Genomic DNA, 115343 nt, shown 5'->3' on the forward strand with positions numbered 1-115343 from the left:
CTATCTTACTCTTATTGACAGAATATGATGCATTGTTGCATCATATTGACTGTCAATTTATTAACAGGGAGAAAAGTGTCACCTGTTTTTTACTGAAAAACAGAACCATTTATTCCCGCACATGACAAATTTATCACTTTCCAATATGCAGTGGATCCAGAAAACCCACTGGAAACAGATATAGTTCGTGAAAAAGAAATTCCAGGAGTACTTGATGTACCATAATGCAATTCATTACTTCCCCAGGCAGAACTTACCGCAACAGTCCCATTTGTTGTTGTTAAAGTATTCTTTAATAATTGGTGCCATTCTTTGTAAGCCAATAATAATTAGTGCACCATTATTTAAAGAATAAAGAAAGGCACCATTTATTTTGTATTTTCTGGATATAATTGCTTAATAATTTTATCCAATTCTTTTTTTTGGTCGGAGTCCATCCGGTTACGATTCATTCTCAAATAAAAAAGCAGCGTTTCTCTGATTGTTTTTGGTGTATCTTTTACAGTCACTTTATCAATTGCCTCCCGGAAAAAAATCCGACTGTAGGCGGACAAGGCAACCATGCAAGCGTTTTGACACGCAATATTATCCAGGTTTTCATACATAATGGCGAAGATGGACGAAAAAGCTTTTTCTTCTGGAAAGTATCCGTACCTCAGCATGGATTGCTCAAAAAAATCATAGGGCAATGCTGGTAATTGTTCCGGCAGCTTGTTGTTTTCGCGAGCCTTCCGGACAATGAGGCAAACGATAATATTACGCAAGAAATCATCCGCTTGAGGGGCCGAATAGCGGACATAAGGGCGCGAAAGCAGCCGTCGGGTCAATTCCGGGGCAATCTCCCCCTGTTCCATTGCTTCGCGAATTTGCCGCGCGACTTCTGCGCGTTTTCCTTTTGGAATTTTTGCCGCCGCATCGAGAATTTTCCCAATATCGGAGGCATTTCTCACCGTTCCAACAACAAGCGCTTTCGAGGCAATTGCATCATCTGAAGACCCTGCTAATTCTAAAAGAAAAGATTTATCATTTTCCGTTAGCTCTTTATTTTTCCATAACAGGTCAGTCAGGCGGCCCGTTTCATTGGCACAAAGATAATTCATTTGCATTACTGCGAAAAAGAGAAAGATCAATAATATCTGATTCATTTGTCCTCCCTTTTTTACTCGATGTGTCGTGTTATTCTTCTTCTTTTGCGTAATAGCCGACTTCTTTCAGCAATTTAACGGAGTCGATTCTTTGTTCTTCAGTCAGCCGCCACTGATTGAGCTGCAAGTAGATACCGAGAAATTCCCGGTCCTGCTGCGGCAGATCATGGCGCTTCAAAGAAGCAACAGCTTCATCGAAAAATACTCGGTCATAAGCTGACAATGCCCATGCATAAGCATAGATTCGCGAAACATTCTTTTCATTGGCAGCTAAGTTGCTGAGGTAGACGAATGCCTCCGCCTCCTGTTTCCAGGAAAATTCCAGAATAGCTTTTTGTTCCGGAGTAAAATAAATTTTTGGGGGGATCGCCACTTGTTTATGATTCCTGCGGGCCTCGAGGGTGAGATGATTGACTAAGATATTCCTGGTATATTGAGGTAGACCTCCACGTATTTTACCTGTTGCGGCAACCTGTTCCAGTTCCGACGTCAATTGCGCAAAAATATTCCCTCGGGCGCTCAAAATCGTGATGTATTCCGCAAGTTTCTTGGCGTCTCCCGTTAAATGTGCCGACGCGTACTCCAACATTGCCGGCAGAGTCCGGGCTTGCTTGGCTACGGCTGCAGCCAACGCCGCTTCCGCGACATAAATGTGAGGATGCTTCAGGCAATTGAACAGTTGTTCCTCTTGGGATTCCGACAAGCTTTCCGTTTGCCATGACAAGCTCTTGATCTGTCCCATCAGGATGGCGTCTTTTTTATCCAGAGCGACGTAATCCCGTGCATGTAGGGTGCTGACTGCCAGAAAGCCGATCATGATAATGACTGATTTTATCAATATGTTCTTATATTTCATGGTGAACTCCTTCATTGTTTTGAATTGCTTCCGGGATATGCCCAATCTTTACTGGTATCGGCACTCTTTATTGCCTGCTCTTCCACAGGACCTCCGGCATATGCTTCATCATCCGGCAGAAAGTCATCTAACCCAAGTTGACCTTCGAAAATGCTGTACCTTCTCAGGCGATCACTTTTAGATATATTATCCTCAAAGTCATTATACAAATAATCAGCATCATAATCATCTGCTCCGCCGGGTGCTCCCGGTTTTTCATTATTCGCATGTTGACGTTCATGTTCTCGAACGCCAAAGAAGTATTGATAATATTTATAAATCTTTGACCTTCCTGTGGCTTTCAAACGTCCTTGAGCATTAATGGTTGTAGTGATATAGGTATCTCCGGAGTAGGCGCGGTCTCCAATGCGAATCGTACTTTCTCTCCCCCCGTTTTGCGAACAGGATTCACTATCGAAAGCATATTTATAACTACCTCCTCCCGCATTCTGTTTGTAGTAATAGAACCAATTGGGGCATCCCGGACAATCGGTACAATTGGGGTGATTCGTAGCTGTCGCGTTATAGAAGACTTCGTAATCGGCAGATTCGGTGATTGTTCCTATCGAACCGGTATAAACAAACACACCGGAGGTTTTCCGCAAAAGATCATTTTTTTCCTTCCCCTCATTATGAAAATATTCATCTTTTAATATTAATGATACGTTGCGTAAATGAGTAATTCAAGTTATCTTATTGTAAATAATGGAAAATGAAGTTCCTCGACCCAAAGGTCGAGGTATCTTCTCACAAATCGAGGTTAGCTGTTGAAACAGAAGTCTTTTATAGGTTCCTTGGCCAGAGATGTATTTTTGGATGCTTTCCGCATTGGCATATTCGCCAACGGTATTCGCATAGAAACCGCTTGTCCAAAGATTACCACTCCACAATACTTTTTTCACTTCTTTATGTCGAGAAAATACCTCACAAACTGTAATGCTTTTTACAATAGTTGCAACCCTACTCACTGATAAGGAAGAAACACTCTGAACAAGAAAGTGAACATGATCATCATCGGAACCAATCTCAACAAAATGGATTTCGTAACAATGAGATATTCCCAAACAAATATCCTTAAGACTTTCTGTTACTTTATCAGAAAAAATCTCTTTTCGATATTTTGCCGGAAATACCAAATGGTAAAGCAAAAGTGTCTTATTATGGCTTTTCTGGATATGTTATGTCATATCTAGTAATATAGCTTCTGGTTGTGGGTGGAAACGGCGATGTTCAATGTCCGCATATGCTGTGCATATTCATCGGCAATCTGACTGGTAATATCCCGTAGTGTCTTACCGGGATCGTCGATCCAGTTCACGAACTCTTCGAAGGTAGAGCGATAGGCAAGTGCTTCGCTCACTGTATCAGGAGTAGCGCGTTCAGGACTTCTCTCATAGATGGCCCATGCTTCGGAAAGCAGCAGATTCTTTTCGGGAGTGATAAGACCACGTGCATGTTTGATGTGAGCTGCAATGATTTCAGCGGAAGTTGCTTTCAGAAGTGGAATCTGTTTGTTTGCTTCTTTCTGGTTACGGGTTTTAAGGCTGATTGCCTTGCGTGCTCCGTTGACCTGATAGCGGAAATAATAGATTCCACCTTCCTCTTTCTGGTAGACGGTTCCGAGATCGAGTTTGATTTTTTGGATGGCCATGTTCTGTCCTTTCGTTTGAAAGTACCGGATTTAGCCAATATAGACGTGTTTTGACAAAAAGAAAGCCCGAAACGGTACAGATCAATACCTTCCGGGCTGTTCACACTCAAAAATGGCGGAGAGAACGGCTTTTGAACCCCCGGTGCTGTTATGCACGTAAGTGTATCGATGTTCAATAACTCACATCAAACGGACAAAAAAATTAAGTGTTTAAGGCCGTAAATTTCTTGATTTTTTCATCAACGTTGATTGTGTTGGGGATATTCGCTATATTTGTTAGTACCAGTATTTCAATCTCAAAATAAACTACCTTGATGTATAAGTATACGAAGTATTGATTCCGCGGCAACTCAAATTAAATATAGTATTTAAACGCCAATGGTGGGGTTTTCAACTCAGGACAAGCTGTAAGGATTTCTCCGACTTTGTCTGCAAAGCGTAGCGTTACCGGTATTCCATCCCCATATATACATGCGTTATAATTAAGTTTTGTCAACGACAGAATGTCTGTCGCAACAACTTTGAGATCAGCGACACCTTTATCTATTCTAATTTGGATAGGTCTTGGTATCTCCATCGCTGATGTTGTTTGAAGCCTTGGTATATATCCAGTAGTCCAAAGCAAGCATTCCCACTTGTTAATAATATGAAACATCCCACGCGGAATGGGGTAATCTCCGTCTTTTCGATATAATTTCAATGGTTCTCGGTTGGATATTGTTATTCCTACGATGTTCGTTTCAGAAGGAGTAACACTTTTAAATGCTGCCCACTCTTCTTCGTTGAATCTTGTTTTCGCATGAATAAAAATTTCTGCTGGCGCTTTGTTCATAATACTTCTATACGAGTCTAGTGCTTGAGTGAGCAATTGTTTAGCTTCTCGTTCCTGGAGATGATATTCTTTGGTTTCTGGATTGAACCATGGTCCTACTTCCCCGCGAAAAATGGTACCATCACCACTATCTAAAAACATCTGAGCCGCACAACAAGCGTTTCTCACATCTTTTGTATTAGATAATTGTTTATAGACCAAACCAAGATAGCAAACTCCTGCCCTTATATCTGACAACTTCCATGGCTTACCGCCAGCTTTATAGTATGCGGCCGTAGAAATAGACCATGCTTGGTGCCCTTCTATCTTTGAAAAATCATGAAGATACTTCCCGCGAGTATCAGTAAATGCTCGCCATGCGATCTTACTCTCACGCAGTATCTGTGTGGGAATTGAATAGGGAAGTAAGCGAGCTTTTAATTGATCATGAAATTGGGCATCATAACTATATTTCTTTACTTCATCGGCTTTTTTATCTTCTTCCGCCCGCATATCCGAAAATAGATAATCCGTATAAGAAAATATTTTTGCTTTAGCCTTAGAAAGCAAACTTCGTCTTTTGATTAGCTCTTTAGGGATTGTTGATTTGGGACGGCAATATTTGTGAATAATATCAGGAACAATAATGAACCAAACATCTATGTTTTCATCGTCATTTTTCTTTGAATTGACTATTGGCTCTATGAATAAACTCACCATGTCGTAAGTGCGCACATGTGTACTATCAACATACAAAAACTCATTAATTTTTTCTTGAGATATTTCTTTAAATAGGATATGGTCTGGACTCCAACTACATCCAAATGCAGCTTCAAATCCAGGAAAAAATGGTCTACTGATTGAATTACTATTATAAACTGGAGACTGAATGCTTTTTAAAAAATTCTGAAAATATTTATACCCTTCCTTGGTTGCTACTACTCCACTTCGTATCTCTCTAATTGCCGAAGGTAATGGCCCAAACAGTGTAAGCCCATCTCTCGGATCAGGCATTTTCTGGCCATGTCCTAATAAGATATTGGGTTCTGGAATATATGATAATTTACGCATCGGCACTCTCCGTATTAGTATTCATTAGAGAGTCTCCTTGTTTTTCTATATCAGTTTCGATGAATTCATCATCCAAATTATTATTTTTAGGCAATTTGTAACTAATTGGAGATTGAAATTGAATTGATGTTGCTGAGATTAGAAATTTTTTCTCATTCCCCAAAGAAAAAGTCATGCAGTCAGTGTCTTTAGATAAAAACGTGACAAAAGCAAATAATCGATTTCTCCAGTCTTTATTCCACCAGCTTTTTCCTTTTGTTCGTCGTGCAGAATGTTGAATACCATCTTCTCTAATCAAGGTCTGACCATCTGTTGTAAATACTATATGAGAACGAATTTGTAATAATGGTTCTGGAAATAATTTTACAGATGCTGAAATAGCAAAGTGCCACATCTTATCTTTTTGTTTGCCTACAAGCTGAATTCTGCCAATTTTATTTTTAGGAATTACATCCGCAGGTAGCCAAAAAGCATAATGTCCCGACATTAGGTACGATCTTATTCCAGCAGTTTGTTTCAATGTATAGCCAAAAGCTTTATTTAGAATTTCAATGAGTAGTAATTTTGCCTGTTTTTTATCTATGAAAAGTACGGTTATATTTTGATCTAAAATTTCTTGAGTTAACAAAATTTTAGGATTTTGATCTACTTTTTCAGATAAATCACTTGGTAGAGATTCGAAGCATTCAAAAGTGACCAAATACCCCTGATGTGTTGTTGCCGGAATACTGATATCCTTTTTGAAAGACGAATCAAAATTACCTTTAAGCTTGAAAAAAAACAATTCTTTGGGAAGCGTTGTGATCGGAAACCAATTTGAATCATAAAGTTCTGTTTTCCAAATCACGTTACTTTCTATATTCAATAAATCATGAATAAGTTGCGCAACTTTAGAGTAATTTTCTGGAGAACGAGGAATTTTTTGTTCTTCGAGTGATTTTAACAGAGCTTTTAAGCCAGTCGCCCAAGATGCAGTGAAGTCGATGGCATTTAGTCGAATAATATCAACATTAATGTCATCATAAGAGAGATTCGGGTCCACTTTTAATGGGCAAATAAAAGTATCATCATTTATCACTTTTTGTGCTTTTGAGGCTACTGCAATTTCCTTCAACACCCCAGGTGCAGAATTTGATTTTTCAGATAAGACCAACAGGAACTTACAGGTATTTTGTCTTATCTCAGTTTCAATCTCACGCCAAAAATCTCCGCCTTTTTTCAATTTCAAAAGATCGCACCAAACTTTATATCCCGCTGCCATTAATCTCAATGCAAGCCAACGAGTAAAAGTATCATCTGCAGGCGTTACTGCATGGCTTATGAAAATAGTATTTTTTATCACTATTTAACCTCATAAATAATATATTTACTCTTTTGCATTAATATCTATCTCAGAAATAATTTCTTCTGGAACTGAGTCAACAATGTCGCCAATGTTGCAATTGAGCACACGACATATTCGAAGTAGAATATCGGTCGTAACGTTTTCATTTTTTCCAAGTTTAGCCAGCGTGACGGAACTGATTCCGGATTTTATCCGTAACTCGCCTTTTGACATATTGTGGTCTATCAACAGCTTCCACAATTTTCTATAATCCGTTCTCATACCGCTCCCAGCAAAGTTTCAAAGTCAAACCGCAACAATGCAGTAAAATATATTCATAAATCGCAAAAGCAAATCTAAAATTTGCTTTTGCAAAGAAAAAACGAATTTTCTGTTTTTTCCATTCGATTAGCGTGGATTGCAGAATGGCAAGTAAAACATTGACTCTACTTGCGTCTTCATGATCTCTGGTGGTTTAGCTTACAATGGCTCTAGCATGAGGCTTTGCCCCTCTGTTTGACGTTCTGCATAACAACTGTGGCCCCGTACATATCTTCCATGAAGTCATGGTGAAAACGTTATAACACCAAGGCTCATAAATTGATTTCAGGGCTTTCTAATGCTTGAGTACGCCAAGAACAATCGACAAATCCTATAGCTCCATAATCAGTCCTCATTATCTACATCAAGTTGGAAAATACCGGTTAGTGTAATATATTCATAAGTGTTTCAAAGTCAAATATAATAATTGACTTTATTATCCTGGTTCAAGCTTCAACAATAAGGAGGTGGATGTGGAAGATAAAATCACGGTGGTCGCGAGAATTGTTGCGATGGCAATCCTTCAGAAGAAATTACGGCGTGTTCGAAATCAAATAAAAGCAGCGAGGGAAAAGCAATGCAAACAGAAGAATTAATATCTGTCTTTTCGAAGTTGGAAGAAATGTCCCTGAATGAATTACGAGATTTCTGGCAAGAGAGATTTCACACACGAGCACCGGGGTTGTCGCGGCATTTTCTTCGTAAGCGTATCGCTTTTTTACTTCAAGAACAGAAATATGGAGGTTATTCCGATTTTGTGCGAACTCAGGTTTTGCATATAGCTTCTCAAGAACCGATAACTTTAAATTCCAAAGGATTTGAAGTTGGAAAAGTATTTTCTCGTGTCTGGCAAGGGACCTTGTATCGGATAGTTGCCGTTGAGAATGGATTTAGAATGAATGGGAAATTATATCGTTCTCTGAGTGGAGCAGCCTTTGCCATAACAGGAACTCAATGGAGTGGAAAAGTTTTTTGGAGGATAAAATGATAAAACAGAAAAGATGTGCTATTTATACCCGTAAAAGTGTTGAAGATGGATTGGAGCAAGAGTTTAATTCATTAGACGCACAGCGTTCGTGTTGCCAGAATTATATTGATTTGCAGGAGTATGACGGTTGGATATGCCTGCCTAAACATTACGATGATGGCGGATGGTCTGGAGGGAATACGGATCGGCCTGCTTTTATGCAACTTCTTGAAGACATTGAAGCGAAGTTGATTGATATTGTTGTTGTTTACAAGGTCGATAGGCTATCCAAATCAATGATTGATTTTATCAAAATAAACAATTACTTCGATCAGCATAATGTTACACTGGTTTCTGTTACTCAAGCGATAGACAGGAATTCAGCATCCGGCAATTTACATTGGCATTCTCTCGTTTCGTATGCACAATATGAGCGTGAAATTATTTCGGAGCGTGTGCGTGATAAAATCGCGGAAAGCAGACGAATGGGAAAATATTATGGAGGAATGACTCCATATGGTTACAAGCGAAATGAACAGACACGCCGTCTTGATATTGATTTGTCAGAAGCCAGAGTTGTCCGCTGGATATTCAAAAACTATCTTAAAATGCGTTCGTGCGGTTTGGTCGCAGCAACACTGAACATGAGAGGAAAGAAAACACGTCGTTGGGTTTCCGTTCGGAATATTCCTCATGGTGGCAAGATCTGGAATCTTCTGGCAATCCACAAAATTATAACCAATCCGATTTATATTGGCATCATTCAGCATCATGAAGAAAAATACCCGGGAGAACACCAGCCCATTATATCTCAAGATATTTGGGATCAAGCGCAAGATATTCTTGCCCAAAATCGCCATAGTCATGGAACGTATTCCAAATTACGACAATTTGCTATTTTTACCACATTAGTAAAATGCGGAGAGTGTGATTGCGCATTAACTCCTACTTATACAGACAAAAACAGAAAGCGTTATTTTTATTATGTCTGTCAGAAAGCAATGAAATATCCAGATCATATTTGTAACCTGAAGAAGATTTCTGCGGGAGAGATGGAAAAATTAATCTGTCATCAGTTGGCCTTTATTCTCCAATCATATTCATTGCGAACAGCAATTATTCGGGAACTCGAAACAGGTCAACGTGAATATTGTAAAAAATTTGTCAAAGAGCGTTCTGCATTGCGTCAAATGCTGAAATATGTAAAGGATGAAGATACACGACAAGAGCAAGAAAAGAGAATTGCAGAAATCAACAGTTGCCTGATTAATTGTCAGAAAAAAATCCGGCAGAGTAAAATTGATCACGATATTGATCAATTTTACCCAATCTGGAACCTTATGTCTCCTCAAAGCAAAACAGAGTTTTTAGATTCGCTAATTGAAGAGATAAGGATTTATCCTACTAAAGTTCAACTTTTCCTGAGTAAAGAGTTTTACAGTCTGAAGGAAGAAATTAGCAGCCGTTTACGGAAAGAGCGAAGTCTGTCGTTCGTTTCTTTCGAAAATGAACGTCTGCTTTTTGAATCCCCAATAAGTCAGCATCGTGTCAATGGTCAAAATCACCTGGAGATGGCGGGTATTAATTATAATGATAATCGTCGTTGTTTGTTACACGCGATTGCAATTTCATGGAAATGGAACGAATTACTCTGTTCCGGCTCGCTGAAGAATATTTCTGACCTAGCCCGCTATGTTAAATTCAGCGAACCATATGTACATAGGGTTTTGGCATTAAGCAATCTTGCTCCAAGTATCGTTGAAGATATTGTCAATGGTAATATTCCAGACGCCTTAAGTTTGGCACGGCTGCATGAAGGATTTCCGGATGATTGGAATGAACAGCGCAAAAAATTAGGTTTTATAATCGAAAACAGCTGAATTTGAACGTAAAATATAACCGTCTCAGAATTTACAGAATGGAAAAGGCACTGGTTTTGAGCGTATATTTTTTTCTGAGCTTGGCTGCAGCCCAAATGCGTGATTCTGGCAACTCTTTCTAGCGCAACAGGATATGATTGCTTTCAGAAAAATAACCGAGAGTTCGAAAATAATAAAATGGCGGAGAGAGAGGGATTCGAACCCTCGGTGAGATTTCTCCCACGCAGGTTTAGCAAACCTGTGCTTTCGGCCACTCAGCCATCTCTCCGCATCGGATGTCGTATTCCTAAAATAGCCTGATTCTGCGGAATGTCAAATCGGATTTGAGGGAAAATTCAAAAATTTCTCCCCCTTTACGCTTCGAAACGGATTTCTCCGTCGACGAACGTCTTCCGGACCTTCCAGGCCGCGTCGAGCAGCACGATGTCCGCCCGGAAGCCCGGCTCGAGTTTGCCGATCCCCGGCAGGCCGAGCGCCTGCGCCTGTGCGTACGACGTCGACTTGACCAGCTCCGCAAGCGGCAGCTTCGTGATTTCCGCCACGTTCTTCAACGCCACATTGAGCTGAAGCACGCTGCCGGCCAGCGCTCCACCCTCTTTCAACCGCGCGGCGCCGTCCTTCGCGATCACCGGCAGACCGCCGAGCGTATATTCGCCGTCCGGCATGCCGGAGGCGCGCATCGCATCAGAAATCAGCTGGATGCGGTCCGGCCCCTTGATCTTGAACACCAGTGCGATCATATCCGGGCAGATGTGGAGCTTGTCGCAGATGAACTCGAGAAAAACATCGTCCTCCAGCAGCCCGGCGCCGACCAGCCCGATGTCGCGATGGTGCAGCGGCGTCATCTGGTTGCAGAAGTGGGACAGATTCCGCATCCCCTCGAGATAACAGCGTTTGAATTCACCGTACTTCGCCGCACTGTGGACGCAGGAGGGAACGATCCCCATCCGGCACAGTTCAGCGGTCAGCGCGGGGGCGCCCTCCGCCTCGGCGGCGAACGAAACCTTTTTCACCGGATAAACCGCGTTCAGCCGCCTGACCTCTTCCGCGTCCGGCAGCCGGACGTAGGCCGGATTCTGCGCGCCGCAGCACTTCACGTTGATGAACGGTCCTTCAAGGTGGACGCCCGGCAGTCTGCAGCCGCTGCCGTCGTAGCGGGCGATCGTTTCGAGGGTTGCCCTGAGCTGCTCCTCCGGCAAAGTCAGCGTGGTCGGCAGCAGCGTGGTCACCCCCTCCTCCAGCTTTCCGCGCGCGATGCGGCGGACGCCTTCCTCGGAAGCGTCACAGAAGTCGAAGTTGTTCCGTCCGTGACAGTGCACGTCGACAAAGCCCGGCATCGCCGTGAGTCCGGTCCCGTCGATGACGTTCCCGGCCGGCGGCAGCGGGGAGCCTCCGTCGCAAATCGAGCTGATCGTGCCGTTTTCGATCAGGACCGCGCCCGAGGCAAGGTCGATTCCGGGCGAGACGACACGGCAATTCACAATCAAGGTACGCATCTGTTTTTCTCCTGTTTGTAAAGGGATGATCTACCACCATACAATATAATGCAGGCGTTCCGGAGCGGAATGCAAAGATCGGCAAAACTTATGGACTTTTTTGCAAAACCGGTCATCCTCCGTTCTTTTTGCGTTGAAAAACTTGTTTTGAGGCATATTTTGAAGTATATTCTCCTGAAATCATCGATATAGTGAAAGGTGTTCTGTCATGAAACTCACGCTTCTCGTGCTGGCGGCCGGAATGGGCAGCCGTTACGGCGGTCTCAAACAGCTTGACGAAGTCGGTCCTTCCGGCGAAACCGTCATGGATTACTCCGTGTTCGATGCGATGCGCGCCGGTTTTGACCGGGTGGTCTTCGTCATCCGCAAGGATATCGAAGAGGCGTTCCGCGCCGCGATCGGCAGCCGTTACGCGGACCGGATCGAAGTCGCTTACGCGTTTCAGGACATGAACGACCTGCCGGCCGGTTTCCGGGTCCCGGAGGGACGCACGAAGCCGTGGGGCACCGGCCAGGCGGTCTACGCGGCGCGCAAGCTGCTCGACGGTCCCTTCGCGGTCATCAACGCCGACGATTTCTACGGCGCGGACAGCTACCGCAAGCTGGCCGGCTACCTGAAGTCGGCACCGGAGGACGGCAAAATCCGCGGCTGCATCGCCTCGTTCGTGCTCTCCAACACGCTCAGCGAAAACGGCTCCGTGTCGCGCGGAATCTGCTCGGCGGACGCTGCCGGGAACCTCTCGAAAGTGGTCGAAAACACGAAGATCTTCCGCCGGGACGGCAAAGTCATCAGCGTTCAGGAGGACGGCGCCGAGCTCGAATTCACAGGAGGAGAGCTCGTCTCGATGAACTCCTGGGGATTCATGCCGGAGCTGGTCGGCGAACTCGAACGGCTCTTCACCGGCTTCCTCGAAGAGCACGGCACCGAACTCAAGAGCGAATTCTATCTGCCGTTCGCCGTCGATACGCTGATCCGCGAAGGCAGGGCCGAGATCAAAATGCTCAAGAGCGAGGACAGCTGGTTCGGAATCACCTACCGCGAAGACAAGCCGTTCGTCCAGGCCGCGCTGCGGAAGCTGGTCGCGGAGGGAGCTTATCCGGAGAAGCTGTTCAAATGACGACTGCCGCGCCGTCCTATACGCAGGCCGATCTCCGGGAGATCTGCGCCGGGTTCGCAATCTACGGGGATTTCCTCGTCGCGGTTCCGTTCGGGACCGGTCACATCAACGACACGTTCCAGGTGACCTACGATCAGGGCGGCGTGCGGCTGCACTACACGCTCCAGCGCATCAACCACGCCGTGTTCCGCAAGCCGGAGCAGGTCATGGAGAACATCGACCGGGTCACCGGCCACCTGCTCGGCAAAATCAGGAGCCGCAACGAGGAGACCCGCAAGCGGACGATCCGGCTGCTGCGGACCTTCTCGAATCTCCCGTACGTCCGGGACTGCCGCGGCGACTACTGGCGGGCTTACGTGTTCGTCGAAAACGCGCGCTCGTACGACGTCCTTGAAACTCCGCAGCAGGCTTACCGCGCCGCGCAGGCGTTCGGCGAATTCCAGTGCGACCTCGTCGACCTGCCGGGGGCGCGGCTGCATGAGACGATCCCCGATTTTCACAACACGCCGAAACGGGTCGAGGCGCTGATCGAGGCCGTCGACGAGGACCGGGTCGGCCGGGCCGCCGGCGTCAAGCGGGAAATCGACTTCGTCCTGGAGCGGCGCGAGGAAACCGAGCTGCTCCTGAAGCTGCATGCGGAAGGGGCTATTCCGGAGCGGATCACCCACAACGACACGAAATCCAACAACCTGCTGATCGACGACCTGACCGGCGAAGGCATCTGCGTGCTCGATCTCGACACCGTGATGCCGGGGCTGTCGCTGTATGATTTCGGCGACATGGTGCGCGGCGGAACGAGTCCGGCCGAGGAGGATGAAGTCAATCTCGCGAAGGTCGGCATGCGTTTCGAGATGTTCGAGGCGCTGCTGCAGGGATTCCTGTCGAGCGCCGGCGATTTCCTGACCGCCGCAGAACGGGAGAATCTGCCCTTCTCGGGCAAACTCATCACGCTTGAAACCGGAATCCGTTTCCTGACCGACTATATCAACGGCGACCTTTACTTCAAGACGCGCCGCCCGAACCACAACCTCGAACGCTGTCGGAACCAGTTCAGGCTGGTCGAGTCGATCGAGCACCAGATGAACCGCATGCTTTCGCTGCTCTGAACCATCCCGGATCTCTCCGTGACCGCATTCCGGGCGGACGAACTCCCACCGGCGGTTTCGTCGCGCCCTTTTCACCGCCTCTCTCCTCCGGCAGATCTTTCCGCTTGATTTTTTCACTCCGCATTGTATATTGCCATATGATACCAATTGAGATTATATCAACCGGTACTTCATGGGGAAGTGCCGGAAAATCCTGCGGAGGTTCATCATGTTTGCAAACGATCCGACTGTGACGGACGGAAAACTGTTTTTCCGTTACGTCATCCCGTCGATGATCAGCATGCTGACCGCCGGAGTGTACACGTTGGTCGACGGTTTCTTCGTCGGCTGGGGGGCCGGCAACGACGGCCTGGCCGCAATTAACGTAGCATTCCCGCTGTCACTTCTGATCGTCGCCTGCGGCGAAATGATCGGCACCGGCGGCGCGATCAATATCGCGCTGGCCCGGGGCAGAGGAGCGCGGCGGACGGCCGACCTGTTCCTCGGGAACTCCCTGGCGCTGCTGGTTCCGGCCGCGGTGCTGCTGGCGGGCCTGATCCCGTTTCTGAATCCGATTTTAAGCGCGGTCGGCGCGGCTCCCGCCCTGCTGCCGGCGGCGCGGGAATACGCGGTGATCACCCTCGGCGGCGGAATCTTCATGATGGCCGCCGTCTGTCTCGTCGCGGCGATGCGGAACGACGGCGCGCCGAAGCCGGCCATGGCGATCATGGTGGCGGGGCTCGCGGCGAATATCGTGCTCGACTGGCTTTTCGTCCTGGTTCTTCACGGCGGTGTGGCCGGTTCAGCCTGGGCGACGGTTCTGTCGCAGGCGATCTGCTTCGCGCTGGCGGCCGGATACTTTGCGGCCGGACGGTCGCACTTCCGCTTCAGCAGGCGCTGTTTCCGGCTGAAGCGCCGGATCGTCCGGCGCATCATCCCGGCCGGGCTGCCGTCCTTCGGCGTGCAGATCTCGGTGGCGGCGGTGATCCTGCTGCACAACCGGCAGGCGCTGCTGTACGGCGGCGTCGCGGCCGTCGCGGCTTACGCGATCATCAGCTACGTCGAAGCGATGATTCTCATGCTCCAGCAGGGAATCGGCCTCGGCATCCAGCCGGTCGTCAGTTTCCTGCACGGCGCGGGCGATACGGAACGGCGCGAAAAGATCGCCCGCTACGGCGTGATCTCGGCCGTGCTCATCGGAGCGGGCGGACTGCTGCTTTCGGCCGGCGGATACCGGTTGATTCCGGCCCTGTTCAATGCTTCGGGCGACGTGGTGGCCGTGGCCGGGCGCGGGCTGATCATCAGCGCGGCGGTCTATCCGTTCCTCGGACTCCAGAAGGTGTCGGAGGCCTACTTTCAGGCGATGGACCGTCCCGGGATGGCTTCGCTGCTCGTCTATCTGGACTGCTTTCTGGTATTGCCGCTCTCGCTGCTGCTCCTGCCGCTCTGGCGGGGGGCGGACGGCATCTGGGCGGCCATGCCGGTATCGAAGCTTCTGATGTTCGGCGTCGTGCTGCTGCTCTGGCGCCGAAGCGCGCAGGAAGCTGCGGAGGAAAAGCCCGGATTCCGGCTCGAAACGGAAGAACGCGCCTTTGCTTTCGAGGCAAGACGGTGATATAGTATAAACCGTCAACAAGCGAGGTGCGATGAAAAACGACAACGACATTGTGGGCCGGATGCAGCGGCTTTTCGACCTGTGGGGAAAATTCGACCGGGTCTACTTCAAGATCCTGCACCGCTGGAACCTCTCCTACAATGCGTACCTCGTGCTTGAGGAGCTCTACCATCATCCGGAGGGGCTGGAACCGGCGGCGGTAGCGGACCAGCTGAGCATTCCGCGCCAGACCATGACCTTCGTGCTCGACTCGCTCGAGCGCGAGGGCCGTCTGGAGCGGCTGCCGCATCCGGCCGACCGCCGCCGCAAGCTCGTCTCGCTCACCCCGGCCGGGCGGGAATTCGCCCGGGAGGTGGTCGAAACGATTTTCGAGAAAGAGCGCATCGCCATGGAAGTCCTGACTTCCGAAGAGCAGGAGCAGCTGCTCGCCATGTACGGGCGGCTCCAGCACGGCTTCGAAACCTCTTTCCTTGCCGAAAAATAGCGCCGGGCTTTCACCGCAAATGCGGCACGCTTCCCGATTCCGTAAAAAAACGCGATAAAATCCGGATTCCGTCTTGCTTTTTTCGGAAATCTCCGCCATAATTATAGAAACGTTCGGTTCTGTTTTTTTATTTGCCTCCATTTGTTCATATTTGTACACTCAAAAACCGGAAGGCGCGGCGGCGGGAATGACGGACGAATTTTCAACGGCATATTCACGGATCCGGCAGTACGTGTTCACCCGGATCGCGGCGGCGGCGCCGGAGGAGAGCAGCCTCTGCCTGACCACCGAACGCGAACTCTGCGAGCTCTTCGCCGCATCGCGCGGGACGGTGCGGCGCGCATTGCAGATGCTGGTGGATGAGGGACTGCTGGTCCGCCGCCCGCACCACGGGACCTTCATCCATCCGGCCGTGCTGAACTCGGCCGGACAGCAGAAGCTGATCGGGCTGATCATCCTGAACGGAGAACTGGCCTACTGGGACAGCTACATCCTCGCGCTGCTGCACGGCGTGGCTGAAGGCTTCGCCGGAACCCCGTACCAGGTCCGCCACATCAACTTCATGGGGGACCCGGCGCAGACCATCCGGGTGATGGCCACCAGCCGGCTCTCCGGGCTGCTCTGGCTCGGCCCGATGGAGTCCGTCCGGGAGTATTTCGGGGAGTTCCGGAAGCAGAACATCCCGATCGTCACCGTGATTCCGCAATTCGAAGCGGACCATACCGTCTCCTGCTTCACGATCGATTTCGAGAAATACGGCGAACTCGTGTCGGACCGGCTGCTCGAGACCGGACGCCGGAATTTCGTGCTGCTCGACTCCAATACGGACGGGCGGCAGGAGCTGAAATCGCGCGGCGTCCGCCGGGCGCTCGCCGCCCGAGGGCTGCCGTTCCGCAACGGCATGGTGCGTAACGTCACGCCGATCACGCTCGACGAAACGCTGTCCGCCGCACGGAAGGAGCTCGGGGAACTCGACGCGGCGGTGGTCCCGACCAATCTCCGCCGCGACGCGGCCCGGCTGCTGGCCGGCACCGGAACGCAGGTCATCGCGCCGGACATGGATCTCGCCCCTTCTCCCGGGCCGCCGGAATCGTTCCGCGTCGTGATTCCGGTGGCGGAACTCGCGCGGCAGGCCGCGGCACACCTGACCCGGCGGCTCGACAATCCGCGGTTCTCCCCCGAACACCTGATGCTGAAGCCGGTCATCACCGGTCCGCCCGGACCGGCCTGACCCGAACCGCAGATAGAATCCGACCATCGCGCAACCGGAACAACAATAAGGAGAAAAAAATGAGAACGAATCGATTCTTCACCCTCATCGAGCTTCTGGTAGTCATTGCCATCATCGCGATTCTCGCTTCCATGCTGCTGCCCTCCCTTCAGCAGGCGCGCGAAACGGCGCGCTCGGCAACCTGCAAAAACAACCTCAAGCAGCAGGGGCTGGCACACCTTCAATACGTATCGGATTCCGACGACCGGTTCATCGTGGAAGGCATCAACTACAGCGCCCGCTACTGGACCGGCGTCATGGTTACCGGCAACTACCTGACCAAGAGCCTGCTCTGCTGCCCCACCCGCACCCGCCTTGCGCCGAACGGCAGCGAATGGTACCGCCAGTTCTGGGCCAACCCGAATTCCGGGACGAGCGACCTCGACAGCACGGACTGGAGCATCTGCGACTACGGCTTGAATTTCCATTATGTCTCGGGCGCCAAAACCAGCCAGTTCCGCCAGATGTCGCGCACCATCATCGTCGCCGAGTCCGCCCGGGAAAACCGGGACGCAAGCGACCTCGAACCGCTCGGCTATTACCGGGTCAACAGCCATTATTCCGAAGCCGGCAGCGGACCGACGCTCTGGCCGGCGCACCGCGGCTACACCGAGGCGGCGGCGGTCTTCGCCGACGGACACGTCGATTCCGACCGCAGCGCCGCCGGGGAAGCCGGGGCGAAAATCCTCATGAATACGCGCGGCGGCAAGCTCGCCGGCCCGTGGGTGGACTCCGGCAACACCGCAAACGACGCATACAACGTCTGGACCCGTCACGACGGATATTACCGCTATTGAAAGACAGCAAAGGAACCACCGCGCATGAAAAAACGTCTCTCCGCTCTCCTTCTCCTGTTCGCCGCCGGAACGCTGGCGGCGGCATCATTCGAACTGCCCGGGGGCATCCTCTCCCTCCCGTCGGCCGGCATCATCAACCCGGCGGAAGGAACCGTTGAAATCACCGTGACTCCGGCCGGAGACGTGAAGGATCTCCGCAACGACTGGAGCTTCGCATTCGTGCTGCCCGGCAAGGAGAACAGCAACGCCGAACGCACCGTGCTCGGCATCTACACTCCCTCCGGCAATCCCGAAACCGAGCACGGGCTGCGCGGCATCCTGCGCGGCGCCGGCGGGCAGGTCGTCTACCTCGAGGATAAAGCCTCCCCGATCCGTGCCGGCGAGACGGTCAACCTCGCACTCTCGTGGGGACCGGCGGGCGCCGTCTTCAGCGTGAACGGAAAAGAGCTCCGCCGCGCCCCGTTCAAGGGGCCGCTGATCGACGCCGCGCCGATGCTGAACGTCATCACACGTTCACCGTTCTACCCGTCGCGCCTGAAGGTGTCGGCCGCCCAGCTGCCGTCCGGCATGCTGAACGCCTCGCCGGAGAAACCGTTCACGGCGGACGCCGAATGCACGCTTCTCGCCGACGATCTTGCCGACTGCCGCTTCTTCGCGGCGCCGTTCTTCCGCAACCGCAACTTCGTCTCGCTCCTGCCGTTCGGGAAACTCAGCGACCGGGTCGTGCGCGAAAACGAACCCGTTTCCCTCGATTTCGTCGGCTGCAACTACACGGAGCGTCCGGTCGAGCTGCCGGTCGAATTCAGAATCCGGGAGTTCAGGGAACGCGCCGCGCACACGGTCAGGCGTACCGTCACGCTGCCGCCCGGCTGCGTCCAGCAGATATTCCGGCTCGACCCGGGTCCGCTCGCGGCCGGACTGCACAGCATCGAGGTTCATGCCGGGGACGAACCGGTCCGCAAGCTCAAACTCTCCGTCCTGCCGGCTGTCTCCGGCGCGCCGGAAGGAAAGCTCGCTGAATATCTCGGCCTCGCGGCCGCACGCGAGCCGGAGTTATTCAAAAAATTGAACATCAAATGGATGCGTTCCTGGGGGCATCCGGATTTGAACTGGTTCCAGGTCGAGCCGGTCAGGGGGAAATTCGATTTCCGCACGGCGGACCGGATCATCGACGCCTACCGCGCCTGCAACGTCAACATCCTCGCCGTGCTCGGCTACCCGCCGCTCTGGGCGGCCGAACCGCCGCCGGCAGAGGGCGAACGCGCGAAGTTCCGCTACCGCCGCGGCGAGCCGGGCCGCTGGAAACCGCGCAGCGTCGACGAATGGAGAAACTATGTCAGGAACGTGGCCGGCCATTTCACCGGCAGGGTCCGGCATTACGAGATCTACAACGAAGTCGACTTTCATCCCCCCGGCTTCGCCGAGTCGTTCAGCGGCACGACGGAGGAGTATTTCGAGCTCCTGAAAAGCGCCTCGCAGGAGATTCGCGCCGCCGACACGGCGAATCAAGTCCTAGTCTCCGGCTTCAGCAACACGCCGACGGTCTGCGACATGGAGATGCCGGAAAAACTCGTCAGCCTCGGCGCCGGCGACTGGGTCGATATCTGGAACGTCCACTCCTACCGGGCCAAAGTCGGCATGGCCGAGATGAAGGCGCTCGCGGACAGGGCGCGGCCCGGCATGCCGATCTGGCAGACCGAGCAGATGTGGCACGTCATCAACGACCCGGCCCGCCGCAGCTATCTCACGGCCGCGATCAATCTCTGGTTCCTCGAGCTCGGGTTCGACAAGTATTTCAGCTTCGGCTGGGGACGCGACACGCTGAGCGACGAGCATACGAACTCTCCCGAACCGTCTTTGCAGGCATTCGCGGTCAGCCAGTATTTCCTCGACCGGTGCGATGCGCGGCGCGGCGTCGTGAAAGGGCTGCCGGAGGGCGAATTCGACGTAAACTGCGAACTTGTCCGCCGTGACGGAAACATCCTGTCGGCTGTCGGCAGCAGCGCCGGAAGCTATACGGTCGAATTCCAGGGGAAAATCCTCGAAGCGCGCGATACGATGGGCCGCAGAATCGACTGCTCCGGCAACCGCTTCCGCACCGGCGGCGAAATCTGCTATCTGGTCAGCCCGGAACCGCTCGAGATCGTCTCGGCGACGCTCGACGCGGCCGGGGAACTCCTGTCGAACACCGGATTCGAAGACCTGGTCGGCGATGCGCTGACCGGCATTGAGCGCTGCACGTTCGCGGGCTGGATCACCCGGGTGAATTTCGACCCCGGAGCGAAGATATCGATCCGGCCCGAAGGCGGCAGCGGCCGTTACGCGGCGGAACTGCGGACCACCGGCAAAGGACGCGTCTACCTCTTCGAATACATCAAGCCGCCGGCAACCGGCGCCTACCGGGTCACGGCCCATTTCAAGAATCTCTCGGGCAACGCGAAACCGTACATCAGCGTCTTCGACACGTCGCCCGGCGCGAAGCTCCTGCTGCGGAAGGATTATCCGACGCCGCCCGCCGACCGGTTCGAAAAGCTGACGTTCGACTTCACGCTCGACAAGCTCCCGGCGGACAATCTCGCCGTGATCTTCGGCGTCGACGGCGGCAGCGGCGCCGTCCTGCTTGACGACGTCGGCATGGTGCGGCACGTGCCGCAGAAGCTCGATGATGAAAACGCCGTCTTCGTTCCCCTGCCGGAACCGGACGGAAAAACCGTGCTCTCCGCCGGGACCGACATCATCGACCTCGACACGGCCCGGGCGCTCGGCAGAGGGCGCAAGGTGTTCGGCGGCTACCCGTTCGAACTCGGCGGCGGCTGGCTCGCCGCGGCCGGAACGAGGTGGAGCAATCCGGCCGCGGCGGAAACACCCGCAGTCCGCGGCCGATGCCGGAGCATCGTCCTGCTGCTGGCCGCGATGTACAACGATCCGGCGCAGGGCGCGAAGCTCGGCGCGCTTCTCCTCCGTTATGCGGACGGCAGCGAAGCGGAGCTGCCGCTCCGGAGCAACGTCGAACTGCGCGACTGGTATCTGGCCGGGGCGCCGGCCGACCCGATCCCGGCCGCGGCGGAATTCATCGCGCCGGATCTGAAGGAGTTCGGCTTCTACGCGGCCGAACTCGCCAATCCGCATCCGGAGCGCGAACTCGTCTCCATCGGGCTCGCGGCGGAGCCGCAGGGCGGAATCATCGCGGTCCGTGCGGTCACGCTCGCCAGGTGACGCCGGATCACTCCGGGCGGCGGTTTTCGGTAATCACGATCTTGAAATCGAAATTCCGGGCGCAGAGCTCCTCGAGAATCGAGCGCCTGCCCCGGAGCCGCTGCCAGAACGGAATTTTCCGTCCGGAAGGCCCCATGACGACGTGCCCGACCCGGTGTTCCCGGGCAAATTCGAGGATCGTCCGGACGATGTTTTCGCTCTTGTAGGTGAAAACCGTCGCCCCGACCTGCCGGGCGAGTTCGAGTGTGTTGGTCAAATGCCGCTGCGTTGCGGCGTCGATGCGGACCGCGCTCTCCTGCGGGGTCTGCACGTAGAGAACGTACCAGTTCCGGTTCAGCCGGCCCGCGAGGCGGGAACCGTAGCGCAGCAGCGCATCGGTGTTCGGGCTCCGAGAACTCATGCAGACCATGACCTGATCCGGGCTCACGCTTTCGCCGGCGGCGTTCTCCCCCTCCCCGGCCTTTTCGCGGAACCGGGTATCGAGCTGGGCGGCGATTTCCCGGAGCGTCAGCTCGCGGAGCTGCTGCAGATTGCTGTCCTTGAAGAAGTTCGCAAGTGCCGAATCGATCCGTTCTTCGGGGTAGATGCGTCCGGTGCGGATACGCTCGCGCAGGTCGTCGACCGAAACGTCGACGTTGACGACCTCGTCGGCCCCGGTTACGACCCAGTCCGGAATCCGCTCCCTGACTTTGACGGCGGTGGATTTCTCAACGATCTCGTAGAGACTCTCAAGGTGCTGGATGTTCAGCGTCGAAATCACATGGATTCCGGCATCGAGCAGCTCTTCGACATCCTCATAGCGCTTCGCGTGCTTCGAACCGGGCACGTTCGTGTGCGCAAGTTCGTCAACCAGCACGACCTGCGGTTTCCGGGCGAGAATCGCCGGGACATCCATTTCCGAGAGCTCAATGCCGTGATGCACAACCACCCGGCGCGGAATGACTTCAAGTCCGTCAAGACACGCTTCGGTCTCTCTGCGGCCGTGGGTTTCGACCAGGCCGGCGACCACATCGACGTGCTCGATCTCCTTCAGCCGCCGGGCCTCTTTCAGCATCTGCATCGTCTTGCCGACTCCGGCGCAGTAGCCGAGATAGATTTTCAGCTTGCCGCGGCGGGAGCTGCGAATCAATTTCAGAAAATTGTCGGCGGCACGTTCATTCATGGACTTCTTCCTCCTTCTGCCTGAGAGCCGGGTTTACAACCACTTCACACTGTTCCGGGCTTCTCCGCGTTCCCGCTCCGCGGGAAGGGTGAAAAAAAACGAACTGCCCCGGCCTTCGGCGCTTTCCACGGTAATCGTTCCCCCCATGGCGGTGACGATCTCCCGGACGATGGAGAGCCCGAGCCCCACACCGCCGGCAGGGTCCTGGCCGGGTGCCCGGTAAAACTGCTCGAAGAGATGGCTGCGCACCTCTTCCGACATGCCGGAGCCGGTATCGCGGACGGCGAAGCGGATTCCGGCATCGCCGTCCGGCTCCGCTTCAAGCGTGATGGTGCCGCCGGGCGGCGTAAAGCGGATCGCGTTGCCGATCAGGTTGTCGAACACATAACCGATCCGGTTCACCGCCACCGGAATGGCCGGCAGCGCGGAATCGCAGCGGACCTCGAGCCTGATATCCCTGTCGAGACATGCCGCCCGGAAACGGGATTCGGCGCCCCGCAGCAGCTCCTCCGGCCGACGCGGCTCGAACTTCAGGTGCGTCCTGCTCGAAATCCGGTTCAGGTCGAGCAGGTCGTTGATGATGCCGGTCAGCCGCTCGCTGTCGTCACGCATGGAGACCACCAAATCGAGCTGTTCCGGATTCAACGGACCGATTTTCTCCTCCAGCAGCAGATAGATCGACATCCGCAACGAAGTCAGTGGCGTCTTGAACTGGTGCGACACGGTCGAAATCACGCTTTTCTTCAATTCCTGCTGCTCGTGCGCCAGCGTGACGTCCTTCAGGATAATCGCCACGCCGGAAACCCGGTCCGGCGGCGCATCGGCGGGGACCGGCACCGCCGTCGGCTGGAAAAAATATTCCCGGTTCTCGATGAAGTACTGAATCACACCGCCGTTTTCCTGCCAGACGCACGGGGCGCCGGTCTGCACGACACGCTGGAAAATCCGGTCGAGCCATTCGATGCCGAGCGAATCGATCCGGGTGCCGACGCTGAGCCCGAAATACCGCTCCGCGCTCTGGGTTGCGATTTCAACCGTGCCGCTGCCGGAATCGGCCACGGCGATCGGGGTCGGCAGTTCACGGAAGACATCCCGGTTGGTGCGTTCCGAACGTTCCAGCTTCAGCCGGGAACTGCGCCGCGCTTCGCGCAATGCGGCGGCCATGGAATTGAAGGCGCGCGAAAGCCGGCCGATTTCGTCGTTCGATTTCGCATCGAGCACAATGTCGAAATCGCCGTTCGAAATGCCGGCGGTCAGCTGGATCAGGCGGTGAATCGGTTTTTCGATCCAGTTTTTCAGGAACAGCGTCAACACGACGGCGAAGAGCAGAGAAACCGCAAGGATCATGAAAACCCGGGCGTGCAGCTGCTCCGCCCCGAGCCGTGCCCGGTCGTTCGCCTCGCTCATATTCTTCTGGTTCAGCGCCAGAACCTGCCGGGAGAGTTCGCGCAGCCGGGTGAAAAGCGGAAACGCCTTTTCACGGTAGAGCTTCCGCCGCTCGGCTTCCGGCACGGCCGGATCGATGATTTTCTCCACACATGCGATATAATCGGGAACGAGCTCCGCGGCAACGTCGACCAGCGCCTGTTCGCCCGGCACCGTGACGTTCGCCTGTTCGGAGCGCCAGGCTCCGGCCAGAGCCTCGATATATTCGTCAAAATACGCTTCGGAACGGTCGCCCCAGCCGCCGAATTCACGCAGGATGCCGCTGTCGAGCCGCTCAAGGGCGTCGTCCATCTGCTGACAATAGATCACGCTGCGGTAATTCTCGCGCAGGATCACATCGATCGAGTCGCCGAGCCGACGGACCTGCCGCACCATCACGAAGCCGACGGCGCCGATCAGGAGCAGAAGGACCGCAAAGCTCGTCAGGAATTTTTTCTTGATATCCATTGAACCACTCCGTATTGTGACAAAACAACCAGCAAACCGCATGCCAACCCGTTTCCGGCACAGGAGCGATGCGAAACAACACCTCATCTTGCAAAATGCAAGAAATGCGGCACACACTCATTGCAAAATGCAATGCGACAGGGCGGCGAAACCGGGCGCAATCGTGACGCCCCTTGCCGGACAGCGTTTCAAACCGGCCCGGCGGACTCAGCCGGCAGAACGGACCAATCGTCACAGAGCCTGCTCCGGCAAACTGCGGCGATGCGCGGCGGCCTCAGATTCCGTAGCTTTTCCTCTTTCTCCAGAGCGTCGCCTGGTTCACGCCGAGGATGGCGGCGGCCTCCTGCAGCGATTCCGTCGTGGCCAGGACGTGCCGGATATACGCCTCCTCCATCTCGGCCAGGGTCCGGCGGCCGGAAAAATGGTTCTCCGCGGCCCGGCCCTGCAGCGCGCCGGGCAGATGCGGCAGACCGACAACGCCGGAGGGCGCCAGAATCGCGCCGCGTTCGACCGCATTGCGCAGTTCGCGCAGATTTCCCGGCCACGGATAGGCGCGCATCGCCTCAAGCGCCTCGGCGGAAAAGCCCGAAAGCACCTTGCGGTTCGCATTCGCAAAGAAGAGCAGCATGTCGTTCGCAAGCGGCTCGATATCCTCGACCCGCTCGCGCAGCGGCGGAATCTCCAGCTCAAACACATTGAGCCGGTAGAACAGGTCCTCGCGGAATCTGCCCTCTTTCACCGCCTCCTCGAGATTCCGGTTCGTCGCCGCCACGAGCCGCACATCCGCGCGGCGCGTCACAGGGTCGCCGACCCGTTCATACTCGTGATCCTGAATGAAGCGCAGCAGCTGCGGCTGGATCGCAAGCGGCAGGTCGCCGATCTCATCGAGAAACAGCGTGCCGCGGTCACACGCGGCGATCCGCCCCGGATTGTCGCGCACGGCCCCGGTGAACGAACCGCGCACATGCCCGAAAAGCTCGCTCGAAAGCAGCTCCGGCGTCAGTGTCGGGCACGACACCGTTCCGAACGGAAAATCCGCGCGGGAACTCCAGCCGTGGATCGCGCGCGCCAGCACCGTCTTGCCGGTTCCGCTCTCACCGCGCAACAGCACGGCCGCCTCGCTCGCCGCGACCTGCCGCGCCATTTCGATCAGCCGCTGCATCTTCGGGTTCTTCGATGCGAAAACCGCCTCGGGGTGAAGCCCTTTCAGGTCCTCCCGCAGCACGGAGATCCGGTTTTCGAGCGCCAGAACCTGCTCCGCCTTCTGGATCACCAGATCGATCTGCTCCGGCGTGAACGGTTTGGCGATATAATCGAAAGCGCCGAGCTTCATCGCCTGCACCGCCGTATCGATCGACGAATAAGCGGTCATGACGACGATCTTCAGCCACGGCGAATCGGCCAGCAGCGCCGGAATCAGTTCGAGCCCGTTCTCCGCTCCGAGCCGCAGGTCGAGAAACAGCAGGTCGAACTTGTTCGCACCGTTCTCCTCCCGCGCGGCGGAAGCGGAACCGGCCTGCCGCGTCTGATGGCCGTGCGACTTCAGCCACAGCGACAGGGTTTTCCGGATATTCATCTCGTCATCGACAATCAGTATATTCAATTCCGTCTCCTCCCGAAAATCAATCGTTTCCATATTAAACTACTGCCCCGGACCCCATTCTTCAAGGAGTCCGCCGGCCGTATCACCCGATTCCGGCGATTTTCATGCCGATTTGTTTTGAATGGCATTATTTTCATGATTTTTTTCCCGGTACTCTTGACTTTCGCACCATTTCGATCCATAATATAAACTAGTTTAGCAAAAAAAATCGATGAAACGGTACGGATGGGATATTCAGAAAATGCAGCGTTATTCCCTGGCCAAAATATCGCGGGAACTCGGGGTCAGCAAAGCGGCGGTCTCGCTCGCGCTCTCCGGCAAGGCGCGCCGGGTCGGCGTCAGCGAGGAACTCGAAAAACGGATTCTCGACTTCTGCCGCAAGGTGGACTATCAGCCGAACATCCATGCCCGCCGCCTCAACAGCAGGCTGGTCAGGAACATCGGCATCCTGCTCGAACGGTTCGAGGAGGGGGCCACGGCGCTCATGCTCTCCGGCATCGTCGAGGCCGCCGACCGGGCGGGTTTCCGGGTCACGATTCAGATTTACCGCCCGGAGCAGCACGAATCGATCGCCTTCGACTGGCTGCTGAACCGCGAAATCGACGGTGTCATCTTCTACGGCCTCGAGCTGCCGGAGAGCTGGCAGGCGCGCTTCCTCTCCGAGAAGTGGCCGGTCATCGGCGTCGGCATCGCCCCCGGCTCCGGCATTCCGTCGGTCAACGTGAACAACTTCACGGCGACCTATACGCTGACCGGCAGCCTGATCCGGCAGGGCTGCCGGGAATTTCACTACATGGCCGGAACTGAGGGCAGTTACCCGTCCCGCGAGCGTGAACGCGGTTTCCGGGCCGCGCTCCGCGAGGCGGGCCTCCTGTTTCCCGAGAACCGGATGCATGTCGCGGGTTTCAGCCGGGAGCGGGCGCAGGAGATCACCTTCGAACTGCTGGGCCGCAATCAGCTCCAGCCGGGCTCGGCGGTCGTCTGCGCCACCGATCTGCTCGCCATCGGAACGATCCAGGCGCTGCACCGCTCCGGCTTCCGCGTACCCGCCGATTTTGCCGTGACCGGCGTCAACGCCTCCTCCGCCGCCGCGGATTTCTCCCCGAGCCTCACGACGTTCGAATATCTGCCGAAGGAACAGGGGGCCGCCGCGGTGGAGATGCTGCTCGCCCGGCTGCAGAAAAGGGAGATCGAGCCGGAACGCGAACTGCACGGCAAGCTCGTGCCGGGGGAATCCGCACCGCTCCGAGGGTGAACGCCTCACCAGACCGCAATGGAACCCTCACAAAAAACACTGGACAAAGCCGGAAATATAAACTAGTTTATAAACAATTCACCCCACATCAGAGGAGATTCCCCATGAAACAAAATGTGAAACGGAACAGTATTGCCGCCCGGCAAAAAAGCGCGGCAGGCACTGCGCAGCAAGGAGCAAGCGCAGCGCAGGTGAACGCAGCGGAGCGAAGACCCTGAGACCGAATAAGTTCATTCAACGAAAAGGAGTTACATTATGAAAGACCGTGCACGGAAACTTCCCATATCCGACATTATGCGCAAACCGTTCACTTTAATCGAGTTGCTGGTGGTTATTGCGATCATCGCGATTCTGGCATCGATGCTGCTGCCGGCGCTGAATCAGGCGCGCTCCACCGCCAAGAAGATCAAATGCACCGGAAACCTCAAACAGTTCGCCGCGGCCGGCATCTTCTACGCAAACGCCTACGATGACTTCCAGGTGCCGGGGCTCGGGTGGCTGAAGGGGAGCGGTACGACGGTCTCCTGGCATGTGAACTACGCCTACCGCAAAATGCTCGGCGGCGCCATCCCGACGCCGAACCTCGACGAGGCGGCCGGCTACTGCGACCGGCGGACTTCGGCCGGGCTGGTCTGCCCGAACGCGGAAATCTGCTTCTCCGATCCGAACACACCCATCTGGGGAGCCGGGATCAACGACAGCTACGGCGTCTCCAGCGAGCACTTCGCGGACATCGGCGCAAACTGGAACAAGCCGGAGCCGCATGTCGCATTCAAATATTCCCGGATCACCCACGCATCGCAGCGGGTCGCCTTCCTGGATGCGACCGACTGGGCGGTCAACATGAAGAAATCCGCTCCCTCCTTCTACCGCACGACGATGGAGTCAAAAGACGGAGTAACCACCGTCGCCTACCGCCACGGCGGAATGAGCTACGCGAACGCCGCGATGTTCGACGGGCATGTCGAAACGCTCCACTACGATTCGCTGAACCGGAAGTACCGTTTCGTCGGCTTCTACGATAAAAACCTGGACGACGCGCGTCCGTAACCGCTACCGGGAAACCTGCTCCATGAAAAAAATTCTTCTTCTTCTCCTTCTGCTTTCTGCAATCGGCGGCCTTCTTTCCGCCGCGGAAAAAAGCGTTTACAGCTGCAGTTTCGCCCCGGAAGAACTGGCGGGCTGGAAGATCCCGCCGGCATTTGCGAAGGTCGAAACCGTCGACGGAGCGCCGGCGCTCCGAGTCACGGTCAAGCCCGGGAATGAAACGAAAGAACAGCATTTCGCAATCCGCGAAATCGATCTTGCGCCGTATCGCGGCAATCAGCTGTTCCTGACTTACGAGGTAAAGGGCGAGAACGTCAGCGTCCCGCCCGAACAGTGGAACGGCGTCAAGCTCATGCTCCACTTCAAAACGCCGCAGGAGGAAGTCTGGCGCGGCGCCGGGGCCCCCACCGGGAGTTTCGGCTGGCGGACCGCTTCGGCGACAGCCTTCATCCCCGCCGGCGCGACAGCCGGAACGATCAATCTCGGGCTCCAGTCGAGCTCCGGAACCGTCTGGGTGCGCAGCGTGAAGATCACGGCGTCGGAACCGGCGGCAACGGTTCCCGAAGGATTCCGGGCCGTCTATACCGACCGCGTGAAACGGATGCCGCGCCTGCGCGGCGTCATGTCTCCGAACTCCTTCAAGCCGGAGGACATGGACGAACTGAAACGCTGGAACGCCAACCTGATCCGCTGGCAGATCAAGCGCAACTGGGGCCGGGCCGGCACCGAGCTTGACCTCGAAGAGTACCTGCGCTGGTTCAACGGCAGGCTCGAAGAGCTCGACAAGGTGCTCGACAAATGCGGCGAACTCGGCATTTACGTCCTGATCGATCTCCACACGCCGCCCGGCGGCCGCGACGAAACCGGCAACATGGTCATGTTCTACAATCCCGTCTACCGCGACGCGTTCTATGCGATGTGGGAACAGATGGCGAAGCGGTACAAGGACCACCCCGCCGTCTGGGGCTGCAATCTTCTCAACGAACCGGTCCAGACCCGGCCGACGGAAGACGACTATCTGAGCGTGCAGTACGAAGCCGCCAGACGCATCCGGGCGATCGACCCGGAACTGCCGGTCATCATCGAGTCGAACAACTCCAGCAGCCCGGCCGCGTTTCCGGCGCTGCGGCCGCTGCCGCTGGCGAACATCATTTACCAGGCGCACATGTATGCGCCGTACTCGTACACGCACCAGGGAATTTACGACCGCCGGGCGGAACCCGTCGTCTACCCCGGCGTGATCGAGGGCGCCCCCTATGACCGGGAACGGCTGAAGCGCTGCCTTGCCCCGGTCCGGGAGTTCGAAAAGAAGTACGGGGCGAAGATCTACATCGGGGAGTTCTCGGCGGTGCGCTATGCGCCCGGCGCGGCACAGTACCTGGAGGAGCTGATTTCGATCTTCGAGGAGTACGGCTGGGACTGGAGCTACCACGCTTTCCGCGAATCGCCGTACTGGGACGTCGAACTGGACGCCGAAGCGAAACCGGCCGAAACCGACAGAAGGAAAGTGCTGCTGAAATACTTCAGGCGGAATCGGTGAACACCGAGCACCGGCCGCCGGCGCGCACTCCGCTTCCGCCCGCATCGCGCAATTCATTGCGGATTTTTACGGGTGGCGGGCCTGAATCCGCTGCGGCGGAACGCCTCGTCGCAAAGGCGAACCACCTCCATCGCCTCCTCAAGCCGGATCGGAAACGGCCTCCCCTCCCGAACCGACGCATAAATGTGTTTCCAGATTTCCGACATCGGGATGAACGGGATTTCCACTTTCTGCTCGATGAAGGTCAGCTTCTCGTCAAAGTTGCCGTACTCCATCGGCGGATTCTCCGGATGCGGCGCCAGCGGCTTGAATTCACACTCCGGATCGACAAATCGCATCTCGATCGCTCCGGCCTTCGGATCGTAAACAAGCGTGCCGCGCTCGCCCAGGATTTCGATCTCGCGCCCCGGCTTCGCATTCGTCCCGGAGATTTCAAGGTCGGCCACCACGCCGTTTTCGCCGCGCAGCAGCAGCTTGATCTGGTCGTCGCCGTCGCCGATGCTGATCACCGAACGCACGTCGGCCCACAGATCGGCCACGGGAGAGCCGATGAACTGCAGCGCCTGATCGATCACGTGCGGCCCCCAGTTGGTCAGGAGCCCGCCGGAAAATTCCGTCATGGTCATCCAGTCGTTGCGGCGGCAGTAGCCGCAGGCGCGGTGGAGTTTGACCAGCGTGATTCTGCCGAGCACTCCGGAGGAAATCAGCTGGAGCGCTTTTTGAAACGGCCCTTCGAAACGGCGGTTCTGGCGCGGAAACAGCCTGCCCGGATGACGGTCGGCACACGCCTTCAGCTTCTGCGCCTCTTCATAATTGACGGCGATCGGCTTGTCGATATTCACATACTTGCCGGCTTCGAGCGCACGGATTGCGTACGGGACGTGTTCCGGATGGCGCAGCGCGATCGATACAAGCTCGACGGCGGGATCGTCGATCAGCTCTTCGCACGATGCATAACGCTTCGCCTGCGCCGGAACGCCGGGCGGATTTTCGAGCCGCGACGGATCGTGATCCGCAACCGCGACGAGTTCGAACCGGTCCGGATACTCGGCAATTTCCCGGACGTGCATGCCGACTCCGGCACGGCCCATCCCGAGGATTCCGACTTTGATTGTTTCAGCCATGCCGCTCATCTCCCCTGTTTTCTGTTGTGCAGTTCTTTCGTATCAAGCTCTTTCAGCGGATTTTCCGTCGCCACCCGCTCCGACGGCTCCGGCTGCGGCGTGACCCGCGGCGGCAGGATCGTCCCCGCCGCCCAGCGGACCGCATTGCCGATCACCCGGAGGATATTCGCGTCGCGGTAAATCGGGAAGGTTTCGTGTCCGGGCGCGAAATAAAAAATCTTCCCCGCCCCGCGCCGGAACGCGACGCCGCTGCGAACCACATTCCCTCCCTCGTACCACGACAGGAACACGATCTTCCCGTCATCCGGCAAATCGAACGGCTCCCCGTACATCTCCGTATGCGGCAGCGTGAACGTCTCCGGCACCCCGGCCGCGACCGGGTGGGACGGATCGACCACCCAGAGCCGCTCCTTCTCGCCGATCTCCCGCCAGCGCAGCCGGCAGCCCGTTCCCATCATGCGCCGGAAAATCTTCGAATAATGGCCCGAATGCAGCACCACCAGCCCCATCCCGGCAAGAATCCGCTGCTGGACCCGGTCGACCAGCGAATCATCGACCCGGTCGTGCGCGCAATGCCCCCACCAGACCAGCACGTCGGTTTCATCCAGCACCGGTTCCGGGAGCCCCTGCCCCGGCTCGTCCAGCGTTGCGGTCCGGATCTCGAGATCGGCCGCAGCCAGCTTCTCCGCGAGACACGCATGGATTCCCGCCGGATAGACGGTGCGGATATAATCGCCTGCGGCCCCCTCCTCCCGTTCATGCACGAACTCGTTCCAGATGACGACCCTGACTTTTTTCATGAGACGAAATTTCCTTTCAGAAAACACATGCTTGCGGCGAACGACTCGAACGGGTCGGCGCAGTCTCCGTCATGCTCGACCACATAATACTCCACTCCGGCCGCTTCGGCCGCCGCGAAAATCCGTTTCCAGTCGAGGTTGCCTGACCCGACCGGCATCATGACCGGTTCCCCCGACGGGTTCACCCCGAAATCCTTCACATGCAGCACCCGGAGCCGCCCGGAAAGCCGTTCGATCCAGGCGGCCGGGTCGCCGCCTCCCTTCTGAATCCAGAAGGTGTCCGGCTCGCCGTCGACGAGCGGCGCATTCTCGTAGATGATTTCGAGCATCGGACGGCCGCCGAACCGCCGGAACTCAATCGAGTGGTTGTGGTAGGCGAAAACAATCCCGGCCCTGCGGAATTTTTCCGCCGCCCGGTTCAGTTCCTCCGCAAAGGCGACCGTCTCCCCCGCTCCGGTCGGAACCCGCTGCGGATACGGACAGGCCGTATGGCGGCAATCGAGCGCGAGCAGGCGGTCGATCACCCGTTCCGGTTCCCCGACCAGTTCGGCGGCGCGCTCGTGGCTGGTCGGCGCAGCCATTCCCTCCTCCCGCAGCATCCGGCGCAGTTCCGCTTCCGGCATCGGCGCGATTGCGCCCGAAAGCTGAACCGCCTCGTAGCCGGTCCGCCGCAATCGCCGCAGCGTATCGCGCACTCCGGCCGGAGTCCCGATATAATCGCGGAAGCTGTAAAGCTGCGCCGCAATCTTCGCTTGCTTCATGGACATTCCCCCCTTTCATCGGTTGATGTTCCGGCGTTTTTTTGCATTTTTGCCGGATATGCGTATATTATACCACAATCGAAGCTGTTCGGGAATGAACGGCAGGAACTGTTTTTTACACGAAACGGACAATCGATGAACTTTTTCGACGGACACGCCTTCAGCCTCTACGATTCGACGCCGGACCATCAGGGGGAATCGCGCCATGTGCCGGTCTACTACGGTGTTCAGTACAACCACGCCGGGCGGTTCCGCTTCGCGCTGAATCACGGCCCCGTCATGGAATACGAGGGGGCGTACGCTTTCGTCACCCACCCCGGGGCCTTCTTCGAATACGGGAATGTTCCGGGCGAAACGCGGCATCACAGCTTCCTCTGCTCCCACGGGGAACGGGTCGGGAAATATGTGGAGAGCGGGCTCCTGCCGACCGGGCTTGAAAATCCGGTCCGGAAAATCGCCGATCCGGACCGGTTCCTCGACACCATGCTGCGGATCATGCAGCTGCTGCGCCGCTCGGCCCCGCTCACCCCGCCGCGCGCGGTGCTGCTGTACGAAGACCTGCTGCTGCAGTTTCACGAATCGGAGCTCGCCGAGCCGCGGCTGCCGGCGTTTCAGGAGGAGTATTTCCGCCACCTCGTTTCGGAGGTGCGGCACCACCCGGAGAAGCCGTGGGATTTCGCCGCCGAGGCCGCGAAGCGGAGTCTCACCCCGCATCACTTCCGGCGACTGTTCAAGACCGTCGCCGGGCTTCCTCCCCGGCAGTTCCTGATCCGCTGCCGCCTTGAGCTCGCGGCGACGCTGCTGACCGGGTCTCCCCATCCGGTCGGCGTCGTGGCCGAACTCTGCGGCATCGGCAGCGAATTTTACTTTTCGCGGTTGTTCAAAGAGAAATTCAACCTCTCCCCGCTGAAATACCGCCGGGAATTCCCGGCCGGGAGGGGTGGCCGGACCAATTGCTGAAGCGGGCGCAGCCTGCACAGATGCGTCCGTGCCGCGGGAAAGCGAAATTTTTCCGGCGGCCATTTGCAAATCGCAGATTCGACAGCTACATTACGGGAAACAATTTGATCATCCTCGGAGGTGCCATCGACAGCAAGTAAATTCTGACCTGAAAACCATAGATTTTTTCTTTGTTCATTTTTCCCCCTGAAAACCGGCAAGTTTATAGTTTGTGGAGAATGAGCAAGGGTGTCCTTTGGGGCGCCCTTGTACATTCCACAAACGGGCGCTTGCCGGTGCCGCAGGGGGATATGTGTGAGGGTCGCCCCTCTTTTTATCCTTCAGTTGAGGAACCGCTGCACCATGTTATCGAACCCGTCATCAGACAACCGCCGCCGGAAGATAAGAACACGGTTCCGCACTCCGCGAGCGCATCGGAACGACCGCCGGAAAACAAACGGAAGAACCGAAAAGGCAGTCAGGTGAACGATGGGAGCACTGCCGCTGAAATATCTGCACGTGCGAATGATCTGCGGAGCTCTCCGGGCAAACGACCTTTCCGGCACGGTCTTCACCGGAGAAATCGAGACGACCCGGATCATGATCGCCCGCCGGGACATCCGCGGTTCGATTCAAAACGCGATCAGGACGATGCGGCAGCAGGGCGAACTCCTCGTCGCGGCGCTCGTCGTCGTCCAGATCGAAGGCGATCCCGACACGGACCCGGCTCAATTCGACTACCGCGCCGGAGCATATACCGAACTTGTCGCCGCCTCCGGCCGCCGCCGGGCCGCCGGCCACATCATCGAACTGCTGAAACACGAAACGGAATGACGTCCCCATGAAATCTGCGGCGACTTTTCAACGCCGTATGCAGGTTTCCTGCGTGAGCCCCCCCCCCGGGAAAGTCCGCCTTCGGCGCGGGCGGGCTGCTTCGCGGCCGGGCGTCTCAGGCACCGCGCCTTCGGAATCCGCCGGGGCCGAGGGCCCTGCCCCCCACAGACGGCAAACCGCCCGTTATCATGGAAATCAGCACACAGTACTTTTGACAGACGGACAGAGGAGGGAGAAAAAAAATGGTGCGCTCACGGAAAACGGAGAACCGCCAGACTTCAGATGTAAAGTCACTTTTTACGCCAAAAGAAATGTCACAAGTATCACAGGAAGTCAACTCTAAACGATACTGATGAATATGTCTAATGGTACTCTGCGGTACTTTCATTTACATAGACTTTTAGGATTCGATGGAAATAGATGAGGAGTACAGTCAATTACAACAATACGTATTGTTTTGCCATGTCGAGGTGACTTTCTTTCCAAATCAATTTTCATTTCTTCTATATTACTATATTGAGAAGGATAAGGGTATTGTTTTGTTTTGAACCAAAAAATTAGAAAAATACCGTATCGAATATTCTCAGCCTGCATATATTGTGGCAACTGCTGTTCCAAGCCGTGAATTAAATGTGGATGGTCTGCTTTTTTCATCTCGACAGCAATTTGTAGTGCACTCCCTTTTGAGGACGTTGCAGAACAGTGAAAATCTAAGGACCCATTACAACAAACAACTTCTCGGTTTATTGTTATTCCCATAAGGTGAAGTGGGATACGCAACTGATTATATACAAAGGGTTGTAATGCAGGTTCAGATAAAGGATGTCCATCCATATCAGAAAAATATGAACGACATCCACCATACTCAATTGCATTACCGACTGCATCATGCAAGAGCCTGACTAAAGTATCTAACATGTCCCTTCCAGACATAAAAAAAATCTTATCTGCAATAATCTTTCTTATAGCAGTTATTGAATCCAAAGCATTACAAACCGTTGCTTTATAATTGTTTCTTGCTTTCTCATATGAATTGGGATTCGTTAATAAATATGCCTCGAAACAAATGGTATTTCGAATATCGTTCTGAAAATATTGTATTTTAAAATTCGAAAATAGATCTATCGTAATATCGCTCAGATAAATTTTTAAAACATCCTTTATTTCATTAAAGCTTTTACGTAATGTCGCAATAACTTTTTCTTTATCATGTATCACCGTTCGCCCAAGTAATGCTTCCTGTTCCCTTACATCCTCAATATTTCTTGCGCCATCTTCACGAGAGGGAATTTTCACATTTTGATATTTAACTTGAATATATGCTGCTTCAGAAGCATCATATATATCAGAAATGAAAACAGGAACAATCGGATAATCTATAGAGAAATCCGTGGCAATTTCTGTAAATGGATCTTTAAAAGGGTCGGCCTCGATATCTTCAACTTTTATAGCAACCGAGTCATTTACAATAATTTCTTTGGGACAGATACATTGGAACGGAACAATAAACTGTATTATTTGTGTTCCAAAAGTCGGTGCATTTTCCTTTGGTAAGGTTCGAAAATGAGGAGAAAATACTTTAAATTCGTTGAAATAATCCTGTTGCAAATAATACTTTTCTTCGTCAGAAAATAATATCTCGTTTTTCTCTATTAGTTCCTCAATACACGAATGATCTTCTAGAGAATATTTTTTATTTAATAGTATATATTTAATAAGCAATAATTTTTTTAGATCAGTTATTTGACAATTACCACCAAAATCTTCGAAAAATCTATAAAGTTGAATTATCTTACGGTTATAGACATAAATTCGTTCTAAGGAATCTAGGATCAAGTTAAAAGTCTGAACAATACTACTTTTTTGATCTTCACCCCAAGAACTGCTTCGGAATTTGCAACAAAGGAGAAGATCGTTTTCTATTTGTTTGCACCAAACTTCAGCAGAGCTAATTTGGGGACTTATTTGTGGTTGAGAAAAAACCCCATATTCAATATTCAAAATATGACAAATGAATTTTATTTTCTCACTATTACTAGAACTGATACAATGATCACAAAATGTATGATTAGCTCGCTGAGCACCAAGAATACTTGCAGAATCTTTCAAAACATTAGTTAAATATCTCCCTATGACAAAAATATCGGAGAGAAGATACTCTTTCGGAATAAGATCTATTACAAGAGATAATTTATAATTTTTTAATTTTTCAAAATTTGTTTCTAGAAGATATAAATAAAGTCGGTAATACTTCAATAATTCCTTCTGAGAATATTTTTCAGGAGAACACATCCCCTCTAATATTTTCTGTATTCCGTTTTCTATTAAAGAATTATGCATAATAATTTCTTTCTGTATAATAAAATGATATATGAGTTAATATACACCTCGGGATAAATTTGACAACCGCAGATGGTACTCGGTGGTACTTCTAAAGGTATTTTCGGGCGTGAATGTGGTGCCTTGGTAGAGAACGGAGCTACATGAAAAACTCCTTCCTGAAGCGTTTGGCGCGATTCGGGAAGGAGTTTTGTGAATGTGGAAATAATCAGGATGCGACAGCAAAAAGCGTTGCAGGCCGTTTGCTGGTTTCATCTTGGCCGAGCAGCTCGACGACGGAGAGTTTCAGCGCTGATTCGAGCTTGAGGTAGCTGCAGAAGGCCAGCGGATCAGCGACGGTTTCCGGGGCCGCCGCACGCAGGCCGGAATCGAAACCGGAGAGCGACGCCAGCTCCGGCAGCTCTAGGTTGAGGTCCGCCACGGGAAACTCCATTTTGATCGTCGCTTTTCCGGTCTTCGCTTAGCTCTCGTTGCCCGCCGCGTCCACGGCGACAATCCGATACTGATAGCTGCCCTTGGCGATTCCGTCGATCCGGAAGCTCAGCTCGTTCGCCGCCAGGATTTCCGTATGTTCGAGGTTGACGCCGTACTTCAGAATATAGCCGGTCACGCCGACGTTGTCCTTCGGCGTTTTCCAGATCAGCAGCAGACTGTTTTCTTCGACTTTCGCCTTGATGGAGACATTTCCCGGCGCGGTCATGTCCTTGACGGTGAAAGTCTGCGCGTCACTCCATTTGCCGACATTTTTGTCTTTGTCGATGGCGCGGACTTTGCAGGGGTGCTCGCCGACCGACAGTTTGCTGACGTTCAGCATCGTCTTGCCCGATTTCAAAATCTTGCCGTCGTCGAGCTGGATTTCGTATTGCGCCACTTTGCCGGAGTTGTCCACGCCGGGATTCCACGAAAGCGTCGCCTTGTACTTGCTGTCCGCGACCGGGACGGCAAGCCCGGTCACCTGTTCCGGAGGCGTCGCGTCCTTGACCGTGAAGCTGACCTTCGTCTGCTTGCTCGCATTTCCTTCGGCGTCGTAGGTGACGACATAGGCGGTCTGCTTGCCGACTCCGAAATCGCTCAGAACGGCGGTGGAGGTCGTGGTTTCGACCGACTTGTCGCCACAGGTCACGATGTATTTCGCGATGCTGCCGGAGTTGTCCTTGCCGGAGAGCGCGAAATGGTGAAGGTCTGAACTTCGCTCCACTCTCCGATGTTCTTGTCCTTGTCGATGGCGCGGACTTTATAGGAGTGCTCGCCGACCGACAGTTTGCTGACGTTCAGCATCGTCTTGCTCGATTTGAAGATTTTGCCGTCATCGAGCTGAATCTCGCAGGTCGCGGGAGTCGTGCGGCGCGGATGGCAGGAATAGAACTCCCTGACTTCACTTAAAGAAAGATTGCGTTCCACGGAACTCAGGCCGCGCGCCTGGCTGACGTGAGCGGCGATCACTTCGGCGCTGGTGGCCTGTACGATCGGACACAGAGCCTCCGCTTCCCGGATCGCTTCGACGCGATTGGCGGTTTGCAGGCTGACGGTTTTGCGGTGTCCGTCAAGCAGGTAGCGATAAAAGTAGATTTTGCCCGGCTCTTTGGTGAAGATCGAGCCGACATTCAAACGTAAAGATTTCCCGGCCACGGAGTTGCCCTTTCATTTCGGTATCGTCCACAGCCAAAAATAAATTTTCTGAAGGCAAAAGAAATACCTCAGTGGTACTTGATGGTACCTGCTGAGGCAGTCTGAGGCGAAAAATGGTGCGCTCACGGGGACTCGAACCCAGGACCCAGTGATTAAGAGTCACTTGCTCTACCAACTGAGCTATGAGCGCTTGGTATTTTTAAATATATCCCCCGAACACCCCATTTGCAAGTGTGAAGTTTTCTTTTTTTGCGAAAAAACATGAAAAAAATCATAAAACCCCGCTTCGGCGGCCGGAAGGAAAACGAGCAAAGAGGCATATTCCGCTGTTGATAAAAGCGGAAAAACGGTTATATTGTCTATCAGTTTTACCGGTCGAACCACGGAGCAGAATTGAAACTTCCGCCAGTCATCACCCGCTCGGCGCGCCGCCGCCGGGTCGCCTTCACCATCCGCCCCGAAGACGGACGGCTGGAGGTCCTCGCGCCGCTGCGCGCCTCCGCCGCCGAAATCGAACGCATCATCGCGCACAATCCCGACCTGATCGAACGTCTCCGCAGACAGTTCGAGCAGGTCGAGGCGCGCCGGACCGTTCCCGAATTCCGCGAGGGCGGCGAATTCCATTACCTCGGGACGCTGTATCCGGTCCGCTTCACCCGGAAGGTGCTGGCCTTCGACCGGGCGTTCCTGATTCCGGCCGGAGACGAAGCGGCCGTCAGAACGGAACTGGAGCAGCTTTACCGGAAACTCGCCGCCGAACTGCTCGAACCGAAGGTTTCTGACGCCGCCGGACGATTCGGCCTGACCTACCGCCATGTCCGGGTCGGCGGCGCCCGCGGACGCTGGGGCTCCTGCAGCCGGGACGGCGGGCTGAATTTCTCCTGGCGGCTCGTCCGCTGGCCCGAGCCGGTCGTCGACTATGTGGTCGTCCATGAGCTCGCCCACCGGATCGAACTCAACCACTCCGCACGCTACTGGCGCGAAGTCGAACGGCTCTGCCCGGGCTACCGGCAGCTCGACCGCTTCCTCCGCGAACACGTGCCGGAATACTGCCCCTGGTGACGCGCCCTCTTTACCGCTTGTGCCGGAAACGATTTGACATTTCATCCGACGGTGCTACATTAGCATTGTCCGGGCCGGTTGCGCGGACGGAGGTGAAAAAAGCCTGCCGGAGTGGAACTGTTTCACATTGAGGAGGAATATCATGTGGGAAAACGGCATTGACATCTACAGCGTCCGGGTCATCCGGACACGGACCAACCTTTATTTCGGAGTCGGCGCGATTCAGTATTTCGCCGATATCGCCGACCAGCTCACCGCCCGCGGAATCACGAGCGTCCTGGTCGTCACCGGCCGCAGCTCCTACAAACGCACCGGCGCGTGGGAGGTGGTCGAAAAGATCCTGAACAGCCGTAAAATCAGCTACGCGCTGTACGACCGCGTGACCCCGAACCCGACCACGATGCAGGCCGACGAAGCGACCGCTCTCGGCAAGGGCATCCGGGCCCAGGCCGTCATCGCCATCGGCGGCGGCAGCCCGATCGACACCGGGAAAAGCGCGGCGATCCTGCTGCGTCACCCCGGCAAAACCGCGCGCGAACTCTTCTCGCAGGGCTTTACGCCGGAGGGTGCGCTGCCGATCGTCGCGGTAAACCTCACGCACGGCACCGGCACCGAAGTCAACCGTTTCGCCGTGCTGTCGATTCCGGAAACCGAGCAGAAGCCGGTCATCGCCTTCGACTGCATCTACCCGACCTGGTCGATCGACGACCCGGCCCTCATGACCGGGCTCTCGAAGGAGCAGACCCGCTTCGTCAGCATCGATGCGGTCAACCATGTCATCGAAGCGGCCACGAGCAAATCGACCAATCCGCTCGCCGTCATGCTCGGCAAGAATACCATCGAGCTGGTCGTACGCTACCTGCCGTTCGCGGAAAAAGATCCGGGCGACCTGAATGCGCGTTATTTCCTGCTCTATGCCTCGATGCTCGGCGGGCTGTCGTTCGACAACGGCCTGCTGCACTACACGCATGCGCTGGAGCATCCGCTCTCGGCGCTGAAACCGGAGCTGTCGCACGGGCTCGGGCTTGCCTGCCTGCTCCCGGCCGTGGTCCAGGCGATCTATCCGCAGGAGTCGTTCATCCTCGCCGACCTGCTCAAGCCGATCGCGCCGGACCTCGAAGGCAAACCCGAAGAGGCCCACGAAGCCGGCAAAGCGGTCCAGGCCTGGCTCAACAAATGCGGCGTGACCCAGAAGCTCTGCGACGTCGGCTTCCGGAGAGAGGATATCGACAAGCTCGTCGACATGACCATCAAGGAACCGTCGCTCGCCGGCCTGCTCGAACAGGCGCCGGGCTACGCGAACGCCACTTCGGTCGCCGCAATCTACATGAATTCGTTCATGCCTCTGGTTTAATTGTCCGGCAAGCCGCGGTCTCCCCGGCGGGGACGCTCCGTCCCCCCTCCGGCTCCCGCGGCATATGGAGCGGACAGGCGGGGGGGGGGACGCGCGCAGCATGCGGCTCCCTTCCGCACGGAGGCCGGGAAACCGGGAAACAGCGGCTCAATGCGGAGAAGTTTTCTCCGCCCTGAGCCGCTCCGCCAGACTGCTCCGGAGCAGTTCGGCCACGAGCTGCGGCGAACGCATATGGACGCCGGAGACGTAAATATGCCGGAAGCTGGCCTCTTCGCCGAGCGAATCGATCAGCCGCCTCGTCATCTCTCCCTCCGGGTCCCGCTCGAAGGTCATGACCAGAAGATTGCTGAGAAACGGGCTGCGGATCGTGTTCGAGAAGTGGCCGTCCGGCGTATGGGCGCCTTCATTCGCGATGCAGAACGGGCAGTAGACGCCGATAAGCGAGGTCACGCATCCCCACAGCAGCAGGAGAACGACCGCCGCCGCTTTCCAGACCGCCTGTTTCCAGCTCAGAATCCAGCGGGAGATCACGAGCCAGAAAACCGGAATCACCGGAACCAGGTAGCGCATGCCGTAGGAGGGGCCGCCGTACTCCCCGGTCAGGCTCAGATAGAAAACGACGACCGCCGCCGCGATGCCGAGCCCGGTCCACTCCGGCACCCGCAGCTTCTTCCGCAGCAGCCAGACCGCCGGAAAGATCAGCAGCAGAAACGGCTGATAGCTGAAAAGCCCCCGGAAGCCGAAGAGACACTCATACCAGTAAACCGGCATCGTCGCCCAGAGCAGCGGCGGCACGTACGACCCCCCGGCAATATAAAGCGGCAGGATCGTTCCGTACGCGATATGATTCAGCAGCACGATTCCGGCGGCAATCCCGCCGCCGACAGCGAAAACCGTCAGCACCGGCCGCAGGCGCTGCCGCGCCGGACTCTCGAGCGCGATTCCCGCCGCCGCGGCGATGCCGCAGAAAAAGCCCAGCGGAATATCCAGCGCCCCGGCAGCACCGGCGGCCGCCGCGGCGCAGGCGGCCGCCCGGAGCGTCGGCCGCCGACGGTACTTCTCCAGCGCGATCACCAGCCCCAGCACGGCCAGCGCGGCCGGCGTGTGGTTGTTGAAAATGACCGAGTAGGTCAGAAGCCAGGTCGACAGGCACATCGCCAGCGCCAGCAGCCACTTCACCTCGATCCGGCCCCGGCAGGTGCGGCGCAGCAGCCGGAACATCCAGAGAAACAGCAGAATATTGCAGCCGCCGGAGAACAGCAGGTTGATGAGATAGATTGCCAGCATCCGGTTTTCCGAAAAATTGATGCCGGTCAGGCGGTGGACGGTTCCGTGGACCACGGCGGCGGCGCTGCTGAGCGGCAGCGGTTTATCCGAATAAACATGGCCGTTCCATTCGACCCGGTCCACCGTCGAGGCGAAATTCGTGCGCTCGATGTGAAACACCCCCTGCTCGCCCAGCGCCTGAATCACGCCGAAGCGCGACGATTCGTTTCCGGCGAGAGTGATCTCCTCTTTGGCGTAGAGGACGGCGAACAGCAGGAGCACGATGACTCCGGCATATTGCAGTCTCCGGGCTTTCCGTTTCATGCTTCCTCCGCCGCCGGTCAGAATTTCAGCCGGATGATCGCCTGCCGAAGCAGGTTTTCGGTACTCTGCTCGGCCGGAGGGAGTTCCGACGCCAGCGCCTTGAGGACCTTGTCGATCGCATCGCGCTTGAAACCGAGCTGCTCGAGCGCCAGCGCGGCATCCCCGACCGCAGTGGCCGGAGCATTTTCGCCGGGAGAGGCGAAAACGCTCGCCGCCCCGGTCGAAGTCACCTTATCCTTGAGCTCGACCACGAGGCGCTCCGCCGTCCGCTTGCCGATGCCGGGAATCCGCGACAGCGATTTGACGTCGCTGGACTGGACGGCCGCGCAGAAATTCTGCACCGGCATGGCCGAAAGCACCGAGAGCGCCAGCTTCCCGCCGATGCCGGAAACGTTCAGCAGCTGCCGGAACAGATTCTTCTCCTCGACGGTCGCAAAGCCGAAAAGCTGAATCGCATCCTCCCGCACCTGCGTATGGATGAAAAGCCGCGCCTCCCCGCCGGGCTGCGGCAGCTTTTCAAAGGTCGAAACCGGAATCGCGACCTCGTAACCGACGCCGTGAACGTCAAGCACGCAGCCGGAAAAACCCGACTCCGCCACGATTCCGGTCAGCCGGGCTATCACTTGTCAGCCTCGATATCGAGCGAAATGTCGGCCGCCTTGACCGAGTGGGTCAGAGCCCCGCTCGAGACATAATCCACCCCGAGTCTGCCGATCCGCGGCAGGCGCTCGAGCGTGATGCCGCCGGAGGCTTCGAGTTTCGAGCGGCCCGCGACGATCCTGACCGCCTCAGCCATCATCTCGTCGGACATATTGTCGAGCATGATGTATTCGGCGCCGGCCTCGACGGCTTCGCGGACCTCGTCGAGACTGTCCGCCTCGACCTCGATTTCGAGCTCGGGATACTTTGCACGGGCGCGCCCGACAGAGCGGGCGATGCCGCCCGCGCCTTCCATCGCGGCAAGCTCGCGGTGATTGTCCTTGATCATGACCCGGTCGTAAAGGCCGATGCGGTGGTTCGTCGCACCGCCGACCGCGACCGCATACTTTTCAAGGTTGCGGTAACCGGGCGTCGTCTTGCGCGTATCGAGGATCTCGGTTCCGGTCCCTTCCAGCGCCGCCGCGTACTTCGAAGCGGTCGTCGCCACGCCGCAGAGCCGCTGCAGAAAATTCAGCGCGGTCCGTTCCGCGACGAGAATGCCGCGCGCCGGACCGGAAACCTCAGCGATGACTTCACCGTATTCGCAGGTGTCCCCGTCGTCCTTCATGGTCCGGAACTGCAGGCGCGGCTCGACCATTTTGAACACACGTTCGGCGATCTGGATTCCGGCCAGCACCATCTTCGGCTCCTTGCAGCGCAGCACGGCGGTGGCGGTCGCCTCTTCCGGAACGACCGAAGCGGTCGTCACGTCTCCGGTCGTATCGAGATCCTCGTTGAGCGCAAGCTCGATCAACAGGTCCGCACGCCCCCAGTCGATTTGCGGAACCGCATCTTCCTGATTCATTTCCATCCTTTCTTCTCTCTCTATCATTCACCGGCCCGGCGGCCGGATTCGTTTTCCCCGGGAAATCAATCTTCCGTGAAAGCCGCGCAGAGCCCGGCCGCGTCGGCGCAGCCGAACACGCGTTCCCGGAAACCGTCCTCTTTCAGAAGGGAACTCAGCCGGGAAAGCACACGCAGGTAAAGTTCATGCTGGTCGGTGCGGGCCACAATCATCACGACCAGGCGGACCGGCACCGCGTCCGGGCTGCCGTAGTCGGCGACGCCCCCGCGAACCAGCGCGGCGGCGATCTCCAGGCCGTGCACCGAAGCGAGCCGGACATGCGGGATGGCGACGCCGAACCCGATGCCGGTGCTCAGCAGACGCTCCCGGGCATGGATGCCCCGGGCGATTTCACACTCCTCCCCCGCACCGCCGGGACCGGACAACAGCCGGATCAGCTTGTCGAGCACCTCGCGCTTGCCGGCCCGTTCGAGCACAATGCACCGTTCCGGCCGCAGACAGCCGGATAATCGAAACGCTCCGTCGGAGGAATCGTCCATTGTTCGGTAACGCCTTTCATGCAAAACGGAAGGAACAGACTGTTCATCCCTAATATACAGCCGTTTCCCGGAAAAGTAAAGGGGATGCGGCAATTTTCGGAAATCCGGCCCGGCCCCCGTTACAATTCGAGAAAATCTTCGAGCTCGGTCAGGCATCGCGCCTCCCCGGAAGGGGCGAGCCAGACAAGGTCCTCCAGGCGGATGCCGCCCCACTCCGGATAGTACAGCCCCGGCTCGACCGTGACGACCTCGCCGCCCCGGAACGGCACGTTGTTGCGCAGCGAGAGCCGCGGGGCTTCGTGAATATCGAGCCCGACGCCGTGCCCGAGCCCGTGGAAAAAGCCGAACGCGGCCTTCTCCCCTTCGCCGGTATGGAAACCGGCCTTCTCCATGCTTTCCGCCGCCGCCCGGTGAATCTCCGCGGGGTCGGCGCCGATCGCGATGAGCGATTTGCCGAGCTCGCGGGCGGCGAGCACCGCATCGTAAGCGCGCTTGACGAGGTCGGAAGCGCGCCCGCGCACGACGGTCCGGGTCAGGTCTCCCCAATATCCGCTGCAGGCGGAACGCGGGAAAATATCCATGACGATCGGACGGTCCGCAAACAGCGGCCCGGAACCGATATTGTGCGGCTGCGCCCCCTGCTCGCCGCCGGCGCAGATCGTGCCGGTCGGCAGCATGCCGAGCCGCACCATCTCCACGTCGATCTCGCCGCGCAGGATTTCGCTGGTCAGGATTTCGCCGTTCCAGACCAGCCGCCCCGAGCGGTCGACATCGGTTTCACGCAGCACGGCGAACGCGCGGCGGCAGCCGGCCTCGCCGGCGCGCTGCGAACGGACGATCTCCTCGACCTCTTCCGGGCGCTTCCACTCCCGAGACGGAAAGAAAGCCCCCGTCTCCGGCACCACTTTGAAACCGTTCTCGCGCAGCCGGTCCGCAAGCGCAAGCGGGAAATCGGTGGGAACCAGAAACACACCGCTCCGCAGCATCGAGGCGATCCCGCTCAGAATCTCAAGCCGGTTCCGGCCGAACTCGGTCTCGGCGTGCACCTCGACGTCCCGCGGAGCCGAGTGGATCGCGCGGCCGTATTCGAGCGCCGACATGACGACTCCCCGGCGTGTGCCGTCGTCGAAGTAGATGAACTCGTCGGGCGTGGAAAATCCGGCCGCGTACCTGAGATCGGCGCACTGCTCGCCGGAGGCGACGATCAAACGAACGATTTTATGCATTTCAGCTCTCCCGTATTTGCAATAAACGCAATTCCGCGATATTTTATCGGAGAATATAGTATCCCCGCGGGCGGGTTTCAATTAAGATTACGGGAGATTTTCATGAATCTGGAATATTTCATCGTTCCGGCGGCCTCCTACCTGATCGGCTCGATTCCGTTCGGCTACCTGATCGGGCGGCTGCACGGCATCGATATCCGCAAGGTCGGCAGCGGCAACATCGGAGCAACCAACGTCACGCGTTCGATCGGCAAAATCGCGGGAAAAATCTGCTTTTTCCTCGACTTCCTCAAGGGAGCGCTTCCGGTCGTCCTCGTCAACATGACCTTCGAGGAAAACACGGCGAATCTGGCCCTCGCGGCCGGGCTCGCGGTCATTCTCGGGCACGTGTTCCCGATCTATCTGCGCTTCAGGGGCGGCAAGGGGGTGGCGACTGCCGCCGGCGTCGCGCTGGCCCTCGCGCCGTATCCATTGCTCTGCGCGCTTGCGGTCTGGGTCGTGACCTTCCTGACCAGCCGCTACGTGTCGCTGGCCAGCATCGTCGCCGCCGCGTCGCTGCCGATCATCGCGGCGCTCTTCTTCGGGCTCGGGATCGGCACCCCCTTCCCGCTGGCCAATTCGACGGTATTCTTTTTCGCCCTCATCGCGTTTCTCGCGATCCTGCGGCACATATCCAACATCAAACGCCTGCTGAACGGCACCGAAAACCGCTTCGACAGCGGAGCCGGCAAGCGGGGGAGCGGCAAATGAAAATCGCGGTATTGAGCGACGGCGCCTGGGGCACGGCCCTCGCCATGAACCTGATCGACAACGGGCACGAAGTCGTGAGCTGGGGTCCGTTCCCGGACTATCTGGACGAGATGCGCGAAAAGCGCGAAAACGTCCGTTTCCTGCCCGGCGTGAAGCTGCCGGAAGCCCTGTCGTTCGAAGCCGATATCGGCAGGGCCGCCGACGGCGCCGGGCTGCTGCTGCTCGCGACTCCGACGCAGTATCTGCGCGGGGTGCTCGACAAACTCAAGCCGCACTTCGACCCGCAGCGCCACCTGCTGCTGGATGTGGCCAAGGGGATCGAAGTCGATTCCAGGCTGCTGATCAGCGAAATGGTGCGGCAGGTGCTCGGCCCGAACCGGTACGCGGTCCTCTCCGGGCCCAGCCACGCCGAGGAGGTGTCGCGGCGCGTGCCGACCGCCGTGGTCGCCGCTTCCGCGAATCCGGCCGACGCCGAACTTGTGCAGCAATTGTTCATCAACGACAATTTCCGGGTCTATACCGGCAGCGATGTCGTCGGGGTGGAGCTCGGAGGAGCGCTCAAGAACGTCATGGCCATCGCGGCCGGCATCATCGACGGCATGAAGCTCGGGGACAATCCGAAAGCCGCGCTCATGACCCGCGGAATTTCCGAAATGGGCCGCCTCGGCGAACTGCTCGGCGGCAAGGCGCAGACCTTCTCGGGCCTGAGCGGAATCGGAGATCTGATCGTGACCTGCACCAGCGGACACAGCCGCAACCGGCACGTCGGCGAGGAGCTCGGCCGCGGCAAACGCCTGCCGGAAATCCTCAGTTCCATGGGCATGGTCGTCGCCGAAGGCGTCACAACCGCCCGCGGCGCCTATACCCTCGCCCGCCGGACCGGCGCCGAAACCCCGATCATCGACGAAATCCACGCAATCCTGTACGAAGACCGCAATGTTCCGGACGCGATCCGCAACCTGATGTCGCGCTCCGCCAAACCGGAATAACCGGAACTGAATTCAGATGCCGCAATGCCCGGAGGAGGCACTTCGTCCTCCTCCGGAAAATCCAGCGGCCGGAAAGTTACAGAAGACCTTCGGCTTCGTCGAGGCCGAAACGGATGTTCATGCACTGGACGGCCTGGCCGGCGGCGCCTTTGGTCAGGTTGTCGATGCAGCTGGTAACGATGACCTTATTGGTGTGCGGATCGAGGTTGTAGCCGATTTCGCAGGTGTTGGTCATGAAGACGTACTTCGTATCGCTGGTCCGTCCGGGCGGAAGAATCCGGACGAACTGCTCGCTGCCGTAGGCCTGCGCGTACACTTCGCCGATCTTTTCGAGCGTAGTTCCGGGCATTGCATCCATGACAATGGTCGAGTTGATGCCGCGGTTCATCGGGGCGAGATGCGGAATGAAGTTGATGGCCATCTCCGGAACTCCGGCGGCGACGGCCATCTCCTGCTCGATTTCGGGCAGGTGACGATGCCCGACCACGCCGTAGGCCTTCAGGCTCTCGTTGCACTCCGGGAAAATATACGGAAGATCGACCTTGCGCCCTGCACCGGTCACGCCGGAACAGCTGGCGACGACGATCCCCTTCGGGCTGACGAGCCCGGCGGCGAGAAGCGGCGCGGTCGGCAGAATCGAACTGGTCGGATAGCATCCGGCGCAGGCCACGAGATCCGCCGTCCTCAGCTGCTCCCGATAACGCTCGGGCAGGCCGTAGACGGCCTTCCTGAGCAATTCAGGCGCCGGATGGTCCGCCTTGTAATACTCCTTGTACTTTTCCGGACTGCGGAGCCGGAAATCAGCCGAAATATCGAACACTTTGATTCCCGCGTTCAGCAGCGGAATCGCATATTCGGTCGCAAGGCCGTGCGGCAGCGCGAGGATCGCGGCATCGCACTTCGAAGCGATCGCCTCGACGTCGGGTTCGCAGAACACCAGCGGTGCGCCGGTAAAACGCGGGAACACGGTCGACACCGGCTCCCCGGCGCTTTTGCGCGAGGTGATGGCGGCGACCTCCGCATTCTTATGCCGCAGAAGAATCCGCAACAACTCCTCTCCGGCATAGCCGGAAGCCCCGAAAACCGCAACTCTGACTTTCATCTTTCCTGATATCCTTATATTTCAAAAGGCCGCAAACACGGCGGCCGCTCGGTTAACGCACTTTGCCGTACGCCCGGTCGAACCGTTCGAACGACGCCTCGAGGTCAGCCGCTTCGAGCAGCCCGGCGCCGACAAACTCCGAAAGCAGCTGCTTCGGGTCGACAACCTTGTTTCTCGCCTCGGCGCGGGCATTCGATGCCGCGAAGTTGCCGGCAATGGCCGCCGTAAGCTCGGCAGCGAGCGACAGTGCATCATCGGCCGCCGGCTTCGCCTCCTCTTCCGCTTCGATGCCGACCAGCTTTTCGAGCTCGGAACAGATCCGTTTGTGCTCGTGCATGGCCGAATCGAACGACTTTTCAAGCTTCTCCTTCGCCTTTTCGTCCCCGGCTGCGACCTGCCCGATCAGCTGGGCCGCGGCGGAAAGCTTCGGGAAACGGTCGAGATTTTCGACCGCAAGGCGCCCCTCCTCAAGCACAGCGCCGGACTTCACCTCTTCCCAGGCGGCGGCGAGCGAGCGGGCCACGCTCTTGGCCAGCGTCAGCTTGTCCGACAGGACCCGGGTGCGGGCGGCGCCGAGCGCGGCCTCAAACCGCTCGCCGGCCTTGATTTCGGCCGGGTAGGTCTTGCGGCAGCTGAGCTCCCTGAGTTCGCGGCGGATCGCCCTGTAGCGCGCATCGGCCGCGGCGGTATCGGTCAGGTCGGCGGCAAGCGCATCGATTTCGGCCACAAGCTTCTTCGCCTGCTCTTCGCGTCCGGCGAAGGCCTCGCGCCGGCCGGAGAAGAATTTGTCCAGCGCGGCATTGAATTTTTCGGACAGTTCATGCTCGGCGCGGCCAGCGCGGCCGGCTGCCATATACTCGCTGCGGAGCTGTTTGGCACGCTGAACCGCGGCCGGGGAGTCGACCGACTGCTCCGCCAGCTGCTCTGCTTCGGCCAGAAGCCTGCGCTTAATTTCGGCGATGCCCTCGAACTTCGCATTGCGTTCGTCGAACCAGGCGCTGCGGGCGTTGAAAAATTTGTCCGCCGAGGCGCGGAAAGCCGTGAACAACGCCTTCTCCTGCGCGCCGGCGCCCGGAATCGCCTTCCAGGCGGCCTGCAGCTCCTTGAAGGCCGCGGCGGTCGCATTCCACTCGGTGGAATCGGCCAGCGCAGCGGCTTTTTCGCAGAGCTCCTGTTTGGCGGCGGCGGCCTGTTTGTGCTGCTGCCGCAGATTCGCATAGTATTCGTCGACGCGGTGCTGGAGCTTTCGGGTCGCCTCCAGATAGCGCGGATTGATCTCTTCGGCCTTCGATTTCGGCACGGCGCCGAGCTGCTTCCACTTTTCCCGCAGCTCCTGCAGCCGCCGGGCCGCCTTCGGCAGCTCGGCCTCCGGCATTTCGGCCAGCCGGTCGAGTTCGTTGCAGAGGTCCTGCTTGAGCGTATAGCTCTCCCAGCGGGCCAGGTCGAGCGTCTCGTAATGCTGCGCGAGTTTCGCGGCGGCCTTCCGGTGCGCATCGTTGTATTTATCGGCGGCGGCCTTGGCCACTTTGCCGAGCGCAGCGTATTCGGCCTCGATCGCGGTCTTGCGCTCCTTCAGCAAATTCATATCCTCCCCGGCGGTCAGCGCGATCAGTTCCCCGGTGAGCTTTGCGGCGGCTTCGGAGCGCGCATTCTCCGCAGCGACTTCAGCCGCCATGCGCTCCTGAAGCGGCCGGAACTTGGCCATGAACGCCTCCTCGACGGACTCTTCGGCGGTCAGGCCGGCGGTGCAGGCCGCCCACTTCTTCCCGAGTTCGGCGACTTCGGCCGGAACCACGAGCTCGCCTGCGGCGATCAGCCTGTCGAGTTCGAGATGAAGCGCGGCCGACTCGTTGATTTTCGCCTGGCGGGCACGGCGGCGCGCTTCGGCTTCGGCGGCGGCATCGTTCGCGGCCTTGACCGCAGCAGCAAACCGTTTGTCCAGAATCTCCGCATATTCAGGAGGGACTTCGGGCAGATCGTTCCATGCAGCTTCCAGCGAAGCGAGTTCCGCCGAATAATCCTCCACCGCCGCGGCAGGCAGCTCTTCGAGTTTGCGGCATACCTCTTCGCGCCGGTGCAGATGCTCGCGGAGTTCGCCTGACATGCCGCCGGCGGCGGCCCGATCGGTCTGTGGATTCTCGATTTGTTCGCTCATGGCTCCATCTTTTCCCGTTTTCGCAACCGCGGCCGATGGACGACCGCGGCCGGTTGAATTGTAACGGACCGGCGGACCGGCCCAGTGGCATCTTTTCGTTCCAAAATCAGTACATCTCATAGATTATAATCCGTTTTCCATTTTTTTCCAACCGAAACGGCCCTGCGGCTTGATTTTTCCGCAAAAAAAATTATATTTCATAATCCGGTAATCAATCACAGGGGGCCTGCGGACCCCTTCCATCTGAGGAGCAGTACAAATGGCAACAACCAGAGAATTCAAGACGGAAGTGCAGCAGCTGCTGAATCTGATGATTCATTCGCTGTACTCGAACCGGGATATTTTTCTGCGCGAACTCATTGCAAACGCGGCGGACGCGATCGACAAGGCGCGCTTCGAGAGCCTGACCACGCCGGAACTCGCCCGCGAATGGCAGATCCGCCTGAGCATCGACAAAGACGCCAAAACGCTGACCATCAGCGACAACGGCATCGGCATGACCGAAGAGGAGGTCGTCGAGAACATCGGCACCATCGCGAAGAGCGGAACCAAGGCGTTCCTGAAGATGCTTGAGGAGCAGGAGGACAACAAGGAACCGCTGCCGGAGCTGATCGGCCAGTTCGGCGTCGGCTTCTACTCCGCTTTCATGGTCGCGTCGAAGGTCGAGCTGGTGACCAAAAAGGCCGGCAGCGAACTCCCGGCGGTCAAGTGGACCAGCAGCGGCGAAGGCAGTTACGAAATCGACGCCGATACGCGGACCGAGCAGGGCACGACGATCACGCTGCATCTGAAGGACGACGCAGCGCAGTATCTCGACAGCTGGAAGATCGGCGAAATCGTGCGGCGCTATTCGGACTTCATCGCCTACCCGATCGTCCTGCCGACCAAAAAGGTCAACGAGGACAAAACCGAAACGGTCGAAGACAAGGTGCTGAATTCGCAAAAGGCGATCTGGCTGCGCAAGTCCTCCGAAATCACCGAAGAGGAGTACAGGAGCTTCTACGGCCATCTGTCGCATATGGGCGGCGACTACCTGAAGGCGATCCACATTTCGGCGGAGGGAACGAGCGAATTCAAGGCGCTGCTGTTCCTGCCGAAGGAGGCGCCGTTCAATCTGCTGATGCCGGAGATCCAGAAGAAGGGGCTGCAGCTCTACGTCCGTCGCGTCTTCATCACCGACGAGTGCAAGGAGCTGATTCCGGACTATCTGCGGTTCGTCGCCGGCGTGGTGGATTCGAGCGACCTGCCGCTGAATGTGTCGCGTGAAATTCTGCAGGAGAATCCGCAGCTGCGCCGGATCGAGAAGGCGGTCGTGAGCCGGGTGCTCTCCGAACTCAGGAAGATGCTCGAAAACGAGCGCGAGGCCTATGCGGGGTTCTTCCGCGAATTCGGCCGCATCCTGAAAGAGGGCATCCACACCGATTACGCGAATGCCGAGAAGCTCAAGGATCTCGTCATGTACGAGTCGATGAACACCGAGCCGGGCAAGATGATCACGCTCGAGGAGTACGTCACGGCGATGCCGGAAAGCCAGAAGGAGATCTATTACATCACCGGCGAAAAGCGCGAGGCGGTCGCCTCGTCCCCGGCGCTTGAGTACTTCAGGGCGCAGGGCTACGATGTGCTGTTCATGACCGATCCGATCGACGACTGGATCATGCAGCAGATGTTCCAGTACAAAAAGAAGAGCTTCAAGTCGGTCGACAAGGGCGATTTCGAAGTCGAAGGCGCCGAAGAGATGATCAAACAGGCGCAGGAGAAATTCGCAAAACTGCTCGAATTCCTGAAAACGACGCTCGGCGACAGCGTCAGCGAGGTCCGTTTCTCGGCCCGGCTGACCGACAGCCCGTGCTGCCTGATCACCGAGGGCAACGCGCTTTCGCCGCATCTCGAGCGGCTGTTCAAGGCGATGCACCAGGAGATTCCGGAGAGCAAGCGGATTCTCGAGCTGAATCCGAAACATCCTCTGATCGAGGCGCTGTTCAAGGTTTATACCGCGAATGAAAACGCGCCGGAGCTGAAGACCTACGCGAAGGTGCTGTTCGACCAGTCGCTGCTGACCGAAGGAAGCCCGCTGCCGGACCCGGCGGCGTTTGCGAAGGAGGTCACCAACCTGCTGCTGCAGGGCCTCGGAGCCGGCGGCAAAGCCGATTCCGCCGAAAAATAATCCGCGCCCGCCCGGAACGCGCTTGAAAAACTGCCGTTCCGGGCGCATATTATGCAAATCACGGAGAAATGGTCGAGTGGTTTAAGGCAGCGGTCTTGAAAACCGCCGGGGAGCAATCCCCCGAGGGTTCGAATCCCTCTTTCTCCGCCAACTACTTACGACAGGAAAGCGACTTGAACAGGTCGCTTTTTTATTTTGAGCTATCCCCCGTTTTCGTAACAAGTCTTATGCAGAAAACGGAAAAGGCTGCCGCAAAGCCATGAGATTTTGCAGCAGCTTCCCTGAAAATGATATTTCTTTTTTCCGTTATTCCCTTCCGCCAGACGCGAGGTTCAGCATTCAGGACGTTCATGAAAGACATGCCGGAATGGATTTGCGCAGAAGCGCACGAAAAAAATCCGCCCCGGCACGGTAAAATGCAGTACCGGAAAACGGAGCCGCCTTCGCTTTTGCAATGGCGAACGGGAATGACCGCTCCGGATTTGCTTTTTCGCCCTCCCCGCCATATAGTAATGTCAATCTCACGAGGAACGGAAATGACAACCCCGAAGGAACGCATCAGATGATCAGGGCAATTCTTGCCGCCGGAGCACTGGCCTGTCTCACCCTCGCCGGAGCGGCGGAACCGGCTGGAGCCGCCGCCGTGGCGCTGAGCCGCGACAAAGCGGGCAACGAGACCTTTTTCATTTTCGGCACGGGCAGAACCGGCGCGCTGGAAAATCTCCCCGCCGAACTGAAAAAAAGCGGCTGCCGCGAAGCCGACCTCTCGGCCTGGACGAATGCAATTGATTACGGGAAACTGCTCGCATCGCTGTCGGAGGCGGGAATCCGTGTGCCGCGCTGCTACGTTCCCGAGCCCGGCAAAGCGGCCCATTTCCGAAAAAATCTGGCCGGACCGGAGCCGGAAGAGAGCGGAGAACGCAGTGTCGTCTTCGTCCGCGCCCTGATCGAAGACAACGAATACAACCGCCGCCACAAGCTGCCGGGACCGTTCAAGAGAGTGAAATACATTACCATCCACAACACGGCCGAGCCTTTTTCGGCGCGGCAGGAACGCGACCGGGTCGATTTCCGGCGCGACGGGATGAGCGTTTCGTTTCACTTCGCGGTCGACGAGCACGAAGCGGTGCAGATTCTGCCGCTCGCCATTCACGGCTGGCACGCCGGCGACGGCCGCGGACCGGGCAACACCGAAAGCATCGGCGTCGAAATCTGCCGCAGCCAGTGCCGCGGTCCGGCGGACTGGCAGTACCGCCGCAGCGAAGCGAACGCAGAAATTCTCGCTTCCGCGCTGCTGCGGCACTTCAGGCTGACGGCGGCCGATTTGCGCATGCATCAGGACTGGACCGGTAAATACTGTCCGCATCGGATCCTCGAAGAGAACCGTTTCGAGTCCTTCCGCTCCCGCGTCGCCGCCCGCCTCGCAAATCCGCCGGATGAAGAGGAACAAAGATTGCTGGCTGGCCTCACCCGGCCGTAAACGGAATCCTGCCGCTCCACTGTTGATTTTTCACCGACCCAGCGGCATATTATATATTTAATCTAAAATACGGGAAAGGCGGTGTGCGATGGCGGAGTGGGATTCGAAACAGTATCTGAAGTTTGAGGCGGAGCGGACACAGCCCGCAGTCGATCTCGCCAACCGGATCGAGCTGACTGCGCCGGAACGGATTCTGGACCTCGGCTGCGGCCCCGGCAACAGCACCGGAGTGCTGGCGCGGCGTTTCCCCGGCGCGCACATTCTCGGCGTGGACAATTCGGAAAACATGATCACAACCGCGCAGCGCGATTATCCGGAACTCGAATTCCGCCTCTTCGACGCAACCAGCCCCCTTTCGGAACTCGGCGGCAGCTTCGATGTGGTCTATTCGAACGCCTGCATCCAGTGGGTCCCGGACCACCCTGCGCTGCTTCGCAGAATGATGGACATCCTCGCGCCGGGCGGCGTCATGGCCGTGCAGATTCCGAATAACTTCGACGCGCCGGTCCACCGGATCATCCGCGAAGTCGTCGCCGGGCCGGAGTGGAAGCCGCAATTCCCCTCCCCGCGGATTTTCCACTCCCTGCCGCCGGACGACTACTTCGACCTGCTCGCCGAACTGTCGGACCATTTCCATCTCTGGCAGACCACCTATTTCCAGCGCATGCCGTCACACAGGGCTCTGCTCGAATGGTACCGCGGCACCGGGCTGCGACCGTACCTGGCCGCGCTGGACGATGTAAAACGGCCGCTGTTCGAAGCGGAGATACTGCGCCGCATCGCCGAACGGTATCCGGTCCGGAGAAACGGCGAAATCATTTTCCACTTTCCGCGGCTCTTTTTCACCGCGGTCCGCAAATAGTTGCCGGGATATTCCGGGAAAAGAAAGAGGAGTCACCATGATCAGAGCCGTCATTTTCGATTTCGACGGAACAATCGGCAACACGCTGCCGCTCTGCATCGCCGCCTTTCGCAGGGCGATTGAGCCGCTGGCCGGAAAACAGCTGCCGGATGAGGAGATCGTCGCAACGTTCGGCCCGAGCGAAGAGGGTACGATCCGCATTCTGGCGCCGCACGCGTACGAGCAGGGTCTTGCCGATTATCTGAACTGCTACCGGGAGCTGCATGATATGTGCCCGTCGCCGTTCGACGGAATTCCGGAGTTGCTGGAGTGGCTGAAAGCACGCGGAATCATCATCGCCCTCGTGACCGGCAAAGGGCGCCGCAGCTGCAGCATCTCGCTCGAACAGTACGGAATCGCCCGCTTCTTCGACCTGGTCGAAACCGGCTCCCCGGAAGGCCCCTGCAAGCCGGAGGGCATACGCGCCGTGCTCGATCGTTTCCTGCTGAAACCGGAGGAAGCGATCTACGTCGGCGACACGGCAAGCGACGTCGCCTCGGCCCGCTCCGCCGGAGTTCCTGCCGTCGCGGCGGCCTGGGCGGAAACCGCCGACCGGGAAACCCTGCGCCGGGCCGGCGCGGACCAGCTGTTCCCGACCATCCCGGCCTTCCGGGAGTGGCTCGAAAATTCCCTCTGTCGCTGATCCGGGCCGGGACCCGGAAGCGGAACCCGGCGGTTATTTCAGGTAGATTCCGATATTCGAACCGACCGGGCGCTGGTAGCCGCTTTCGGTCTGACGGTTGACCGTGACCGGAGTTTTCGTCTTTTCATCCCAGTAACAGAGTGTTGCTGAGCCGCCGCCGTCCATATTGATCGCATCGGCGGCGCCCGCCTCCTTCAGCAGCGCGGCGGTCTCCTTTCCGGTGGCGCCGAGGCTCCACCCTTTCTGGCGGCCGTCGACGGTGACGATATAAAGATAACGCCGGTCCTCCGACAATCCGTAGGCGATGCGCGGCATCGGTTCCTTTTCGTAGCTGCCGCCTTCGAGAATCTCTCCGTCCCGCAGGATGATCGCAAACCCGGAGGCTGCAACCCGGATCGACCTGTAATCGCTCTCCGGCACCGACGAAACGATGTCGGCCCGGCCGTCTTCATACACCACGAACACGGCCTTGTGCGGCCGGGTGTCGCAGATCACCTCGCCGTTCAGGATGCCGAGTCCGGCGGGATGGGCGTATTTGTGCGTATACGGCTTCGTCCACGGCCACCACGGGGCGGAATTCGCCGCCACGATCATATTGAGCCCCTGCCCGCCTTCCTCTGCCGGCTTCCGGGCATTGAGCAGAAAATCGCGGGTGCGGATCCGTCTGGTGCGGATAACCGCCTTGTCCCAGTCGGGCATCGGCTTGCCCCAGTCCGGATCGCGCGCGCTGCCGGTGAACTCGAGCCCCCCGGTCCTCAGGTCGATGCGCATGAGGTTGATCTTCTGAAGACGGGGTTGATCGGTCTCGCGCTTCACCAGCCGGACGCCGGCCTGAACCTCCGGCGCCTCGCTCCAGTCGATCGTTTCGGCCCCGAGTACGAAACAGCAGAAAACTGCCGCCAGACAGGAAAGAAAACAGCGCATCACAAAAGCTCCTTCCGTAAGTTGCCGGTTACTGCAATACTCTAGCACGGCAAGCCGGAAAAGTCCATCATCCAGCCGGAGGAAAAACAGAAAACAACCCCGCCGGGCTCAACGCGGGGCGGCGAAATTCGGGAATTCGCGCCGGTAACGCTCGGGAGAGATTCCGGAAAAATTCTTGAAGCGGCGGCTGAAGTGGTAGGGGTCGCGGTAACCGAGCCGTCCGGCGACTTCGGAGACGGGCAGCGCGGTCGAGACCAGCAGCTCGGCCGCCTGGCGCAGCTTGAATTCCTCGACATAGCTTTTCGGCAGCATCCCGGTATGCTGCCGGAAGTTGCGGCGGAACTGATCGGGTGAGAGGTTGCAGAATTCGGCCATCTCCTCGACGGTCCACCAATGTTTCGGCCTGGATTTGATCGCCTCAAGCAGCTCCTCGACCGGCGGGGCGCCGCTGCTCCGGCGCCGTTCGAAATAGAGGTCGACCAGCAGCTTCTGGAGCGTGATGTTCGCATTGATCTGCGCGTCGTTGGAGGGGTCCTGAATCAGCTCCGCGATAGGCAGAAGCTTGCGCGCCGTTCCGAACTCGCAGACGCCGTCGCGGAGTACGCCGGAGTGATACAGCATATCGGCGACGGGGCCGGTGAAGCGGATCGAATCCTCGACGTACGGCCTGCCGCAGTCGCCGCCGTAGCGGTTCAGCGTCCCCGGCGAGACGGCGACGAGCTGCCCGGGTTTCATTTCGCACTCCCCGCGTCCGTCGATCCAGCAACGCCCCGCTCCGTCGATCAGGTGCGAGATCGAGTAGAATTCGAATTTGCGCGGGCGGCAGGCATGGAACCCGTCGACCGGCGAACGCCCGGCCGTGCTCGCGTTGATGATCCAGAGGCCGTAACGGCGGTGGAATTCCGGCATCGGCATCAGGAGACGGTGGATATCCGGCCGTTCGGCATTGAAATCGAACGCGATGATTTTGTCATTACCCATGCGGTTTTTATCCATTTGAGTTTCTGATTTATGGAGTATAATATATAGCAACGACAGTTTTTTTGTCAAGGTACCCATCCTATAACAAGAGGCATTTTTATGGCGGAAACGAAAAAGATCGGCGTTGCGGTTCTCGGAACCGGCAGTCGCGGCCGCGGCGTGGTGAGCAACCTTCTGCGGGACTCCGAAAACGGCGTGGAAATTCTCGCCGCTTACGACCCGGACAAAGCGGTGATGGCCGAAACCATCGAAGTCTGGAAGCATACCGGAATCACGAAGGAGTGCGGCTCCGTCGATGAGGCGATCCGCACTCCGGGCGTCGAATGGGTCATGGTCTTTTCCCCGAACGTCTACCACAAGGAGCACATTCTGGCCGCCTTCGAGGCCGGGAAAAACGTCTTCTCCGAAAAACCGCTGGCGACCTCGATCGAGGATTGCCGCGAGATTTACGAGGCGCATCAGAAGTGCGGAAAACTCTTCGCCACCGGCTTCGTGCTGCGCTACGCGCCGATCTACCGCAAGGCGAAGGAGCTGCTCGACTCCGGGAAGCTCGGCAGGCTGATCGCAATCGACGGCAACGAGAACATCTCGCCGGAACACGGCGGATACATCATGTGCAACTGGCGGCGCCTCACGAAGTTCGCGGGGCCGCACATTCTCGAAAAGTGCTGCCACGACCTCGACCTCATCAACTGGTTCGTCGGCTCGCTGCCGTCGCGCGTCGCCTCGTTCGGCGGCCGGAACTTCTTCATCCCGGAAAATGAGAAGCTGATGGAAAAATACGGGAAAAAGACCTTCTGCAGCTGGTGGGACCCCCATGCGCTTCCGTCCCCGTTCTCCGGTGACACCGACCTCATGGACAACTCGATTTCGATCGCCGAGTTCCGCAACGAGGTCCGGGTCATGTTCATGGCGACCATGAGCAACGCCATGCCGGAGCGGCGGCTCTACTTCTCGTGCAGCGAAGGAACCATGCGGCTCGACCTCTACGCCGGCAAGCTCTACTACCGCTGCATCGGCGGAGAAGGCACCATTGAAGTTGCAATTGCCGGCGACGGACACGGCGGCGGCGACAACTATATCATGAAAGAACTCTACGAGACCATGACGACCGGCGCCAAGCCGAAATGCAGCGGCAACGAGGGGCTTGAAAGCGCGGTGTATGCGCTGGCGCTCGACGAAGCCGCCCGTACAAAGCAAATCGTCGATCTCGAACCGGTCTGGAAGTCCCTGGGACGCTGACCGATTTCAGAAAAAACAACCTCTCCTGGTTGACAAATCCTCCTGTTCCGCCACCCGGCAGCGGTCCGCCGGCAACCGGCAACAGGAGGATTTTTCATGCCAGAACCCATTGTTCGCATCCATCTGCCGCTGGAGTTTTCCGGCGGCAGGCTGCTCGATTCCAACGGCGACGAGGTCAGACATCCTCTCGCTTTTCCGAAATTCATCAGCAACACAACGGTGATCCTTGCCGTTGAACTCTTCGACCGGGAACTTCAACCGGATCTATCCTGGCGTCTGGAGCCGCATCCGCTCGATGCCGGCGACACCTGGAGCATTTCGGGCGCATGCAACCGGAGCGCCGATCCGGTCCCGATGTTCACCCATGATCCGGCCGGAGTCAATCTGCCCGGAGACTGGCCGGACGGCACCGACGCCGACCCTGCGGCCGGACGGCTGACCTTCCGGCTCCGGACCGATACGCAACGCTTCCGCGAAATCGCCGCCCACCCGGTACTGAGCCGTCACTGTTCCATCTGCATCGTCTCCGGCTCGGCCACGCTCCTGCTGGCGGAAATTCCGTTTGTTCCGGTCAACAGGCCCGGAACCGAAAACCCGCCCGACGATGATGAGCCCGCCGGCAGCCGAACCACCCTGAACGGCCTCTCCGGAGCCGTGATCCTGGCGGATGCGCAAGGCAAACCTCTGCCGTCCGAAGGACAGACGATCACCATTCCCGCCGGAGGCGGATCGTTCGCCGGACTGCTTCCGATCGCGGACCCGGTGACGGAGATGGCGGTGGCGGATGAGACGTGGGGCGACTGCCGGTATCTCGATGCGGCGTTCCGGCAGCTGAGCTTCCGGGGGAGAGTGCGGAGTCTCCGGCGCGTTTCGCTCGAGACGGTCAGCATCGATTCCGGCGTGACCGGAAACATCGTCCTCGTGCCGGTCGTGAACGGCTCCGAGCTCTCCGGCACCTCGTTCGTCGTCGCGGTCGGGGCGGTTCCGGCCGTGGCGGAATTCGAGCTCGAAGTCGCCTCCGGGACGCTCGCGCTCCGGCGCGACACCGACGATGAACGCGACACCCTCAAAGACTCCGGGAACACCCCCGTCACGGCGGTCGTCCTCAGCGTCATTCTGGAGGTGCAGTATGATGCGTGATCCGATCACCGACGCCGCGCAGGACCCGTCCTGCCTGCTCTGCCTGACGCCCGACCGGGGCGGCTCCTGGTGGAGCCGTCTGCGTCCGGCACAATTACGCAATTTTGCGGCAGACCCGATGACGTGGACGGACGCAAAAACAGCGCTGGATAAAATCGATCAGTCACATGATTTTACGTTTGAAATTGAGTTCAAATGCGTAGAAACAAATGCAGTGTATGTTTTTGCATCCGATGCGTCGCGTGATTTTATTCGTGTGTTTATGTCAGCAGGTCAGGTGATTGTAAATTCCGCGCTTATGAGCACATCACCCGGTGGATCAACACAGTTTTCGGCAGGTTCTGACTCAACAAATCGCCATGCCCTGACCGTGAAAATGATAAAAAATATCATTACTGCATTGATTGACGGTGAGATCGTTTACACACGTGAAAATCTGGTCAGAAATGCGATTGAAATTTCCGCCCCGCGATCAAATGCCGGTTATGTCTATAAAATTTCTATTACAGACGATACCACCGGCGAAATCGTCTGGCAGGCCGCATACTCCGATCTGTACGACACGTCGAATCCGTGGCCGTCGCCCGTTCCTGAAAACTTTGCCGAGAATGCCAAGGCTTTCTATGACTGTCAGGCGGTGGTGCAGGAAGCACTCGATCCGACGCATGATTACAGTTTCCTCATTGACTTCAAATTGGATGAGGCAAAAACGAGCGGGAACGTTTTCTCCACAAGTCTGAGCGATGCTCCGTTCGCGCTTATCTTTCAGAGTAACAACCAGATCGACTTCTTCACAAATCTTTTAAAACCCAACGGCGGCTCTGGCTCTTTTACAAGCATTTACGCCTACTACCAGTCGGACGTCAAGCTTCAGGGCAGACACCAAATCGAATGCAAAATTGAAGCCAATATGCTTTCCTCCTATCTGGACGGAGTTCTTGTTGCTCAGAAAACCAGCAATCTTGAGAGAACCGGAACCGCCGCTGTCGGACTTCCAAATTGCAACAGCGGCTACGTGTATAAAATTCAAATCACGGATTTAACTGACAATCAAGTTGTCTGGTCTTATCCGTCCGAAGCGGAGCGGGTGCGGCTCATCACGAAAACGAACGTCCGCACCGACCGGGGGGCGTTCGAGGCGGCGGACGAAACGCAGCCGGCGAGGGTCGATACCGCGCTGGATTTGCGCGGGAAAGTGTCGAGTTACACGGTCGTCGTCGATTTCGAAGCGGCGGAGTTTCCTGAAACAACAACGATGGAATGTCATCAGGAACTGGCGGGACAGGGCGGCGCTTTGATCGGCAGCGGTACTCCTCCGATTTGTTCGATCGGTTATTACCTTGCCTCTTCCGGCAGCGCGCGGCTTCAGTTGTCCCAGGAGGTCGCCGGAGGGCGGCACGTCGTCAATGCAACCCTGACCGGGCGTTTGTCCGGCCGTCACATATGCTGCGGCGTGGTGGAGGTCGATCCGGCAGCGCCATTGACTGCATCGACCCTTTATCTCGACGGCGTGCGGATCGGAAACGCCTCCATTTACGCCGTCCCGACCGGAAACGCGGCAGTGAGCGCCAGGTGCTTCTCCATAGCCGGTCATTCATTCACCGGCGGCTGGCCGCCATATACCGGCAAGGTCTATTCGTGTCTGTTGTTCGACCGGGCGCTTTCCGCCGCCGAAATCGCGGCGCTGACGCCGAAACAAGCATAACTTTGGAGGAACCAATGAGATACATACGAAAAATCAACGGATACGTCGAGGAGTCGCCCATCCCGCCCTATCGCGGCGCGGAATACTACGCCGCACACGGCTACCTGAGAAGCGACAGCACGCTGCCGCTTTCGCGCCTGGACATCGTGAACGGCGAGATCATCGAACTTCCCGAGCCGGAACCGACGGAAGAATGGGTGGATAAGGAAGCGTTCATCAACGCGCTCTATGCGCTGATTCCAGCGGATCAGCTGGCGGCGGCGCTACAGAACCCGGATACCTTCAAGCAGGGCATTGCGGGACTGGCGCTGCTGACCTCCGACGCTGCTCCCGGCGGACAGATCGACCTGATGGACCCGCGCGTTCCGGCCTGGCTCGCCGCGTTCGATCTGACCCTCGAAGCAGTCCGGGCGAAAATGGAGGAATCGGCGGAGGCGCAGGCGGAACAGGAGGTGACGAATGCAGATTGAACTTCACTCCGAGGATGAACGCGGCAATATCGTCCGTCTGCTGAAGCCGGTGAAATTCCGGTTCCGCGAGAAAACGTTCATCGTGCATGCCGGATTCGAGTGCGACGGCGTGAGCGTCCCGCGTCCGGCATGGCCGCTGGTGTCGCCGCAGATCGATCCGCGCAGCCTCCGGGCCGGAATCGCGCACGACTACATTTACCGGGTTCAGCCGGAGGGCTGGACGCGCGCCGAAGCCGACCTGATGTTTTTGTGTTTCCTGATTGAAGACGGCCTCGCTGTGCCGCGCGCACTGGCCGCCTACGCCGCCGTCCGCGTTTGTGGCTGGAAGGCGTGGAACGACAACCGCAAACTGCTGGAGGGCGCGTAATGGAAACAACCGTTGAAGCGATCGTGAAGCTGCTTGCGGTGATCGTGCCGATTTGCGGCGGCCTGCTCTGGATCATCAAGCAGAACCGCCGGATCGAAAAAAGTCAGGCGGCCATGCTGAAGAAGGTAAACAAGATCGACAAACATAAAGTGTCGTACAAAGTGTGCGACCAGCGCCGGGCTGAATGCCCGTGCAAAACCAGCAAAGGAGACTGAAACCATGAAAAAAATCATCATCGCCCTCGCCGTCATCGCCGCCACGCTGCTGCTGCCGGGATGCAGCCACAACACGGGAGCCTTCACGCTCGGAACCCGGATCAATGCCGGGCTCGATCCGCAGAACGCGACGGCGAACCTCAGCTATACGGACGGCCTGAACGTCGTCGACGTCAGCCGGGAGAACACAAGCTGGGATATCGAAATCGACGCCGACAACGGCGTTTCGGTCGACGACAGTACCGGAACCGTCAAAGGCGTGAAACGCCTGCGCCGCGACGTCGGACCGCAGATCACCGGCTATCTGGTCGACCTCGCGGCCAAAGACCCGGAAATGGCGAAAACGTATGTGAAATCGATGAAACTCTACTGGCAGTACCGCCTCGAAAAGCTGCGGGAGGCAGACAGCCGGACGGAGTGAACAGACCGCGGGACGCTCCGAAAGTGCAAACCGATCCACTCTGACCGTTATTTCCGGCAGGATCACGGATATGCGGAAAAAACATCCCCTGATCGTCGGAATGGGCAGTACCATTCAACGTCTCAACACGGCGTTGACAAGTTGAGACGTCCAAATCCGACCGGGGCTGAACGAATTCGAACAGAAGGAAACGGAAAGAAACAAAAAACGGCACCGGTGAAGTTTTCTCCACCGGCGCCGTTTCTAGTTCACTGATACGCGAAGCGTACCGGGGTCAGAAGCGACGGCCGCCGCCGAAACCGCCGCGGCTGCCGCCTTCACGACGCGGACGTTCCTCACGGGGACGCGCCTCGTTGACCACGAGCTCGCGGCCGCCCTGCTTCGTGCCGTTGATCGCCTCGATCGCGGCCTGTGCTTCACCGGCATTGTCCATTTCGACGAAGCCGAAGCCCTTGGCGCGGCCGGTGTCACGGTCCATGACCAGACGGGCGCTCGAAACGCCGCCGTAGGTCCCGAACAGGTTCCGGAGGTCGTCTTCGCTCATCGAGTAAGGCATGTTTCCGACGTAGATATTCATTTTTCTTCCTTTTCCGCGGCAAATATGCACGCTTTTTCTCTCCCCGTACTTCGTTATGACACAATTGAATATACTTCCGCATTGCGACACCGGACAGAGGGGGAGAGAAATAATCTGCAACCATCTGGAATGAGCCTGCGGAATATCCTGAAACGGCCTTATGACCGGAGGACCTTTGGCATCGGCGCTTTCGGAAGCGCCTGCTTACGGTAGGAACGTACCAAATCAAAAACTTTCTGAAAATGCCCGGAGGGGGGTGCTTATTCCATAAAAATGCCGACGCCGGCAAATCGTTCACCCGGAAATTCCGAACTTTGGTTAAGAATATAACTGCCGTTTCCGCAATTACAACCGAAATTTCAGATATTTTGCGTTTATTTTTAAGAGACCGCTCAAAAGCGCTCCGAATCCCCGGCTTTCCACTCCCGGATGATCCGCGGGATCAGGCAGTCCCGGCGCGGTCCGCCCCGCATCTCCGAAAAAAGCCGGTTGCAGGCGGCGGTGGCAAGCGCGTCGAAATCCTGATCGACAACCCAGCCGCTGAAATCCGGCTCCCAGACCGAAGCCTCCCCGATCAGGCGGCAGCGGCCGCAATCAAGCTTGTGCCGGCGCAGCAGGGGCGCAATGTCGCGCAACATCCCGCCGACGGCGTAAATCGCCTGCGGCGCGTCGAGCAGATCAAGCATCGTGCCGAGCCGCTCCTCCATCCCCGCTCCGCGAAGCACGAGAAGCCTGTCGTTGAACGGCACACCGGCCTCGCGGAACGCGCGTTCCAGCCCGGCGATCTGGAGCATGCCGCGCCGTTTGGCGACGACGATCGGAGAAGTGCGCCCTTCGGCCAGCAGCCTCCGGCCGACTTCATACCCTTCCTGCTCGACATCCATCGAAACGCACGAAAATCCCTCACGCCGGTCGTTGACCGTGACGACCGGAACCTTCAGAGCCCGGGCGAATCCGTCGGCGGCGGCGGACGGCGCGAAATCCGGCCCGAGCCAGATCATGCCCGCCATGGATGAAAGCTCCATGCTCCCGAGCACCCGCTCCGTCGTGTACATGAGGCTGACGTTATAGAGCAGCCGGCGCGTACCGGTGACGGCCCGGCCGGTGGAGGCGAGCAGATTCCACAGGAAATTCTCGAAATAGATCTGCCGGCCGTCCGCGGCCAGCACGCCGATCACGTCGCATTTCCCGCGCAGCCACGCGCGGTCCGGATTCGTGAAAAGGCCGATCCCCTTCCGGGCGGTCAGATATCCGTCGTCCGTCAGCTCCTTCAGCGCCCGCTGCACTGTCGCGATGCTGACGCCGAACTCTCCGGCCAGTTCCCGCATCGAAGCAAGCCGCACCGGCATATTTCCGGCCGCCAGCACCGAGTCGATGACATATTTCCGGATCCGCTGATATTCGGCCACGGAAGGCGTTTTGGTGATGCTCGGTCTCTTTCCGGTCATATTCTCCTCGTCTCATCCGGGTGCGGAAACAGGTCAATGCGTGAAACAGATCGATTCATAGCCGACCGCATTCGAGCAGTCGCCGGTCAGCTCGCCGCTGTTCGATTCAGCCGCGATGCGCCCTTTGATTTCATGCGCCGGGTCGAGCACGTCCAGAATGCCGAGAAAGAGCGCAATCGGGTTCATGCCGCAGATCGTCGCGCCGGTCCGGCCGAGAAACGCCGCAAAGCCGGGCAGGTCGCGGTTTGCAATGAGTTCGGCGGCAGCGTGGTCCTGCTCCCGCAGCCGCTCCAAAACATTTTCCGTAAATGGAACATAGCGGAAACGGCTGCCGTAATGCGTGAAGTCCGAGCTCACGATCCAGAGCGTACCGGGCGCATCGAGCGAGGCCATGAGCGACGCGAGAGAGTGCACGTCCTGCATCGACAGCGAACCGACCACGAGCGGCAGAACCTCGGGCTGCCCGCAGATGTACTGCACCAGCGGCAGCTGCACCTCGAGCGAATGCTCCTTGATATGCGCGTCATCGCGGACCGCCACGAGCGGGGAGTTCCATTCCCCCATCGTCCCGATCAGCTCGACGGCGGTCGACAGGTCGCCGAACGGCGTCCGCCAGCGGTTGAAAGTCGGCACGGCGATTCCGCGGAACCCGATATAATGCGAGGGGCCGAGCAGGATGACCCGGCTGACCTGCCGCTTCCGCAGAGGCGCCATGGCCGCCATCGCGGTCGGCAGCGAAAAGAGGTAACCGGCATGCGGCAGGACCACGCCCCGGACGGCGGGAGCCTGCGGATCCGGCGGGGGGAGCTTGCCCTCCGCCTCCGCCAGCCGGCGGCGCAGCAGCAGAGAATCCCCTTCGTAAAACGTTCCGGCCACGGCGGAAAGCCGCACCTTCTGCTGATCGCGGATCGCCATCGTCCCCCCTTCCCTTACGGTTACTGCAGGATTCTCGGATAGCTGCCGAACACCTTGAACATCGCGCAGTCCTGCTTGAGCTCCGCGCAGGCGGCGGCGATTTCGGGCTCGTCCCGGTGTCCGAGGATATCGACGAAGAAGCAGTATTCCCAGTTGCCGCTCTTGAGCGGCCGGCTCTCGATCATGGTCATCGAAATGTTGTGGTTGCGGAACGGCCGCAGCGCGTCGTAAAGCGCACCGGCACGGTCGTGCAGCGCGAAACAGAGACTCGTCTTGTCATCGCCGGAGGGTTTGTTCTCCTGGCGGCCGATCACAAGGAAGCGCGTGATGTTCCGCGAATTGTCCTCGATGTTCTCGGCGATGCAGGGCAGCTCGGAATATTCGCGCGCGAGGGCGCCGGCAATGGCGGCCGCGTCGCTTTCTCGTTCGGCCAGCTCGATCGCGCGGGTCGTGCTGGTCACCTCGATCAGCGTGGCGTTGCGCAGATTCGCCTGCAGGTATTCGCGGCACTGGCCGAACGGCTGGGGATGGCTGTAAATGCAGCGGATCTCCGACACCGGGCTCGCGCTGTAAAGGAAGAGATGCACCGGCAGGTTGAACTCCGCCACGGCCTTCACGTTCGACGCGGTAAGCGAATCAAGCGTCGGATTCACGACACCTTCGGTCGTGTTCTCAACCGGCACCATGCCGTAGTCGGCGCGGCCCGATTCGACGGCGCGGAACACGTCTCCGATCGCCGCCTCCGGCTGCGCGACGACGCCGCGGCCGAATTTCTCAAGCACGGCCAGATGCGAAAAAGTGCCTTCCGGCCCCATGTAAGCGACGGTGACCGGCCGTTCGAGCTTGATCGTCGCAGACATGATTTCGCGGTAGATCGCCAGCAGCGACTCCCGGTCGAGCGGGCCCGGATTGAGGTTGGCCAGACGCTCGAGAAGAATCCGTTCGCGTTCCGGCACATAAATGGGCTGATTGTTCTCGTGCTTCCAGACGCCGATCTGACGGCCGAGTTCGCACCGCTCGTTCAGCAGGCGGACGATTTCGGCGTCGATGGCATCGATTCCGGTCCTCAGTTTCTCAATATCCATACCATATCCGATTATTTGGTTATTCGATTTTGCGAAAAAATCGCAGGTGCGATCCCGATCGCTCCGGAACGGGGTTGAATTAATAAACTTTGGAATGTACTTTATTTCAATGGCATAATTGGAGGAAACCGATGTTTTTTTTGAAAATTTTCGCTTTTGCGGTATTTTGCGCCCTGTTTGCGGCCGGCTGCACGAGTTCCGGGACGGGGGAAGGCATCGTCTACGCCCCTCCCCGCGCCGACGCCGCGACACTGGCGAAGCGCAGCGGCGAACTGGCCGCGGCGCTTGCGCCCTGCGAAGTGCGCGGGCTCGCGTTCTACCCCGAAAACCTGCGCAAGCTCCACCTCGACTCGCCGGATGAGTTTCTGAACCTGGCCGGACAATTCGGCTTCAACCGGTTCTATGTCTGCCTGACAAGCCCCGATTCGCTCGAACACCCGGGACTGCCGGTCTTGCTCGAAGCGGCGGAGCGGGCCGGTTACCCGGTCGAAGCGGTGCTTCCCGAGAGCAATTATGTGATCGGGCGGCGCGGCAACTGGCTGCTGAAGCTGTTCGTCCCGGGCGGAACGACGCTGGAGAAGATGCTTGAGCACATCCGCGAATTCGAGGCGGAGTCGAAGGGTTTCCGTTTCTCCGGCATCACCGTCATCGCCGAGCCGCATCTGTTCACGATGTCGAACATCCACCGCCCGAAGGAACAGGTCTATGCCTGGAGCGAAAGCACCTACGGTCCGGGGCTCGACAACGACATGATGATGAAGCTTACGCTCGACAAGCTCGAAGCATTCTCGACCATGCTCGGCGGAACTCCGCTCACGGTCGCGATTCCGGATTTCTACCAGGAGCTGGCGGAAGACGGCAAACTGACCTGCGGCTCCGTGGAGGATTTCGAAAAGTTCGCGTCGAAGGTCATGATCCTGAATGCCGGCAACAAACCGACCGAAGCGATCGAGGCGGTGCGGAACGAACTGAGGGGAGCCCGTCCCGATTCGCTGCTCGTCTCGGTGACGCTGGCGGAACATACGTCGGTCACCACCGGGGCTCTGCGCCGCCGCAACTGGACCGACTTCACCCGTTCGCTGGGCCATGCGATTTCCGACTGGAAACAATCTCCGGCTTTCGACGGCATCGTGCTCGGCCCGTTTTCCCAAATCGAAACGCTGTACCAGGAGAAATAAACCATGCGCTGTCCCAAATGCGGTTGCCTTGACGACAAAGTCATCGATTCCCGGGCGGTCAAGGACGGCGCCGGCGTGCGCCGCCGCCGGGAGTGTCTGAGCTGCGCCTACCGTTACACCACGATCGAAGGCATCATGCCGGAAGAACTCAAGGTCGTCAAGCGCAATGCGGTCCGGGAGGATTTCGACCGCGACAAGCTGCGCCGAGGCATTGCGAACGCCTGCTACAAACGTCCGGTCAGCCCGGATGAGATCGACCGCATGGTCGAGGATGTTTCGGCCGGCATCCTGCGCGAATTCGACAAGGAGGTTGCGAGCGCCGAAATCGGCAGCCGCGTAATGGCCGAGCTGCGCAAGATCGACCAGGTCGCCTACGTCCGCTTCGCCTCCGTCTACCGCAAATTCAAGGACGTCGACGAATTCATCGACGAAATCCGCACCCTCAAATGAACGGGGAACCATTGTGAAAGAACCGATGCTTGTGCTGTTGCCCGGGCGCGAGAAATCGCTGCTCCGCCGTCATGTCTGGATCTTCTCGGGAGCCGTCGCCGCGCTGGAAGGAGAAGCGGCCCCCGGCGAAACCGTCGTCGTAACCGATTCGAAACGCCGCTTCCTCGCCCGGGCGGCCTGGTCGCCGGAGTCGCAGCTCGCGGCGCGGATCTGGAGTTTCGACCCGGAGGAGACGATCGACGCGGCGTTCTTCCGCCGCCGGATCGAAAATGCGGTCGAGTACCGGAAATTTCTCGGGCTCGATGCGCCGGAAGGCGGCTGCCGCCTGATCCATTCCGAGGGCGACGCGCTGCCCGGACTGATCGTCGACCGCTACGGCGAATATCTGGTCGTCCAGTTCCTGAGCACAGGCGTCGAACGCTTCCGCGCCGAGATCGTCGCCGCGCTGCAGGCGGCGACCGGGGCAAAGGGGATCTACGAACGCTCCGACGTCGGCGTCCGGGCGAAGGAGGGACTGCCGGAGAGAAGCGGGCTGCTGGCCGGCGCGGAGCCGCCGAATCCCCTCGTCATCACCGAAAACGGTGCGAAGTTCGCGGTGGATGTGCGCCACGGGCAGAAGAGCGGCTTTTATTTCGACCAGCGGGATTCCCGCCGGGCGGTCCGCGAATTCGCCGCAGGACGCCGGGTGCTGAACGCGTTTTCGTACACCGGCGGCTTCGGGGCGGCGGCGGTGCTGGCCGGCGCGGAACACGTGGTCAACATCGACTCATCGGCGCCGGCGCTGAAGCTGGCCCGGCATAATATGGAAATGAATCGCATTCCGCCGGAGCGGTACGAAAACCGCGAAGCGGATGTGTTCGGCGAGTTGCGCCGCTTTGCGGAAGAGGGGCGGAAGTTCGACCTGGTGGTGCTCGATCCGCCGAAGTTCATCGAATCGCAGCGGGCGCTGACGCGCGGCTGCCGGGCGTATCAGGACATTGCGCGGCTCGGCTTCGGGCTGCTCGCGCCGGGCGGACTGCTCTTCAACTTCTCCTGTTCGGGGCTGATGACGCCGGAGCTGTTCCAGAAGATCACGGCCGACGCGGCGGTCGAAGCCGGGGTGCGCGGCCGGCTCGTCAGGCATCTCGAACAGGCGCCGGACCACCCGACCGCGCTGGCAGTGCCGGAAGGCTTCTACCTGAAGGGCCTGGTCACGCGGATCTGAACGACCAGACCTTCCCCGGAGAGGCCGGCCGGACCGGCCGTCTTTCCGGAGAAGTCCCGGTTCCGCCTCTCACGCCCGCGGTTCGACAGCCGCCGGAACGCTGATTCGCGCAACACGCTTCCACGGATCAAGGCTGTTCCGACAGAAAGCCCGGTTCCAGCAGGGAGCTGAAAATTTCGCCGATATCGTCCCGCGCGGATTCCGGAACTTCGGAGAACTCCCGCCGGAGTATGAAAAAAAACATGTTCCCGGTCGGCGCCCGGCGAAGCATTCTCCCATATGATTTCAGCCACGACGTTCATACCGAACGACTTGCCGGTTTCGGCGCTGAAAAGTACCGCACCTATCTCTTCTTCGTCGCGGTAAACCGTCATGGGAGCAGCCTGACCGCGTCGACGGCAAAGCCGATCACCGATTCATTGCAGGAGATCAATCCATGCGCCATGACGACTTTCACGGCACGAAGCGCTCCCTCGGCAGAAACCGGAGCACCGCCGCCAATTGTCGCGGCCGGGTTCCGCGGCCGGCCGCGACAACTCCTCCCGAAGCCATATTTTACCGAACCCGGCGAAGAGCGTCCGCCGCTCTTTCGCCGTTTCGCATGCGCGGTTGGAGGCGCCGCTGCTGCTGGAGCAGTTCAAATCGCAACGCGCAGCCGGTGCCCTTCCGGCAAAATAAGATGTGAAAAAGCGGACGCTTGATTCGAACCTACTCCGGCCCGCCGTCCGAACCGGAGATGCAGGGGTCCGGCCCCGGATCATCATCCGGGCCTCCGATGCAGCTGTTTCCTTTGACTGCGAACGCCTTCCAGTGTTCAAAATCGATGATTTCCGGTTTTTCATAGACCAATTTGGCTTCTGCTTCTCTCATCTTGGCAAACATTACCTCCTTTACACTATTTTACTCACACCCAGCGTATTGTCGCCGACAATGCCGAACTGCCACTTGCGGTCCGAGTCGACCCAGGCGTTGAGATCGGAGTCCCATGCGCCTGTCGTGCCGTTGAAGAACACGGTATTGCTCAGGTTATTCCAGCCGTTGATGACGTTTGCGCTTCCGCCGGCGATCACCGTCGCCGACCTGAAGCCGTCCGTGTTGAAGTTGAGATTGAATGTGTCGCCGGCAAAACCGCCGTTTCCGGAATCCCAGGTCAATGCCGTCCGGCCGTCGGCCAGTCCGAAATTCCATTCCGCGACACCGCTCAGATAACCGCCATGGTTGCTCGACAGATGCACTGCGCTGTCGGCGGAAACGGTCACCGTGTCGAAATAGGCGAGAGTGGCGGTGATGGTCCCTGTGAAACCGGTCAGATTCAAAGTCCGGGTTCCGCCTACGCCGCCGCCCTGGTTGGAAGGAGCGCCGCCGACCACAAACGCGCCGGTACTGAAGACAAGATTCGAACCGAGACCGGTAATTGTGATCGAGGCGTCTCCGGTGACTGTCGCATTATTCGAGCCGCCGGCATAGACGGAGTTTGTGGTAATCACGTTGGCGCCGCTGCAATTCAGCGTGATGCCGGTGCTGCCGTTCACAATCGAGACCCCGCTTCCGGTGGTGATGCCGCCGCCGAAGATGTGCCCGAAGGTCCCCCCGTTGATTACAATCTCCGTGTCGCCATAGACATAGGAAGCCCCGCCATCCGCCGCATGCCCGCCGCCGTAAAGCTTGCCGGAGACGCTGCCGCCGTTGATGGTAATCGAAGTCCCCCCGTAGACGGTTGTACTGCCGGTTCCGAAAGCTGCGCCGCCGCCGGCGACCGTCAGGACGGATGTCGTGCCGTCGATGGTGACAACCGCGCCCTTTTCGCTCATGCCGGAATTGCCGACAATGACGGTGCCGTTCGACTGGCTCCGGCCTCCGCCATAGATGCCGATATCGCCGCGGGTGTAATTGGTCAGCCTGATCGCAGCGCCGCCGATGAGCGTGGACGTGCTGTCGGCTCCGGCATAACCGCCGCCGTAGATATAATTGAGCTGTGCATTGCCGCCGTTCACGGAGATATCGGTTCTTCCCGTATTGACAGCCGTCCCGCCGAGCGCATAGCCGCCGCCGTAGATCATTCCGACTCGGGCCGCGTCGGAAATTGTGATGGCCGCATCGCCGTAGACGGTCGCGCTGCCGCCGCTGACCGCATAACCGCCGCCGGTGATGCTGCCGAGCCGGCTGCCGCCGCTGACTGTCAACGACACTCCGGCATTGTTCGACGACGTTCCGATTTCGGAGTGCGCCCCCGCACCGGTGGCGTAGCCGCCGAGCATGGTGAAACCGGAAGTGTCCGTTCCGTTCAAAGTCAATACCGAACCGCCCTCGATGGTGACGACCGCTCCGCTGCCGGAGGCGTAACCGCCGGCAAACAGAATGCCGGACAAGGTAACCGCGCCGATCGACAGATAAGCTTTCCCGGTCACCGTGGTGGTTCCGGAGACAGTGCGGTAACCGCCCATGTAAATCCGGCCGGAAGCCGCGCCGGAGGCCGCGCCGTTCCGGATCAGGTTGAGCCGGATGTCGCCGTATATCGTGGAGTTTCCGCCGGCGCCGCTGCCGTTGCGGGTACCGAGAACGATATTGTAGGCGCTGCCGTAGGCCGGGGAGTCGATCGTAACCGTGATCGCGTCTCCGGTTCCGGCCGCGGTATTGACGTCGCCGGTTCCTCCGGCGTAAATGAACTTGTCCGCGGCGGCGCAGCCGGCGGTGAGCGCGATGCTGATTTTCCCGAACACGTCGCCGCCGCTGCCTCCGCCGTAGATGTCGCCCTTGAAGTCGGCGTTGATCTCCAGTGCGGTGCTGCCGTAGACGTCGCCGTTTCTGCCGCCGCCGTAAATGTCGCCGTCCACCGTGGTGTTGAGAACCAGTCTGGCATTGCCCGTCACGTTTCCGCCGTTGCCGCCGGCAAACGCTTCACCGGTGATGTTGCCGCCGGTCAGAGTCAGGGTCGTGTCGCCTTCGACCAGAGAGTTCTTTCCGCCGCCGTAAACATCGGTCACGGAACCGTTCAGAATGTTGACGACAGCTCCGCCGGAGACCACCGCACCATCCCGGCCGCCGCCGTAAATGCCGCCGGAAATCCTGGTGCCTGCGTTATCCAGAGTCACCTCGGTTCCCTTCAGGACTGCCGCGCCGCTGCCGTGACCGCCGCCGTAAACGTCGCCGGTGATTTCACTGTAGTCCAGCGTGACCGCGGCGCTGCCGCCTACGACGCCGTTGAAGCCGCCGCCGTAGATGTTGCCCGTCAGACCGCCCCAGCTGCCGCTGTTTCCGATCAACACGTCGACAAGCGTATCACCGCTTACGTTGCCGTTCAGCCCGCCGCCGTAAACATTGCCGGTCAACTGAGTCCAGCCCAGCACGACCGTCGCGCCGCCGGTGACATCGGCCGTGTTGCCGCCGCCGTAGATGTCGAAGCCCGGCGCGCCGCCGTCCACCTCGACCCGTGCATCGCCGACAACCTCGGCTCCGTCGCAGCCGCCGCCGAAAACCGCGCCGGTGATGTTGTCGCTCTGCTTGATCACGACCTGCGTTCCGCCTGTAACGGCGGCGGCCGTGCCGCTGCCGCCGCCGTAGACATCGGCCGCGCCGCCGCCGCTGATGTTGACGACGGCTCCACTTGCAACGCTCGCGTCTCTGCCGCCGCCGAAGACGTCTCCGTGAACGGTCGCGCCGGTCAGGGTCACCTTCGTGCCGCCGCCTATGCCGCCTGAACTGCCGCCGCCGTAAACGCTGCCGGAGACAACAGCTCCGCTGCCAAGCGCAACCGTCGCGCCGCCGGTCACGGCGGCCGTTCCGCCTCCTCCGTAGACACTGCCGGTCACCACCCCCGCATTGACGCCGACGGCCGTTGTTCCATTGACGGTAGCGCCGGTTCCGGTTCCGCCGCCGTAGACATCGCCGCCGACGCTGCCGCCGCCGATGGTGACGACGGCTCCGCCCGTGACGGACGCGCCGACGCCGCCGCCGTAAACATTGCCGGTCACGCGTCCCGCGGCAACGGTGACGGCCGTTCCGCCGGTGACCGCGCCGCCTTCGCCGCCGCCGTAGACATTGGCTGCGGTGCCGTTCCTGATATTGACGACAGTGCCGTTCTGAACCGCCGCGCCGTTCCGGCCGCCGCCGTAAATGCCGCCGGAAACAACAGCTCCGGCATTATCCAGATTGATCAGAGTCCCGCCGGCGACCACCGAGGCGCTGCCGGTTCCGCCGCCGTAAATATTGCCCTCGATATTACCGTAATCCAGAAAAATCTCGGCCTTTCCGCCGACTCTTCCGTTGCTGCCGCCGCCGTGGACATCGCCCGTCAAACCGCCCCAGGCGTCATTTCCGGCGTTTATTCTGACATAAGTGCCGCTGGACACATTGCCGTTTTTGCCGCCGCCGTAGACATTGCCGGTCAGCTTGCTCGCATCCACCAGCACATTCGTGCTTCCGCCCACATCAGACGCATCGCCTCCGCCGTAAACGTCATATTTCGGCGCACTGCCGGTCACGGTGACCTTGGTATCGCCCGTAACGGTCGCGCCGTTTTTGCCGCCGCCGTAAACCGTGCCGCTGCTTAAAGAGCGGGAAAGCGTGACTTCCGTGCCGGCAACGGTCGCACCGGTTCCGTTGCCGCCGCCGTAAATCGCGGCGGAAAACCCGCCGGCGGCATCCAGCAGAACGGTCGCCTTGCCGCCGACCTTCCCGCTGCTGCCGCCGCCGAACAGCTGCCAGCCGGCAGCGGCAATCGTGCTTTGCTTGAGATGAAGCAACGTGCCGCCCTGCACATCGGCATTGTCGCCGCCCGCGTAAATCGTGCCGGAAAAATTCATCTGCCCTTCGACCAGTTCGACGGTCGTGCCGCCGTTCACCTTCGCGCCGTCTTTGCCGCCGCCGTAAATCGCGCCGGAGAATGACCGGTCTCCGCTCAACGTCACCAGGGTATTTCCCGCGACCGTGCCGCCGGCGCCTCTGCCGCCGCCGTAAACCGCCGCATTGTCAATATTCACCGTGACGGAAACGGAAGTGTTCTGGCCGACGGCACCGCCGTCGCCGCCGCCGTAAATGACCGCACCGTTCAGATTGCTGTTCCTCAGCACCAGATAGGTGCTGCCGCCGACATTCGCGTTCCGGCCTCCGCCGAAAATCGAACCGGTCACGGTGGCGCTCCAGACGATGACGAGCGTATTCTTATCGACTGCGGCACCGTTGTCGCCGCCGCCGTAAATATACTGGTAGGTGCCGGTCCCCAGGCTCATAAAAGTTCCGGCCTGATAGGTGATTCCATTGTCCGTATAGGAGGCCTCTCCGTACACGGCCGCTCCGGCGCCTTTGCCGCCGCCGAAGAGATTGCCCACGGAAAGAGTGCCGCCTTCGGGCGATCCGTAGAAGTGGGTATGGCCGACGCGGGAGGAGCCGGAAGTTCCGTCGCCGCCGCCGTAGACATTCGCATAATCGCCGCCGGCAAGCGTCAGCTCGGATCCGGCGATATGGGAGCCGCTCCTGCCGCCGCCGTAAAGAGTGCCGATCGTGCCGCTGTCGCCTTTGTAAGCGGATTTCTCGGTGCCGGTGCCGCCGTTCCCGGCGTAAATCGTTTCGATCCCGGTCACTACGCTGCCATCCAGCTTGCCGACGAAAAGCTTGGTTTCAGTGCTGCCGACCGTCAGCGTGACGGTGCGGATGGCCGCATCCCAGATATAGATGCCGTCAGACACATTTGAAAAGACGAACTCCATATCCGCCGCCTTGACCCCCCACTCGCTCCCGACCCGCGTCGTGCCGACTTCGACCATCCTGTAACCGGGAATCACGAACGTGGAACCGCTGACCGAGGCGTTCATGGTTGCAACCATGAAACTGAGCACATTGCTGCTGTAATCGCCCTCGGCAAAGGTCAGGCGGTACACTCCCCATTCGAGAAGCGCATAAACATACTTATCGGCGCCGGGAGAGGCAGTATCGTCATTTACGCCTGCATCGGCATAGTCGTAGATGGTACCGTTTCCGGTTTCATGGCTTTCGCCGAGAAGGTGGCCGGCCTCATGCGCGACAACCGAAACGACCTCGTCGATTCCGCCGCGGATATGGTTGATCAGCACAAAGGCGTTGTCGTCGTCGATCCGGTTGCCGACATCGATGGTCTCCGAGATGCCGCGAAAAAGTCCGTACGAGTCGAAAGCATCGGTGGAGCCGACATAAATGGTGGAGTAACTGCCGGCATCTTCCGGAAGTTCGGCCGTAAAGACGATACTCCCGTCCGCAAAAAGTTCGTTCAACGCGGCGACGACATACGCCTGCTCCTCTCCGGAAAAAGAGGCGGCGTGCAAGGTAATATCGCTCAGCGACACCAGTTCGTTGTCGAATTCCAGATCGGTGCCGCCGGAAAAGTCGACATAGAAATACTTCTTCTCGTAAGAAGAATTTTCATATGTCGCGCTGTCGCCGATTGCGATATCGCCGAGCCGGTGTCTGGCTAAAGTAGATTGCATAATGATTGTCGCCTGTCTGTTATAAAGAACCAGTAAAATTATATGTTACAATATATGCGGATCATGATGTAATATCAATACTGCCGAGCAACATTTTACTGTTTTTTTTCGAAATATTTTTCCGAAATACCGACACGGTGAAAAAGAATTTCATTCATCATTGCCGGCAAATGGATTACAAACTCCTAATCCTCAAGTTCATATTGATTTTTTCAGATAAAACCCGGCATCATTCCGGAAATATCCTGCCCGTCCCCCCCTGTTTCCCGGAACCAGCCGGGATGCGGACATCACTGCCGCGGCCGGAATGGAAAACGGATTATAATATGTAATATATGCGGATGGCGCCTGATGTTGCGTCTTTACTTCGGGATGACGCATATGCATATAAAGAAAGAACCGGAGGAGCCGCCGCTCCTCCGGCCGTTCCGCCCGCCTGTTCAGAACTTATCCCCGGAGACGCTCCGGTTTCCTTCGGCGACCAGCCGGGTCACCGACCTGCCGTCGCTCCAGACACCGGGAAACGGCACAAGCGGGGAAGCGATGTAACAATTGTCGACAATGCTCACCGAGTCGGCATTTTCCACAAAAAAACCGGAACGGCGGGGAAACGGGATTTTACGTTCCGTCTGATCCGCGAATGTATTGTTGCGGAATATGACGTTCCGGGCGGAGCTGATGGAGGCGATCAGCCCGAAACTGTCGATAAACAGATTGTCTTCAAACAGAATATCCGACAGAATCCGGCATTCCGTTTTCAGAATCGAGTCCATATAGACCCCGATCGTAACCGCTCGCGGCATTCCGTCGTTTTCCGTGTCACACATATGCCGCTTATGCACCTGTTCGAAACGGTTGCCCCGGACCACGATATTGGAGGCGCCGTAACCTTCGCACCAGGCAGGCCCGTAGCCGGTTTCGATTTTGATCGCCTCCATCTCGTGATGCCGGAACAAATTGTTTTCAACCGTAACATCCCGCGCCAGCAGAAGAATGCCGCGGGCGCGGTTGTGGTGAAACGAACTGTTCCGGATCATGATGTTGCGGGAATCATAAGCCCGGTTGAAAATGAGCAGGCCGTCTCCCGGCGTGAGAGGCTGCGGAACCGCCGGGGAATCGAATACGATCTCATAAATGCCGTTCCGGGCGTCTGCCGTGCCGACCTGTTTTATCACCGCCGATTTGCCGGTGGGTGAGAGGTCGCTGTAACGGAATTCGATCCGGTCGCCCACCCGGTAGTAGCCGTCGTATACGCCCCGCGCTTCTATGCGGTCCGGTTTCATTTGCGTTATATAAGCAGAATTGTCGTGAATGTTGATGCAGTCATCTCCGGATCTGCCGAACTCGCAATCCTCGATTTTCAGGTATCCCTTGGACCGGAAGACATGCAGGATATCCGCCGTACAGGTGATGGCGCGACGCGGTTCGTTTTCAGGGGGAGCTACACGGACCCGGCGGAACTGCCCATACTGCACCCCGTCCGCGATGAAACCAATGCCGGCGCAGGAATAGAGATTGATGTCTTCGAAAGTGATATGACGGCTTTGCCTGATTGAAAAACAATGCATCTCATAATTGTAATGCCGCATCACAAAAAGACTGCCGGGCACATACTTGCCGGAGTTGCCGACCTGAACCCGCAAAATGTTGTCCGCCAACCAGGTTTTCGGGGCAGGATGCAAACAGTCAAATCCATTCTCAATTCCGATCGAACGGGAAACCGGGTCATAACTGCTGAGGACGCTGACCCGAACATCCCGGCGCGGAAAACGATCATATTCGACAAACTTGAAATCGACCGTCCCGGGATCGGTACGCATTACCTCAACGACACTGGCCAGCGGGTCCGCGGCCCAATCCCAGTCGCAGGATAAATTGCGCAGCAGGAGCCTTTCGCAATCATTGATCAGAAAAGACTCTTTCTCCGTTCTCAGAAATATGAACTTCGCCCCTTTTCCATCCAATTCGAAATCCCGCATTCCGTCAAGCATGATCGAAGCGTCGGCGGTAAACCGGTAACTGCCGGGAGCAAGTTCGAGTTTCGCCGCATTCTTTTCCCGGCAGAATGCCAGAGCCCGGTTCAGAGCGGCGGTATTGTCGGCACTCTCCGGGGAGAAACCGAAGTCGGCTGCGGCAACGACCATTCCCCGGGCGTTTTTCGGCCGTTCCACCTCGAACTCCTTTGCACCGGAAGGCAAATTCCGTACCGTTCCGGAAGCCGGAGCCGCATCCGCCACTGCCGGTATGAAAAGCGGCTCGGCAGCAGGGGTGAACCGAAGATTCCTGACGGCACCCTTCAGCCGTTTGCTGATATGAATCTGGAATGCGCAATCCTGCTGCGTCCCGGTGCGGAACTGCAGTTCGACCGGCCTGAACTTCGTGCCGTTGTTCGGCAGGAACCCCGACATCGTGTCGAGCGAATGGTCGCCGGCATGATACGGCCGCGACAGAAGGAAGAAGCGTCCGGCAGCCGCATCCGGTGCAGCCGCCCGGTATTCAAAGCTGACGAGATAGGAAGTATCCGGCCTGAGCACCCCCGGACGGGTGCGCAGCATCCAGTTCCACTCGCCGTCCAGCCGTGTCGTATCGACTTCCAGATTTTCGCCGTGGCCGGAAAGCCGGGCGACGGCCGGGTTCAGGTCGATCCGCTCCCGGTTGCCCAAGTCCTCCGGCTTCGCGCTCCAGCCGGTCTCCCACCCGAGAGCGACCACGGCAATCACAAGAATCCATTTCCGCATGGCAGTCATTTTCTCCTCGCTTTAATTCACCAGTTTCTTCACGCTTCCCGCCTCGTCATACACCTCTTTGAACTGCATCGGAGAAGCCTGAAGTTCAGCATCGGAGCGGGCAGCCACATGGCCGTCGGGATATCCGGCCACCGCCCTGTTGCGGTGGAGAAGCCCGGCGGCACCTTTCCAGTCCGGAAGAATCTGCGCCGGAGAGAACGCATAAATCATCTTGTTCGATCCCATCACCCCGCAGGAGGTGTCGATCATGATCTCCGTCCGGGAAGGCAATTTCATTCGGTGCAGGCTCATCACCCGGATCTCCGTCGTGACGCCGGGATGGGAGAAAGCCGAAATCTCGAGATAAAAATCTCCCAGCACGGCTTTCTTGGTCGCGTAATCAGGATCATACCAGCCATCCTGTATCCGGTACACACCGTACGTCATAGTCGGCCATCCCCAGTCCGCAGAGGAAGGGAAGGAAGCCGGGCAGGTGAGTACATTTTTTCCGATATACCCCTGGTTGACAAGCACTTCCCCCCAGAACTCCACACTCTGGCTCACAATGAAGTTGTTGTTGTCGTCCGCATACAGCAGTTGAGCAGTCATGCACTGTTTCTGATTATTGATGCACTGGGAGGTTTTTGCCTTCGCACGCGCCATATTCAGCGCCGGCAGCAGCATCGAGGCGAGAATCGCGATGATCGCAATAACAACCAGCAACTCGATCAAAGTGAACTTTTTTCTCCGCATAATTGCACTCCGTCCTATAATAGTTAATAAGTGATGCGGAAAATAACGGAGAATGAATTGCGCGCGACAGTCCCGGCCAAAAGCGCGGCAGGAGAGCTGCTGCACGATGACGAACCCGTTGCGTGAGCATAGAAAACGGAGGACGGGAAATGAATTCTCCCTGCGATTCCCCGAACAAAACATACAGGCGCCGCAGACGGAATGCAATCGAAACGGTGCAGCCGCAGAAGGCTGAAAAAAACGGGAGAGCAGCAAGCCGTATCTGGGCGATAACCGGATGAACAGAAATAAATCAGGAAAAATGACATCAGGTGTCATTTACATAACATACTAACTATTATAAGACTTTTATCCTTCTGCGGCGGCAATGGAACCGGAATGGGGGGCAATCCGCCGCCGCGCTGCAGCAAGCATCACCCGCGCCAGATCCGTACTCGGCAGTAATCCGGCCCGAACCATGCCGGCGCCGGGCTGTTCGACGATATTCGCCGCCTCCACCGCCGTTGAAGCTTTCTCCGCCATTCCCACCATCCTTTCCGGTTGCCTTTGTTTCATAATATAATTATACCAAAAAACTTCCGTTTTGTCAACCGTTTTTTTAAAAAACTTTATATTTTATTTCAATTTTAATATTTAAAGTAAATATATATATTTAAAGTAAAAACACCCAAAAAAAGAACTGCCTGACAACCGTACTTATGCAAACGGGCATCAACCCGGACAAAGCCCTGCGCAAGAAATCCGCAACAAAGCTGCACCGCTTCCCCTGTGCGGGCGGCCGCATCGAAGAGACTATCACATTGCAATTCCGGCAGACAGGGATTGGCCGGGGCCGCCGACCTTGTAATCCGGGGGCGGCACTGTCGCCGGCGAGTTTGCGCGCCGTTTCCGAAAGCGCGCTCCTTCTGCGGTTTGCGCAGCAGACCGTTCGTGTTCCCGCGCCCGAATCATCGATTCGATCTGCAGGCGGCCCGTTCCGCACACCGGCGCCGGCGACGGCTTCGCCGCCTTTTTGCGCGCACGGACGAAAGGCGGGTTTGCCCGGTCAGACGATCTCGTATTCCCGGACGTCCCCGCGGAAGTTCCCGCCGGCCGTATACTGCACAACATCCCCGTACAGCACGGAGTCGAAATTGAAATGCAGATGCCCGGTCAGCACCGCCTTCACCAGCGTCTGCTGCTTCAGGTAATCGATGAAGGCCAGCGTCGGCCCGTCCGCCCGCTGCTGGCTGCGCCGTTCCTCCGGATACGGCTCCAGCAGCTCCTCCGGCGTTCCGACCAGATATGCGCACTCGTTCCGCCGGTTGACCATCATCTCACGGTACAGGGCGTCGGTATGAAGCGGGTTGTGCAGCAGCAGCAGGATCGGATATCCTCTCTCCACCTCGCGCCTGAACGCCTCCAGCTCCTCCGGGCGGAACAGATAGTAGGAATTGTCCACCGCCACGAGATTGACCCCGCCGACCAGGCGCGACGCAAAGCGCAGGTCGTTCCCGATGTACCGCTGCACCAGCGGCAGGCTGTCGAGCTTGTACGCCTCATCCTCGACGGCTTCACCGACATATTTGCTGAATTCATGGTTTCCGGCCGCAAAAAAGTAATCCGTGCCGGAGAGCATCTCCTTTGCCGTGTCGAGATTCTTCGCCGACACGAAATCGATCAGGTCCCCGGTGCAGATCATGAGATCACAGCAGTTCCGGGCATAAGCGACCGCCTCGGAGAAGTACCGGAGGCAGTCTCCCTCCTTTCCGAACGCCGCGGAACGCCGGGCGGCCAGCGCCTGCTTGCGCTCGCCGTCGCGCCCGTCAGCCAGCGCGAGGTGGGTATCGGAAACATGCAGGAGCCGAAGCGGCGCGGGCAGACCGATCTCAATACGGACTTTCGACAGATTCATTTTTACCTCATCCCATGATTGGCAGAACCGAAAAGCGATTGTGCATAAAAAAGCACTTCTTCCATGCTCTTTCAAGCCGGAGAGCAAAAAAAACGCCCGGCGAACCGGGCGAACCAATGCATTCCGTCATGGAACGGTCAGCACCTGACCGCGCCTTTGATGAAGCCGTCGCGGTGCAGTTCCATGTCCTCGTTGGCCTTGTCGAACTCCTCCATCGAGTAGATATGGTTCGTCACGCCGGTGAACTTCCAGATTCCGCGCGAAAGAAGCATGAGACACCGCTTGCAGAGCCCCGCCTCGTACATGATCCGGCGCTCGTGGCAGTTGATCGTATCCATCGCCTTGAAGTTCCAGAGCTTGTAGTCGATCGTGCGGGGTCCGTCGTTGTGATATCCGCCGATGCCGAGACGGCCGTGCGCGCAGACGAGTTCGCCCGCCAGCTGCAATCCGTCCTGCGTGCCGGTGAATTCCATGACGTGCGGGAAACCGATGCCGAAGATATCGGTCTTGTGGCCGTCGCGGGTCAGGTCCGGCGTGCCGATCGCCTTCCAGTCCAGCCGGTATTCCGCCGGAATCTCTTCCGGAGCAAGCACCTCGGTCGCCCCCATCTTCCGCGCGTTCTCGCGCGCTTCGGGCCGCTTGTCGATCGCGATGATGTCGCCGTAGCCCATCGCCTTGAACAGCGTGATCATGCCGAGCCCCATATAGCCGGCTCCGACCACCGCAACCGGGTCGCCGAGCGTGGTCCACGGCATCTTCATGGCGGCCGAAAGCAGGCAGGCCAGCGGCTCGACGATCGCGTCCTCATCCTTCAAGTTATCCGGCACACGGCAGGTCTTGTCCGGCTCCATGACGATGTACTCCCTGTACCCGCCGCCGCCGAGCCCGGTCACCCGGTCCCCCTCCCGGAACTCCGTCACGTTCCGGCCGCACTTCGCGACGACGCCGACCGTCTCGTGGCCGAAGACCTCGCCCGGGCGGGCGACGGTCCACGGATACCACTCCGAATGGCACATCCCGGTATAAGTGACTTTCACCAGCAGCTGGTCGTCGGTGATCTCCGGAATCGGCACATCGATGATCCTGCTTTTGCGGGGTCCGGCCATCACAATCTGTTTCATGCGTTCAACTCCCTTTTTATAATATGTGGTATGATTCTTTCCCCAGCTCCACCGGACGGCCCGAGGAGGCTGAAAGATAAACCGCGTCGATGAGCCGCATCAGCGTCACCGCCTCGTCAGCCGTGGTGAGCGGCTCCGCCTCCCCGTTCAGGGTGCGGATGAAATTTTCGGGGGCGCGCGTCCGTCCCATATCGTGATCGTGCTGGAAGCGGTAGCTTTTGTCCATCGACACGCCGTTCTTCTGCGCGTAAAGCTCGCAGCTGTTCTGCCCGTTCACGCAGCGGATCCGCACGCCGGTCTTCTTCGCCTGCAGCGCTACGAAGATATCCTCCTCCTTCACAAGCTCGGCCCAGGAGTTGTGGATGCTCAGCACCTGCCCGGTTTTGAAACGGACGAAGCCGTGGCAGGCCGATTCGACATCAGTGGTCCCGGTCGTCGACACGACGCTGCCCCAGCTGCCGTGAAAATCGGGATCGTCCATAAAGTCGTGCGTGGTCTGCGCCAGAACGAATTCCGGTTCCGGGTAGTCCATGAACCAGAGCGCGAGGTCGATCATGTGCAGCAGGTCGATCAGCGGGCCGCCGCCGGAGATCGCCTTCGTGGTGAACCAGCCGCCGAAGCCCGGAATGCCGGTGCGGCGCATCCAGGTCGCCTGCGCCGAATTCACCGTGCCGATCCGGCCGGTCCGGATCTGCCGTTTGACGAACTGCGAATCGAGCCGGGCGCGGTTGTTCAGATTGAACATGAGCCTGAGCTTCTTCTCTTTCGCCTTGTCCGCCATCTCCTTCGTCTCGGCGGCGTTCAGCGCCGGCGGCTTCTCACAGAAAACATGAAGCCCGCGCTCAAGCGCCTCCAGCACGAGCGGACGGTGAAACTTGTTCGGCGTGATGACCGAAACCGCCTGCACCTCCGGCGCCGTGCGCTGCAGCTCCCCGAGCGTTTCCACGACCGGAATCTTCCCGAGCTGACACTTCTCCGCAAATTTCCGGCCCGCCTCGGGGTTCCGGTCCACAATCGCGACGACCTCGGCGCCGGCTTCGTGATAGCCGCGGACGTGGCACTCCGCCATCGCCCCGGCACCGACCAATGCAACTTTTCCGACTTTTTCGCCCATATGATCTCTTCCGCACTTGAATTTTCGTTACATATATTATACCTTCCTGAAAACAACATGACTTCGCAAAAACAATCAAAAAACTATGCGTATTCGATCAAGAAAAGACAATCCGTACCGGACCGAGCAATTTCAGCGGATTCCGGTGGACGACGAGTTCCCGGTGGGCGTTCCGGACTTCAACACGCGGGACGAGCACCCCGACATCGGTCCGCATATCCACGACCTGCTCGAAATCGGCTACTGCTTCGACGGTTCCGGGCTCTTTCTGATCGGAGACAAGATCTTCACCTTCAAAGGGGGAGACGCGGTCGTCATCAATACGCACGAGGTCCACATCGCGCGCGGAAGCCCGGGGGACACGACCAGCTGGGGATTCCTGCACCTCGACCCGGTCCGGCTGCTGGCGGACAACGTCGGCAGCTACTCCGACAGCCTGAAGCTGTCGCAATACTGCGGCGCGGCGTTCAAGAACATCATCGACGGCGACGAACACCCGGAGATCACGAACTGCATCCGCCAGATTCTGGTCGAAGTCCGCGACCGGCCGAAGAACTACCGGGCGATGGTCCGCAGTCTGACCTGGCGGCTCATGCTGCTGCTGAACCGCTATTACAACGTCAACGAAGCGATCGACGCGCTGCAGGATTATCAGGACATCGAACGCATCGTCCCGGCGCTGCGGTTCCTGAACGACAACTACAGCGCCGATGTGGACATGGCGAAGCTCGCGGAGCTGTGCTTCACGAGCGAATCGAATTTCCGCAAGCTGTTTCACCGCGCGATGGGCTGCGCGCCGCAGCCGTATCTGCTGCGGCTGCGGCTCAACGCGGCCTGCACGCTGCTGAAGAATTCGACCACGTCGATCCTCGAAATCGCGCAGCGCTGCGGCTACAACAATCTGTCGAACTTCAACCGGCAGTTCAAGGAGCGCTTCGGGGTCTCACCGCGTGACTACCGCAACGGCAGGCCTGAGCCGCAGCGGCAAGAGCCGGGATAAGATTCAGACGCGGCGGAAACGCGGTTCCACGACCGGATGACGCAGCGGGAAACCGCCCGGAATCCGGTTCCTCGTCCATGCCGGCCGGGCTGCCTCCCCGCTGCCGAGCTCGCCGAAAATCGGGCCGATGGAGGTGCGGCGCACGATCCGGCACGCAACGCGCCGGCCCCGGAAGCGTTCGGGGACGTTCCAGAAGAAAGGCGGCCACAGCCGGGTTCCGAGCGACTCGCCGTCGAAGCTGATCTCCGTGACGAATTCATCGCAGTCAAGGTCGAACCCGGCCGCATCGACCGGAATTTCGAGGATTCCGGACTGAATCACCTCCCCCGCGAAGCCGGAGAGGCCGCGGCCGTCGCCGCGATCCGGCTCCGGAGTTCCGGCGGAATTCTCCACCGGCAACCTGCGCGGCAAGAGCCGGTCGAGAAGCGCAACCGCTTCGTCCACAGATGAAACCGCCTCTCTTCTCCGCTCGAACCGGATGCCGGAGACGGAGCCGCCCAGCACCTCCGGCGCTTCCGGCGAAGGCGCCGCCTCCGAAGCGATCAGCCGTCACGGGCGCTGCGCCCGGACCAGCGCCTCAAGCAGCGGATGCAGCTCGTATTCATCGGCCGGATAACGCACTTCCAGCTCCGGAACCGCCCGAAGCTGCCGGGCGAATGTACATTCAGCACAGAAGGCGCCCTTTTATGATTCGGGGATAAATTCCGGCTGTTTCCGGCACTTTTTTCTTCTTTTTCCTTGACACCGCGGATATCTGTGATATCTGTATCAGGGAAGAGAGAAGAGTTGCGATTCGACAGGTTCTCTGTCATCGAATCAGTGAATGACCGTTCCGCCGGCTGCGGCGGAGCGGTGCGCCTGTCATTGCGGGCCCGGAATGTCCGGCCGCCCGATCAGAAGAGGAGGAGCAGACATGAGAGACGAAAAAAAGCAGTGGCCGGTCCTGCTGGTGTCAGGACAGTTCGGCATGGAGAACGACGACGCGTTCCGCCTGCGCGAGCTGGCCGCCGAACTCGAACAGGCGCAGGAGTGCAGCGTCATCCCGTCCAATTCGTATGAGGACGCGCTTGAGGTTTTCCTGTCGCGCGCCGACCTCGGCTGCGTGATCACCGACTGGGACATCCCGGAAGAGAGCGCCGAGAAAATGTATCCCGAAGCGTTCGTCAAGGTGATTCGGCAGCGCAACCGGACCATTCCGATCGTCCTGCTGACCGACCGGCTCGAAACCGAAAATCTGACCGCCGAAATCCTCGAACAAATCGACAGCTGCCTCTGGAAAACCGCCGACACGATCCCGTTCCTGGCCGGGCGCATCTCGGATCTCGTCGAAACCTATTGCCGGAGCGTTTTTCCGCCGTTCTTCGGCGAACTGGTCAAATATGCCGAAAAATACAAGTACGCCTGGCATACGCCCGGACATCTCGGCGGGCAGGGATTCCTGCGCAGCCCGGCCGGGGTCGCATTCTATAAGTATTTCGGAGAAAACGTGTTCCGGTCCGACTTGTCGATCTCGGTCCCGGAGCTCGGCTCCCTGCTCGATCACGAGGGCGTGGTGCGCGATGCCGAAAGGAACTCCGCGCGCGCCTTCCATGCCGACCAGACCTACTACGTGCTGAACGGCACCTCGACCGTGAACCAGATCGTCTGGCGCAGCCAGGTGCTGCCCGGCGACATCGCGTTCGTCGACCGGAACTGCCACAAATCGCTGAACTATGCGATGGTCATCACCGGGGCGCTCCCGGTCTACATGATCCCGCGCCGGAACAGGCGCGGCATCATCGGCCCGGTCCGGCTGTCGGAGTTCACGCCGGAGTCGATCCGGGCGAAGATCGACGCAAGCACGCTGATCCCGGACGGGCGGAAATCGAATGCGGTCCGGATGTCGGCTCTGACCAACTCGACCTACGACGGCGTCTGCTACAACGTCGTCACCATCAAAAAGCAGCTCGAGCGCAGCGTCGAAAACCTGCATTTCGACGAAGCGTGGTACGCCTACGCCTGTTTCAGCCCGATGTACCGCAACCACTACGGCATGACGCCGGACGAAGTGGAGGCCGGACACCCGCCGATCTTCTGTTCGCAGTCGACCCACAAACTGCTGACCGCCTTCTCGCAGGCCTCCATGCTGCATATCCGGAACGGCGGAACCGTCAGAATCGATCCGGCCGAGTTCAACGAATCGTACATGATGCACGGCTCGACCTCGCCGCAGTACAACATGATCGCCTCGCTCGACGTAGCGACCAGGATGATGCAGGACAACGGGGAAGTCATGATGCAGGACATCATCGGGGAAGCCGTCCAGCTCCGCCGCAAGACCGCGTCGCTCGCCCGTGAATTCGCGGCGAAGGGCGACTGGTTCTTCGACCTGTGGCAGCCGCGCCAGATCACGATCGACGGGCGGCGGATCGACTTCTGCGACGCCCCGGCGGAGTATCTGTCCACCCGTCAGGAGCCGTGGATCATGAGCAGCGCGGACAACTGGCACGGTTTCGAAGGGATCGAGGAAAATTACGTCATGCTCGACCCGATCAAACTGACCTTCACGACGCCCGGCATCGCGGACGACGGCACGATGCAGCCGACCGGCATTCCGGCCTCGATCGTGACCAACTACCTCATCAGCCACAATATCGTCTGCGAAAAGACCGACTACTACTCGTTCCTCATGCTGAACTCGCTCGGCACGACGCGCGCCAAACAGGGCACGCTGCTCGCCGCACTGCTGCAGTTCAAGCGCGACTACGACAACAACACGCCGCTGGAAGAGATCTTCCCGGAGCTCGTCGCGGCGCATCCGGTACAATACGCCGGAACCGGCCTGCGCGACCATGCGCAGCGCATGCACGAGTACCTGAAGAGTCACGACGTGCTCGGCAAGATGCAGGCGGCGTTCGAAGTGATTCCGGACCAGAAGCTGAAACCGGCGGACGCCTATCATGAGGTCGTCCGCCGCAATGTCGAATTCGTTTTCCTCGACGACATGATGAACCGGATTCCGGCGGTCATGATGGTTCCGTATCCGCCCGGAATTCCGATCATCATGGGCGGCGAGATCCTGAATGAAAAGGCGCGGCCGATCTTCGACTATCTGAAAACCCGCGAAGAGTTCGAAAACGAATTCCCGGGCTACGAGGGCGACATCCACGGCGTCGAACGGGAGGCGAAAGACGGCCGAACATGCTTTAAAACCATGTGCATCAAGGCTTAAACCATCCGGAAGAGAGGTGCGTTATGACCAAAGCAAACAAAGGCATGAGCGTGTTCACCATGACCATGCTCACCGTCGCGGCGGTGCTGTCGCTGCGCAATCTGCCGACCCAGGCGGATTTCGGCTACTCCATCATCTTCTACATCACGGCGGCGGCGATCTGCTTCTTCGTCCCCTCGGCGCTCATATCGGCCGAGCTCGCCTCCGGCTGGCCGGAGGACGGCGGCGTCTACCTGTGGGTCAAACAGGCGTTCGGGCCGAAGTGGGGCTTCGTCGCGATCTTCATGCAGTGGGTCGAAAACCTGCCGTGGTTCCCGATGGTGCTGACTTTCGTGGCCGCGGCGCTCGCCTACGCATTCGACATGCCGGGACTCTCCGACAACAAATACTTCGTGTTCGGGGCGATCATCGTCACGCTCTGGCTGTCGACCTGGCTCAACTTTCACGGCATCAAGCTGTCGGCGTTCCTGAGCAGTTCGGGCGCGCTGTTCGGAACCGTGATTCCGGGAATCCTCATCATCCTGCTGGCGATCTGGTATTTTTCGGCGGGCAACGCGCCGGTGATCCGCTTTTCGCCGGGGAAGCTCGTGCCGGCACTCGACAATTTCGGGCAGCTCGTCCTGCTGACGAACATGATGGTCGCCCTCTCCGGCATGGAGATGTCGGGCGTCCACGTGACCGAGATGCGCAATCCGGCCAGGCAGTTTCCGAAGGCGATCTTCATCGCAACCGGACTGGTGATCGTACTTTCGATCCTCGGCGCGCTCGCCATCGCGCTGGTGATTCCTGAGAAGAACATCGGCCTCGCCGCCGGCGTCTGCCAGGCGTTCGACAAGATGTTCACCCTCTTTCACCTGAACTGGCTCACTCCGGTCGTCAGCATCCTGCTGGCCTACGGCGCGCTGACCATGGTCGTAACCTGGGTGCTCGGGCCGTCGAAGGGAATGCTCGAGGTTGCGAAAGAGGGCTACCTGCCGAAATACTGGCAGCAGCGCAACAGGAGCGGCATGCCGACCCGGATTCTGATCCTGCAGGGAGCACTCTCCTCGCTGCTGGCCACCGCCGTGCTGTTCATGCCGACCATCAACGGCGCCTTCATCCTGATGGCGGCGCTGACCGCGCAGCTCTACATGATCATGTACCTGCTGATGTTCGCGGCCGTGATCAAGCTTCGCTATTCGCAGCCGGACAAACCGCGGCCGTACCGGATTCCGGGAGGCCGGACCGGCATCTGGATCGTCGGCGGCATCGCCTTGCTGACCGCGCTGGCGGCGATTCTGGTCGGCTTCATCCCGACGGCCGACGTGCGGGCGAAGGGAGCGGAGGCGAGCTTTCTTTATATCGCCTTCCTGCTCTTCGGCATGGCGTTCTTCGTCACGCTGCCGCTGCTCTGCTATCACTTCTACCTGAAGAAGGATGAGAGAAAGGAAAAAGCGGCGGCGCCTCCCGCCAGGTAAGCGGACAGACGCCCCGGTTCGAATGCCGGGGCGTTTTCTTCCGGCGGCACCACCGCCGGCGAGGAAGCGAAAATAATTTCGATCTTTTATTTAAAAACGCTTGTATTCCTGCTTTCCGGGGATATGTTAACAGAAGTAAGACATCCGGAACACAACATACGATCCGGCAGCTCAAGACGGAGCGGCCGCTTTAAACAGTATGGCCGGGTGTGTGACGAAAGTTCACATTATTTTGGTTTGATCTCCTGATTTTTTTCAGAAATCCTGATTTCTTCGCAGCATTTTTCCTGATGGTCTCTGCACTGATATGCTTTCTCCATTTTCTGTCGGGCAATCCGCAACGTCGATTTCCAAAACTTGTCTATTTTTGTCCCGGGAAAGCCATGCGGTAGCCAATCCGCGAAAGGAAAAACCATGAATATCTATGTGGGAAACATGCCGTTCACCATGTCCGAAGCCCAGCTCAGCGATGCCTTCAGCGCTCACGGCGCCGTCAGCAGCGCCCGGCTCGTCACCGACCGTGACAGCGGCCGCCCGAAGGGGTTCGGCTTTGTCGAAATGGCCGATACAGCCGAGGCCGGCAGCGCCATCGAAGCTCTGAACGGCACCGAATATGACGGCCGCAAACTCGTCGTCAACGAAGCGAGGCCGCGCGAAGAGCGCACCGGCAGCTCCATGCACGGCGGCCGGCGCTCCGGCGGAAACCGCTGGTAAACAGCGAAAGCAAGAAAAGCAGGACCGTCCGAACGGTCCTCTTTTTTTATCAGAACAAAATCCATGTCTCATCTATTTTCAGAAAACAGCTACGATACGCCGGACAACCGGCGCGACCTGCGCTCCCGCCTTCTCCTGAACTGCCGGCTGAACTTTCACCTGCAGATCTGGCAAAACTTCTACCGGATCGGCAGACAAGCGAAAAACGGCCTGCTGAGCCGCGGGGAGCAGATCCGGTTCAGCGAAAAGAACGTCGATATCCTCGAGCGCTGCGGAGCGAAGATCCACCTGCGCGGACTTGAAAACCTCTCCGCCGGAGACGGCCCGTTCGTGCTCGCCGGGAATCATATGAGCGCGGTGGAGAGCCTTGTGCTGAATGCGATCATCTCCCCCCGGCTCGACTTCACCTACGTCATCAAGAGCAACACCTTTTCGGTTCCGTTTCTGCGCCAGGCGATGCGGGCGATGAACGCCATCGGCATCGACCGAAACAATCCGCGCGAGGATCTGCGGACCGTACTGTCGGAGGGGCGCAGGCGCCTCGAAAGCGGCAGTTCCGTCCTGATCTTTCCGGAAGGCGGCCGCCACGCCGAATTCGTTCCGGAGCGGTTCAACTCCATCGCGGTCAAACTGGCCCGCGCCGCCAAAGTCGAACTCCTGCCGTTCGCACTCAAAACCGATTTCCTGCCGCGGGGGAAAATTTTTTCCGACTTCAGCGCGCTGCACCCCGGACGGCACATACACTTTTCCTTCGGGCCTCCGGTCGCGGTCGAAGGCAACGGCCGGGAGGCGCAGGAAAGAATCATCCGTTTCATCCGGGAACAAACCGCCCGCTGGAATTAACTGATTCCGATTCCCCCCGGAACTCCGGAAAAACGGATTCACACGGTTGCATTCTCCGGTTCCCATGGTATATTGATTTGTTTATTACCGGGAAACATGAAAGGAAACAGAGAAAATGGTGACGACTGACCTGACCATCCAATTCATCATCCGGCTGGCGGTGGCCGGCCTTCTCGGAGCGTTGATCGGACTCGACCGGGAATACCGGGCGAAGGAGGCCGGCACCCGGACCCATTTTCTCGTTTCGCTCGGCAGCGCGCTCATCATCATCGTTTCGCAGTGGGGATTCGGCGACGTGGTCGGACATCCCGGCATCGGACTCGACCCGAGCCGCGTCGCGGCGCAGGTGGTCAGCGGCATCGGCTTCATCGGCGCCGGAACGATCATGATGCAGAAACAGTTCGTGCGCGGGCTCACGACCGCCGCCGGACTCTGGGCGACGGCCGGAATCGGCCTGGCCATCGGCGGCGGACTCTATACAGTCGGCATCGCGGCAACCCTGCTGACGCTGATCGGGCTCGAAGCGCTCCGCTACCTGCTGCGGAACTTCCGGAGCAAATGCTCGATCGTCAAATTCGTGACCCGTGACCGCAGCAATCTGATCCGGATCACGAACGAACTGAATTCGAACGGATTCAGCATCCTGACCTACGCCGTCAACAGCGATTGCGCGGGGGAGTGCGAACGCCTCCGCGTGACGATGAACATCCGCGAAAAACTGCACAACGACGAAAATCAGCTGACCATCTTCATGCAGCAGTTCGAGGGGATCGAGATCGAAAAAATCGAGTGACCGCCTGAATCAGTCGTACGTACAGGCAAACGCGCTCTGCGAAACCTCGAGTTCCCCCCACCGCACCCGATACATGCGGCCGTCCTCCAGCAGAACCGGACCGGCGCTTGCGGCAGCCGCCTCCGCCGGCAGGATTTCGACGCCGCCGCCGGCGACGGTTTTCAAAGCTTCGTCAAAAACAAGCCGTTTTTCGGGGCCTTCGTAAAGAACCGCCTCAACCCAGACCCGGTCGGCGTCACGGCCCCCCTGCCAGCGAACCGGATTTCCGGCGAAGCTGCCGGGCAGCCCGTGGATGACCGCCCTGAATGCGCCGGCCGCCAGAATATGCCCGTCGATGAGTTCCGCGCAATCCGCCGCAAGCTCGAACCGCAGCGCCAGCTTCGAGAAGCCGAAAGCGCCGTCCGCCGGACGGCCGAGACCGATATGCCAGTCGCCGCGGTCGGTCAGCATGCTGACGGCGAAAACCGCCCGGTTCTTCGACTGCGCGATCCGGATGCCCGCCGAGGAGAAATCGAGTCCGTCCTTCAGGAAACGCATGCGGAACATGGCCGGGCGCCCTTCCCCCGCCGGCCAGTAGCCGAGCATCGGGCGGCGCTGCGTCCAGAAACATTCGCGGTTGATCGAACCGAAAATGAGCTCCGGCGTCACATAGGTCGTCCCGATGAAATTCATGGCCGGATCGGACCGTCTGACGAAACGCTGCACGATCTCGCGCTCCGGCTCCGCCACGGCCGCGAAACGGCCGCGCAGCTCCTCCGGACACGGCAGATGGCGGACGCCGTCGTAGGTGAACGACAACAGCCCGGCCTCCTTCGCCTCCGGCACGGCCCGGCGGATCGGCACACCGGCCGCTTCGCTCAGGAACGCAACCGTGTTCGCCGAAAGATATTCGGCATACGCGCGCGACTGCGGGCCGCCGAGCTGCCCGGTAGCCGGGTGGAACTGCTTTGCGAGCTCTCCCCAGATGAAAGCATGGAGTTTCCGGGCGGCGTCGATCAGCCTCCGGTTCCCGCCGACCAGCTGGAGGATGCGCTCCGTCTCATGCAGGGCGACGAAGCTGTAGGTCGGACTGTTGTACTCGTTGAGTCCGCCCTGCTCTTCCGTGTAGGCCAGAAATGTTTCGAGCCGCCGCGCCGCATACTCCGACAGAAGCGGATTGTTCAACACCTCGCCCGCACAGCCGGTCACCGCCGCTCCCATGATCGCGATATTCGTGTAACCCGGCCGGACATTGCGCCGGAAAATCGACCAGGCGGCCCGCTCAAGCGCCGCGGTGATCTCAGCGGTCAGGCCGTCCCCGAGCCGGTCGCGGTGCTCCTTGAGCATATGGCAGAGCGCGGCGCCGATGAAATCGGCCCAGTTCCAGTCCGGCGGCGCCATCATCGGCACCGGTTCCTCGCAGTTCCACGGCCAGATGCCGAAAGCCGGGTCATACGGATCGGTCACCTGAAGCGCCAGGATGTTCCGGATCACCGCTGCCGCGCGGTCGCGGTACGCTTCGTCGCCGAGCTCGAGCAGCGCCAGCGCATAGTAGATGTTCGTGCGGGTCGAATGCACCCACGTGCCGGATGGAATCCGGCTGTGGTAGCCCGGCGAATTGAACACGCCGCCGAGCAGGTTCAGTTCGGGGTTGAAATTCGGCTCCTGCGATTCCACCTGTTCCCGGAGATTCATGCCGTATTGCCTTTCTGTAACTGCCGCCCTTCCCCGTCCTTACCGATATGCGGCGGGGTCGAGACCGAGCTTTCTGATTTTATAATGGATGATGCGAATTGTCAGGTTCAGGGAGCGGGCGGCGGCGGCGACATTGCCGCGGTGCGCCTTCAGCGCCTCGTCGAGCATTTCGCGCTCGAACGCCTCGACCCGGGCTGTGAAGTCCCCGAACACCGGCGCGCGCGGCCCGGCCGGCCGGACGCCCTGAAGCGCGGCGGGCAGGCAGAAAGTGTGGATCGTGTCGTCCGTCGCCGACAGTACCGCGCGCTCCATGCAGTTTTCGAGCTCCCGGATATTGCCGGGCCAGGCGTAATCGACCATCAGATTCATGGCCGGCGCCGAAATGCGCCGGACCCGGCGGTGATGCAGTTTGCTGAACTTCTCGCGGAAATGTTCGGCCAGCAGCGGGATATCCGACCGCCGTTCCGCCAGGTCCGGCAGCACGATCGGAAACACGTTGAGCCGGTAATACAGATCCTCCCGGAACAACCCCTGCTCCATAAGTTTCTCGAGATTCCGGCTGGTCGCGGCGATGATGCGGACATCGGCGGAGAGCTCCTCGTTGCCGCCGACCCGCTGGAACGTGCGCTCCTGCAGGAACCGCAGCAGCTTGACCTGCACCTGCGGACCGACGTCGCCGATTTCGTCGAGAAACAGCGTTCCGGAAGACGCCGCCTCGACCCGCCCGATGCGGCGGTTCACCGCCCCGGTGAAAGCGCCCTTCTCATGGCCGAAAAGCTCGCTCTCGATCAGGTTTTCCGGCAGGGCCGCCGAATTGACCACGACGAACGGCTTGTCGCGGCGGTCGCCGGAGCGCTGAAGCGCCCGGGCCAGCAGTTCCTTGCCGGTCCCCGAAGCACCGCGGATCAGTACAGTCGCGCTGCTCGAGGCGACCTGCCGGATCATCGTATAAACCCGCCGCATCGCCTGACAGTTGCCGATGATTTCAGAGGGACCCGAAATGCGGTCAAGCTCCTCCTTGAGCCGCTCGTTCTCCTCGATGAGCCGGGAACGCTCCTCGTGCTCGGAGAGTCCGAGCGAAATCGCCTCGGCCGTCAGATTCGCAACGATTTCGAGCAGATTGAAATCGCGTTCCAGGTCCGCGCCGTCGACCATCTCGCGGTCGATGCTCAAGGTGCCGATGACTTCGTCCAGATGGATGATCGGCACGCAGATGAAAGCGACGTGCGAATCGCGGCCGCGCGCGCCGGTGCGGTCGAGGAACTCCGGCTCCAGCGAAACGTCCGGAATGATCCGGGGGCGGCCAGAGAGCGCGACCTGCCCGGTGATCCCCTCGCCGAGCCGGTAGCGCCCGCGCTTCTTCGCCTCCTCGGAGAGCCCGTGCGAAGCCTCGATGAACAGCAGGTCGCCGCGCCGCAGCGTCACCGTGCCGCGCAGCAGCCCCATCTCGCGGTAGAGAATCTCGAGCACCCAGCGCAGCAGCGCCGAGACATCCTTCTCGCGCAGCACGGCCTGGCTGATCTGGTTCAGCACTGCTATTTCGAGATTCTTGCCGCGGTTCATGCCAAAACTTCCCCGGAGCCGGAGCGACGGATTATCCGAGTTTCGCAACCGCGTTTTTGACGCCCTGCCGCGCCCCTTCGATCACCTTCGTATCGACGCAGAACGCGAAACGCACGTAGCCGGGGCAGCCGAACCCGCGGCCGGGCACTGCCAGAACGCGCTCCTCGAGCAGCGCCTGAATGAACGCTCCCTCGTCCGCCGTCGGCGATTTCGGGAAAAAGTAGAAGGCGCCGCGCGGCATCGTAAACTCGATCCCGGCGTCGGAGAGGATGCTCGCCATCGCATCGCGCCGCTCGCGGTAGATGTCCAGGTCGACCTGGGAATCCATACACTCCATCAGGATCTGCTGCGCGAGCGCCGGAGCGTTCACGAAGCCGAGAATCCGGTTGCAGAGAATGAGCGCCGCCATAAGCTCCGCGGCATCCTCAAGCCGCGGTGAAACCGCGATATAGCCGAGCCGCTCCCCGGCCAGCGAAAGGTTCTTCGAATAAGAACCGATCACGACACCGTGCGGAAACACTTCAAGCGCCCCGGGCAGTTCGACGCCGTCGAAATTCAAAAAACGGTACGGTTCGTCCGACACGACGTAGATCACGCGCCCGAACTTCTTCTCGGCGGCGGCGAGAATTTCCGCCAGCCGGGTCAGCTCGGCCCGGCTGTAAATCTGGCCGGTCGGATTGTTCGGAGTATTGATGATGACCGCCCGGGTTTTCGCGGTGATCGCCTTCTCGATGCCGTCGAGATCCAGCTCGAAGGTGAACTCCTTCGATTTGACCGGAACGAGTCTGCCGCCCGCGTTGGCCGCGTAAAAGCCGTACTCGACGAAATACGGCGCCGGGCAGATGACCTCATCCCCGGCCGAGAGCACGGCGCGGAAAAACACATTGATGCCGCCCGCGGCGCCGCAGGTCATGATGACGTTGCTCTCCGGAATCTCAATCTTCTGCTCCTTCGACAGATAACCGGCCAGCTTCTTCCGCAGCGCCGGATATCCGGCGTTCGGCATATAGCCGATCGCGAACGGGCGGTCGGCCCGCCCGGCGATTCCGGCCAGCGCCTGCTTCACGGCCGGCGGCGGCGGCAGGTCGGGATTGCCGATGCTGAAGTCGTAAACATTCTCCTCGCCGTACTGCTTTTTGAGCTCGAGTCCGGCCTCAAACATCTTCCGAATCCAGGAACCGTTCGAAAGATATCCCCTGATTTCATCGGTGATCAGCTGCATATGTCGTAAAACTCCTTCCAAATTTCCTTATAATTTACCACAGACCGGAGACTCCTGCAAGGCGGGGTTGACAAAATTGTCACAAATACAACGAATCCGGTCACGAAAGAAGAACGGCAACTTTTCGGGAAAACCTTGACAATGCCTTTCTCGCAGGTGCGAGTACGGCGGAGCCGCATGAAACATCGGAGACGGGCACGATACACAGTGTCGGGCACGGTCTTTTCAGTGAGCGGAGCCCCCGAAAAGTACCCGGAATTTTCGGGCGGCAAGCCCGAAAGAGCCGAGGCCGGTGACCGAAGATAAAGCAACTTTTCGGAGGAGGAAAGGAGATGGTATGGCGGAACGCAAATTCGTAAATCCGGACGAACGTCCGGCCGATGCGGTGGAGAAGGCCCTGCTGAAGCGGGCGCTCGGCTTCACGCACAAGGAGGTACAGACCGAGGAGATGTTCGACAAAGAGACCGGCGAGGTACTCTCGACCGGCAAACGCCGGGTGGTCTCGAAGGAGGTGCTGCCGGATGTGCGCGCCCTTCTCTTCTGGCTCAAGAACCGGCGCCCGGCGCGCTGGCGCGAGCGGATCGAACCGCCGGGCGACACCCCGGAATTCGAATTCGACGAAGACGACGAAAAGCTCTGATCCACAAAAAAACGCGCCTCCGGGAAACCGGAGACGCGTTTTGCTTCATTCGGCCGGAGCCGGCATGAATTACATCATGCCGCCCATGCCTCCCATGCCGCCCATGCCGCCGCCGGCGGGCATCGCGGGCTCTTTCTCTTCCTTGATGTCGGTGATCAGGCACTCGGTCGTCAGCAGCAAACTGGCCACGGAGGACGCATTCTGCAGCGCCGAACGGGTCACCTTCGCCGGATCGAGGATGCCGGCCTTGATCATGTCGACGTATTCGCCGGTCGCGACGTTGAAGCCCATGTTGCCCTTGTCTTCCTTGACGCGCTCGACAACGACGCTGCCCTCGTAGCCGCCGTTCGCGGCGAGCTGGCGGAGCGGCTCTTCGACCGCGCGCTCGACAATCGCGGCGCCGGTCGCTTCGTCGCCGGAGAGCTTCAGCTTCTTGATCGCACTCGCGGCGCGGACCAACGCAACGCCGCCGCCGGCGACGATGCCTTCCTCAACCGCGGCGCGGGTCGCATGCAGCGCATCGTCGACGCGGTCTTTCTTCTCCTTCATCTCGACCTCGGTCGCGGCACCGACGCTGATGACGGCGACGCCGCCGGCCAGCTTCGCAAGACGTTCCTGGAGCTTTTCGCGGTCGTAATCGCTGGTGGTCTCCTCGATCTCGCGGCGGATCTGAGCAACGCGGCCCATGATCGCCTTCTGGGTGCCGGCGCCTTCGACGATGGTGGTATTCTCCTTCGTGACGGTGACGCGTTTGGCCTTGCCGAGCTGCGAAACGGTCACGTTCTCAAGCTTGATGCCGAGGTCTTCGGTCACACAGGTGCCGCCGGTCAGAACCGCGATATCCTGCAGCATGGCCTTGCGGCGGTCGCCGAAGCCCGGCGCCTTGACCGCGCAGACCTTCAGGATGCCGCGCATGCTGTTGATCACGAGGGTCGCCAGCGCTTCGCCTTCGACGTCCTCCGCGATGATCAGCAGCGGCTTGCCTTCCTTCGCGACGGCCTGCAGCAGCGGCAGCATGTCGTTCAGGTTGCTGATTTTCTTCTCATGGATCAGGATGTAGGCATCCTCGAGGACCGCTTCCATCGATTCGGTGTTGGTCGCGAAATACGGCGACAGGTAGCCCTTGTCGAACTGCATACCTTCGACGACGTCGAGGGTGGTTTCGAGGGTCTTGGCCTCTTCGACGGTGATCGTGCCTTCCTGGCCGACCTTGTCCATCGCCTCGGCGATGATCTTGCCGATCGTCGAATCGCCGTTGGCGGAGATCGTCGCGACCTGCGCGATCTGGTCATGCACGCCGACGCTCATCTTCGCAACTTCGGCGACGACCGCTTCGACCGCCTTCTCAATGCCGCGCTTGAGTTCCATCGGGTTCGACCCGGCGGTGACGTTCTTCAGCCCTTCGCGATAGATCGCCTCGGCCAGAACGGTCGCGGTGGTCGTGCCGTCGCCGGCGACGTCGTTGGTCTTGCTGGCGACTTCCTTGACCATCTGGGCGCCCATGTTCGCATACGGGCACTTCAGTTCGATCTCCTTCGCGACGGTCACGCCGTCCTTCGTGATGGCGGGGGTGCCGAATTTCTTGTCGATGATGACATTGCGGCCCTTCGGACCGAGCGTCGCCTTGACCGCCTTGCTCAGCAAAGTCACGCCTTCGAGAATCCCGCGACGGGCCTCTTCCGAAAAAACAAGCTGTTTAGCCATAATACCGGTTAATCTCCTGAATTGTTTGTTTTATTGTCAGAAAGTGAAATCAAAGCGGGATTACCCGACCACCGCGAGGATATCGTCCTGATTGACGACCTTGTACTCCTTGCCGTCGACTTTGACTTCGGTCCCGCCGTAACGGCTGGTAAGGACGATATCGCCGACCTTCACGTCGAACGGGATCTTCTTGCCGTTGTCATCATTCTTGCCGGTGCCGAGCGCCACAACCTGGTATTCCTGCGGCTTCTCCTTGGCGGTATCCGGAATGAGGATGCCGCCCTTCATCTCGTCCTTGCACTCGCAGATCTCCAAGAGGACACGATCGCCAAGCGGCTTGATGTTGACTTTTGCCATTTCCGACTCTCCTTTTTGTTGTTTGTTGGAACGAAAACCTGTTTTTCTGCTTTTCAAAACAAACCCCTCCGCCCGGCGGCATTTCCGCCGCCGGAGCAAAGAGTGTCTGCCGTACCGTTATTCGACGACTTCGGCGTCGACCACGCCTTCGTCATCGTCCGACTTCTTCGAGCTGCCCGCACCGGCATCGGCGGACGGACCGGCCGCGCCCTGCTGCTGTTGCTGCTGCTGCGAAGCGTAGACCGCCTCGCCGATCTTCTGCAGCAGAGCTTCGAGCTCTTCCATCGCAGCCTTCATACCCGGAACGTTCTCGGACTCGATCTCCTTCTTCAGCTTGGAGACGGCCGTTTCGATCTGGCTCTTGACCTCCGCCGGAATCTTGTCGGCGTGCTCCTTGAGCTGCTTCTCGGTCTGATAGACCATCGAATCGGCGTGGTTCTTCGTCTCGATCTTGTCCTTCGCCGCCTTGTCGTCCTCGGCGTGCGCCTTGGCTTCGTTGACCATGCGGTCGACTTCGGCCTCGGAGAGACCGCTCGAAGCGGTGATCGTGATCTTCTGCTCCTTGCCGGTGCCCATATCCTTCGCGGTCACGTGCAGAATGCCGTTCGCGTCGATGTCGAAGGTGACTTCGATCTGCGGCACACCGCGCGGCGCCGGAGCAATGCCGTCGAGCTTGAAGAGCCCGAGCGACTTATTGTCCTTCGCAAGCTCACGCTCGCCCTGCAGGACCCGGACGTCCACCGCCGGCTGGTTGTCGGCCGCGGTGCTGAAGATCTGGCTCTTCTTGGTCGGGATCGTCGTATTGCGCTCGATGAGCTTGGTCATCACGCCGCCCATCGTTTCGATGCCGAGCGAAAGCGGGGTCACGTCGAGCAGCAGCACGTCGTTGACTTCACCGCCGAGCACGCCGCCCTGAATCGCGGCGCCGGCCGCAACCACTTCGTCCGGGTTCACGCCCTTGTGCGGTTCGCGGTCGAAGATGTTCTTCGCCTCTTCCTGGACCTTCGGCATACGGGTCATGCCGCCGACGAGGATGACCTCCTTGATCTTGTCCTTCGTCACGTCCGCATCGTGCATGCAGTTCACGCACGGCTTCTTCGTGCGTTCGAGCAGCGGGTCGCAGAGCTTTTCGAGCTGGGCGCGGGTCAGGGTGATGTTCATATGCACCGGGCCGTCCTGATTCATCGTGATGAACGGCAGATTGATGTCGGTGCTCATGCTGCTGGAGAGCTCGCACTTCGCCTTTTCCGCGGCTTCCTTCAGACGCTGAAGCGCCTGCGGATCCTTGCGGAGGTCGACGCCGTTCTCCTTCTGGAACTCATCGGCCAGGTAGCTGATGATCGCCAGGTCGAAGTCATCGCCGCCGAGGTGGGTGTCGCCGTTGGTCGCCTTCACCTCGAAAACGCCGTCGCCGATTTCGAGAATGGAGATATCGAACGTGCCGCCGCCGAGGTCGTAGACCGCAACGGTTTCATCGCTCTTCTTCTCAAGGCCGTAAGCCAGCGCGGCCGCGGTCGGCTCGTTGATGATGCGGAGCACTTCGAGACCCGCGATCTTGCCGGCGTCCTTGGTCGCCTGCCGCTGGCTGTCGTTGAAGTAGGCCGGGACGGTGATGACCGCCTGGGTGATCGGCTCGCCGAGATAGGCTTCCGCATCGGTCTTGAGCTTCTGCAGAATCATCGCGGAGATTTCCGGCGGGGAATAGATCTTGTCGCCCACCTGAACGGCCGCGTCGCCGTTCGGAGCCTCGACGATCTCGTACGGGACGAGCTCGCGCTCACGGGCGGTTTCGCTGAATTTGCGCCCCATCAGGCGCTTGATCGAAAAAATCGTGTTTTTCGGGTTGGTGACCGCCTGCCGTTTCGCAGTCTGGCCGACCAGACGCTCGCCGCTCTTCGTGAAAGCGACGATCGACGGAGTCGTGCGGTTGCCTTCCGCATTCGGGATAATCTTGTACTCGCCGTGGTCCATGACAGCCATGCAGCTGTTCGTGGTTCCGAGGTCAACACCTAAAATCTTACTCATAATCAATCCTCCTTGCGTATAGTGATCAATTTGTCATTCCAAAATCATGCCAGTAATCTCAGCAAAGGGCGTGCCAACCCGGAAAATTCCCCTCAAAACGGAAGAAAACGCGCTTTTTGCCGGATTCGCCGCCCCGGATGGCACACTTTGCCGCGTCATTTTGTCCCACCTGCGACAATCTGACCCGCCCGCAGGTTCCGGCCTCGCCCTTCCGCAAAAAAACGGAATTTTTCATTTTGATTTCCGGCAATTCGTGCTATATTCACTGGTATGGACCCTTCACCGGGAACAAACGCTTAAGAGAAGGAGAAAGCGAAAATGGCTGAAATCAAAGAATTGAATGCGGCGAATTTTGACGAAACCGTAAAATCCGGCGTGGTGCTGGTCGACTTCTGGGCTCCGTGGTGCAATCCGTGCCGGATGCTCGGGGGCATTCTCGAACAGGTCGCGGCCGAGCTTCCGGCCGATGTGACGATCGGCAAGGTCAATATCGACGAAAACCGCGACCTCGCCGTCAAGTTCGAGGTCATGAACATTCCGCGCATCTTCATCTACAAAGACGGTAAAATCGTCAACGACATGTCCGGCGTGCAGAGCAAGCCGAAGCTGCTCGATGCGCTGAAGAACGCGTAGGCTGTTCCGGGCAAGACACAGCCGAATGCCGCCGGGATTGTCTTCCCGGCGGCATTTTTGCTCTGTTTCCGGCCCCGCTTTGAATTTCGGGCCGGCCGGGTCTATATTAATAGGCAAAAAGGAATGAAATCATGTTTGAAATTGAAATCGACCGAACGTTTTCGGCGGCGCACCAGCTGCGCGGCTACAACGGCGACTGCTGCAAACTGCACGGACACAACTACAAAGTCACCGTCGTGGTCCGTTCGCCGGAGCAGGATGAGATCGGCATCGCGCTGGACTTCAAGAAGCTCAAGAGTGAACTGGATTCTCTTCTGGCGGTCTACGACCACTCGAATCTCTCCGAGCTGCCGGAGTTCCGCGAGATCAACCCGACCAGCGAGAATCTCGCCAAGACCATCTACCGCAAAATCAGCGAGAAGATGAACGGCGGCGCGATCCGCGTGCACCGGGTCCGCATCGGCGAATCCGACCACTCCGCCGTCACCTATTTCGAGGAGTAGTATTGCCGTGCGTCTCGTCGAATCGTTTACGAGCCTTCAGGGAGAATCGACCCATGCCGGGCGGATCTGTTTTTTCATCCGGCTGGCGGGGTGCAACCTCGACTGCAATTACTGCGATACAAGATACGGCCGCAGTTTCGGAGCGGGCGAACCGGCCTCCGTGGACGAACTGGTCCGCAGAGCGCAGGAGTCGGGGACGAAGCTCGTCGAAATCACCGGCGGGGAACCGCTGGCGACGCCGGAGACGCCGGAACTCTGCCGCCGGCTTCTCAACGCCGGTTTCGAGGTCCTGCTCGAAACCAACGGCTCGCTGCCGATTGCGGAGATTCCGCGCGAGGTCCGGAAGATTCTCGACTGCAAGCTGCCGGGCTCCGGAATGGCGGAACGGAACGATTTTTCGAATTACGCTCTTCTCGCGCCGCACGACGAAGTGAAGTTCGTGATCTCCTGCCGCACCGATTTCGACGCGATGCTTGAAGTGATCCGCCGATACGACCTGCCGTCGAAGACCGCCAACTTGCTGGCCAGCCCGGTCTGGGGGCGAGTCGCCTTCACCGACCTGGCGGAGTGGGTGGTGAGCAGCCGCGCGCCGGTCCGCATGCAGTTCCAGATGCACAAGCTGATCTGGGGCGACAGGCCCGGCGTCTGAGAGCAGGCAGCTGCCTACAAAGAACCGGCAACGGTCGGAGCTTCGGCCTGTCCGAGTCTGCCGAAGGCGAGAACCTTGTCATTCTCCCAGTCCCGGATGCCGGTCAAAGTCCCCGCATGGCCGTCGGCATAGAGGCCGTTTACCGAACGATTGCTGCCATGCCGGTAATCAAGGCGGGTCTTTTCATACGACCAGATGTTGGCGCCGCTTGAATTCTCTATCAGAAAGTTCATCTGTCCCACGGTGCGGTTCAAGTAATCCAGACAGAGTCCTCCCGAGGAAGGATTCCGCAGCGAACCCAGTTTGATCGATTTCACACACTTGAAATCGCCGCGCGAAGTCTGGCCGCAAATTCCGTTCCATGCGTAATTCGTTACGGGCTCGCCGGCCTGGGAACCTCCCGAAGCAGTCTGGAACGGACCGGCATCGCAAATATAAGATTTTTTCCTCATTGAATTGCCATAGGACATCGTGTCGCCGATCAGGTAGGGCCAGATTCCGGCGACCCAGGAGAGATTCGTAATATTGCCGATGATGCCGACCGTTCCGGCGCCGGTGATCTGGGCGGGCGGCAACACTCCCGCATAATCTCCGACGTAGAGATTCGCGGCCTGTCCGATCTGCCTGAGCTTCCCGACGCAGCTGATGCTCTTCGCCCTCTCCCGCGCCTGATTCAGCGCAGGCAGCAGCATCGAGGCGAGAATGGCGATGATCGCTATCACGATGAGCAGTTCAATCAAGGTGAAACTGCGCCTCCTCCGGGAATGAGGGCTAACGCCCCTTAAACTGAAAATATCCATTTTCATCCGCTTTCTCCTTCCATCATTCTTGGTTGTCATTCAGGAAGCCCGCCAGTTCTTCCGTTACATATCGATTCAGAAACGCGTGGCGCGCTTCCGCTCCGGTCAGTTCGGCTTTCCCCTGCGGAGTCTCCGGCAGCAGGAAATAGAGCCGGGCGCTTTTCCCTGCCGTGTCCAGCGTAAGTTCCCCGCCGTCAAAGGGACGTTTTTCTCCTGAAATCAGTTCATACAGAATTCCCCTGCCTCCCGAAACCGTGACCGTTGCCGGGGGCAGCCCGGTTTCGTACCGCATGAAATTCTCCCGCGACGGTGCTCCGCTCCGGAAGACGAATCCATTCCAGGGCCGCCGGTCGAAAAGCGCGAATACTTTTCCGCCCGAAGGCAGATCGAATTCCTGGACCAGCAGATCCGCATCCCCTTTGCCAAAGGGCATGACCTGCGCTTTCTCCAGGATTCCGGCGATCAGGGCGCGGTCGGCATCAGTCGCTTCCCGGTGAAACAAATAGAGCGACGCGCCGTTGGCGAGCGTTTTGACGGAAAGCAGCGGCCGCCCGTTTTCCTGCGCAACGGTTTTAAAACCATCAAGCCGAAAGGAATATGCTCCGTTTTTTCCTGCGGCCGAAATTCCGAAACCGGCATAAGCTTCGCCGTCGTTGAGCTCGGTGTCTTCGCCGTAGTAGGCGCTCAGCAGGTCGGAACCGTCGAAGCGGCGTCCCGCCGACAGCGGAGAAAGCACGAGCGTACGGTTGCCGCCGCGCTTCAGGTAAGCGGTCAGGCTCTGCACTTCACGATCGGTATGGCCTTTGCCGTCCGCAAAAATGACGCGGGTTTTCTCCGCGACGAAGGGAGCGTCGAGCATCGCCCGATCCAGAAACTCCACCGGATAAAGCAGTTTCCGCCATGCGACATCCCCGATGCCGGCCTCTTCCCTAACCGCGAAATAATCCGCGGAACGGACAATGGAAATCACCTCTCCCCGATTGTCCGGCGCTTTGAGACCGGCGTCGAATGCGTCCCGGAACGCAGCGGCAACGACGAGCTGATCAACCAGGCGGCTGTGATGGAAACGCTGCTCGGGATCGTTCAGCAGTGCCCATGTCGGCAGGCCGCGATGCGTGTAGGTCGACAGGAAATCAATCTGCATGCTGTCCGCCCCGGTCGCCCCGGTCAACGCATAATTCAATACATAGTTGAGGCGCGGATCGCGATAGGGGATGGTCGCTCCGGCCTGTCCGGTTTCATGGATCAGCCTGAGCTTCGTACCGGAAGCCTTCGCCGCTTCCGACCGGCTCATGCCGCGCGCGATCATGCCGAAAAGCCCGGCTTCGGCAGGCAGTTCTCCCGGACGTCCGTAAGCGGGCGATTCCGGCGAATTGAAGCTGTTGACGTCGCAAAGATCGAAATTGACCGCCAGCAGGCCGTCCAGCCGCGCCATTCCCTGTCCGAAGCAGGAACAGTTCAGCGGCATCGCCACGACATTGACTCCCTTACTTTTGCCGTAGGCGCCGATTTCGTCGAAGAACCGGAGCAGCGCATAACGTTTCAGCGCATAGAAGACCGCCAGCCGCAGCCGGTACTGCGGCGATTCCCCGCCCGGAGCACGCGAACGGGGCGCGGCAAATCCGTCATAAGAGTCCAATCCGAGCTTCTGCGGCGTAAGTTCCACGCCGAACGTCCATTTGAAATATTCCGGGAATCTGATCCGGCGGCGCCCCTCCGGGAAGAGGGCGAATTCGACGCCGGGATCATTTCCGGCAAGACAGGCGCGAAACGCGGTTTCATCGGCCTTGGAAAATCCCGCCGTGGAACTCTCCCACCAGCCGACATCGGGCATGATGTAGTCGGCAATCCCCGCCGCCGCCAGCTTGTCGATGATCTTCTTGTGCGCTTCGGCCGCCGCCGGATGACAGAAGCTGCCGCCGTGGTACTGGGCTCCGCCGGGCCATTTGCGCCGGTCGAGTTCACGGTTGCGGCTGAAGCCGGACAGTCCTTCGCCGAACGCCCCGTGCGCGCCGAAAAATCCGCCGACTTCGCGGACCAGCGTGGTCTGGTAACTCATCGGCAGGTCCCGCCTGAGGTAGTCGTTGCGCAGCGGCGCGATCTGGCCGTAATCGAAATCCGGCGCGATCGCGAACCGGTCATTGCCGAAAATTCCGGCGATTTTTTCGATTGCGTCGATCGAAGCGGGAATCGCGGCATAGCCGCCGCCCATTCCGAGGATCACGCGCCCGTTCATCGACGGGCTTTTTCCCTCCGGCGCGGGAACGGCGGCCGAATCGAAAGCGAGGAAATGGCGTTCCGGCGCGATCGCATCGATCACGTTTCCCTCCGGTGTGCGGACCTTGAGCCCGGCAACTTCAAACAGCAGCGGCTCCCCTTCGGTGACGAAAGCGATCGTCACACAGGTGAGGTCACGGATACGTTCATCGGCATAGGAGACTTCTTTCCAGCCGCCGTCCCCCGGATCAAGCGTCACTTCCCGCTGCCGGTAGTTTTCGCCGGAACCGAGGCCGAGGATCAGTTTGCCCCTGCCGGATAACGCGCGGTACCGGAGTTCCGCACCGGCGACCCGGCTGCGCGGGAACGCGACAAGGATATTTTCCCTCCGTCCGGCAGGCGAGGAGCCTTCCACCAGCAGCGCACAGGAGATTCCCTCCGGCAGCTCCCGCGTGGAAAGCGCGCAGCGTATCGCGTTGCCGCCGAACATCAGCGCCGACATGTTGTTGAGCCAGGCCCGCTCCGCCGCAGTACCGGAATAACGGAATGCCGGAACATCCGCCCCATGCGAGACGATGGCGCCCAGCAGCATCGCCGCGCCGGTCAACTTCAACCTGAACTTCATGGATTCGACTCCTTTCTTGTTCCGTCAGAACGGAATAATCTCCTGAACCAGCGGCTGAACCATGATCTCCGGAAATTCGAGATGTTCCGGGAAGTCGCAGATATAGCGCACCAGCTCTCCCATCTGATCGGGAGACATCATCTTCGCCGCCAGCTCCTTTTCCGTCGGCGGCAACTTGGCGGCGATGCCGAATTCCGTCGCGCCCCACGACGGCGTGAGAACCGTCACGCGGACATTGTGCGGACGCAGTTCGGTATAGAGCGCCCGGCTGAACATATCCAGCCCTGCCTTGGCCGCCGTATAGCAGGCGAAGCCCGGCCAGCCGTAATGGGAGCAGACGCTGGTCACATTGATGATAAGCCCGGATTTGCGCGCGACCATCTTCTCCGCCACCCGGCGGCATCCCAGAATCGCGCCGGTCAGATTGCCGTTGATCGAACGGAATATCTCCTCGTCGCTGAAGGAAAGCAGCGGTTCGACTTTCACGGCGACTCCGGCGTTGTTGACCAGGATGTCGACCTCCCCGACCGTTTCCATGATGCGGTCCCAGTCCTCCCCGCGGGTGATATCGCCCTGAATGAACCGGACTCCCAGCTCCTCCGCAGCTTTCCGGAGCCTTTCAAGGCGGCGGCCGACGATCCAGACTTCACCGCCGGCGGCTTTCAGTGCCCTGGCATCCCCGTAGCCGTAGCCGGTTGCTCCGCCGGTGATGATGATTTTTTTCCCTTCGATGCTCATTTTGCACATTCCTTTCGTTGTTTTCATTACAATTCGACGCCGCCGGCCCGAAGAAGCTCACGGACAACTCCGGGCGGCAATACCGGAAAATCCTCCCGCCGTTCCAGACTCAGGTACGCCGCCGTTCCCGCCGCCTCTCCGAGCTGCAGCATGGTCCGCGACAGGCGGCAGCTCGAAGCCGCCAGCGCGCTGAATCCCGCCATCCGTCCCGCCACCAGCAGGTTTTTCATCCCCGCCGGAACCAGCGAATGATAGGGAATGCCGTACAGGGAACCGCTTCGCCCTCCCCCGCCGCGACCATGAAAATCCAGCGGATGGTCGCACAAAGCAATGATTTCGTCGCGCTTCTGGCGGCCGAGGCCGCCCAGGATATCGCGTTCGGTCAGCATGCCGCGGCACAGCACGCGATAGCCGTCGCGGCAGCCCGGACGCGGAAAAATATGGTGCAGCCGGAAACGCCGGAACTCCGGAAATCCCGTCTGCAAATAGTGCCAGTACGCATAAACCCGCCGTTTCAATTCCGCCTGCGCCGCATCGGTTCCGAGCGCATAAAATTCCAATCCGCTCATGGTCGGCAGCATATTGCAGTTGAAATCCCCATTCGGATACTCCGTGAAGCAGGCAGCCGGGAACTGTGCCGCCCACCAGCACGCGGCGGGAAGCGGCTCCACCGCGTCGCCGGCCGCCGGCCGGATGCGGAAAATCTGCGATACGCCGTTCAGCACCGGTTCCGGAAACTTCGGCGCTCCGGATTCGCCGAACCGGCCTGAAGCCTCCCGCCCGAAAAGCATCCGGCAGCCGCACTGCGCCGCGACCGCCCCGGAACAATCGATCCAGCGCGCCGCTTCAAGCCGCGTCCCATCCGTCAATACCATCCGCCGCAGCACGCCGTCCCTGCAATCGAGCGCCGCCGGTGCGACGCCTGTGCGGATGCGGCAGCAGCCGGATCCGGCCAGCATTCCTTCCACGGTACGGCAGAAAAGCTCCGGCTCAAAGATGACTCCGCTCCGGAGCAGAAACGCTTTCCGCGGCTCCCGTTCCTCCACATGCGAACAGAGCGTATCCTCATAGCGTCCCGCCGGGTTGATCCGCTGCTCCGCACCGGGGAACGGCGGTTCGTCCCCGGCCGGAACCGCACAATGCCGCGCCATCCGGTAAATACCGACACCGGCGGGATCGTTCCGCCGCATCTCCTCAAAAAGCAGCCGGGAAATCCCGGTCGCCCCCGCCACAGGTTCATAGCAGTTCACACCTGCGAACGTTGAAATTCCGCCGATGCGCGGATAATTTTCCACCAGCACCGTATCGATTCCCAGCCGCGAAGCCGCGAGAGCGGCCCCGCAGCCGGCCGAACCGGCACCGATCACCGCAAGTTGACAAGAAAGCATCTTATTTTATCCTTTCTTTTATATTATGCCGGAATGCCTCCGAAAAACAACAGTAAAAAATCCAATCTTTTGGCATATCTGGTATTTGCTTTTGCCTCTTTGCAGGTATATTAAAAAATCAGGAGGGAAACAGCATGAAAGCCATACAGCATCTGCAGTTGAGGAGCAACTGCCTTTATCTCGGCAGCGGGGAGGATCACGCGGAAAAACTTTCCGGCGGCTTTTACGACCACACCTTCATTCCGGAATACGCGGGGGGATACTCCCGGCACAAATATTTCGCTATCACCTACATTATAAAAGGATACGGAATCTTCAAGGACCACCTGTCCCGGAGTTTCGACTACCGGGAGGGAGACCTGGTCCTCCGGCATGCCGACACCCCGTTTTACATGTCCAAGCACTTTCGGGCGGACGGCTGGCTGGAATTTTCCGCAGCTCTGCCGCAAAGCCTTTCCGACGCTCTGCTGGCGGCAGGCATTCTGAGCAAAGATTTGACTTTTTTATCGCCCGGCATTTCCCCGGCTCTTCTGGGCGCGGCGGAAGCTTATACGGACTCTCTGTTCTGCATAAACAAAAGCACGGGAGCCGCACGGGCTTATGCGGCGATTCTGAATTTCTTCGACGAATTGGCCGGCTCGACAACGCCGGGCGTTGCCTCCGGGAACCGGAAGGAGATGCAGCGGCTGGAACGGATCAAACAACTGCTCGACGACGTCTCCGACACCACTCCGCTGCCGCAACTGGCCCGGTCGATCGGCATGGGCTACGAAAACTTCCGGAAATCCTTCCGTCGCTGGACCGGGCTCTCTCCGCAGGATTACCGCATTCAGCGGCGACTCAACCAGGCCGATGCGCTGCTGCTGCACACCAGGCTCTCAATCAAGGAGATCGCCGAACGGCTCGGCTACTCCGACATCACCGCATTCTCCCGGCAATACCGGAAATTCCGCCGCGTTCCCCCCTCTTCCAAACGGGACCTCCTGCCTCCGGCGGCCGGGAGTGCGCTTCCCCCCGGTACGCCTCTTCAGGACACCGATGCCGGGTACGGCTTCGAGCCTGCCGCGCGGCCCAAAGCTCCCGGCCAGGAGTGAGGCGTCCCGGCCGATCACACTTTTTTCGGCTTGACGGTACGGAGCATCGGGTCGGCGGAGGCCGGGTCGTCCGGCCAGAAGTGTTTCGGGTAGCGGCTCTTCATCTCCTTCTGCACCAGCGGCCAGTTTCCGCGCCAGAAGCCCGGCAGATCCGTCGTGACCTGCACCGGCCGCTGCGCCGGAGAAAGCAGCTCGATCCGCAGCGGAATCCGTTTCCGGCCGACCGCCGGGTGCGATCCGACCCCGTAAAACTCCTGCACCTTCGCGGAAAGGGTCGGGATCTCATTGTCGTAGTCGATCCGATGGCGCGCCCCGGCCGGAGTCGTAAACGCCTCCGGGTAATTCGCATCGAGCGCGCGAAGCCGTTCAAATCCGAGCAGATTCCGCAGCAGCTCCAGCCAGTCGAAGCGGTCGAGGTCCGCAAAGGAACGGATTCCGGCAAGAAACGGAGCCGCCTGCGCGGCGAAGCCGCTGCCCCAGTCCGGATACTCCTCCGGCTCCTGCCGCCGGGCGAACGCCACGCGCTCGAAGAGCTGCCGCGCCGCTTTCGCCCCTTCCGGAGGCAGCGGCCGGTTCCGGCCGGCGGCGGCGTTCAGCACGGCCTCGGCGAGCGCCTGCTCCGGCGGGTTCTCCTGCATCGTCGAACGAAGGACGACCGCGCCGAGCCGGAGTTCGCGCCGGGCGTACACCCGTTCGCGCTCCGGGTCGAATTCAACTGCATCGACCTCGCGGAGCCGCTCTTTGAAAAGTGAGACCAATGCCGCCTCCTCCACCGGAGCCGCGAGCCGGATCGCCGGCTCGCGCCCGGCTCCCCCCTCAAGCCGCGCCACTGCCAGAAATTCGTACCCGGCCAGATCGTCCCCCTCCGCCAGCACGCCGCCGGAGCCGCCGCAGAGCAGATAGCTTCGTCCGTGGCGGCTCCGCGCCTTGCCGACCCAGTCCGGAAACGCCGAAGCGACCAGAAGTCCGGCTGCCTCGGCATCGCAAACCGCGTCCTTCGCACCCATGAGTTCCAGCAGCTGCCGCCTGATGACGAGCTGATTCCGGAATGCGCCGGGATTCGAACACATCCCGGCCAGCCGCTCGCGCAAATCCGCTCCCCGCGCCCCGCGGAACGTGTCGCGCTCCTCAAGCAAAGCGGCGATCCCGCAGCCGAGCGGCAGAAGCCCGCGCTCCCGCGCCGTCAGCAGCATCGCACCGAGGCGGGGATGGACCGGCAGCCGGACGAGTTCCCGGCCGCGCGCCGTCAGCCGGCCGCCGCCGTCGAAGGCGCCGAGTTCCGTCAGGAGCGTCCGCGCCGCAGCCAGCCGGGCGGAAGGCGGAGCATCGAGCCAGCGCAACGCTTCGGCGGGAGTCCCCCACGCTGCGGTCTCCAAAGCAAAACCGGCCAGATCGGCTTCGAGGATTTCGGGCTGCGTCCGCTCCGGGCGGCTCCGTTCTTCGAATGCGTTCCAGAGCCGGACGGCGACGCCGGGGCGCGTCCGCCCGGCGCGTCCGCTCCGCTGCGCCGCCGACGCCTTCGATACCGGCCCGACCTCAAGAAACGGGATTCCGGCGGCGGGATCGAAGCGCATGCGCCGTTCGAGCCCGGAATCGACCACGCCGGTGATTCCGTCGATCGTGATGCTGCTTTCGGCGACGTTCGTCGCGAGAACGACCTTCCGCATGCCGGGCGGAGCCGGAACGAGCGCCCGGTCCTGTTCCGCCGCGCCGAGCGAGCCGTGCAGTTTCAGGAGCAGCGCCTGCTCCGGCAGCATTCCGGCCAGCAGTGCGGCGCATTCGTCGATCTCCCGCATTCCGGGCAGAAAAACGAGCAGATCGCCGTCACTCTCCCGATAGAGCTTCACCACGGCGCGCGCCGTTCCGGAGGCCGGCCGGAAGCGGTCAAGCCCTCCCTCATCGTAACGGATTTCAACCGGAAACTGTCTCCCCGGCGCCTCGACAACCGGGACGCCGCCCAGAAGCGCGGCGATCCGGCCGGTTTCAAGCGTGGCGGACATGATCAGGATCTTCAGCTCCGGCCGCAGATTCTCCTGCACGTCGAGCACGAAGGCGAGGTCGAGATCGTTCTCAAGGCTGCGCTCGTGGAACTCGTCGAAGATGACGAGCGAAACGCCGCCGAGCTCCGGGTCCGCCTGAAGCTTCCGCAGCAGGACGCCCGGAGTCATGACCGTGAGCCGGTTCGACGGCGAAGTCCGGCTTTCGCCGCGGACGACATAACCGACCCTGCCGCCGATGCTCTCGCCCAGCAGCGACGCGATGCGGCGGGCGGCGGCGCGCACGGCAACCCGGCGCGGCTCAAGCAGGAGGATTCCGCCGTCGACCGCATCGAGCAGCGCGGGCGGGACCAGCGTGGTCTTGCCCGCACCCGGCGCGGCCGCAAGCACGGCTCCGGAGTGCGAATCGAGCGCGGCAACGAGCTCCGGCAGGACGGAACGCACCGGCAGATCGGTGTAATCAGAATCATTCATTTCATTAATATAGCAGGCAAAAAGCGCGATTTCCACTTCGCCGCCGAACTGAAACCGGCCGAACGGGCCCGCTTCTTTATTTCCACCGGTTCGCTTCGCGCCAGTCGGCGGGGGTCTGGCCGCAGCGGGCCCGGAAAAGCTCAAAGAGCGCGCCGGGCGACGGGAAGCCGCACTCGGCAGCCACCGTGACGATCGTGTCGTCCGAATCGACCAGCCGGGTCCGGGCGAGGTTCAGCCGGACATCGGTCAGGAACTCCTTCGGCGACAGGCCGATCCCGCTCCGGAACAGCCGGTAGATCTTCGACTCGCTCATGCGGAAGCGGCGCGCGAGCCCGGCCACCTGCACCGGCGAAGCGGCGTGCTTCCGCAGATACTCGAGCATCTTCCGCAGCTGCCGGTCCCCGACCGCGAAGAAGTCGCTGCTGGCCCGCTCCACCACCTGTCCCGGCTCCACGAGGATCGGCTCGTCGCGCGGCGGCGCCCCCTCCATCACCCGGTCGAGCTCCTCCGCCGCGCGCAGGCCGCGCAGGTACAGCCGGGTTTCGATGCTCGACAGCGGCGGCGATGACGTCGTGCAGATCAGCTCCTCGTTGCCGACGCCGACGACGGCGATTCCGTCCGGCACCGGAATTCCGGCGAGGTCCGCCGCGTTCAGCGCCGAAACGGACTCCCAGTCATTGTTGCAGAACAGCGCACACGGCGCCGGAAGCTGCGCAAGCCGTTCGGCCATCCGCTTCAGCGCCTGCGGAGAACGGAAATAGCGCGGCAGCGCAATGCGCTCGGCGCGGAACCCCTCGCGTTCGACCCGCGCCGCAAACGCATCGTCCCGGCCGTAAACATCTTCGCAGGCCGCGAAATTCCGATAACCGCGCGCGAGGTAATACTCGGCGACGGCCTCCCCGATACGGCGGTTGTCCGGCCCGACGATCGCATCGGAGTTCCTGACGAGCTTCGGATCGAGCGACAGTCCGACAATCTTCACTCCCTCGGAATGAAGCTTTTCCGTATAGTACCCGGTGTCGGTCAGCAGCCCCGCGCCGCGCCAGTTCCGGACGTGTCCGGGCAGGCCGTACATCTGCGGAATCTCCAGCTGCCAGCCGTGGCCGCGCGCAAAATCCATGATCCCGCGCAGTTCCTGCTGCAAATAAAAATTCTTCGCATATAAAACGGTTTTACGGCTGCTGTTCATAAAAATGGAATATATCCTTTATTTTCAACAAATTCAAATAAAAATTGAATGATTTCAGCATATTGATAACTGAAAACAGTATTGCGATTGCGGTCCGACTTCGGTATAATATTATTGACGCGCAATCATCAACCAACCGCGAGGAATCAATATGGCGACGCAATGGACGAAGGAACGAATCCGGGAATGGTATCATGAAATGCCGTGGCTGCGCGGCTGCAACTACCTCCCGGCAGACTGCTGCAACCGGATCGCGTTCTGGCAGGAGCTCGACTGGGAACAGCATCTGGCGACGGCGGACCGCGAGCTGGAGCTTGCGGCGGCGACCGGCTTCAATTCGGTCCGGGTGCTGCTGGAGTTCATCGTCTGGGACGAGCAGCACGACGGCTTTCTGCTGCGGTTCGAGCAGTTCCTCGCCGTCGCCGCGAAACATGGGATCTCGGTCATGGTCTGCTTCGCAAACGACTGCACCGTGCCGAAGGATGAAAATTACCGGCCGCAGCAGCTCGGCCCGCAGCCCTGTGACTGGGGGTATCACGGGGGAAGGAGGAATTCCCCGCACAGCACGACCGACCAGATCGGCTACTACCCGGCGCTGGACGAACCGGAGAACGCCGGGCGCTTCTATGCCATGGTAGAGGAAATCGTCACGAAATACGCCGCTGATCCGCGCATCGTGATCTGGGACCTTTACAACGAAGCCGGCGCCGCGAACCGCGGCGACGTATCGGTTCCGCATGTGAAACGAATCTTCGACGTCGCCCGTTCCGTCGATCCCGTCCAGCCGCTCACATCGTGCGTCTGGCGCGGCCTCGGCCACTTCTCCGCCGCGGAAAAAACCGCGCTCGAGCTCTCGGACCTCGTCTCCTATCACAACTACAGCAGCTACGCCGACAATGTCGTCATGATCGATTTCCTCCGCCGGTACGGGCGGCCGATCATCAACACCGAATGGCTGCACCGGCAGCAGCGCAACACCGTCCAGGAGATGTTCCCGCTCTTCTTCCTCGAAAAAATCGGCTGCTGGAACTGGGGATTCGTCGCCGGGCTGTCGCAGACCTATGAACCGTGGGAATACATGTACCAGCGTTACAGCGCCGGAGAGCGCGACATCGACTTCACCAAGTGGCAGCACGACCTGTTCCGCCCGAGCCTGCGGCCGTACGACCCGCGCGAAATCGAACTCATCGAACGTTTCTGCCTCCTGGCCGACACCCGGCACGGGCAGAAGAAGCAGCAGCCGTGACCGGACAAACCGCAACGAAATAAGGAGAACGCATGAAACGGTATTTCACCCTGATCGAACTTCTCATCGTCATCGCGATCATCGCCATTCTGGCCTCCATGCTGCTGCCGGCGCTCCAGCAGGCCCGGGAGCGCGCCCGCACGATCACCTGCGCGAGCAACCAGAAGCAGGTCCTGACCACACTCGCCATGTACACCGACGACAACCGGGGGCAGATTCTGCCGTGGAGCGGCAGCATCAACGGCGGCAGTTCCGGCAAATGGGCTTCGATGCTCTACGCCTACCAGTCCGGAACCAAAGCGGCGGACTGGGGATACTTCGGCTCCGACAACCGGCCGTACAATCCGTTCCGCTGCCCCTCGACCACCGAACGGCTCTCACCGGCGGGCGGCGGCGGCGGCATCCATTACGGAGCCAATGCGCATGTCGGCAAAACCTCCGACGGCAAGCAGAGCGGGGGCTACTTTCCGAATGCGTCCTACTCCAACACCCGGTACCGCTCGATCGGCATGATCCGCAATCCGTCCCGGCTCGCCGCGATCGCGGACCTGAACCGTCCCGGCAACTGGTCGTCGCCCGCCGTTTTCGCCGGGCGCGGCGAACTCTGCGGGCTGATCGGAGAAGACTTCGACTTCTCCATGGATATCCTGAAAGGCGCGGTATGG

Annotated in this window: 99 protein-coding genes and 3 tRNA genes (1 of these 102 running past the window's edge); 47 read left to right on the forward strand and 55 right to left on the reverse strand. The window is 58.9% G+C overall.

Features of this window, described 5'->3' with window-relative positions; genetic code table 11:
• Positions 1 to 368 precede the first annotated feature (368 nt).
• The 8 genes from FYJ85_RS00005 to FYJ85_RS00040 form a co-directional block, all read right to left on the reverse strand.
• Entirely contained in the window at positions 369 to 1145 is a 777-nt protein-coding gene (locus FYJ85_RS00005; protein ID WP_154416576.1) for a hypothetical protein, read from the reverse strand.
• A 31-nt stretch (positions 1146 to 1176) separates the two neighbouring features.
• A complete protein-coding gene (locus FYJ85_RS00010) occupies positions 1177 to 2001 on the reverse strand; it encodes a hypothetical protein (RefSeq protein ID WP_154416577.1) in 825 nt (274 codons plus the stop codon).
• 11 nt (positions 2002 to 2012) lie between these two features.
• Positions 2013 to 2627, reverse strand: coding sequence for a hypothetical protein (locus FYJ85_RS00015; RefSeq protein WP_154416578.1), 615 nt, complete (start codon positions 2625 to 2627; stop codon positions 2013 to 2015).
• A gap of 96 nt (positions 2628 to 2723) precedes the next feature.
• Positions 2724 to 3215, reverse strand: coding sequence for an IS200/IS605 family transposase (tnpA, locus tag FYJ85_RS00020; RefSeq protein ID WP_338116689.1), 492 nt, complete (start codon positions 3213 to 3215; stop codon positions 2724 to 2726).
• A gap of 14 nt (positions 3216 to 3229) precedes the next feature.
• Positions 3230 to 3691 carry a hypothetical protein gene (locus FYJ85_RS00025; protein WP_154416579.1) on the reverse strand — a complete coding sequence of 154 codons (462 nt, stop codon included), beginning with the start codon at positions 3689 to 3691 and terminating at the stop codon, positions 3230 to 3232.
• Between the two features lie 355 nt (positions 3692 to 4046).
• The gene (locus tag FYJ85_RS00030) at positions 4047 to 5573 is read right to left on the reverse strand and encodes an argonaute/piwi family protein (RefSeq protein WP_154416580.1); all 1527 of its coding nucleotides are present in this window, start codon (positions 5571 to 5573) and stop codon (positions 4047 to 4049) included.
• A complete protein-coding gene (locus FYJ85_RS00035) occupies positions 5566 to 6915 on the reverse strand; it encodes a TIR domain-containing protein (protein ID WP_154416581.1) in 1350 nt (449 codons plus the stop codon). Before FYJ85_RS00035 ends, FYJ85_RS00030 begins: the two co-directional genes overlap by 8 nt.
• Positions 6916 to 6939: 24 nt before the next feature.
• Complete coding sequence (locus tag FYJ85_RS00040) at positions 6940 to 7179, reverse strand: helix-turn-helix domain-containing protein (protein WP_154416582.1); 240 nt, start codon at positions 7177 to 7179, stop codon at positions 6940 to 6942.
• A gap of 616 nt (positions 7180 to 7795) precedes the next feature.
• On the opposite strand from FYJ85_RS00040, the gene FYJ85_RS00045 reads away from it, so the two are divergent.
• Entirely contained in the window at positions 7796 to 8206 is a 411-nt protein-coding gene (locus tag FYJ85_RS00045; RefSeq protein ID WP_154416583.1) for a DUF2924 domain-containing protein, read from the forward strand.
• Positions 8203 to 10065, forward strand: coding sequence for a recombinase family protein (locus FYJ85_RS00050; protein ID WP_206212884.1), 1863 nt, complete (start codon positions 8203 to 8205; stop codon positions 10063 to 10065). Before FYJ85_RS00045 ends, FYJ85_RS00050 begins: the two co-directional genes overlap by 4 nt.
• A gap of 178 nt (positions 10066 to 10243) precedes the next feature.
• Here FYJ85_RS00050 and FYJ85_RS00055 read toward each other — a convergent pair.
• A tRNA-Ser gene (locus FYJ85_RS00055) sits at positions 10244 to 10333 on the reverse strand.
• Between the two features lie 85 nt (positions 10334 to 10418).
• Positions 10419 to 11561 (reverse strand): N-acetylglucosamine-6-phosphate deacetylase, encoded by a 1143-nt coding sequence (gene nagA / locus FYJ85_RS00060; RefSeq protein WP_154416585.1) that lies wholly within the window; start codon positions 11559 to 11561, stop codon positions 10419 to 10421.
• Between the two features lie 208 nt (positions 11562 to 11769).
• On the opposite strand from nagA, the gene FYJ85_RS00065 reads away from it, so the two are divergent.
• From FYJ85_RS00065 to FYJ85_RS00095, 7 genes are all read left to right on the forward strand, one after another.
• Positions 11770 to 12678 (forward strand): nucleotidyltransferase family protein, encoded by a 909-nt coding sequence (locus FYJ85_RS00065; protein ID WP_154416586.1) that lies wholly within the window; start codon positions 11770 to 11772, stop codon positions 12676 to 12678.
• Positions 12675 to 13784, forward strand: a complete 1110-nt coding sequence (locus FYJ85_RS00070; RefSeq protein ID WP_154416587.1) for a phosphotransferase enzyme family protein — start codon at positions 12675 to 12677, stop codon at positions 13782 to 13784. Before FYJ85_RS00065 ends, FYJ85_RS00070 begins: the two co-directional genes overlap by 4 nt.
• 208 nt (positions 13785 to 13992) lie before the next feature.
• Positions 13993 to 15378 (forward strand): MATE family efflux transporter, encoded by a 1386-nt coding sequence (locus FYJ85_RS00075; RefSeq protein WP_206212885.1) that lies wholly within the window; start codon positions 13993 to 13995, stop codon positions 15376 to 15378.
• 31 nt (positions 15379 to 15409) lie between these two features.
• Positions 15410 to 15862, forward strand: a complete 453-nt coding sequence (locus FYJ85_RS00080; protein WP_106052965.1) for a MarR family winged helix-turn-helix transcriptional regulator — start codon at positions 15410 to 15412, stop codon at positions 15860 to 15862.
• A gap of 187 nt (positions 15863 to 16049) precedes the next feature.
• Positions 16050 to 17093, forward strand: a complete 1044-nt coding sequence (locus FYJ85_RS00085) for a GntR family transcriptional regulator (RefSeq protein ID WP_154416589.1) — start codon at positions 16050 to 16052, stop codon at positions 17091 to 17093.
• Positions 17094 to 17152: 59 nt separating this feature from the next.
• Positions 17153 to 17929, forward strand: a complete 777-nt coding sequence (locus FYJ85_RS00090; protein WP_106052967.1) for a DUF1559 family PulG-like putative transporter — start codon at positions 17153 to 17155, stop codon at positions 17927 to 17929.
• Between the two features lie 24 nt (positions 17930 to 17953).
• Positions 17954 to 21145: a hypothetical protein gene (locus FYJ85_RS00095; RefSeq protein WP_154416590.1), complete on the forward strand. Its 3192-nt coding sequence runs from the start codon at positions 17954 to 17956 to the stop codon at positions 21143 to 21145.
• Between the two features lie 7 nt (positions 21146 to 21152).
• On the opposite strand, the gene FYJ85_RS00100 is transcribed toward FYJ85_RS00095, so the two are convergent.
• The 3 genes from FYJ85_RS00100 to FYJ85_RS00110 all read right to left on the reverse strand — a co-directional run bounded on the left by FYJ85_RS00100 (position 21153) and on the right by FYJ85_RS00110 (position 25803).
• Complete coding sequence (locus FYJ85_RS00100; RefSeq protein ID WP_106052969.1) at positions 21153 to 22307, reverse strand: universal stress protein; 1155 nt, start codon at positions 22305 to 22307, stop codon at positions 21153 to 21155.
• Positions 22308 to 22340: 33 nt separating this feature from the next.
• Positions 22341 to 24200: a sensor histidine kinase gene (locus tag FYJ85_RS00105; protein ID WP_158703885.1), complete on the reverse strand. Its 1860-nt coding sequence runs from the start codon at positions 24198 to 24200 to the stop codon at positions 22341 to 22343.
• A gap of 274 nt (positions 24201 to 24474) precedes the next feature.
• The gene (locus FYJ85_RS00110) at positions 24475 to 25803 is read right to left on the reverse strand and encodes a sigma-54-dependent transcriptional regulator (RefSeq protein WP_206212886.1); all 1329 of its coding nucleotides are present in this window, start codon (positions 25801 to 25803) and stop codon (positions 24475 to 24477) included.
• 241 nt (positions 25804 to 26044) lie between these two features.
• On the opposite strand from FYJ85_RS00110, the gene FYJ85_RS00115 reads away from it, so the two are divergent.
• The 3 genes from FYJ85_RS00115 (at position 26045) to FYJ85_RS00125 (ending at position 29645) form a co-directional block, all read left to right on the forward strand.
• Positions 26045 to 27058: a LacI family DNA-binding transcriptional regulator gene (locus FYJ85_RS00115; RefSeq protein ID WP_206212887.1), complete on the forward strand. Its 1014-nt coding sequence runs from the start codon at positions 26045 to 26047 to the stop codon at positions 27056 to 27058.
• Positions 27059 to 27313: 255 nt separating this feature from the next.
• Positions 27314 to 28108: a type II secretion system protein gene (locus FYJ85_RS22870; protein ID WP_206212888.1), complete on the forward strand. Its 795-nt coding sequence runs from the start codon at positions 27314 to 27316 to the stop codon at positions 28106 to 28108.
• A gap of 22 nt (positions 28109 to 28130) precedes the next feature.
• Positions 28131 to 29645: a glycoside hydrolase family 5 protein gene (locus FYJ85_RS00125; protein ID WP_154416593.1), complete on the forward strand. Its 1515-nt coding sequence runs from the start codon at positions 28131 to 28133 to the stop codon at positions 29643 to 29645.
• A gap of 53 nt (positions 29646 to 29698) precedes the next feature.
• Here the strand turns inward: FYJ85_RS00125 and FYJ85_RS00130 are convergent, their stop codons facing one another.
• Genes FYJ85_RS00130 through FYJ85_RS00140 form a run of 3 tightly spaced genes read right to left on the reverse strand, consistent with a single transcriptional unit; the run spans position 29699 to position 32330 of the window.
• The gene (locus tag FYJ85_RS00130) at positions 29699 to 30769 is read right to left on the reverse strand and encodes a Gfo/Idh/MocA family protein (RefSeq protein WP_206212889.1); all 1071 of its coding nucleotides are present in this window, start codon (positions 30767 to 30769) and stop codon (positions 29699 to 29701) included.
• Between the two features lie 5 nt (positions 30770 to 30774).
• Positions 30775 to 31569, reverse strand: a complete 795-nt coding sequence (locus FYJ85_RS00135) for a ThuA domain-containing protein (protein WP_154416595.1) — start codon at positions 31567 to 31569, stop codon at positions 30775 to 30777.
• Positions 31566 to 32330, reverse strand: a complete 765-nt coding sequence (locus tag FYJ85_RS00140) for a sugar phosphate isomerase/epimerase family protein (protein WP_206212890.1) — start codon at positions 32328 to 32330, stop codon at positions 31566 to 31568. Before FYJ85_RS00140 ends, FYJ85_RS00135 begins: the two co-directional genes overlap by 4 nt.
• 135 nt (positions 32331 to 32465) lie before the next feature.
• Here FYJ85_RS00140 and FYJ85_RS00145 point away from each other — a divergent pair, with 135 nt between their 5' ends.
• Together FYJ85_RS00145 and FYJ85_RS00150 are read left to right on the forward strand one after the other, a co-directional pair.
• The gene (locus tag FYJ85_RS00145; RefSeq protein WP_154416597.1) at positions 32466 to 33290 is read left to right on the forward strand and encodes a helix-turn-helix transcriptional regulator; all 825 of its coding nucleotides are present in this window, start codon (positions 32466 to 32468) and stop codon (positions 33288 to 33290) included.
• A 468-nt stretch (positions 33291 to 33758) separates the two neighbouring features.
• Positions 33759 to 34103 (forward strand): hypothetical protein, encoded by a 345-nt coding sequence (locus FYJ85_RS00150; protein ID WP_106053017.1) that lies wholly within the window; start codon positions 33759 to 33761, stop codon positions 34101 to 34103.
• Between the two features lie 384 nt (positions 34104 to 34487).
• On the opposite strand, the gene FYJ85_RS00155 is transcribed toward FYJ85_RS00150, so the two are convergent.
• The 5 genes from FYJ85_RS00155 to FYJ85_RS00175 all read right to left on the reverse strand — a co-directional run bounded on the left by FYJ85_RS00155 (position 34488) and on the right by FYJ85_RS00175 (position 38262).
• Complete coding sequence (locus tag FYJ85_RS00155; RefSeq protein WP_154416598.1) at positions 34488 to 36443, reverse strand: hypothetical protein; 1956 nt, start codon at positions 36441 to 36443, stop codon at positions 34488 to 34490.
• A gap of 208 nt (positions 36444 to 36651) precedes the next feature.
• Positions 36652 to 36876 carry a hypothetical protein gene (locus tag FYJ85_RS00160; RefSeq protein ID WP_154416599.1) on the reverse strand — a complete coding sequence of 75 codons (225 nt, stop codon included), beginning with the start codon at positions 36874 to 36876 and terminating at the stop codon, positions 36652 to 36654.
• Positions 36877 to 36903: 27 nt separating this feature from the next.
• The gene (locus FYJ85_RS00165) at positions 36904 to 37641 is read right to left on the reverse strand and encodes a fibronectin type III domain-containing protein (protein WP_154416600.1); all 738 of its coding nucleotides are present in this window, start codon (positions 37639 to 37641) and stop codon (positions 36904 to 36906) included.
• On the reverse strand, positions 37563 to 38051 hold the full coding sequence (locus FYJ85_RS00170; protein ID WP_154416601.1) for a hypothetical protein: 489 nt from the start codon (positions 38049 to 38051) through the stop codon (positions 37563 to 37565). The genes FYJ85_RS00165 and FYJ85_RS00170 overlap by 79 nt, the downstream gene beginning before the upstream one ends.
• 135 nt (positions 38052 to 38186) lie before the next feature.
• Positions 38187 to 38262 (reverse strand) — tRNA-Lys (locus tag FYJ85_RS00175).
• Between the two features lie 203 nt (positions 38263 to 38465).
• Between FYJ85_RS00175 and FYJ85_RS00180 the strand changes: the two genes are divergently transcribed.
• Together FYJ85_RS00180 and FYJ85_RS00185 are read left to right on the forward strand one after the other, a co-directional pair.
• The gene (locus tag FYJ85_RS00180) at positions 38466 to 39134 is read left to right on the forward strand and encodes a M48 family metallopeptidase (protein ID WP_154416602.1); all 669 of its coding nucleotides are present in this window, start codon (positions 38466 to 38468) and stop codon (positions 39132 to 39134) included.
• A 142-nt stretch (positions 39135 to 39276) separates the two neighbouring features.
• Positions 39277 to 40488, forward strand: coding sequence for an iron-containing alcohol dehydrogenase (locus tag FYJ85_RS00185; protein ID WP_106053020.1), 1212 nt, complete (start codon positions 39277 to 39279; stop codon positions 40486 to 40488).
• Positions 40489 to 40635: 147 nt separating this feature from the next.
• Here the strand turns inward: FYJ85_RS00185 and FYJ85_RS00190 are convergent, their stop codons facing one another.
• From FYJ85_RS00190 to FYJ85_RS00210, 5 genes are all read right to left on the reverse strand, one after another.
• Positions 40636 to 42078, reverse strand: coding sequence for a hypothetical protein (locus FYJ85_RS00190; RefSeq protein ID WP_154416603.1), 1443 nt, complete (start codon positions 42076 to 42078; stop codon positions 40636 to 40638).
• Positions 42079 to 42095: 17 nt separating this feature from the next.
• The gene (ruvA, locus tag FYJ85_RS00195) at positions 42096 to 42701 is read right to left on the reverse strand and encodes a Holliday junction branch migration protein RuvA (RefSeq protein ID WP_106053022.1); all 606 of its coding nucleotides are present in this window, start codon (positions 42699 to 42701) and stop codon (positions 42096 to 42098) included.
• Entirely contained in the window at positions 42698 to 43582 is an 885-nt protein-coding gene (gene nadC, locus FYJ85_RS00200) for a carboxylating nicotinate-nucleotide diphosphorylase (RefSeq protein ID WP_106053023.1), read from the reverse strand. The genes ruvA and nadC overlap by 4 nt, the downstream gene beginning before the upstream one ends.
• 65 nt (positions 43583 to 43647) lie before the next feature.
• Entirely contained in the window at positions 43648 to 44121 is a 474-nt protein-coding gene (locus FYJ85_RS00205; protein ID WP_206212891.1) for a PTS sugar transporter subunit IIA, read from the reverse strand.
• A 119-nt stretch (positions 44122 to 44240) separates the two neighbouring features.
• Complete coding sequence (locus tag FYJ85_RS00210) at positions 44241 to 45347, reverse strand: M24 family metallopeptidase (protein ID WP_154416605.1); 1107 nt, start codon at positions 45345 to 45347, stop codon at positions 44241 to 44243.
• Positions 45348 to 45449: 102 nt separating this feature from the next.
• Between FYJ85_RS00210 and plsY the strand changes: the two genes are divergently transcribed.
• Complete coding sequence (gene plsY / locus FYJ85_RS00215) at positions 45450 to 46097, forward strand: glycerol-3-phosphate 1-O-acyltransferase PlsY (RefSeq protein WP_106053026.1); 648 nt, start codon at positions 45450 to 45452, stop codon at positions 46095 to 46097.
• Positions 46094 to 47086, forward strand: a complete 993-nt coding sequence (locus FYJ85_RS00220; RefSeq protein ID WP_154416606.1) for an NAD(P)H-dependent glycerol-3-phosphate dehydrogenase — start codon at positions 46094 to 46096, stop codon at positions 47084 to 47086. The genes plsY and FYJ85_RS00220 overlap by 4 nt, the downstream gene beginning before the upstream one ends.
• Before the next feature lie 76 nt (positions 47087 to 47162).
• On the opposite strand, the gene argC is transcribed toward FYJ85_RS00220, so the two are convergent.
• Positions 47163 to 48188 carry an N-acetyl-gamma-glutamyl-phosphate reductase gene (gene argC / locus FYJ85_RS00225; protein ID WP_106053028.1) on the reverse strand — a complete coding sequence of 342 codons (1026 nt, stop codon included), beginning with the start codon at positions 48186 to 48188 and terminating at the stop codon, positions 47163 to 47165.
• Between the two features lie 52 nt (positions 48189 to 48240).
• Positions 48241 to 50343, reverse strand: a complete 2103-nt coding sequence (locus FYJ85_RS00230; RefSeq protein ID WP_177994654.1) for a DUF349 domain-containing protein — start codon at positions 50341 to 50343, stop codon at positions 48241 to 48243.
• A gap of 259 nt (positions 50344 to 50602) precedes the next feature.
• Here FYJ85_RS00230 and htpG point away from each other — a divergent pair, with 259 nt between their 5' ends.
• From htpG to FYJ85_RS00255, 5 genes are all read left to right on the forward strand, one after another.
• A complete protein-coding gene (htpG, locus tag FYJ85_RS00235; RefSeq protein ID WP_154416608.1) occupies positions 50603 to 52510 on the forward strand; it encodes a molecular chaperone HtpG in 1908 nt (635 codons plus the stop codon).
• Between the two features lie 62 nt (positions 52511 to 52572).
• Positions 52573 to 52660: transfer RNA gene (locus tag FYJ85_RS00240), tRNA-Ser, on the forward strand.
• A gap of 412 nt (positions 52661 to 53072) precedes the next feature.
• Positions 53073 to 53990: a peptidoglycan recognition protein family protein gene (locus tag FYJ85_RS00245; RefSeq protein ID WP_206212892.1), complete on the forward strand. Its 918-nt coding sequence runs from the start codon at positions 53073 to 53075 to the stop codon at positions 53988 to 53990.
• Between the two features lie 88 nt (positions 53991 to 54078).
• Positions 54079 to 54852 (forward strand): methyltransferase domain-containing protein, encoded by a 774-nt coding sequence (locus FYJ85_RS00250; RefSeq protein WP_154416610.1) that lies wholly within the window; start codon positions 54079 to 54081, stop codon positions 54850 to 54852.
• Between the two features lie 37 nt (positions 54853 to 54889).
• Complete coding sequence (locus FYJ85_RS00255; protein WP_154416611.1) at positions 54890 to 55534, forward strand: HAD family hydrolase; 645 nt, start codon at positions 54890 to 54892, stop codon at positions 55532 to 55534.
• Between the two features lie 33 nt (positions 55535 to 55567).
• Here the strand turns inward: FYJ85_RS00255 and FYJ85_RS00260 are convergent, their stop codons facing one another.
• Both FYJ85_RS00260 and FYJ85_RS00265 read right to left on the reverse strand, forming a co-directional pair.
• Positions 55568 to 56458, reverse strand: a complete 891-nt coding sequence (locus FYJ85_RS00260) for a phosphodiester glycosidase family protein (protein WP_154416612.1) — start codon at positions 56456 to 56458, stop codon at positions 55568 to 55570.
• Positions 56459 to 56566: 108 nt separating this feature from the next.
• Positions 56567 to 57439, reverse strand: a complete 873-nt coding sequence (locus FYJ85_RS00265) for a helix-turn-helix domain-containing protein (protein ID WP_158703902.1) — start codon at positions 57437 to 57439, stop codon at positions 56567 to 56569.
• Positions 57440 to 57538: 99 nt separating this feature from the next.
• Here FYJ85_RS00265 and FYJ85_RS00270 point away from each other — a divergent pair, with 99 nt between their 5' ends.
• The 7 genes from FYJ85_RS00270 (at position 57539) to FYJ85_RS00300 (ending at position 62999) form a co-directional block, all read left to right on the forward strand.
• Entirely contained in the window at positions 57539 to 58681 is a 1143-nt protein-coding gene (locus tag FYJ85_RS00270) for a Gfo/Idh/MocA family protein (protein WP_154416613.1), read from the forward strand.
• 96 nt (positions 58682 to 58777) lie between these two features.
• The gene (locus FYJ85_RS00275) at positions 58778 to 59821 is read left to right on the forward strand and encodes a hypothetical protein (protein WP_154416614.1); all 1044 of its coding nucleotides are present in this window, start codon (positions 58778 to 58780) and stop codon (positions 59819 to 59821) included.
• Positions 59811 to 61526 (forward strand): hypothetical protein, encoded by a 1716-nt coding sequence (locus FYJ85_RS00280; RefSeq protein ID WP_154416615.1) that lies wholly within the window; start codon positions 59811 to 59813, stop codon positions 61524 to 61526. Before FYJ85_RS00275 ends, FYJ85_RS00280 begins: the two co-directional genes overlap by 11 nt.
• 14 nt (positions 61527 to 61540) lie before the next feature.
• The gene (locus FYJ85_RS00285; protein ID WP_154416616.1) at positions 61541 to 61996 is read left to right on the forward strand and encodes a hypothetical protein; all 456 of its coding nucleotides are present in this window, start codon (positions 61541 to 61543) and stop codon (positions 61994 to 61996) included.
• Positions 61986 to 62363: a DUF1353 domain-containing protein gene (locus FYJ85_RS00290; protein ID WP_154416617.1), complete on the forward strand. Its 378-nt coding sequence runs from the start codon at positions 61986 to 61988 to the stop codon at positions 62361 to 62363. Before FYJ85_RS00285 ends, FYJ85_RS00290 begins: the two co-directional genes overlap by 11 nt.
• Positions 62363 to 62578: a hypothetical protein gene (locus tag FYJ85_RS00295; protein ID WP_154416618.1), complete on the forward strand. Its 216-nt coding sequence runs from the start codon at positions 62363 to 62365 to the stop codon at positions 62576 to 62578. Before FYJ85_RS00290 ends, FYJ85_RS00295 begins: the two co-directional genes overlap by 1 nt.
• Positions 62579 to 62582: 4 nt before the next feature.
• Complete coding sequence (locus FYJ85_RS00300) at positions 62583 to 62999, forward strand: hypothetical protein (protein WP_154416619.1); 417 nt, start codon at positions 62583 to 62585, stop codon at positions 62997 to 62999.
• 274 nt (positions 63000 to 63273) lie between these two features.
• Here FYJ85_RS00300 and FYJ85_RS00305 read toward each other — a convergent pair whose 3' ends face one another.
• The 4 genes from FYJ85_RS00305 to pheA all read right to left on the reverse strand — a co-directional run bounded on the left by FYJ85_RS00305 (position 63274) and on the right by pheA (position 67024).
• A complete protein-coding gene (locus FYJ85_RS00305; RefSeq protein WP_106053043.1) occupies positions 63274 to 63576 on the reverse strand; it encodes an RNA recognition motif domain-containing protein in 303 nt (100 codons plus the stop codon).
• A 392-nt stretch (positions 63577 to 63968) separates the two neighbouring features.
• Positions 63969 to 65024 (reverse strand): GntR family transcriptional regulator, encoded by a 1056-nt coding sequence (locus tag FYJ85_RS00310; protein ID WP_154416620.1) that lies wholly within the window; start codon positions 65022 to 65024, stop codon positions 63969 to 63971.
• 33 nt (positions 65025 to 65057) lie between these two features.
• A complete protein-coding gene (amrB, locus tag FYJ85_RS00315) occupies positions 65058 to 65939 on the reverse strand; it encodes an AmmeMemoRadiSam system protein B (protein ID WP_154416621.1) in 882 nt (293 codons plus the stop codon).
• 20 nt (positions 65940 to 65959) lie between these two features.
• Positions 65960 to 67024, reverse strand: a complete 1065-nt coding sequence (pheA, locus tag FYJ85_RS00320) for a prephenate dehydratase (RefSeq protein WP_154416622.1) — start codon at positions 67022 to 67024, stop codon at positions 65960 to 65962.
• Positions 67025 to 67155: 131 nt separating this feature from the next.
• On the opposite strand from pheA, the gene FYJ85_RS00325 reads away from it, so the two are divergent.
• The 4 genes from FYJ85_RS00325 to FYJ85_RS00340 all read left to right on the forward strand — a co-directional run bounded on the left by FYJ85_RS00325 (position 67156) and on the right by FYJ85_RS00340 (position 70557).
• Positions 67156 to 68202, forward strand: a complete 1047-nt coding sequence (locus FYJ85_RS00325; protein WP_106053047.1) for a hypothetical protein — start codon at positions 67156 to 67158, stop codon at positions 68200 to 68202.
• Between the two features lie 3 nt (positions 68203 to 68205).
• On the forward strand, positions 68206 to 68652 hold the full coding sequence (gene nrdR / locus FYJ85_RS00330; RefSeq protein ID WP_106053048.1) for a transcriptional regulator NrdR: 447 nt from the start codon (positions 68206 to 68208) through the stop codon (positions 68650 to 68652).
• 25 nt (positions 68653 to 68677) lie between these two features.
• A complete protein-coding gene (locus tag FYJ85_RS00335; protein WP_154416823.1) occupies positions 68678 to 69856 on the forward strand; it encodes a class I SAM-dependent rRNA methyltransferase in 1179 nt (392 codons plus the stop codon).
• Positions 69857 to 70098: 242 nt separating this feature from the next.
• A complete protein-coding gene (locus tag FYJ85_RS00340; protein WP_154416623.1) occupies positions 70099 to 70557 on the forward strand; it encodes a hypothetical protein in 459 nt (152 codons plus the stop codon).
• A gap of 7 nt (positions 70558 to 70564) precedes the next feature.
• Here FYJ85_RS00340 and FYJ85_RS00345 read toward each other — a convergent pair whose 3' ends face one another.
• The 8 genes from FYJ85_RS00345 to FYJ85_RS00380 form a co-directional block, all read right to left on the reverse strand.
• Positions 70565 to 70726 carry a hypothetical protein gene (locus FYJ85_RS00345; RefSeq protein WP_154416624.1) on the reverse strand — a complete coding sequence of 54 codons (162 nt, stop codon included), beginning with the start codon at positions 70724 to 70726 and terminating at the stop codon, positions 70565 to 70567.
• 20 nt (positions 70727 to 70746) lie between these two features.
• Complete coding sequence (locus FYJ85_RS00350; protein WP_106053049.1) at positions 70747 to 76314, reverse strand: beta strand repeat-containing protein; 5568 nt, start codon at positions 76312 to 76314, stop codon at positions 70747 to 70749.
• 440 nt (positions 76315 to 76754) lie between these two features.
• Positions 76755 to 79052 carry a right-handed parallel beta-helix repeat-containing protein gene (locus FYJ85_RS00355; RefSeq protein WP_206212894.1) on the reverse strand — a complete coding sequence of 766 codons (2298 nt, stop codon included), beginning with the start codon at positions 79050 to 79052 and terminating at the stop codon, positions 76755 to 76757.
• A gap of 21 nt (positions 79053 to 79073) precedes the next feature.
• A complete protein-coding gene (locus tag FYJ85_RS00360) occupies positions 79074 to 79793 on the reverse strand; it encodes a type II secretion system protein (protein WP_154416626.1) in 720 nt (239 codons plus the stop codon).
• 348 nt (positions 79794 to 80141) lie between these two features.
• Entirely contained in the window at positions 80142 to 80315 is a 174-nt protein-coding gene (locus FYJ85_RS00365) for a hypothetical protein (RefSeq protein ID WP_154416627.1), read from the reverse strand.
• Positions 80316 to 80838: 523 nt separating this feature from the next.
• Positions 80839 to 81687, reverse strand: a complete 849-nt coding sequence (locus FYJ85_RS00370) for a metallophosphoesterase family protein (protein WP_154416628.1) — start codon at positions 81685 to 81687, stop codon at positions 80839 to 80841.
• Between the two features lie 137 nt (positions 81688 to 81824).
• Positions 81825 to 82808: an alcohol dehydrogenase catalytic domain-containing protein gene (locus FYJ85_RS00375; RefSeq protein WP_106053053.1), complete on the reverse strand. Its 984-nt coding sequence runs from the start codon at positions 82806 to 82808 to the stop codon at positions 81825 to 81827.
• A gap of 16 nt (positions 82809 to 82824) precedes the next feature.
• Positions 82825 to 83922, reverse strand: a complete 1098-nt coding sequence (locus FYJ85_RS00380; RefSeq protein WP_106053054.1) for a Gfo/Idh/MocA family protein — start codon at positions 83920 to 83922, stop codon at positions 82825 to 82827.
• Positions 83923 to 84067: 145 nt separating this feature from the next.
• Here FYJ85_RS00380 and FYJ85_RS00385 point away from each other — a divergent pair, with 145 nt between their 5' ends.
• Positions 84068 to 84922 carry an AraC family transcriptional regulator gene (locus tag FYJ85_RS00385; protein WP_158703907.1) on the forward strand — a complete coding sequence of 285 codons (855 nt, stop codon included), beginning with the start codon at positions 84068 to 84070 and terminating at the stop codon, positions 84920 to 84922.
• 3 nt (positions 84923 to 84925) lie between these two features.
• Here the strand turns inward: FYJ85_RS00385 and FYJ85_RS00390 are convergent, their stop codons facing one another.
• Complete coding sequence (locus FYJ85_RS00390; RefSeq protein WP_154416629.1) at positions 84926 to 85426, reverse strand: hypothetical protein; 501 nt, start codon at positions 85424 to 85426, stop codon at positions 84926 to 84928.
• Positions 85427 to 85835: 409 nt separating this feature from the next.
• Here FYJ85_RS00390 and FYJ85_RS00395 point away from each other — a divergent pair, with 409 nt between their 5' ends.
• From FYJ85_RS00395 to FYJ85_RS00415, 5 genes are all read left to right on the forward strand, one after another.
• Positions 85836 to 88133, forward strand: coding sequence for an Orn/Lys/Arg family decarboxylase (locus FYJ85_RS00395; RefSeq protein ID WP_154416630.1), 2298 nt, complete (start codon positions 85836 to 85838; stop codon positions 88131 to 88133).
• Between the two features lie 23 nt (positions 88134 to 88156).
• A complete protein-coding gene (locus tag FYJ85_RS00400; RefSeq protein WP_106053059.1) occupies positions 88157 to 89590 on the forward strand; it encodes an amino acid permease in 1434 nt (477 codons plus the stop codon).
• Positions 89591 to 90004: 414 nt separating this feature from the next.
• Complete coding sequence (locus FYJ85_RS00405) at positions 90005 to 90304, forward strand: RNA recognition motif domain-containing protein (protein ID WP_106053060.1); 300 nt, start codon at positions 90005 to 90007, stop codon at positions 90302 to 90304.
• A 63-nt stretch (positions 90305 to 90367) separates the two neighbouring features.
• Positions 90368 to 91147: a lysophospholipid acyltransferase family protein gene (locus FYJ85_RS00410; RefSeq protein WP_154416631.1), complete on the forward strand. Its 780-nt coding sequence runs from the start codon at positions 90368 to 90370 to the stop codon at positions 91145 to 91147.
• 115 nt (positions 91148 to 91262) lie between these two features.
• The gene (locus tag FYJ85_RS00415) at positions 91263 to 91940 is read left to right on the forward strand and encodes an MgtC/SapB family protein (protein ID WP_106053062.1); all 678 of its coding nucleotides are present in this window, start codon (positions 91263 to 91265) and stop codon (positions 91938 to 91940) included.
• Positions 91941 to 91949: 9 nt separating this feature from the next.
• On the opposite strand, the gene FYJ85_RS00420 is transcribed toward FYJ85_RS00415, so the two are convergent.
• The 3 genes from FYJ85_RS00420 to FYJ85_RS00430 are packed head-to-tail and all read right to left on the reverse strand — an operon-like array spanning position 91950 to position 96399.
• Positions 91950 to 93614 carry a hypothetical protein gene (locus FYJ85_RS00420; protein ID WP_154416632.1) on the reverse strand — a complete coding sequence of 555 codons (1665 nt, stop codon included), beginning with the start codon at positions 93612 to 93614 and terminating at the stop codon, positions 91950 to 91952.
• 39 nt (positions 93615 to 93653) lie between these two features.
• Positions 93654 to 95177, reverse strand: a complete 1524-nt coding sequence (locus tag FYJ85_RS00425) for a sigma-54-dependent Fis family transcriptional regulator (protein WP_106053064.1) — start codon at positions 95175 to 95177, stop codon at positions 93654 to 93656.
• 31 nt (positions 95178 to 95208) lie between these two features.
• The gene (locus tag FYJ85_RS00430) at positions 95209 to 96399 is read right to left on the reverse strand and encodes a pyridoxal phosphate-dependent aminotransferase (protein WP_106053065.1); all 1191 of its coding nucleotides are present in this window, start codon (positions 96397 to 96399) and stop codon (positions 95209 to 95211) included.
• A 337-nt stretch (positions 96400 to 96736) separates the two neighbouring features.
• Here FYJ85_RS00430 and FYJ85_RS00435 point away from each other — a divergent pair, with 337 nt between their 5' ends.
• Positions 96737 to 97039: a hypothetical protein gene (locus tag FYJ85_RS00435; RefSeq protein WP_154416633.1), complete on the forward strand. Its 303-nt coding sequence runs from the start codon at positions 96737 to 96739 to the stop codon at positions 97037 to 97039.
• Between the two features lie 69 nt (positions 97040 to 97108).
• Here the strand turns inward: FYJ85_RS00435 and groL are convergent, their stop codons facing one another.
• From groL to dnaK, 3 genes are all read right to left on the reverse strand, one after another.
• Positions 97109 to 98743, reverse strand: a complete 1635-nt coding sequence (gene groL, locus FYJ85_RS00440; RefSeq protein WP_154416634.1) for a chaperonin GroEL — start codon at positions 98741 to 98743, stop codon at positions 97109 to 97111.
• A gap of 60 nt (positions 98744 to 98803) precedes the next feature.
• On the reverse strand, positions 98804 to 99100 hold the full coding sequence (locus tag FYJ85_RS00445; RefSeq protein WP_106053068.1) for a co-chaperone GroES: 297 nt from the start codon (positions 99098 to 99100) through the stop codon (positions 98804 to 98806).
• A gap of 117 nt (positions 99101 to 99217) precedes the next feature.
• Positions 99218 to 101125 (reverse strand): molecular chaperone DnaK, encoded by a 1908-nt coding sequence (dnaK, locus tag FYJ85_RS00450; protein WP_106053069.1) that lies wholly within the window; start codon positions 101123 to 101125, stop codon positions 99218 to 99220.
• A 318-nt stretch (positions 101126 to 101443) separates the two neighbouring features.
• On the opposite strand from dnaK, the gene trxA reads away from it, so the two are divergent.
• From trxA to FYJ85_RS00465, 3 genes are all read left to right on the forward strand, one after another.
• Entirely contained in the window at positions 101444 to 101758 is a 315-nt protein-coding gene (gene trxA / locus FYJ85_RS00455; protein WP_154416635.1) for a thioredoxin, read from the forward strand.
• Positions 101759 to 101889: 131 nt separating this feature from the next.
• Positions 101890 to 102261 carry a 6-carboxytetrahydropterin synthase QueD gene (gene queD / locus FYJ85_RS00460; RefSeq protein WP_106053071.1) on the forward strand — a complete coding sequence of 124 codons (372 nt, stop codon included), beginning with the start codon at positions 101890 to 101892 and terminating at the stop codon, positions 102259 to 102261.
• Between the two features lie 7 nt (positions 102262 to 102268).
• Positions 102269 to 102910: a radical SAM protein gene (locus FYJ85_RS00465; RefSeq protein WP_154416636.1), complete on the forward strand. Its 642-nt coding sequence runs from the start codon at positions 102269 to 102271 to the stop codon at positions 102908 to 102910.
• Between the two features lie 14 nt (positions 102911 to 102924).
• Here the strand turns inward: FYJ85_RS00465 and FYJ85_RS00470 are convergent, their stop codons facing one another.
• Genes FYJ85_RS00470 through FYJ85_RS00485 form a run of 4 tightly spaced genes read right to left on the reverse strand, consistent with a single transcriptional unit; the run spans position 102925 to position 108678 of the window.
• The gene (locus FYJ85_RS00470; RefSeq protein WP_106053073.1) at positions 102925 to 103749 is read right to left on the reverse strand and encodes a type II secretion system protein; all 825 of its coding nucleotides are present in this window, start codon (positions 103747 to 103749) and stop codon (positions 102925 to 102927) included.
• Entirely contained in the window at positions 103733 to 106552 is a 2820-nt protein-coding gene (locus tag FYJ85_RS00475; RefSeq protein WP_154416637.1) for a hypothetical protein, read from the reverse strand. The genes FYJ85_RS00470 and FYJ85_RS00475 overlap by 17 nt, the downstream gene beginning before the upstream one ends.
• Positions 106553 to 106576: 24 nt before the next feature.
• Positions 106577 to 107290, reverse strand: a complete 714-nt coding sequence (locus FYJ85_RS00480) for an SDR family oxidoreductase (protein ID WP_158703910.1) — start codon at positions 107288 to 107290, stop codon at positions 106577 to 106579.
• 26 nt (positions 107291 to 107316) lie between these two features.
• A complete protein-coding gene (locus FYJ85_RS00485) occupies positions 107317 to 108678 on the reverse strand; it encodes an FAD-dependent oxidoreductase (RefSeq protein ID WP_154416638.1) in 1362 nt (453 codons plus the stop codon).
• 134 nt (positions 108679 to 108812) lie between these two features.
• On the opposite strand from FYJ85_RS00485, the gene FYJ85_RS00490 reads away from it, so the two are divergent.
• Positions 108813 to 109772 (forward strand): helix-turn-helix transcriptional regulator, encoded by a 960-nt coding sequence (locus tag FYJ85_RS00490; RefSeq protein WP_154416639.1) that lies wholly within the window; start codon positions 108813 to 108815, stop codon positions 109770 to 109772.
• A gap of 14 nt (positions 109773 to 109786) precedes the next feature.
• Here the strand turns inward: FYJ85_RS00490 and hrpB are convergent, their stop codons facing one another.
• Positions 109787 to 112243, reverse strand: a complete 2457-nt coding sequence (gene hrpB, locus FYJ85_RS00495; protein WP_154416640.1) for an ATP-dependent helicase HrpB — start codon at positions 112241 to 112243, stop codon at positions 109787 to 109789.
• A gap of 76 nt (positions 112244 to 112319) precedes the next feature.
• A complete protein-coding gene (locus FYJ85_RS00500; RefSeq protein ID WP_106053079.1) occupies positions 112320 to 113432 on the reverse strand; it encodes a substrate-binding domain-containing protein in 1113 nt (370 codons plus the stop codon).
• A 151-nt stretch (positions 113433 to 113583) separates the two neighbouring features.
• Here FYJ85_RS00500 and FYJ85_RS00505 point away from each other — a divergent pair, with 151 nt between their 5' ends.
• On the forward strand, positions 113584 to 114678 hold the full coding sequence (locus tag FYJ85_RS00505) for a cellulase family glycosylhydrolase (protein ID WP_106053080.1): 1095 nt from the start codon (positions 113584 to 113586) through the stop codon (positions 114676 to 114678).
• A gap of 32 nt (positions 114679 to 114710) precedes the next feature.
• On the forward strand, positions 114711 to 115343 hold the 5' portion of the coding sequence (locus FYJ85_RS24150) for a prepilin-type N-terminal cleavage/methylation domain-containing protein (RefSeq protein WP_106053081.1). 114 nt of this gene lie beyond the right edge of the window; 633 of the gene's 747 nt are visible here — the first part of the coding sequence; it begins with the start codon at positions 114711 to 114713; the stop codon falls past the right edge of the window.

The organism is Victivallis lenta (genome assembly GCF_009695545.1).
Lineage (GTDB): Bacteria > Verrucomicrobiota > Lentisphaeria > Victivallales > Victivallaceae > Victivallis > Victivallis lenta.

Bases quoted from the DNA above. Each gene is read 5' to 3' on its own strand.
- FYJ85_RS00005 (WP_154416576.1), bottom strand. From the start codon at position 1,145: ATGAATCAGATATTATTGATCTTTCTCTTTTTCGCAGTAATGCAAATG.
- FYJ85_RS00010 (WP_154416577.1), bottom strand. From the start codon at position 2,001: ATGAAATATAAGAACATATTGATAAAATCAGTCATTATCATGATCGGC.
- FYJ85_RS00025 (WP_154416579.1), bottom strand. From the start codon at position 3,691: ATGGCCATCCAAAAAATCAAACTCGATCTCGGAACCGTCTACCAGAAA.
- FYJ85_RS00030 (WP_154416580.1), bottom strand. From the start codon at position 5,573: ATGCGTAAATTATCATATATTCCAGAACCCAATATCTTATTAGGACAT.
- FYJ85_RS00040 (WP_154416582.1), bottom strand. From the start codon at position 7,179: ATGAGAACGGATTATAGAAAATTGTGGAAGCTGTTGATAGACCACAAT.
- FYJ85_RS00045 (WP_154416583.1), top strand. From the start codon at position 7,796: ATGCAAACAGAAGAATTAATATCTGTCTTTTCGAAGTTGGAAGAAATG.
- FYJ85_RS00050 (WP_206212884.1), top strand. From the start codon at position 8,203: ATGATAAAACAGAAAAGATGTGCTATTTATACCCGTAAAAGTGTTGAA.
- nagA (WP_154416585.1), bottom strand. From the start codon at position 11,561: ATGCGTACCTTGATTGTGAATTGCCGTGTCGTCTCGCCCGGAATCGAC.
- FYJ85_RS00065 (WP_154416586.1), top strand. From the start codon at position 11,770: ATGAAACTCACGCTTCTCGTGCTGGCGGCCGGAATGGGCAGCCGTTAC.
- FYJ85_RS00070 (WP_154416587.1), top strand. From the start codon at position 12,675: ATGACGACTGCCGCGCCGTCCTATACGCAGGCCGATCTCCGGGAGATC.
- FYJ85_RS00075 (WP_206212885.1), top strand. From the start codon at position 13,993: ATGTTTGCAAACGATCCGACTGTGACGGACGGAAAACTGTTTTTCCGT.
- FYJ85_RS00080 (WP_106052965.1), top strand. From the start codon at position 15,410: ATGAAAAACGACAACGACATTGTGGGCCGGATGCAGCGGCTTTTCGAC.
- FYJ85_RS00085 (WP_154416589.1), top strand. From the start codon at position 16,050: ATGACGGACGAATTTTCAACGGCATATTCACGGATCCGGCAGTACGTG.
- FYJ85_RS00090 (WP_106052967.1), top strand. From the start codon at position 17,153: ATGAGAACGAATCGATTCTTCACCCTCATCGAGCTTCTGGTAGTCATT.
- FYJ85_RS00095 (WP_154416590.1), top strand. From the start codon at position 17,954: ATGAAAAAACGTCTCTCCGCTCTCCTTCTCCTGTTCGCCGCCGGAACG.
- FYJ85_RS00100 (WP_106052969.1), bottom strand. From the start codon at position 22,307: ATGAATGAACGTGCCGCCGACAATTTTCTGAAATTGATTCGCAGCTCC.
- FYJ85_RS00105 (WP_158703885.1), bottom strand. From the start codon at position 24,200: ATGGATATCAAGAAAAAATTCCTGACGAGCTTTGCGGTCCTTCTGCTC.
- FYJ85_RS00115 (WP_206212887.1), top strand. From the start codon at position 26,045: ATGCAGCGTTATTCCCTGGCCAAAATATCGCGGGAACTCGGGGTCAGC.
- FYJ85_RS22870 (WP_206212888.1), top strand. From the start codon at position 27,314: ATGAAAGACCGTGCACGGAAACTTCCCATATCCGACATTATGCGCAAA.
- FYJ85_RS00125 (WP_154416593.1), top strand. From the start codon at position 28,131: ATGAAAAAAATTCTTCTTCTTCTCCTTCTGCTTTCTGCAATCGGCGGC.
- FYJ85_RS00130 (WP_206212889.1), bottom strand. From the start codon at position 30,769: ATGGCTGAAACAATCAAAGTCGGAATCCTCGGGATGGGCCGTGCCGGA.
- FYJ85_RS00135 (WP_154416595.1), bottom strand. From the start codon at position 31,569: ATGAAAAAAGTCAGGGTCGTCATCTGGAACGAGTTCGTGCATGAACGG.
- FYJ85_RS00140 (WP_206212890.1), bottom strand. From the start codon at position 32,330: ATGAAGCAAGCGAAGATTGCGGCGCAGCTTTACAGCTTCCGCGATTAT.
- FYJ85_RS00145 (WP_154416597.1), top strand. From the start codon at position 32,466: ATGAACTTTTTCGACGGACACGCCTTCAGCCTCTACGATTCGACGCCG.
- FYJ85_RS00150 (WP_106053017.1), top strand. From the start codon at position 33,759: ATGGGAGCACTGCCGCTGAAATATCTGCACGTGCGAATGATCTGCGGA.
- FYJ85_RS00155 (WP_154416598.1), bottom strand. From the start codon at position 36,443: ATGCATAATTCTTTAATAGAAAACGGAATACAGAAAATATTAGAGGGG.
- FYJ85_RS00160 (WP_154416599.1), bottom strand. From the start codon at position 36,876: ATGGAGTTTCCCGTGGCGGACCTCAACCTAGAGCTGCCGGAGCTGGCG.
- FYJ85_RS00185 (WP_106053020.1), top strand. From the start codon at position 39,277: ATGTGGGAAAACGGCATTGACATCTACAGCGTCCGGGTCATCCGGACA.
- FYJ85_RS00190 (WP_154416603.1), bottom strand. From the start codon at position 42,078: ATGAAACGGAAAGCCCGGAGACTGCAATATGCCGGAGTCATCGTGCTC.
- nadC (WP_106053023.1), bottom strand. From the start codon at position 43,582: ATGAATCAGGAAGATGCGGTTCCGCAAATCGACTGGGGGCGTGCGGAC.
- FYJ85_RS00205 (WP_206212891.1), bottom strand. From the start codon at position 44,121: ATGGACGATTCCTCCGACGGAGCGTTTCGATTATCCGGCTGTCTGCGG.
- FYJ85_RS00210 (WP_154416605.1), bottom strand. From the start codon at position 45,347: ATGCATAAAATCGTTCGTTTGATCGTCGCCTCCGGCGAGCAGTGCGCC.
- plsY (WP_106053026.1), top strand. From the start codon at position 45,450: ATGAATCTGGAATATTTCATCGTTCCGGCGGCCTCCTACCTGATCGGC.
- FYJ85_RS00220 (WP_154416606.1), top strand. From the start codon at position 46,094: ATGAAAATCGCGGTATTGAGCGACGGCGCCTGGGGCACGGCCCTCGCC.
- argC (WP_106053028.1), bottom strand. From the start codon at position 48,188: ATGAAAGTCAGAGTTGCGGTTTTCGGGGCTTCCGGCTATGCCGGAGAG.
- FYJ85_RS00230 (WP_177994654.1), bottom strand. From the start codon at position 50,343: ATGAGCGAACAAATCGAGAATCCACAGACCGATCGGGCCGCCGCCGGC.
- htpG (WP_154416608.1), top strand. From the start codon at position 50,603: ATGGCAACAACCAGAGAATTCAAGACGGAAGTGCAGCAGCTGCTGAAT.
- FYJ85_RS00245 (WP_206212892.1), top strand. From the start codon at position 53,073: ATGATCAGGGCAATTCTTGCCGCCGGAGCACTGGCCTGTCTCACCCTC.
- FYJ85_RS00250 (WP_154416610.1), top strand. From the start codon at position 54,079: ATGGCGGAGTGGGATTCGAAACAGTATCTGAAGTTTGAGGCGGAGCGG.
- FYJ85_RS00255 (WP_154416611.1), top strand. From the start codon at position 54,890: ATGATCAGAGCCGTCATTTTCGATTTCGACGGAACAATCGGCAACACG.
- FYJ85_RS00260 (WP_154416612.1), bottom strand. From the start codon at position 56,458: ATGCGCTGTTTTCTTTCCTGTCTGGCGGCAGTTTTCTGCTGTTTCGTA.
- FYJ85_RS00265 (WP_158703902.1), bottom strand. From the start codon at position 57,439: ATGGGTAATGACAAAATCATCGCGTTCGATTTCAATGCCGAACGGCCG.
- FYJ85_RS00270 (WP_154416613.1), top strand. From the start codon at position 57,539: ATGGCGGAAACGAAAAAGATCGGCGTTGCGGTTCTCGGAACCGGCAGT.
- FYJ85_RS00275 (WP_154416614.1), top strand. From the start codon at position 58,778: ATGCCAGAACCCATTGTTCGCATCCATCTGCCGCTGGAGTTTTCCGGC.
- FYJ85_RS00280 (WP_154416615.1), top strand. From the start codon at position 59,811: ATGATGCGTGATCCGATCACCGACGCCGCGCAGGACCCGTCCTGCCTG.
- FYJ85_RS00285 (WP_154416616.1), top strand. From the start codon at position 61,541: ATGAGATACATACGAAAAATCAACGGATACGTCGAGGAGTCGCCCATC.
- FYJ85_RS00290 (WP_154416617.1), top strand. From the start codon at position 61,986: ATGCAGATTGAACTTCACTCCGAGGATGAACGCGGCAATATCGTCCGT.
- FYJ85_RS00295 (WP_154416618.1), top strand. From the start codon at position 62,363: ATGGAAACAACCGTTGAAGCGATCGTGAAGCTGCTTGCGGTGATCGTG.
- FYJ85_RS00300 (WP_154416619.1), top strand. From the start codon at position 62,583: ATGAAAAAAATCATCATCGCCCTCGCCGTCATCGCCGCCACGCTGCTG.
- FYJ85_RS00305 (WP_106053043.1), bottom strand. From the start codon at position 63,576: ATGAATATCTACGTCGGAAACATGCCTTACTCGATGAGCGAAGACGAC.
- FYJ85_RS00310 (WP_154416620.1), bottom strand. From the start codon at position 65,024: ATGACCGGAAAGAGACCGAGCATCACCAAAACGCCTTCCGTGGCCGAA.
- amrB (WP_154416621.1), bottom strand. From the start codon at position 65,939: ATGGCGATCCGCGATCAGCAGAAGGTGCGGCTTTCCGCCGTGGCCGGA.
- pheA (WP_154416622.1), bottom strand. From the start codon at position 67,024: ATGGATATTGAGAAACTGAGGACCGGAATCGATGCCATCGACGCCGAA.
- FYJ85_RS00325 (WP_106053047.1), top strand. From the start codon at position 67,156: ATGTTTTTTTTGAAAATTTTCGCTTTTGCGGTATTTTGCGCCCTGTTT.
- nrdR (WP_106053048.1), top strand. From the start codon at position 68,206: ATGCGCTGTCCCAAATGCGGTTGCCTTGACGACAAAGTCATCGATTCC.
- FYJ85_RS00335 (WP_154416823.1), top strand. From the start codon at position 68,678: ATGCTTGTGCTGTTGCCCGGGCGCGAGAAATCGCTGCTCCGCCGTCAT.
- FYJ85_RS00340 (WP_154416623.1), top strand. From the start codon at position 70,099: ATGTTCCCGGTCGGCGCCCGGCGAAGCATTCTCCCATATGATTTCAGC.
- FYJ85_RS00345 (WP_154416624.1), bottom strand. From the start codon at position 70,726: ATGAGAGAAGCAGAAGCCAAATTGGTCTATGAAAAACCGGAAATCATC.
- FYJ85_RS00350 (WP_106053049.1), bottom strand. From the start codon at position 76,314: ATGCAATCTACTTTAGCCAGACACCGGCTCGGCGATATCGCAATCGGC.
- FYJ85_RS00355 (WP_206212894.1), bottom strand. From the start codon at position 79,052: ATGCGGAAATGGATTCTTGTGATTGCCGTGGTCGCTCTCGGGTGGGAG.
- FYJ85_RS00360 (WP_154416626.1), bottom strand. From the start codon at position 79,793: ATGCGGAGAAAAAAGTTCACTTTGATCGAGTTGCTGGTTGTTATTGCG.
- FYJ85_RS00365 (WP_154416627.1), bottom strand. From the start codon at position 80,315: ATGGCGGAGAAAGCTTCAACGGCGGTGGAGGCGGCGAATATCGTCGAA.
- FYJ85_RS00370 (WP_154416628.1), bottom strand. From the start codon at position 81,687: ATGAATCTGTCGAAAGTCCGTATTGAGATCGGTCTGCCCGCGCCGCTT.
- FYJ85_RS00375 (WP_106053053.1), bottom strand. From the start codon at position 82,808: ATGAAACAGATTGTGATGGCCGGACCCCGCAAAAGCAGGATCATCGAT.
- FYJ85_RS00380 (WP_106053054.1), bottom strand. From the start codon at position 83,922: ATGGGCGAAAAAGTCGGAAAAGTTGCATTGGTCGGTGCCGGGGCGATG.
- FYJ85_RS00395 (WP_154416630.1), top strand. From the start codon at position 85,836: ATGAGAGACGAAAAAAAGCAGTGGCCGGTCCTGCTGGTGTCAGGACAG.
- FYJ85_RS00400 (WP_106053059.1), top strand. From the start codon at position 88,157: ATGACCAAAGCAAACAAAGGCATGAGCGTGTTCACCATGACCATGCTC.
- FYJ85_RS00405 (WP_106053060.1), top strand. From the start codon at position 90,005: ATGAATATCTATGTGGGAAACATGCCGTTCACCATGTCCGAAGCCCAG.
- FYJ85_RS00410 (WP_154416631.1), top strand. From the start codon at position 90,368: ATGTCTCATCTATTTTCAGAAAACAGCTACGATACGCCGGACAACCGG.
- FYJ85_RS00415 (WP_106053062.1), top strand. From the start codon at position 91,263: ATGGTGACGACTGACCTGACCATCCAATTCATCATCCGGCTGGCGGTG.
- FYJ85_RS00420 (WP_154416632.1), bottom strand. From the start codon at position 93,614: ATGAATCTCCGGGAACAGGTGGAATCGCAGGAGCCGAATTTCAACCCC.
- FYJ85_RS00425 (WP_106053064.1), bottom strand. From the start codon at position 95,177: ATGAACCGCGGCAAGAATCTCGAAATAGCAGTGCTGAACCAGATCAGC.
- FYJ85_RS00430 (WP_106053065.1), bottom strand. From the start codon at position 96,399: ATGCAGCTGATCACCGATGAAATCAGGGGATATCTTTCGAACGGTTCC.
- FYJ85_RS00435 (WP_154416633.1), top strand. From the start codon at position 96,737: ATGGCGGAACGCAAATTCGTAAATCCGGACGAACGTCCGGCCGATGCG.
- groL (WP_154416634.1), bottom strand. From the start codon at position 98,743: ATGGCTAAACAGCTTGTTTTTTCGGAAGAGGCCCGTCGCGGGATTCTC.
- FYJ85_RS00445 (WP_106053068.1), bottom strand. From the start codon at position 99,100: ATGGCAAAAGTCAACATCAAGCCGCTTGGCGATCGTGTCCTCTTGGAG.
- dnaK (WP_106053069.1), bottom strand. From the start codon at position 101,125: ATGAGTAAGATTTTAGGTGTTGACCTCGGAACCACGAACAGCTGCATG.
- trxA (WP_154416635.1), top strand. From the start codon at position 101,444: ATGGCTGAAATCAAAGAATTGAATGCGGCGAATTTTGACGAAACCGTA.
- queD (WP_106053071.1), top strand. From the start codon at position 101,890: ATGTTTGAAATTGAAATCGACCGAACGTTTTCGGCGGCGCACCAGCTG.
- FYJ85_RS00470 (WP_106053073.1), bottom strand. From the start codon at position 103,749: ATGACAACCAAGAATGATGGAAGGAGAAAGCGGATGAAAATGGATATT.
- FYJ85_RS00475 (WP_154416637.1), bottom strand. From the start codon at position 106,552: ATGAAGTTCAGGTTGAAGTTGACCGGCGCGGCGATGCTGCTGGGCGCC.
- FYJ85_RS00480 (WP_158703910.1), bottom strand. From the start codon at position 107,290: ATGAGCATCGAAGGGAAAAAAATCATCATCACCGGCGGAGCAACCGGC.
- FYJ85_RS00485 (WP_154416638.1), bottom strand. From the start codon at position 108,678: ATGCTTTCTTGTCAACTTGCGGTGATCGGTGCCGGTTCGGCCGGCTGC.
- FYJ85_RS00490 (WP_154416639.1), top strand. From the start codon at position 108,813: ATGAAAGCCATACAGCATCTGCAGTTGAGGAGCAACTGCCTTTATCTC.
- hrpB (WP_154416640.1), bottom strand. From the start codon at position 112,243: ATGAATGATTCTGATTACACCGATCTGCCGGTGCGTTCCGTCCTGCCG.
- FYJ85_RS00500 (WP_106053079.1), bottom strand. From the start codon at position 113,432: ATGAACAGCAGCCGTAAAACCGTTTTATATGCGAAGAATTTTTATTTG.
- FYJ85_RS00505 (WP_106053080.1), top strand. From the start codon at position 113,584: ATGGCGACGCAATGGACGAAGGAACGAATCCGGGAATGGTATCATGAA.